The sequence below is a fragment of the Prochlorococcus marinus XMU1419 genome, from assembly GCF_017695955.1.
Taxonomy (GTDB): Bacteria; Cyanobacteriota; Cyanobacteriia; order PCC-6307; family Cyanobiaceae; genus Prochlorococcus_A; species Prochlorococcus_A marinus_AD.
Map to the genome: position 1 here is coordinate 112,299 of NZ_JAAORO010000003.1, position 115,343 is coordinate 227,641.

Here is a 115,343-nt window from a genome sequence, read left to right on the forward strand (position 1 = left end):
CCTTTCTTTAGATGAAAGGGTTCCAGCAGATGTTTTAGCTGTTACAGGGGCTTCTATAGCAACCCTACTCGGAGAAATACCATTTTATGGCCCTATGGCAGCTGTTAGAGTCGGCCTCATTGGGGATGATTTCATCTTAAACCCCAGTTATAGAGAGATAGAGAAAGGAGATTTAGACATTGTTGTTGCGGGATCACCTGACGGCATTGTAATGATTGAGGCTGGAGCCAACCAATTATCAGAGCAAGATACTATTGAAGCTATAGATTTTGGTTATGAAGCAGTTACTGAACTCATTAAATCTCAAGAGGATTTACTCAAAGATTTAGGTATAAAACATGTTAATCCATCTGACCCTGAAGAAGATAAAACATTACCTACTTATTTAGAGAAAAATTGTACAAAATCAATAGATTTAGTTTTAAAGAAATTTGATCTGTCCAAAGAGGAAAGAGATCTTGAACTCGAAAAAATAAAAGTTGAGACTCAGGGTAAAATTGAATCTTTGAAAGATGATAACCAATTAAAAGTTCTTCTCACAGAAAATGATAAGTTATTAAGTTCCGACTTCAAAAAACTAACCAAAAAACTAATGAGATCGCAAATCATTAATGATGGGAAAAGAGTTGATGGTCGAGAATTAGATGAAGTCAGAAAGATTTCTGCATCTGCTGGAATTCTTCCAAAAAGAGTGCATGGCTCCGCATTATTCCAAAGAGGTTTAACTCAAGTTTTATCTACAACTACTTTAGGGACACCTAGTGATGCACAAGAAATGGATGACCTTAACCCAAGCACTGAAAAAACTTATCTCCATCACTATAATTTTCCTCCATATTCAGTAGGAGAAACAAGACCAATGAGAACTCCTGGGAGAAGAGAAATTGGGCATGGAGCATTAGCTGAGAGAGCAATAATTCCTGTCCTACCTGGGAAAGAAACATTCCCTTATGTCTTGAGGGTAGTTAGCGAAGTTTTAAGTTCTAATGGATCTACTTCAATGGGGTCGGTATGTGGAAGCACGCTTTCATTATTAGATGCGGGGGTTCCTCTAAAAGCTCCTGTCAGTGGTACTGCTATGGGCTTAATAAAAGAGGGGAAAGAAGTACGAATTCTTACCGACATTCAAGGAATTGAAGACTTTCTTGGTGACATGGACTTCAAAGTTGCTGGCACTGATAAGGGGATAACTGCTTTGCAAATGGATATGAAAATAACAGGTTTACCAGTCTCTATAATCTCTGATGCAATTAAAAAAGCTCGTCCTGCAAGATTACATATTTTAGAAAAGATGCAAGAGGCAATAGATAAACCTCAAGAATCTCTATCCCCTCATGCTCCTAGACTTTTAAGTTTTAGAATTGATCCTGAGCTTATAGGAACAGTCATTGGCCCTGGTGGAAGAACTATTAAAGGAATCACTGAGAGAACAAATACAAAAATTGATATAGAAGATGGTGGGATTGTAACTATTGCTTCTCATGACGGGGCTGCTGCAGAAGAAGCTCAAAAGATCATTGAAGGACTTACAAGAAAAGTGCATGAAGGGGAAATCTTCTCAGGAGTAGTTACTCGAATAATACCAATTGGAGCTTTTGTTGAAATCCTACCTGGCAAAGAAGGAATGGTGCATATTTCTCAGTTATCTGAAGCCAGGGTTGAGAGAGTAGAAGACGTAGTTAGACAGGGAGATGAAGTTACAGTAAGAGTTAGAGAAATTGACAGCAGAGGAAGAATTAATCTTACTTTGAGAGGTGTAGGACAAAATAATGGAATGTCTTATCCTGAACCAACACCTACTCCAGTTGCTCCTCTAAATTAATAACTAAAGCGGATAAATTTCATCCTTCTGAATTATTCTCTTTATTTCAAGACATATACTTCCGTGAGAATTCCTATCACTAGTTGCAATAACTATACCTCCTTGTTCGTACATAGAGTTACCATAGGTTAATTCTTCATTATTTAAATTTGTAATTGCTCCACCAGCACCTTTCAAAATAGATTCTGGTGCTGCAAAATCCCAATCTTTTGGTGAGCTTTTTCCTGGCAAACTTAGACAAATATAAATATCACTCTCTCCCATTACTATTGATGCTATTTTGCAACCAATGCTTCCCATGATTTCTACTTTGCGAAAATTAATTTTTTGAATTAACTTTCTTAAAGTTTCGTTTCCGTGATTTTTACTTGTAACTAAAGTCATTTCTTTAAGGTTCTTTTTATTACAAAGAGATGGTTCATATTTTGAACCATCTCTATTTTCACACCATGTCTTTTCTCCATCAGTAATCCATAGTTGATCTTTTTCTGGGATCAAAACGAACCCAATATATGGTTTTTGTTTAAAGTTTAAGGCCAAGTGCATTGCATAGTTTCCTGTTCCTTGGATAAAATCTTTCGTTCCATCAAGAGGATCAAGTACCCAAATCCAATCAGATTTACTATTAAAGTTTTCTGGAGAGATTTTTACATTTTCCTCGCTCAAAATATCCCATTTAATATTTTTATATTTTTCATTTATTCTCTTAATAATTATTTCATTTACCTTTAAATCTGCCAAAGTTACAGGATCATCTTCATTATTATTTTCTAATATGTTTTTTTGATAATCCGAATCTTCTAACAATTTAGAGTAATAAAGCAAAATATCTGCAGCTTGCCAGCTGAAAATTCTTATATCATCGATAAGATTATTAATATCTACACCAGAGGGTAATTTAAACATTAAATGAATAATAATTACTCATTATCCCATAGAAAAGATGAACCTGAAAAAGGGGTTTTATATATTGTCGGTACACCAATTGGTAATTTAGATGATATTTCTCATAGGGCAATAAATATTCTTAAAAATGTTTCTTTAATTGCATGTGAAGATACAAGGCAAACAAGCAAAATCATAAAAAAATTTAAATTCAATAATAATTTAGTAAGCTTTAATAAAATTAATTCTTTTAAAAAAACTCCTCAAATAATAGAACAACTTAAAATGGGGAGATCTGTAGCATTAGTGAGTGATGCAGGAATGCCTATTATTTGTGATCCTGGAGAAGATTTAGTTAAGAATGCAAAATCAAATAAAATTGACATTATATGTGTCCCAGGTCCATGTGCAGCCATAACTGCACTTGTATCAAGTGGCATGCCTTCATCAAGATTTATCTTTGAAGGTTTTCTTCCAAAGAAAAAAAGTGAGAGAGAAAAGATTTTATTTGAAATAAGTAAGTCTGACAAAACAACAATTATTTTCGAATCTCCGCATCGTCTCATAAAGCTTCTTCAGGAACTAAAAGAATTTTGTGGAGGTGAAAGAGAAATACAAGTATCCAGAGAATTAACAAAAAAGTTTGAGGAGCATATTATGGATAAAATAGATAAAGTACTTGAAATATTCAGCAAGAGGGAAGTTTTAGGAGAAATCACAATTGTGATTAAGGGTGTTAGTGAACATAAGTTTTTTGAAGCAGATATATTTTTCTTAAAAAAAGAACTTCATGAACTAATTAATGCGGGACTAAGCCTTTCAGCAGCTTCAAAATTTTTAGCTAAAAAAACAAATATTCCAAAAAGCGAAATTTATAAATTACATTAAGATATTTATAAAGTTCAAAATAATGAATATTTACCTTAAAAAAATTTTTTTATCTATTTTTTTCAATTCAGCATTATTTCTAATAATGATTATTGCAATACAAAATAGTTCTAACAAAAGCAAGGTAAATTTATTAGTTAATGAAACAATAAATTTACCAGTTAGTTTTATTGTTGGGGTAAGCTTTATTTCAGGTTCAATTTTTAGTAATTTATTTTCCTTTTCTCCTAATAAAAATAAATAAAAATCTATAATGCAATTAACTGATCTTCAGTGATGATTCTTGTAATTCCCCTTGATAGCAAGATTGGAGAAACTATTTTAAAAACATCAGTATTTGGAACTTTAATTACTTTCTGCTCTTTATTACAATCTCTTTTTGCATTTTTTAAATCAAAATAAACTTGTATTGTTTTCCTATTTAAATCATCTTTAGGAAGAAATTGCCATTCTGGATATTCTTTTAATAATTTTGTTTCCAATTCAATCCCCTTATCTACGATCATATATACGGTATTAGGAAATTCAAAATCCTTTATAGGGCGAGACGATAAATCTTTCTGAGAATTCAACTCAACTCCCTCTGTCAATGGTATAACTTCAAAAAATATATTTTCACTTTCGACTTTAGATGAAGTTATTGGGGGATTTTCTAAAACATTTAAATTATCTGATAAATTCTTTTTTTTAAAGTTATCATAGCCATCGTCTCCCATCATTTTTTTCAATTGTCTAACTATAGTTGCATTTGAAAAATTATATTTTTTGGCAATCTGAGCAATTTCAGAACCTTCTTTAAAAGATTCCAAAATTTCAAGTTTCTGTATATCAGATAGTTTCTTAGGCAAAAAATTAAAAAGTCTCATTGAGATTATAACTAATTCCGTTAGATATCCATAATTCAAAAAATATTCTTAATTAATAAAGATGTTGAAAAATATATGTTTTATACTTTTAAAATAAACTTAATTTAAAGAAATTGTTAGTTAAAATTTAGCTTTATATTAAAATAAGTTAAGGCCCAATTAGATAAAATTGAATAATTTCAAAAAGGAATTAGTCCCTGTTATTCTTTCAGGGGGAAAAGGATCAAGACTTTGGCCTTTATCGAGAGAATGTTTTCCAAAGCAATATATTAATATTGATCAAACCACTGATAAAACTCTTTTACAAAAAACTTTTCTGCGATTGCAAGGTATACCTAAATTAGGAAATCCCATAATAATTTGCAATGAACAGCATAGATTTATAGTGGCTGAACAAATGCGATCTATAAATGTAAAACCAGATCCAATACTTCTTGAACCTTTCGGGAGAAATACCGCTCCTGCGATTACAATGGCCGCTTTGATTTCAATAAAAAAGAATAATGATCCACATATACTTATTCTCTCTTCGGATCATGAAATAAGAGATCATGAAGCATTTCAAAAAATAATAAATAGAGGTCTTGTTTTTTCATCAATGGGGAGAATTGTAACATTTGGGATTCCACCAAATTCTGCAGAGACAGGATATGGCTATATTGAATCCTTGGATTTTCTATCCGAAAAAAACATATCGAGCAATATCAAAAGATTTATTGAAAAACCCTCTTTAGATGATGCAAAAAAATATATTAAAAATAAAAATTTTCGTTGGAATAGTGGAATATTTTTATTTAAATCATCGACAATTTTGAATGAAATCAAAAAGTATCAGCCAAGCATCTTAGAAGTGTGTCAAAAGGCACTTAAGGATAATCTTAGAGATTTGGATTTCATAAGAGTTAACAAAGATATTTTTGCCACCTGTCCCAACATTCCAATTGATAAAGCAGTTATGGAAAAAACAAAAATAGGAACAGTTCTTGATTTAAAAAGTGATTGGTTAGATATTGGATGCTGGAAAGCAGTCTGGGAAAACTCAAAAAAGGATCACAGAGGGAATTCAGTAAAAGGGCATGCCTTATTAAAAAATTCAACAAATTGTCATTTACGCAGCGAAAATCGTTTGGTTGTAGGACTTGGGCTTAAAAATATCACTGTAGTTGAAACAATTGATGCTGTATTAGTAACAGAAAATAATTCAACTCAGAAAGTTAAGAATATAGTTGATGAATTAAAAAAAAGAAACTTTTCAGAAAGTCAAACTAGTAGCAAAATGTATAGACCATGGGGGCATTACACTTCAATAGTGGAAGAGAAGACTTGGAAGGTGAAAAGAATAGAGATCAACCCTAATTCCAGCTTGTCACTACAATCTCATAAGTACAGGGCAGAGCACTGGGTTGTTGTTGATGGGACTGCCAAAGTTGAAATTGATAAAAAGATTACATTGCTGCAAGTAAATGAGAGTATTTATGTCCCAAAAGGGACTATACATAGATTATCTAACACTACAAATTATCCTCTGATAATTATTGAAATTCAAAGTGGTTCATATCTAGGTGAAGATGATATTCTGAGATTAGAAGATAATTACGGAAGAAATTAAAATAAAAATAATTTATACAAATTCATAAAGGCTTGTTACTCTAACTATCAATAAGTAAACTTGAAAAAGTAAAGTTGGTAATGGTCATTAAAAATCAAAACAAATTTATAAAGTTTTATTTTTGAATTTTTTACATCAGCCACTTAATTTTGCTTCCTTAGCTCAGCTGGATAGAGCAACTGCCTTCTAAGCAGTGGGCCGCAGGTTCGAATCCTGCAGGAAGCGTAATTTGAAATATTTACAATAAAATTTATATTTTTTATTAAAATAAGATCTAAGTAAAAATTTTGGATATCACTAGCTCTCTAAAAAACCAAATAAAGTATTTTTCAACAAATACAAAACATTTAGGTCAAAATTTTTTTAACTTAGGTACATTTTTTTTATCTACCGCATTGCCAATTAGTGGTTTGTTTTTATTAATTGCAATATTCATTTCTTTTATAGAAACAAAATCTAAATTACTTCAAGATAAATGGAATCTATCATTATTATTTATTGGGGGATTGTTTATTGTAAATTCATTACGCTTTTCTTTTCAAAATTTAGATGAAAGATTAATTTCATTCGACAAATCAATTTCTTTATATAGTTTATTTAATTGGATACCATTAATAATATTATTTATAAGCTGTCAGTATTATCTCAAGAATCAAATACAGAGGGAGATATTTGCTAGATATCTCATTGCAGGAACAATCCCTGTGCTAATAAGCTGTTTACTACAATCTTGGTTCAAAATATATGGCCCATTTAGAACTCTGGGAGGTTTAATAGTTATATTCAATAAAGAAATAGGTGATGGTCAAGGAGTATCAGGATTATTCAGCAACCAAAACTACACAGGAATTTGGTTAACCTTATCAGTCCCCTTATTATTTTTTTTAATTTCTAAACATAAATCATTAAAAATTCAAAAATTACTACTAATATTTATATTTTTAACTTTTATATATTTAATATTTTTAACTCTATCGAGAAATGCATATATTGGTTTTCTCAGTTCAATAATGTTAATTTTTGGAATAAAGAAATTATTGGTTTGCTTTTCTTTTGGCATATTTTTTTATTTTATATTAAGTTATTTCGAAATATTTGTTCCAATTAAAACTATACAAATTTTTGAAGGGCATCAAGTTAATAGTTTAATCAGTAAATTTAAAACAGATGATATTTCTAATTTCTTAGAATTCACGAGGATAAACATTTGGTTAAATACCCTCTTATTAATTAAAGATAAGCCAATTTTTGGCTATGGTGCATCTACATTTTCTATGATTTTCTATGAATTAACCAACCTAAAAATGCAACATAGTCATAATATGCCACTGCAATTAGCTTATGAATTTGGAATACCGATAGCAATACTTTTAGTATGTTTCATTAGTTTTCTTTTTTACAAAACCTGGAAAAATATTTTTCAATGCAAAGGGAATGAAATCTCATTTTTGTTAAACAAATGTTGGTTGGCATCGTGTTTAGTTGCAATTTTAAATCACTTAAATGATATTACTTATTACGACGGGAAAATAAGCATTTTAATTTGGATTTTTCTATCTGGCCTCAAATGCATTCTTGATGAGACAGATAAATCAAAAATTAAAAAACAATTAGATATAAAAGTTAATTAGCCATTTTCTTTTTTGTCTTTTTTTTAAAATCAAATTATCATTTTCTGATATTATATAACTTACGTTTAAAGATAAATAACCTTTATTTTTGATGAATATAAAAAATATTTGTTGTATTGGTGCTGGATACGTGGGTGGTCCCACAATGTCAGTTATTGCTAAATTTTGTCCCGATATTCAGGTAAATGTAGTGGACATTAACCATAAACGAATATCTCAGTGGAATGAGAAAAACCTATCAGATCTTCCAATCTATGAACCTGGTCTTAGAGAAATTATAGAAAAATGTAGAGGTAAAAATCTTCACTTCTCTACAGATTTAAAGAAGAATATTGAAAAAGCAGATATGATTTTTATTTCAGTTAATACTCCTACAAAAATAAGAGGAATTGGATCTGGTCAAGCAATAGATCTCAAATATGTTGAGGCATCATCAAGAGAAATATCAAAGTATGCAAGAGGTCACACTATCGTTGTAGAAAAAAGTACATTACCTGTTAAAACGGCCCAAACTATCAAGGCCATCCTTGATGCTGCAACTGAAGATGTTAATAAATCTAAAATAACTAAAACATTTTCGGTTCTATCAAACCCTGAATTTCTAGCGGAGGGGACAGCAATTAGTGATTTAGAAAATCCTGATAGAGTTTTAATAGGAGGAGAAGATAAAGAAGCCATAAATGAATTAGTAAACATATATTCGAAATGGATAGATAAAGTAAAAGTTTTAACTACAGATTTATGGAGTTCAGAACTCTCAAAACTAATATCAAATGCTTTTTTAGCTCAAAGAATTAGTTCAATAAATACTATCTCCGCATTGTGTGAAGCAACTGGCGCAAGAATAAAAGATGTTTCACTAGCTGTTGGGATGGATCGCAGGATAGGTAAATATTTTTTGAATAGTGGACCAGGCTTTGGAGGAAGTTGTTTTAAGAAAGACATTTCAAACTTAGTCTACATTTCTAATCATTATGGTTTATTTGAAGTCGCCAACTATTGGCAAAAGGTTTTGGATATAAATTCATGGCAACAAAAAAGATTTGTTGAACTTATTGTAAAAAAAATGTTTGGAACTATCTCTTCAAAAAAAATAGCAATACTAGGATTTGCATTTAAAGCCAATACAAATGATACAAGAGAATCACCAGCAATAAATATCTGTAAAAAGCTTATTGAAGAGGGCGCTTTTTTAAAGATATATGACCCAAAGGTAAAAGAGCATCAAATAATTAAAGAATTAGGATTAAATGAAAATAATAAGGAACATAGAGACTGGGAATACTCTAATTCAATTCATAAAACTTTTAAAGACGTAGATGCGGCATTATTTCTTACAGAATGGTGCGAATTTGCAAGCTTAAATTGGAGAGATATTTCAAAAATAATGAGGAAACCCTCCTGGGTTTTTGATACAAGATCCATAGTTGATATGGATCTTGTTAAAGAAAATGGAATTAATATTTGGCAAGTAGGATATGGTAACTAGATGATTATCTTGAAAAATAAATTTAAAATGTAATGAAAGAAAAAATTCTTGTCACAGGTGGTGCTGGGTTCATAGGTTTCCATCTTATTAAAAGATTAATCAATGAAGGGATAGAAGTTGTTGCGATTGATAACTTGAATAGTTATTACAGCGTGGAATTAAAAAATGCTAGATTGTCAGAATTATATAAGCTGAAAGGAATTTTTAAATTTCATTCAGGCGATATTGAAGACTATCATTTCCTAGAAGACATTTTTGAAAAATACCAACCAGAAATAGTAGTCAACCTTGCTGCACAAGCTGGTGTTAGATATTCAATAAATAATCCAAATATATTCCTCAAGTCAAATATTATTGGTTTTGGAAACCTTTTAGAAATTTCTAGAAAAAATAAAATAAAGCACCTTGTATATGCAAGTAGTAGTTCAGTATATGGAGGGAATTATCAACTCCCATATTCCGAAAAAAATAACGTAGATCACCCGGTTAGTATATATGCAGCAAGTAAGAAATCTAATGAATTAATGGCACATGCATATAGCCATTTATATTCATTACCAACAACGGGATTAAGATTCTTTACTGTATATGGACCATGGGGGAGGCCGGACATGTCATATTTTTTATTTACGAAATATATTCTGGAGGAGAAGCCAATTGATGTTTTTAATTACGGAAATATGAGGAGGGATTTTACTTATATTGATGATATTATTGAGAGTCTAATTAGGATAATGCGAAAAATACCTTCGCCAAATAATAATTTTGATAGGAAAAATCCTGATATTTCATCAAGCTGGGCTCCCCACAGAATTTTCAATATTGGTAATTCAAACTCTGTACAACTTAAAGATTTTATTGAAATAATTGAAGAAATAATAGGTAAAAAGGCATTAAAGAACCCTCTTCCTATGCCAAAGGGTGATGTAGAATCCACACTCGCTGATACAGATTTATTAGAAAAATATATAAACTTCAAGCCAAAGACATCTCTAAGATATGGAATAAACAAATTTTATACTTGGTATAGAAAATTTTACGGAGTCTAATTTTTTTTTATTCTAATTTCAATTAGATCTTTCCCATTCAGGAACTATTTGTTTTAAAAAGGAAAGAGATTTATATAAATCTTGATTTATCAATGCTTTCTCCATCTCATCTATTATTGGCATTAAGTTTTCATAAATAATATATTTTTCCTCAGCCTTATATATCAGCGGGTGAATAGTACTTTTAGATTTGTTATCTATTAGAAGTTCTTCATATAATTTCTCTCCAGGTCGTAAACCAGTAAATATTATTTCTAGATCACCATTTAAATTATCTTCATTCTTGATAGTTAATCCACTTAACTTAATCATTTGCTTAGCTAGATTTAAAATCTTAATAGGTTCTCCCATATCAAGCAAAAAAACCTCGCCACCTTTGGCAAGAGCTGAAGCTTGAATAACTAATTGGGATGCCTCCTTTATTGTCATAAAGTAACGTATAACCTCTGGATGAGTAACTGTTAATGGGATTCTAGATTTTATTTGATTTTTAAAAAGAGGAATTACTGAGCCAGAAGAATTTAGTACATTCCCAAATCTAACCATTGAAAAACATGTTTCATTAAATTCATTATCAAAAGCCTGAAATAAAATCTCAGATACTCTTTTAGACGCTCCCATAATATTCTTTGGCCTTACTGCTTTATCACTTGAAATTAGGATGACTTTCGGAATCTTTAAATGAGAAGAAAGCTTACAAATAATTAATGAAGAAATTATATTATTATATAAACCTTGTATTGGATTTTCCTCTACTAGATTGACGTGTTTATAAGCTGATGTGTGAAAAATTAATTCAATATTATTTCTCTGAAGTAAATCATTCATAAATTTCTCGTCACAACAATTTCCAAGAATAAAACTAGTGTTTTTTTTGAATGAACCAAGGTTATTAATTAATTCATAAAGATTTTTTTCATTACTATCCACCAGAATCAAATTCCTCGGCTCCATTTTAATGATTTGGTTACTAATCTCACTTCCTATTGAACCTCCTGCACCTGTAATTAGAATATTTTTATTTTTTATACCTTTTTCCAATAATTCTGGAATAGGCAAAACTATATCTCTTTCAAGTAAATTTTCAATTTCAATTCTCCTCAAATTATCAATCTTGGCTTTCCCTTCAGTAATTTCTTCAATTGTTGGTACTTCTAAAATTGAAAACCCTAAATCTTGAACTTTATAAATAATTTGTTTTCTTTTTTCTATAGAGGCGGATGGAATTGCTAACAAAATATTATCTATTTTGTATTTAATATTCTTCAAATATTCTGGCGAAAAAATTTTAATTCCCCCAATACTTCTTCCTATTAAATTTTTATCATCATCAATAATAAATTTAATTTTATAGTTGCCAATCGTACTCAATGAATTAATTAATTGCGCTCCTGCTGAACCTGCACCATAAATAACCACATTTTGACTTTCTTTTTTTGAAGCTGATAGCGATCTCACATAATCTCTCAACCCAATCTTAACAAGCCCATTTAAACTAATAATTATTATGTACATAAGTGGCCAAATACTTCTTGGCGGCATTGATTGATTAAAGAAATAACCTATTAATAAGGAAACCAATACCAAAAGAAAATTGATAATAGATGATTTATAAATAAAGAAACTATTGTTATATGTTAATAAGCCTCTGTAATAACCAGTCCCAATATATATTGGGATTGCTAATACAGACATCACTGGAATTATCCATAAGGAATTTTGAAAATAATTACTATAAGGATTTGACATCCTTAACCAAAAAGAAAACCATACCGAAAATATCAAGATATTAAGATCAATGAAAATTAAAATTAATTTTCTCTTCCACACCTCAAGTTTTGCAATTCGATTGTATATCATTAAATTTATGAACTAATTTATTATCACTTTTTTATTTTAATTTATCCAATTAGCTAATAACTAAGTTTACAATCTAAAATGACTAAAAATAAGAATAAAGATTCTCTAAAAATTCATCCAACTTCGATAATAGATGAAGGAGCAGTTATTGGAGAAAATACCAAAATCTGGCATTGGAGTCACATATGCGCAGGTGCACAAATAGGAAAAAATTGCTCACTAGGTCAAAATGTTTTTATTGGTAATAAAGTTACAATTGGAGAAAATACCAAAATCCAGAATAATGTATCAATTTTTGATAATGTAATTATTGAAAAAAATGTATTTTGCGGACCAAGCATGGTTTTCACAAATGTATACAATCCTAGATCAGAAATTAGCCGAAAAGATGAATACAAATCAACACTAATCAGAGAAGGTGCAACAATGGGAGCAAATTGCACTATTATTTGTGGAACAACTATTGGTAAGTATGCCTTTATTGGAGCTGGAGCAGTGATTAATAAAAACGTTAAAAATTATGCCTTAATGGTAGGAGTTCCTGCTAAACAAATTGGTTGGATGAGTGCATATGGTGAGAGAATAGAACTACCAACGAACGGAGAGGGGGTTTGGGTATGTAAAAAAACTGGAGACAAATATCAACTTATGGGGGAGGAAATAGTCCATACTAGAACATAGCAAAAAAAAATAATGGAATTCATCGATTTAAAGGCTCAACAACTCCAATTAACTCCAAAAGGTTTTACACTTCGTGAGGATATCGAAAAAAGAATAAAATCTGTTTTAGACCATGGTAAATATATTTTAGGTCCTGAAGTTAGTCAGCTAGAAAGAGAATTAGCCTCATATGTAGGAGTTAAATACTGTATTGGAGTTTCAAGTGGAACAGACGCTTTATTGATAGCTTTAATGGCATTAGATATAGGTCCTGGTGACGAAGTAATAACAACACCATTTTCCTTCTTCTCAACCGTAGAAACTATTTTATTATTGGGAGCTAGGCCTGTTTTTGTAGATATTGATGAATTAACTTACAATATCGATCCAAATCAAATAGAAAAAGCAATTTCAAAAAAAACAAAGGCAATTGTACCAGTCAGTCTCTATGGTCAACCTGCTGACTTTCGCGAAATAAATAAGATTGGGAATGCATATAAAATACCCATTATTGAAGATGGCGCACAATCTTTTGGATCAACGCACCACAAAGTAAAAAGTTGTGGATTATCTACCATTGGTGCAACAAGTTTCTTTCCCTCTAAGCCTTTAGGATGCTATGGAGATGGAGGTGCTTGTTTTACAAATGACGAAAAATTAGCAGTAAAAATGAGAGAGATCTCTCTTCATGGTCAAAACAAGCGGTACCACCATAGAAAAATAGGGATTAATGGAAGGCTTGATACTTTGCAGGCGGCAGTTCTAATTGGTAAATTGAGCATTTTTGATATTGAAGTTGTAGCAAGAATGAAAATAGGGGATAGGTACACTGAGCAATTTAAAAAGAATGGTTTTAAAAAAGTTCCTTTCATTTCCCCAACAAATACAAGTGTTTATGGCCAATACACCATCCAAGTAGATAATAGAGATAAAGTTATTGAAAATATGAAAAGTAAAGGGATTCCAACTTCTGTGCATTACCCATCTTTACTTCCTGATCAAGAAGCGTTAACAAATTTCAATGCAAAAAACAAAAGCCTACTTAAAAATCTTTTTTCAGGTAAGAGTTTTAAAATTTATTCAATTGATAATGCAAAAAAAATAGCTAAAAAAGTTTTAAGTTTACCTATGCACCCTCTTTTAACTGTCGAGAATCAAGATCTTGTTATTAATTCTCTTTTAGAATCTATAAGATAATTTTAAGAACATGGAATCATCTAATCTATTTTTAAATTTATTAAATGCCTTAAGAAACAAAAAAGGTAAAATTGGAATTATTGGTATGGGTTATGTAGGATTACCCTTAGCAATTGCTTATGCAGAAAAAGGTTTTAAGGTTTTAGGAATAGATATTGATAAAAATAAAGTTGACAAAATAAATAACGCTTTAAGTTATATAAACCATATTCCTTCTGATAAATTAAAAAAATTAGTTGATTCAAAATTTTTAAAAGCCACAGATAACTTTAATGAAGTTGTTAATTTAGATGCAATTATTCTTTGTTTGCCAACACCATTAAATAAATATAGAGAACCAGATTTAAGTTATATAAGAAGCACGCTAGATTCTATTAAACAATTTCTTAAAAAAGGACAAGTTTTAAGTTTAGAGAGCACTACATATCCAGGCACAACAAAAGAGGAACTTTATCCATTCATCAAAAATGCTGGTTTCGATATTGGTGAAAATTTCTTTCTTGTTTATTCTCCAGAGAGAGAAGATCCTGGAAATAGCAATTTTCATACTGGCAATATTCCAAAGGTTTTAGGTGGCACAACGCCAAACTGTAGCAAAATAGGACTGGCTCTATATGAGCAAGTAATCACTGAGGTTATAGAAGTAAAAGATACATCAACCGCTGAGATGACTAAACTTTTGGAAAATATTCACAGAGCAGTAAATATTGGTCTCATGAATGAATTAAAACCTTTAGCAGAGAAGATGGGCGTCGATCTATATGAGGTTATTAGAGCAGCATCAACTAAACCTTTTGGTTTTGTTCCTTACTATCCTGGCCCTGGATTAGGAGGCCACTGTATACCAATAGATCCTTTTTACTTAACTTGGAAAGCGAGAGAATTTGGGATGCATACAAGATTTATTGAATTAGCAGGTGAAATCAACTCTTCAATGCCTGATTATGTAGTTAATCAGACTGCTAATTCTCTAAATAGCCATGGGAAACCCTTAAAAAATAGTAATATACTTATTCTTGGAATCAGTTACAAAAAAAATATTGACGACTTAAGAGAATCTCCCTCTCTTGATATAATAGATTTATTAATAAAGAAAGATGCTTTAGTAAATTACTGTGATCCATTTTTTGAATTTTTACCAACTACTAGAAGATTTAAATTTAATTTAAAAGGCGTTGAATTAACTAAAGAAAACCTAAATAAAGCAGATGCTGTGATACTTGCTGCAGATCATGATATTTTTGATTATGAATTAATAAAAAATTTTAGTAAATTAATAATTGATACACGTGGAAGATTTACTCCCTCAGATAATATAATAAGGGGATGATTTAAATTCGTCTGAAATATATTTTTATGTGCGGAATTATAGGGATAGTATCAAAAGAAAAAATATCAAAGAATGATTTATGGTCACTAACAAAAGATGCTGAAAGAAGAGGACTTGACTCTAGCGGAATTTTATTTAATAGTAATAAAGATATTTACCTTAAAAGGTCAAATAAATCCCTAACTAAATTAATAAAAGTTTCAAATTTTGATAAGACTAATTTTATAATTGGTCATAGTAGATTAATAACTAATAGTCTCACAGAAAATCAACCTGTAAAAAGAAATTCAATCTATGTTGTTCATAATGGAATAATAGTTAATCATGATGAGATTTGGGCTAAAGTAAATTTAGAACCTAGTCTAAAAATTGATACCGAATCAATTGCAGGAATAGTTCAAAGTCATCTTATTTCAAGTGAAAAATCATCATTAAATTTTGATTACAAAAAAATATTTAAAAAAATAAAAGAATATACAAAAGGGACTATTGCTTGCGCAATTATGCTACCAAAATTAGGAAAATTACTTCTTTATTCTAATAATGGAAGTTTGCATATAGGTTCAAAAAATAATCAATTAATTTTTAGTTCAGAAAAATATATCCTTGAAAAGCTTTCTTGTAAAAATATAATTCAAATCAGAGAGCAAGGTAAAATAATAAAAATTCCCATCATAAAAAAAGAGCCAACTTTAATCGAAAACAATTCATCTAGATTAAATTTAATTCCAAAATTAGGTTCGTCAATTTCACAAGAAAAATTACTATTACACAAAAAGCATAATTTAAAGAGATGTGCAAAATGTATATTGCCAGAAACAATGCCATTCATAACATTCGACGAAAATAATGTCTGTAATTATTGTAAAAACTATAAAATCAGAAATAAGCCAAAACCAAAGAAAGAACTACAAAACTTACTAAGAAATTATTTAGATAAAAAAGGAGACAACTGTATAGTCCCTTTTTCTGGAGGAAGAGATAGCAGCTATGCACTCCATTTAATAGTAAAAGAGTTAGGTTTAAAACCTATTACATACACCTATGATTGGGGTATGGTTACGGATTTAGGTCGAAGGAATATCAGCAGAATGTCATCTATCCTTGGGGTAGAAAACATAATAGTTGCTGCGAACATTGAATCCAAAAGAAAAAATATAAAAATGAATTTAGAGGCTTGGTTAAAAAAACCACACCTTGGAATGATAAGTTTGCTCACAGCAGGAGATAAACATTTTTTCCAACATATTGAGTCTGTTAAAAAACAAACTAATATCGAACTCAATATATGGGGAATAAACCCACTAGAAGTTACTCACTTTAAATCTGGTTTTTTAGGTGTAAAGCCAGATTTTGAAGAGAAACGGGTTTATAGTCACGGAATTTTTAAACAAATTAACTACCAAAAGTTAAGATTTAAGCAAATAATAAAAAACCCTGCATACTTTAACCCATCATTATTAGATACTCTTTCTGGGGAATACTTTAGAAGTTTTAAGAAAAAAACTGATTATTTTCATTTATTTGACTATTGGAAATGGGATGAGAATGAAATCAATAAAACTTTATTAAATGACTATGATTGGGAACTTGCCCCAGATACTACAACAACTTGGCGAATAGGTGATGGAACTGCTGCTTTTTATAATTACCTTTACTACAATTTAGCTGGATTTACTGAACACGATACTTTTAGAAGTAATCAAATTAGAGAGGGTGATATTTCCAGAGATGAAGCATTATATCTTGTGGAAAGAGAGAACTTACCTAGATTTCCAAATATAAAATGGTACTTAGATGCAGTTGGTTTAAATTTTGAAGAAGTAATAAATGTTGTGAATAAAATCAACCCAATTTTTTAATTTATGAAATCCATCTGGTATATCTCAAAGTACGTAAAAACATCTTATATAGGAAATAGCGGCTCAAGAGGTTTTTTTTTATTAAATGAACTTTCTAAGACTGGTTATGATTGTTCAATATTTTCTTCTTACCCTTTTAAATATTCAAAAATATATAAAAAAACCATATCAAAAATTAAAAAGAATTTTAGATACATATACGTCAATTCCTTTCAATACAAAAAAACAAATTCATTTAATAGAGTAGTAAGTTGGTTAGATTTTGAGTGGAAATTATTTTTTCTAAAAAAAGATAATTTACCTAATCCAGATGTTGTTATAGTTTCTAGCTTATCCCTACTAACAATAATCAATGGTCTTATTTTGAAAAAGAAATATTCTTGCAAATTATTTTTTGAAGTTAGAGACATATGGCCACTAACTTTAACTGAAGAGGGTGGTTTTAGAAATAAAAATCTATTTATAATAATTCTTCAATTTTTAGAATTAATTGGATACAAATATTCTGATCATATAATTGGAACTATGCCAAACTTAGGCGAGCATGTTAAAAATGTTCTAGGTTATACTAAAAAAGTTACTTGTATTCCAATAGGTTTTAATAATGAAGAAATTAAAAAATCAAGAGAAATTAAAAAAAATATTAAGCTTCTTATCCCTAAAAATAAATTTATAGTTGGCTATTTTGGTGGAATAGGAATATCTAATGCATTGAATCCTTTTTTTGAAATAATAAAAAAAATGCATAATAATTTAGACATTCACTTTATTATCGCTGGAGATGGTGATTTAAAAAATAAATATTATTATCAAACTAAAAACTTTGATAATGTAACTTTTCTTCCATTAATAGAAAAAAAGTTCATGCTTTCTCTAATGTCAAACTGTGATCTTTTATACTTTAGTACACATGATTCAAAGATATGGAGATATGGACAATCTCTCAATAAATTAATCGACTACATGTTATCTGGCACTCCAATTATTGGCTCATATAATGGCTATGAAACAATGATAAATGAATCAAATTGTGGAGAATTCATTAAGCCAAATGATAGTGATGCGATCTTGGAAAAAATTTATAAATATAAACGTATGTCAGTTAAAAAAAGAGTGCAAATTGGTAAAAAAGGTAAAAAATGGGTATTAAGAAATAGATCTTATGAAAAACTAATTAATTCTTTGTCTGAAATAATTTTAGAAAACTGCTGAATGTTTTATTTGAAACTAAAGAATTTTTTTGATATATTTTTCGCTATTTGCGGAATAGTTTTTTTAAGCCCATTAATTATAATAATTGCAATTTTAATAAAAATTAAATTGGGGAGTCCAATTTTATTTATTCAAAAAAGACCTGGATTGAAAGAAAAAATGTTCCCGCTAATAAAGTTTAGAACTATGAGTAATAAGAAAGATAATCTTGGCAATCTTCTTTCTGATGATAAAAGATTAACCGTTTTTGGTAAATGGTTGCGAGCAACTTCCATCGATGAAATTCCCACATTGATCAATATAATTAAAGGTGAAATGAGTTTTGTAGGACCAAGACCTCTCCTGAAAGAATATCTGGATTTATATTCTGAAATTGAAAGTCAAAGACATTTGGTAAATCCAGGTTTAACTGGTCTAGCTCAAATTAATGGAAGGAATGATATATCTTGGAAAAAGAAATTCGAATATGATATTTTATACGTAAATAATATTTCTTTTTTTTTAGATTTAAAAATATTTCTATTAACTTTTTTCAAAGTAATTAAAAGAGAAGGAATTAATCCAAAAAACAAAAAAAATGTCGAACGTTTTAGAGGCCATAAATAAATATTTTGAAAAATAAACTTCTAATTCTTGGTTCTGGAGGGCACGGTAGAGTTGTTGCTGATGTAGCAGAGAAATCTAATAAATTTGATGAAATATCTTTTTTAGATAATAATTTTTTAAATTTTGATTTTCCTAAATCAATAAATTCAAAAAAAGTAATTGGAGATATTTCTAAAAAAAATATTGAAAAATATTCTTCAGATTTTACCCATGCATTTGTTGGCATTGGAGACAATAAAATTCGAATCAAATGGTTAAAAATATTAATGAAAGCTGATTTTGAGATACCGAAGATTATTGATCCTTCAGCACAGATATCTAAATATGCTTTATTAGAAAAAGGTTCATTTATAAATACAAATGTTGTAATTCAGTGCAATACCAAAATAGAATTTGGATCAATATTAAACACCTCATGCACAATTGATCATGATTCAATTATTGGAGAAGGGACTCACATATCACCTGGTGCTAATATTGCCGGCAATGTAAATATAGGCAAATTTTGTTGGATTGGTATTGGATCCCAAATAATCCAAAACGTAAAAATTGGAGATAATGTTACAGTTGGTGGAGGTTCATTAGTTTTAAGGGACATCCCAAAAAATTTGAAAGTTTTTGGAAGTCCCATAAATGTTATTAAAGAAAACAAATAAAATGAATTTTCCTAAATGGCCTAAATATGAAGAAGATGAAATTAAAGAGGTTGAGAGAGTCTTAAGATCTGGTAATGTAAATTTCTGGACAGGATCAGTTACTAGAGAGTTTGAAAAAGAATTTGCTAAATTTTGTAATTGTAAGTTTGCTATAGCAGTTGCAAACGGTTCATTAGCTCTTTCTTGCGCTTATTTGGCTATTGGCATTAAAAAAGATGATGAGATTATTACAACGCCGAGAACATTTGTAGCTACTGCCAGTAGTGCCTCTTTGCTTGGCGGTATACCTATTTTTGCAGAAGTAGATAAAAATTCAGGGAATATAACTGTAGAATCTATAGAACCTTTGATCAACAAAAAAACAAAAGCGATAGTAGTTGTTCACTTAGCTGGATGGCCTGTAGATGTAATAGGAATTTCAAAACTCGCAAAAACATATGGGATACCTCTTATTGAAGATTGTTCTCAGGCTCACGGAGCCGGAATTTTAATAAAAGGTAAAAAATTATCTGTTGGTCAATTTGGTGATATTAGTACCTGGAGCTTTTGTCAAGACAAAATTATATCTACTGGCGGTGAAGGAGGTATGGTAACTACAAATAATATAAATCACTTTAACAAAATAAGATCATTAAAAGATCATGGAAAATCATTTACTAGACTAGAAAATAAAAACTTTAGTCAAGGTTATAGATATATACATGACAACTTAGGTTCAAATTTCAGGATAACTGAAATGCAAAGTTCAATTGGAAGAATACAACTACGCAAACTTGATTTATGGACGAAAATAAGAACAAAAAATGCCTTTATATTAAAAAATTGTTTATCAAAAAATCCTCTTGTTAGGATACCTTTACCAAATGAAGAAGCGATTCATGCTTGGTACAAATTTAATTGTTTTGTTAATAGGGATTTTTTAAAAGATGATTGGAATAGGGACAAAATAATTAAAGCGATTAATGAGAGGGGATTTCCTGCATTGCAAGGAAGTTGTAGTGAACTTTACTTAGAAAAATGTTTCTTATCAAGATATCCGAAAAAGAATAAAAAATTACTTGTTGCTAAAGAATTAGGAGAAACGAATATTACTTTTTTAGTTCACCCCACAATAAATGATGAAGTAATGTCAAATTATGCCTCTAATATACTATCGATATTTAATATTGCTTGTAGATAAATTTAAGAAAATATTTAAAGTATCTTCAATCTTATATTCTGAAATAAATAATCTAAATATTTTAAAATGAAAATTTTCAATCATTTAATCTATTTTTATATCTTAAATTAACAATTCCCATAAGAAACCAAAAAGGCATAAAAGTTAAAAACTGAAAAAAAGTTCCAAGAATTGTAACTAATAAAAAATTTAAAAATAAAAAATTCTCCTGACTCATTTTACTTATTTCTAGATTTTTAAAATTTTTAAAAGTTCTAATAATTATTGTAAATACCAACCCAAATCCAACTATGCCTAAATGGGTTAAAGAGGAAAGTAAAATACTATGAATATAGTATCCTTCTCCATAACCTGATATTATTTCTGCCTGCCAATCGCCAACAAAGGGATTTATGGAAAATTGTCTAAAGAATGTAGTTAAAATTAAAAGTCTGCTGGTTATAGGACTAAAAAAATTACCAAAATCATCAATATAAGTCATGTTTAATCTAGAATTATTTTTAATTAAAAAACTATTTTCTACTGAGTAATCATTGTTTTCTGGATTAATGTAAAAAGAAAGTATGAGAAATAAAGAAAAATATATTAAATTAAAAAATATATATGATTTATAAAATTTCTTAAATTCTAATTTATATAAAGATTGATTTTTTATAAAATTCGTTAGAAGGAAAGCAAAAAATATAACTATCATCGTTGATCCAGTAATAAAGCAAACTATAGATAAATTAAATACAGTTAAGATAGAAAGATTTTTAATTAATTTGTTTTTTTCATCTATCAGAAAAGTTTTAAATGAAATTAAAATAAGACCTATTATATAAGCATTATTTGCAGTTTCTTTATAAAAACCAAACAATAAAAAATCATTAAAATCAAAAGCTAAGAATTTAATTGATATGTATAAAGAATAAATAAATGAAAATATGATTATAAAATTTGAAAAAAAGTTTATTTTTTCTTTAATTAAATTTTCTCGGATAATTATTGATGCAAAGGAAAATTCACACCCTAAAATAAAATAATTAATAATGCCATATTTATAGAAGCATACTTTTATAAAATTTATTAAATTTGTGTCTATTACAATTCTTAAAGAAATTAATATCAAAAGAGAAATGCATAAAATCAGACTTTTATTTACAAGTATTTTATTTCTAATTTGAGATATTAATAAAAGAGATCCAAATAAATGAGTAAAGACAAATCCCATCAAATTCATTGGATTTGCCTCTATCTTATAAAGATCTAAAGTAAAAATTAAAAATGAATTAATAATGAAAGAACAAATAAATAAAATAGATAAAATTATCTTCAAATTTGTTTTTTTTAAAACATTTAAATAGGGCTTAAAATTTTCATAATATTTAGTATTAATTTCTATCATTAGATCATGTTTAATTCACCTCTAATTTAATCTGATAGAGGCAGATAAATATCTTTTTCTAACTTTGCAGACTTATAAGCGGCCACAAGTAATTGCAGACTTTTTAAACCTTCTTCTCCACTACAAATTGGCTCGCACTCACCTTTAATTGATTTCAACATATTCTCATAATATAGTGGATGTCCAAATCCATAAACATTAGATGTTTCATAGCTAGCTTTATCAACTAATTGGTCATCAGGATGAGGATTTTTAAATTCCCATGTTTCAATCTTATTTACAGCCTTTCCACCTATCTTGACTGAGCCTTCATCTCCAAGAATCGTTATTGATCCCTCTAAATTCTGTGGATAAGCAATCATCGTAACTGACATAGTACCAAGTGCACCATTTTCCCATTTCAATTTTATGGCAGCTGTATCTTCTGCCTCAATATTTCTTGCTATTGTTGCAATTGAAGCATTAATACTCTTAACTGGTCCAATCATCCATTCAAGCAAATCTACATAATGACTAGCCTGATTCATTAATGCACCTCCATCTAATTCTAAAGTGCCACGCCACTCATCTTGATCATAGTAACTTTGAGGTCTTTGCCAAAAAACATTAACTGATATCAAACCTAGTTTTCCAAACCTTCCTTGATGAATCTGTTTTCTTACTAAATCTATTGTTTTATTAAAGCGATTTTGCTTAACCACAAAAAGTTTTACACCTTTTTTTTTGCAAATTGAAACCATCTTTAACCCATCATCCCATTTTGTAGCCATTGGTTTCTCAGTACAAACATTTACATTAGCTTCAGCAGCTTGAAATACTTGCTGAGGATGCATCCCACTAGGCGTAGCTAAAACAACCAAATCTATCTTAATTAATTTCCTTTTTATAAATTCAAATAACCCTTTATCAGAAGTAAATTCATGTATTTTATATTTTTCAATTTGTTCTTGTTCAATGCAATTATTTATAAGTTCCTTAGCATTATTTATTTTTTCTGAATCACAATCACAAATTGCTACCAATTTAGCTAATTTTTTATGTACAAAAATAGATTTAATATGATTTCTACTTATTCTGCCACATCCTATTAGAGCTATATTTATTTTTTTTTCTTCTTTCATATTCATAATAATTAACTTACGATCTATAGATAATCAAAATAAAAAGTTTTTATTATTTTATTTTCTAAAGATATATTCTTGAATATATTTACATAAATATATATAAAATTGAGAATGTTGAAAATAATAAGCTTAATCTACAAACGATTTCAAGAACTAGAAATTGAGATTGAAGTTTGGTATTTTATTATTAATTAAAAACATTTAATGTGTGGGATAATAGGCTCGTTTGCTAATCAAGAAAAAATAAATAAAGAATTATTCTTTTCTGCAATGAACAGTCTTGATCATAGAGGGCCTGATAATACAGGATTGGAGGAAGGAATAATAAAAGATTTTTCTTTTATTATTGGGCATAAAAGGTTATCAATATTAGATTTAAGTGAAAGAGGTAATCAGCCATTTAAGAGTGATAATAATAGATTTTTATTAAGTTACAATGGAGAGATATATAACTTTATGGAATTAAAAAAAGAATTAACAAATGTAGGTTTTAATTTCAATACAAATTGCGATACCGAGGTACTACTGAATGCATGGATGTACTGGGGTGTAGAGAGTATCAATAAATTCAAAGGTATGTTTGCTTTTGCTATATTAGATAAGTATAAAAGGAATTTGTATCTTGTAAGAGATGGTTTTGGAATTAAGCCTATTTTTTATGCCCTAAATCCAGAAAGGACAAAACTAGTTTTCAGTTCAGAAATAAATAGCTTAAAAAATTTAATTGGGAGCAAAATTTTTCTTAATAATAAAAAAGCCTTTGAATATCTAAATTATGGACTTTATGATCACGAAGAAGAAACCTTTATAAAAGATATTTACTCTGTTAAGCAAGGGCATCTAATAGAATTCAATTTTAAAGAATTCATAAATTATAAAAAAAAGAAATGGTGGAATCCAAAATTTGAAACTAATGCAGACATTACTTTTAATGAAGCTAAAAATGAAGTTAAAAAAAGATTTTTAGATAATATTAAATTGCATTTAAGAAGTGATGTTGAGATAGGGACGGCATTATCTGGTGGAATAGATTCCTCAGCGATAACATCTTGTATTAGATATTTAAATCCTGAGATCAAAATAAATACCTATAATTTTTCTTCAGAAAATAAAAATAATGATGAATCTAAATGGGCAAACCTTGTAAGCAAAAAAATTAAAACGAATAATCAAACATTAAAGATAAGTGGAGAAGAGTTCAAAGAAGATATTGAAAAATTAGTAATATTACAAGGAGAACCTTTTGGTAGTACAAGTATTTATGCACAATACAGACTTTTTCAAAGAATTAAGCAAGATAATATTAAAGTGATTCTTGATGGCCAGGGTGGGGACGAAGTATTAGGAGGTTATGATGGTTATCCAGAAGAAATTATAAAGAACTTAATTTTTAAAAAAGACTTTTTAAAAATACCGATATTTTTAAAAAACTTAAAAACAAATCAAGAATTATCTAATAAAAAATTATTAACACTTCTTGCAAAAGGAATATTACCTCGCAAGTTATTAAACAATATAAGTAAATCAAAGAAAAGAAATGAATTCGATTGGATAAACTTTAATGATTTAAATCAAGATTCTAATGAAATTAATTATTTTAAAATTGATGAATTATTAAAATATTTTAATGGTAAAAACAATCTTAGGAATACTCTTTATAGAAGTATTGATAGTTTTGGCTTGTCCTCACTTTTAAGACATGAAGATAGAAACTCAATGGCTAATAGTATAGAAAGTAGAGTTCCTTTTTTAACTACTGATTTTGCTGAATTTTTATTATCTCTACCTGAAGAATATTTAGTTTCAAAAAGTGGCGAAACAAAATCTATATTTAGAGAATCAATGAAAGGTATTGTACCTCAAAGAATATTGGGAAGAAAAGATAAGATTGGCTTTGCTACTCCTGAGTTTAAATTAGTCAAGAGTCTAATTAACAATATTGATGAATATATTGATATTGCTAAAGATATTCCTTTCATCAAATACGAAAAAACTAAAACTTTTCTTAATTATTTAACTTCTAGTGAAGAAAATTTTGATTGGATATGTTGGAGAATTATTAATTTGTGTTATTGGATGAAACTCTCTAATATTGACTTAATAATTTAATTAATAATGAAAAATAAAGCCCTACATATTTCTCATACAGACATAAGATATGATCCAAGAATCCTAAAAGAAATTTCATCTTTGTCTGAAATTGAATTTATTGAAATATTCACTATTGGAATTTCAAATTCAAACAAATATGAAAAAAATAAAACAAATAATATCACAAAATTCTCTATTAAATTGCTTTCAAGAAAATTTAGATTTCCTTTTAAAAGTATCCTTTATACATTAAACCTCTTTGAGTTTGGTTTAAAAATAATATTAATTGGCATAAAGATTAAACCGGATGTTATTCATTGTCACGATACTTTAGCTCTTATGCCGGCAGTTTTATTGAAATCCATAGTTAAATCAAAATTAATCTATGATGCCCATGAATTAGAATCGCAGACAAATATGCAAACTTTTTTATTAAGTAAATCAACTCTATTAATCGAGAAAATGTGTTGGAAATATATTGATGTTTTTATTTCTGTATCAGATTCAATAATTAATTGGTATATAAAAAAATTTGGTGTTAAAAAAAAAGAATTAATTTTAAATACCCCAATAACCAGAAATATCATCTCAAAAAAAGGTAAAGAAAATGATTTAAGAAAAATATTCAAAATAAAAAAAGATAAAATTATTTTTATATATGTTGGAGATTTTTGTGAAGGCAGAGGCATAAATCTTACCTTAGATGTATTTTCAAATAAAGAAATAAATTCAGATGTTGTTTTTTTAGGTGATGGTGTTTTAAAAAATAAAATTTTGTCTTATTCTGCTAATTATAAAAATATACATTTTCATCCATTAGTTCCTCATCATGAAGTTGTAAATTTAATTAAATCATCTGATGTGGGTATATGTTTTATAGAAAATGTAAGTTTGAGCGATTATTTCTGTCTTCCAAACAAACTTTTTGAATACCTTTTTGCAGGCTTAAATATTTTAGGAAGCAATATTCCTGAAATTGCAAAATTCATTACTACAAATAAAGTTGGTACTGTGTGTGATTTAAACCCAAATGATTTCAAAAATAAAATTAAATACTACGAAAAAAATGGAGCAAAAAAACATAATATAGATTTAAATGCATTCTCATGGCAATCACAATCAAAAAAAATAAAGAAACTTTATAAAGAGCTTTTAAATTAAATAATTCATTTTAAGAATTGATTTTTTATTATGGAAAACATCTTTTCAGAGGACAACCCATCTCCATAATCAGGAATATATTTAGGCTCACATAAGTAGTTATGATCTGTCCATATCCTATTCCAACCATGACTTATAGTTTCTGTCCATTCGGTTTCGTCTCTCAAAGTAATACATCTTTTTTTATGAAAATATGCTTCTTTTTGTAAACCTCCTGAATCTGTTAAAACCATTTCACAGTTGTATATGAGTGATTGCATATTTAAATAGGATTGAGGGTCTATTAATTTAATATATTTTAAATCAATTTGATATTCATGTATTATTTTTTTGGTTCTAGGATGAATTGGGAAGATGATGCTAAATCCATCGCACACTTTGTTGGAGTATTCAATAATATCATTTAAGTATTTTCTTGTTTTTAATGTAGCTTCACGGTGAATTGTTAATAAAGCAAATGGTCTTTTGATATTTAAATCTGAATTTACATAAAAATCCTTAAGCGAAATATGTTTTTGTAATTTCTTTACTGCATCAAACATAATATCTCCAACATGATACACATTATTATGTATATTTTCTTTTTTTAAATTATTCATAGCCTGAATAGTTGGGCAAAATAGAATTTCACTAAGATGATCCGTTAATTTTCTATTTATTTCCTCTGGCATAGTTTTATTAAAAGATCTTAATCCAGCTTCAACATGACAAATAGGAATTCCAATTTTTGAGGCTGCTAATGCACCTCCTAATGTTGAGTTTGTATCTCCATAAAGAAGACATAAATCAGGTTTTTCTTTTAGAAGAATATTTTCTGAATCTCTTATAATTTGGCTAGTCATCCCTCCATGAGAGCGATTATTAATTTGAAAAAAATAATCTGCTTTCTTTACATTTAGCTCCTCAAAAAATATTTGGGACATTTCATAGTCATAATGTTGTCCAGTATGAATAAGTACTTCATTAACTCCTCTATCTATAAATAATGATCTTAGTACTGACGCTTTTATTATTTGTGGTCTTGCACCAATAATTGTGACTATCTTCATTGAATAAGCCCTAACTTTGAACTATATAATTTGAATAAGATCTTTTTCTAGATAGTTTAATGAATAAAATTTATTAATATAAATTATAAAACATAAAACATTTAATAATATAGGTAGATTAAAAAAATTATTATTTAATTTCAATTTGGAATCAATTAAAAAAGATATCGTTATTATTGGCGCTGGCATGGTAGGTATTTCCCTCGCTTACCAAATAAAAGAAAAGTATAAAAATCTGTCGATTTTAATATTAGAGAAAGAAAAAGAAATTGGGATGCATAACTCTGGAAGAAACAGTGGGGTCTTACATGCTGGTATTTATTATGAACCAAATTCTCTTAGGGCAAGAGTTTGCGTAGATGGAGCTCAAAGATTAAAAGAATGGATAAAAAGTCAAGGATTAGAGATCTTAAATTGCGGGAAGTTAATTGTTGCGCAAAAAGAAGAACAATCATCAAATTTAGAATTTTTATTTGAAAGAGGAAAAAAAAATGGAGCAGAAGTTGAAATGATTGATAAAAAAGAGCTTTACAAAAGGGCTCCATATGCATTCTCTGCAACTGGAACAGCAATATGGAGTCCAAAGACATCAGTTGTAAATCCCAAAAAAATACTTTTGAGGATGCAAGAAATATTACATTATAAAAAGGTAAATCTTTTATATAAGGTCAAAATCATAAAAGCAATTCCAGAAGAAAGCTCATTGATAATAAAAAGTGGAAATTCAAAAAAGAAAATAGTTTATGAACATCTTTTTAACTGCGCAGGAGTTTTTGCAGACTCGGTAGCCAAAGAATTTAATATAGGAAAGAATTACAAGATACTACCTTTCAAAGGGATTTATTGGAAGTTAAAAAGTAATACTTCTTTTAATATCAAAATGAATATATATCCTGTACCAGATTTAAATGTTCCGTTTTTAGGCGTTCATGTAACACCGAATTTAAAAGGTGAGATAAATTTTGGTCCTACTGCAATTCCAGCATTTGGACGTGAGAATTATTCTTCTCTAAATGGATTTGAACCATTATTAACTAGTCAATTAATTGGAGAATTAACTAATCAATGGTTGAAGAATTCAAATGGCTTTAGAAGATATGCTAAAGAACAGGCATTTCTTGGCTTCAAAAAATTATTTCTTAAATCTGCGCAAGAAATAATACCTGATTTAAAAAATGAGCATTTAATCAAAAGTGATAAAGTTGGTATTAGGGCACAATTATTTGATAAAAACAAATCAGAATTTGTAAATGATTTTTTATTAGAAAACAGTTTTAATTCAACACATGTACTTAATGCTATTTCACCAGCCTTTACAGCAAGTTTTGCACTAGCGGATCTTATAATAGAAAAATCACAAATTTAGAATATCTTTATGGACATAACAAAAAAAAGGTTTTTAGTAATTGGTGGGGGTGGGCTTATCGGATCCCATGTAGTTGAAGCACTATTAAAAGAAGAAATTGAAGAGGTAATAATCTATGATAATTTTGTAAGAGGAAGGCAAGAAAACCTTGTAAATTCTTTAAGAGATAAAAGATGTAAAGTTTTTAAAATTGGCGGTGACATATTACAAAATGATATTTTAGATTCTGCCATGGAAGGAATAGATGGTGTATTTCATCTTGCGGCTTTATGGTTGCTTCAATGCCATGAATTCCCAAAAGCAGCATTTGATGTAAATATCCAAGGTACCTTCAATGTTATTGATTCCTGTCGCAGAAATAATATAAAAAAATTAATTTACTCCTCGTCTGCTTCTGTATATGGTGATGCATTAACTGAACCAATGGATGAAGATCATAAATTTAATAATAAAAATTTTTATGGTGCCACAAAAATATGTGGTGAAGCAATGCTTAGAGCTTACTATCATAGATACGGTTTGGATTATGCTGGTTTGAGATATATGAATGTTTATGGACCAAGGCAAGACTATAAAGGTGCTTACATAGCTGTAATTATGAAAATGTTAGATAGGATTGATAATGGAGAAAGTCCAATTATTTATGGCGATGGATCAGAAGCTTTTGATTTTGTAGCAGTTGAAGACTGTGGGATTGCAAATGTTTGCGCCATGAAATCATCGGCCACAGATTCTTTTTATAATGTTGGAACAGGGAAAAGAACCTCACTTAAGCAACTTGCAGAACTAATATTGGAACTCACTAACTCCAAAAAAGATATTATTTATAAAGAGCGAGATCAATCTACTTTTGTAAAAAACAGAATAGGATGCCCAAAAAAAGCAAAAGCTGAAATAAACTTTGATGCCAAGACTGAGTTAAGGGAGGGTTTAGAAAAACTCATAAAGTGGAGATATGATCATAAATCAGAACTAGAAGCAAGAAGGTCAAATATTTAAATCAATTATGAAGATACCAATAGCAAGAACGGAACTTATTGAAGAGGATCTAAAAAGTGTATTAAATCCTTTAAAAAGTGGTTGGTTGGTTCAAGGACCAATGGTTAAAGAGTTTGAAGATAAATGGTCTGATTTTGTTGGATGTAAACATAGTATTGCCGTAACAAGTTGTACTAGTGCTTTATTTCTTTCATTAGCTGCTCTTGATTTCGGCCCAGAAGATGAAGCAATTGTTCCTGCATTTACATGGATTTCAACAGCTAATGTTGTTGAACATTTAGGAGGGAAAGTTAAATTTGCTGAAATTGATTTAAATACTTTTAATATCGATTTAGAATCTATTGAGAAATTAATTACAAAAAAAACAAAAGCAATTATTCCTGTTCACCTTTTTGGTTTAGCCGCAAATATTGAAAAAATAGTTGAAATAGCAAAAAAAAATAATCTCTTGGTCATTGAAGATGCGGCCTGCGGTTTTGGTGCATATTACAAAAACAAGCATGTTGGTACTTTTGGAGATACTGGTTGTTTCAGTTTTCACCCTAGAAAATCTATTACAACTGGGGAGGGAGGAATGATCACAACAGATAATGATGATTTAGTAAAGAAAATAAGAAAACTAAGGGATCATGGGGCATCAATGACTGATTTGCAAAGACATTTAGGTCCAAGACCTTATTTGTTGGCTGATCATCCGTATGCAGGTTACAACTTCAGAATGACCGATATTCAAGCTGCCCTAGGATCTTCTCAAATGAACAGAGCTAAAGAAATAGTTTCCGAAAGACAAAAAATTGCGATGAATTACATTAATGCACTTAAAGAAACAAAATGGTTGAAGGTTCCAAATATTCCAAGAGACTTTTCTCATGGTTTTCAAAGCTTTGCTTGTTTGTTTATGCCCGAAGAAATAGATAATGCATTAAAGTTCCGCGATTTCTCAAAAATAGAAGAAATAAAATTGAAAAGGAACAAATTCATGGAATATCTTCTAGATAAAGGAATATCTACTAGACCAGCTACTCATGCTGTTCATATGCTTTCATTTTATAAAAATAAATATAATATTCATCCTCAGGATTTTCCAATTTCTTTAGTAGCAAATGACTGTTCAATATCTATTCCATTATTTCATGGATTAAAAGATGATGAGCAAACATACATAATTGAGAATATCTCTAGGGGTAATTAAGCATGTGCGGGATTACAGGTTTATTAAACATCAAAGGTAGTAATATTTCCCAGCGCTTAATTGATGAAATGAATAAATCAATCTCCCATAGAGGACCAGATAATAATGGCTCCTGGGTTAAAAATAATATCGGATTAGGACACCAAAGGTTAGCCATAATAGACATCAGCTCGCAGGCTAATCAACCCATGGTTAGCAATAATAAAAGGTGGGTCTTAACTTACAATGGTGAAATTTATAATTTCAAAGAAATAAAAAAAGAACTCGAAAAAGAGGGTTTTTATTTTAGAACTAAATCTGATACAGAAGTTGTTTTAAATGCTCTTTCATATTGGGGTGAGAAAGCATTAAACAGATTCAATGGAATGTTTGCTTTAGCCTTATGGGATAGAGATGAAGAATCTCTATTGTTAGCTAGGGATAGATATGGAATAAAACCTCTTTATTACTCATTTTTTGATAATCATTTTTTATTTGCATCAGAACAAAAGGCTTTACTTACCTATAAGGACTTTCAAAAAAATCTAGATAAAGAGGCTTTAGTAGAATATTTTACTTTTCAAAATATTCTTACAAATAAAACTTTAATTAAAGATATTTCACTTTTGCAATCAGGACATTATTTAAAAATAAAAAAGAAGAATAACTATCAAATAGAGCATACAAAATATTGGGATTATAACTTCAATGAAATCGAATCAAAAATGTCCAGACTTGAATATGAAGAAGAATTAGATAGATTATTTAATCAAGCCGTAAAAAGGCAACTAGTAACTGATGTTGAAATAGGCGCATATTTATCAGGCGGGATTGACTCTGGTTCTATTACTTCTATAGCATCTCGTCATATAAAAAATATCAAGTCCTTTACTTGTGGTTTTGATACTAGCTCAGCAAATGGGATAGAACTTAATTATGACGAGAGAGACAAAGCTGAAGCAATGTCAGCCATTTACAAAACAGAACATTATGAGATGGTTCTTAAATCAGGCGATATGGAGAGATCACTTCCTCACTTAACTAAACATCTAGAAGAGCCCAGGGTTGGTCAAAGTTATCCTAATTATTTCGCTGCCAAATTAACTAGCAAATTTGTAAAAGTTGTTCTATCTGGAACAGGTGGAGATGAACTCTTTGCGGGATATCCATGGAGATATTACAGTCATTCCGGATGTAAAAATTTCAAAGAATACATAGATGAATATTTTATAAATTGGCAAAGATTATTGGATCCAAATGAACTCAAATTAATTTTATCTCCAATTTGGCATGAAATAAACCATATTGATCCAAAAGAAATTTTTTCAAATGTCTTTCTTTCTCACAAGAATAAATTTGAAAGGCGAGAAGATTTTATTAATCACTCTTTATACTTTGAAGCAAAAACCTTTCTCCATGGTTTATTTATTGTTGAAGATAAATTATCAATGGCTCATGGTCTAGAAACGAGGGTACCTTTCATGGATAATGACATAGTTGAATTTGCGATGCAGTGTCCTTTAACATATAAATTAAAAAATCTTAATAGTAAATTTAAAATAAATGAAAATCAGAGTGGTTTAAAAACATCTAATTATTTTATGAAAACAAATGATGGAAAAAAAATACTCAGAGATGTAATGAAAAAATATGTCCCAGAAAATATTATTAATGCCAAAAAGCAAGGCTTCTCCTCACCTGATGCCAGCTGGTTTAGAGGAGAAAGTATAGAATTCGTAAAGAGAAAACTTTATAATAAGAATTCAGTTATTTACGAATTTCTTAATTATAAAAATACTACTGAAATCGTTAGCCAACATATATTTGGAAAGAAGAATAGAAGGTTACTTATTTGGTCATTATTAAACTTCGAAGAATTTATAAAACAATTTATAAATTAAATTATTTTTTAAATTATTGGTAAAGTTATATAAATACTTATTAGAAAGTGCTTGGATGAATATTGTTTTTATTGGTTGTACTACTTTTGGTATGAAATGCCTAGAAAAATGCCTTCTATTAGAGAGTGTTAACATCACAGGTATAATAACCAATGAAAGAAAATTTAAAATTTCATATAGTGAGGATAGGGTAAAAAATTTTCTTTATAAGGACTTTTCTAAAATAGCAGAAAAAAATAATTTGAATTTTATAACCATGAAAAATGGGATGAAAGAAAAAGAACTTTTTAAAAAAGTAAAGAAGTGGAATCCAGATATGTTTTTGGTAGTGGGTTGGTATCATATAATCCCCAAAGAGTGGCTAGAATACGCTCCTGCATATGGTCTACATGCTTCCTTATTACCTGAATATAGTGGTGGAGCTCCTTTAGTATGGGCTATGATTAATGGCGAAAAGAAAACAGGAATTTCCCTTTTTAAGATGGCTAACGGAGTTGATGATGGACCAATCTTAGATCAAAAAGAAGAAATAATTAAAGACGACGACACGATAAAGACCTTGTATGAAAGAATTGAAAAAAAAGGAATAAATCTACTCTTAGAAAATTTACCTAAACTTGCGAAAAATAAAATAATATTTGTAGAACAGAATTGTAATAACAGAAAAGTAATGCCGCAAAGATCGCCCGAAGATGGATTGATAGACTGGAATAAAAATGCAATTTTTGTTGATAGATTTATAAGAGCTCAGACAAGACCTTACCCAGGAGCATTTACATTCTTTGAAGGAAAAAAAATTCACATTTGGGCTGCAAAAAATATGACAAATAAAAAATTATCTCAAAATTTGAAAATAGGTATGATTTGTAAAGATATAAAAGGTAATTTTTTCGTAAAATGTGGTGATAGTTTATTAAAATTATTTGAAATAAGTTATAAAAACGAAATTTACAAAGGAGACCAAATCGCAAAAATCATTACAGATAAAATGATCTTTTCAAATGAATATAAAAACTAAATCTCAAAAATAAATAACTTTTTAATATGATTGAATTTGAGAAAATTTCTAATATTAAATTTAGTAATAAAGACAGTTGGGCAAGTAAGATCTTTTTAAGTTTTGATATAGATTGGGCTCATGACTTAATTGTTGAAGATACTATCAATTTAATATTTGGAGTATCTAAAGATATTAAAGCTACTTGGTTTATAACACATCAATCAAAAATTCTTGAAAAACTAAGAAAAAATAAGAATTTTGAATTAGGAATTCATCCAAATTTTAATAATCTATTATTAAATAAATCCTCTACTAATATTGATCAATCAACAATCTTAAGAGAAATTATTAATATAGTTCCTGAAGCTAAATCAGTAAGAAGTCACTCTATGATGCAAAGTTCAAGATTACTTGATTTATTTAAAAAATATGGTCTCAGATATGATGTTAATCATTTTATTCCAAATTTTGTTGAAGCAAATTTAAAACCTTTTAAGCATTGGAATGGAATTTGTAAAGTTCCTTATTGCTGGGAAGATGATATACACATTGCATACCAAGATGAGAATATCATCGAAATGTCGCCAAGTGAAATTGCGAATGATAAGAATATTTTTAACCTTAAAGTTTTTGATTTTCACCCAATACATATTTTTTTAAACACTGAAAGTCTAAAAAGATATGAAGAATCAAGATCATTACATGATAATCCAAAAGAACTTATAAAATATAGATATAAAGGTTACGGAACTAGAGATAGGTTTTTAGATCTCATAAATTTAATCGCAAAATGAAAGTAGCAATTATTGGGAGATCAGAAATTTTATTTGATTCAATAATATTTCTTAAAGAAAAAGGTCATGAAATTACTTGTATTTTGACAGCTAAAGCAGCTCCTGAATATAAAGTAAATGAATTGGAATTTGAAAAATTAGCTCATAAATTAAAAATACCCTTTAAAAATACTAACAAAATATCAAATGAAAAAGATTTTCTTCAAAAGACAGAATCTGAAATAGCAATAAGCTTTAATTACGTGGCAAAAATCCCAGAAGAAATAATACAGATTTTCCCTTATGGAATATTAAATGCACATGGCGGAGATTTACCTCTATATAGAGGTAATGCTTGCCAAGCTTGGGCAATAATTAATGGTGAAGAGAGAATTGGTCTCTGCATTCATAGAATGGAGGGGAAATCAATAGATAGTGGCGATATTTTAGATAGAGAATATTTAGATATTAATGAAAAAACAAAAATTACTGAAATATGGACTTGGATGAACAAAAGGATTCCAATTTTATTTAACTCTTCTATAAATAAATTAAAATCAAACAAATATTACTATCTTGAGAAGCAATCATCTGAATTAAAAAGAATTTTAAGATGTTATCCAAGAACTAATGAAGACGCTCAAATTTTTTGGAATTCTAAAGCTATAGATATTCTTAGACTTATTAATGCATGCAACAAACCATATTGTGGAGCATTTTGTTTTTATAAAGGAGAAAAAGTAATAATCTGGGATGCAGATTTAAGTTCAAATCAAGAAATTTTTTGTGCTATTCCAGGACAAATTACTGAAATCAAAAAAGATTTTATTGATGTTGCTTGCGGTGAAGGTAAAATAAGACTCCTAAAAATAGAATATAATTCTAAAATAATAATTCCTGGAAATTTTGCTCGCTCTATTAGGATAAGGTTTAAATGAAAAATACCGATAGTGATATCTCTTTGGAAAATAAAAGATTTGCAAATTTTACATTTGAAAACTATATAAATTTATTGGAAGAAATTAAAGAAAATTGGGTAACTGTAAGTTACGACAATATACCTTGGGAAAAGAAATTTTTATTGTGGAGACATGATATAGATTTTTCGCTAAATAGAGCATTAAAGATGGCATATGAGGAATACAAATTAGGTATTAAAGCAACATATTTTATTAATATAAGATCAGAATTTTATAACGTACTCGAGAAATCTCAATCAAAAATAATTCAACAAATTAAAGCTTATGGGCATGAAATTGGACTGCATTTCGACCCATCTCCATTTAAAATAAAAAACACTAGCGAATTAGAAAATTTGCTTAAAATTGATGCTTTATGTATTGAGAAGTTAATCGGTATAAATATGAAAGCATTTAGCTTTCATAATCCAACAGAGAAGGAATTTATTTTTAATAATCATTCATATGGAGGGTTAGTAAATACCTATTCAAAAGAATTAAGTAGAAAGACGAATTACTGCTCCGATTCAAACGGATATTGGAGATTTAAAAGTATTTTTGAGGTTTTAAAAAATCATAAAGATCAATCTTTACAAATACTAACCCATCCTGCTTGGTGGCAAGAAAATTATATGATTCCACGGCAGAGAATTTTCAGAAGTGTATATGGAAGAGCCTCTAAAACAATGCAGGATTATGATAACTTGTTAAAAGAACATGGAAGAGAAAACAACTATTTTCTTATTGAGAAACTTTCTAAAATATATAATATTTCTGTTGAATTCATTGAGAAATGTGATTATATTTATAATTCAGAAGACTATATAAATTTGTTTAATATATTATGGAATTTTAAAGAAGAAAAAATCAACGTTGCAATAATTTATAATGCTTTCCAAAATTACAGTTTAAAAAAGAAAGATTTAGAAAGAATAATAAATAAGAATAAAATAAATACTATTTTGCATAAGAGAAATTTATTTGAGGATATTTTCAAGATTAAATTAGATGAAGCTTTATACAAAAAAAGTCAAAATTACAAAGATATCAACTTTTTTAAAAAGAATATAGATAATGGTCTATTTTTTTTAAAAAGCTCTGATATAAGACAAAATTGTATTTATTTAATTGATATGTGTATTGAGATTGATAATTTATTTTTTAATAAAAAAATAAAAGATATTCAATATAAAAAATATTTGGATTTATTTAATTATTATTGCTCGAAAAAAAATTAAATAATCAATGAACTTATCATTAAAAAAAATAATAGGAATACATCAGCCAAATTTTTTTCCTTGGATTGGATATTTTTTTAAAATTGATCAAAGTGATATTTTTGTATTCTATGATTCTTGTAGAGGAGACTCAAAACTAAATTACGAAAAAAGAATAAAAATTCTTGATTTAATAGCTAATAAAAACAAAATTATTGGATTACCTACTCACAAACTCCATAAAATGAGTGATAATAATTATCCAAGGCTTAATCAAATAGAAATTTTTGAGCCTGCCAAATCGAAAAAAAGACTATTGGCACAAATTTTTAATAATTACAAAAAAGAAAAACACTTTGAAGCAAATTATGAATGGATTGAAAAATTAGTGAATTTTGAATCTAACTTATTGATTGAATATAATATAAATGCCATAAAAAAAATTGCCGAAAAATTAAAAATAGATTCCATTTTTGTTAAATCAGAAAATTTAGGAATTAATACTTTCGGAAATCAAGCAAATTTAGATATAGTTATAAAATTGAATGGAGAAATATATCTTAGTGGGCACGGCTCAGATAGTTATCAAGATACAACTCTTTTCAAAGAAAAAAATGTAGAAATAAATTTTACAAAAAATTTATCAAAACAATTTTTTGAAAAAAAACCTTATATAAAAAATTCCATAATTGATCTACTCATGTATGATGGACTTGAATTTACATCTAATCTCATTAAAGATGTTAAAAACAATAAAATCAAATGAATGCATCTTATGTAATTGTAATTCTTATAATTTAATTATTGATGATGTTTACCCTTTTAAAAAAAATTACAAAAATATTTCATGTAAAAATTGCGGCCTGACAAAAATCCATCCATTCCCAAAGATGGATGTCTTAAGAGATCATTACAAAAACTACAGAAAAAATACTATTGGCATTGAGGTGCCTACATTAAATTACGAATCAGACGCACTAATAAATGCAAATTATCATTATTCATTTTTTAGAGAATATTTAAAAAGTAAATCTACAATATTAGATGTTGGATGCGGAGCAGGCACTCTTCTAAGCTGTGCAGTAAAAGATGGACATAAAGCTTATGGTGTAAACCCAGACCCTGGATTTGCAAAATATGGTGTCAAAAATTATGGCATTAAAAATATGCAAATATGTATGTTTGAAGATGCTAAATTCAATAATATTGAATTTGATATGATTACATTTAATCATGTTTTTGAACATTTCATAGACCCAATCAGCACATTAATTAAAGTATGGAATCTTCTTAAGGAAAAAGGCTATTTATATTTATCCATTCCTGATAACCTATCTCCCCATGGTCAATTAGAGTATAATTACTTTGATGAACATATTTATACTTATGACATTACAACAATTGAAAACCTATTAAAGATTGTAGGTTTCAAAATAATTAAATTTTCTAACTATGGCATTACTATGGAAAACAATAAAAGACATCCTTGGATCGATTTAGTGGCTGTCAAATCAAAACCAGAGTATGTTAATAAGGAATCTTTAAAAGAAAATGGACAAAAAGTAATTAAAGAGATTAATAATTATAAAAAAAGATTTGAAATTAATCATGGAAAGATACGTTTAAAATTAGGTATTATTAGTTTCAAATTAAACCAAAGGATGAATAATCAGAAAAAAACAAATCTCTTTTACAGAATTTTAAATAAAGTAATAAATAAATTTGCTTATTTTCAAGATGATTATTGTGGGCCATCAATTTATAAAGATTTTCCCAAAGAAAAAGTAATATATAAAAATATTTAGATTTAACTGGACACTAATATCACCTAGACATTAGTTATTTTAATAAATCTGATTTATGTTATATTTGGTAAAAATTTTGCTTCATGTCTCTTTCAAGACGAGTTAACAATATTAAGTCTAAGGTTTCAACACGTTTAGCCCTGAAAAAAATAATTAATTACCCTGTATCTGCCACTGTAGAAGTAACAAATAAGTGTAATTTAAGATGCCCTGTATGTGACCAGCAACAAGTATCCTCAAGAAACTATGGATTAATGACTTTTGATAATTTTAAAAAAATCATAGATGAAATTGGACCTTATTTATTAGATTTAGGATTTTCAGATACTGGTGAGACCTTCATAAATAGAGACTCTCATAAAATGATTAGTTATACAAGGAATAATTATCCTCATATTTATACATATATGGATACAAACGGGCACTATATCAACCCAGAACAAGTGTGCAACTGTGGTATAAATAAAATTTCTTTTAGTATAGATGGTTTAGATCAAGATACATATTCCCAATATAGAATCCAAGGTAGGCTCGAAAAAGTAATAGATAATTTAAAAAAAATCAAATCTTATAGAGAAAAAAATGGCAAAAATGAAACCATCATAGAACTTAAGTTTATTGTCATGAAACATAATCAACATCAATTACCATATCTAGAAGAATTTTCAAAAGAATTAGGAGTAGATGAAGTCCGAATTGAAAAGTTCACTAGCAGAGGATTTAAATTAAGAAAATATTCACAAGAAGAGTCCATAAATCTTGCGAAAAAGTATATGAGTACAATCCCTAAATTTGCGAAGTATGATATAAAAAAATCCCAAGAAACAGGTCTAATACATTCTTTTGAAGTTCAAAAACCCACAGCTTGCCAAGTACCTTTCACATTTACTGAAATTCTATATAACGGAGATGTTAGACCTTGTGTAGTAGATTTTGACTCAGAACATTGCTTTGGGAATATTTTCGAAGCAGGCTCCTTTTGGAAAGTATGGACAAGTAAAAAAGCGGAGGAATTTAGAAGAAACCATTCAGATAAAACCTTTAGAGATAAATATGAATGCTGTAAAAGTTGTATGATAACGAATTACTATGATTCAGAGGAAAGTAAACCTCTGCTTAAAGCAGAAAAGAATTAAAGTTTGATTTAGTTAGTTGTTCAAAAAGTATATATATCAAATGTTTTCGTACGGATTTGTGGAGATAATACAATCCGCAACTTCATTTGTTTTGCTCCCAATTTTTTTAAGATACATGACCCAAGAGTCATATGGAGCATTTATATCATTTTCGCTTTATAGCTCTTTGGCATCAACAATATTAAACCTAGGCTTATCAAATGGGGTAAGTAGATATTTATATGATGTTGACAGAAAAAAAATATCAGAAGTAATTTGGTCCCCTGTAATTTTCAGTAATTCTTTAATAATTATCTTTGTAATATTAATTTATTTAAACCACAATATTTTCTTCGAAATAACTCAACTTCAAAAATATGAAAACATAAAATTATTATTTGTATTTTACACTTTTCTATTGATGTTGAATGCTTCATTTAGGTCTACCTTAATTTATTTAGAGGAATCAAAAAAAGTTTTAAAATTAGGTCTAACTACAACTGTAATTAGCGCTTCTTTTTGTTATTTATTAATTGTAAAGTTAGGATTAGGTACATATGGATATATTTATTCCTTAATAATTTCTAATATATTTTTTGTTATTTTATCAAGCAAATTTTTAATCAATAGATTCCCTATAAAATTTAATTTTAGTACTCTAAGAAAACAAATTAAATTTAGCATCCCCTTATTTTTAGCAACTCTATCAATATATATTCTAGATATATTGGATAGATATCAAGTTCAAAGATCTTTTGATTTTTCAACACTTGCTCAATATAATGTTCTATTTCAATTTGGCTCAATATTTGGAATAGCATCAGGCACTTTTTTAACAATATGGCCGCCACTTTTCTATAAAAACAGAAGTTTATTTGGAGACATAAATTTATATAAAATAGTAACTAAGTTATATACAAAAAGTGTCCTTTTAATAATAGTACCTTCAATATTAATTGCGAAAATCGTAATTACTAAATATTTTCCTCTGGAATACCAGGAATATATAAATTTACTTCCTCTTTTCTTTATTCCATATATTTTTCAAGGTTTCTATGCAATTTTCGTAATGTCTCTATTAGTTGCCTTTAGGACGCATGTTAAGCTGATTATTGAGGTTTCTCTTATGTTAATTACCATATTAATTATGGGGAAAGTTGTTGATTCGTATGGAATCATTGGAGCAACTTATATTAGACCAATTATTTATATCCTTATGTCAATTCTATGCTCTTATTCATGTTATAAATATAAACTAATACCTCTTAAATTATTAATTTCTATGATTAATAGTTTATTTATAGTGAGTGTATTTGTTTTATCACAAGTTTTTTATCCTAATTACTCACTAATAATGTACTGTATAATATTAATACCTTTGATAACTTCCTTAAAAAAATATTCTAAAAAGCTTAATCTGCCAGATATTGATAATTTATGAATATTTTATTCATGTCACCCGACTATCATTGTTCGTTTATTTATGCAGATAAACTTAAAGAAATGGGCCATGAATGCAAGATATTTGTTCCTGATGATTACCCTATTAATTTACTCTATAACAATAGAAATATTATCTTTTTTAAATCAAATAATAGATTTTTAAAGTTAGCATGGAAAATAAAATGCATATTTAAGTTTTCTCAATATGATATTCAAATTTACTATGGTTGCTTAGATTATTTAAATATTAAAATTCCATTATTTAATTTTGATTTAATTAATTTAATTTTATTTTTTTACAAAATTTTAAAAATAAAAATCATTTACGTTCCTTCGGGATGTAATGATGAAGAACTTAAAGAGAATTTTAAAAAATTTGATAATGGTAATGTTTGCTTTAATTGTGGGGTCAGTTCAAATTGCTTAGATCAAGTAAACAAAAAGAAATTCGCTTTGGTAAATAAGTTTTCAGATTTAAATATTGGATTAGGTTGTTATAAAAGTAATTCTATAAATCTAACTCATCTAAAATATAAAATTATTGATCTCGAAAAATGGAGTCCAAACATATCAATTCCAAATTATATAAATAAATTTGATAAAAACAAGATCATAATATTACATTCTTTTTTTGATAAAAATAGAATAAATGAGGGAAAGAATGAGAAAGGATCACAATACGTTTATAGAGCATTTGAAAGATTAAAATCAGAAGGATATAATATTGAATACGTTTATTTAAATAATATAAAAAGTTCCGATATGAGATATTATCAGATACAAGCAGATATTGTTGTTGAACAATTAATTTATGGATGGTGGGGATCAACAGGAGTAGAGACAATGTCTTTGGGTAAACCAGTTATATGTTATTTAAGAAGATCATGGAAAGAATTTTTCTTTAAACAATTTCCTGAATACAGCAAACTTCCAATCATTGAAGCTAGCCCCAAAAATATCTATGAAGTTTTAAAAGAACTAATAATAAATCCAGAATTAAGAGAAAAAAAAGGTAAAGAGTCTAGAGAATTTGCTGAATCATATTTCAATCCTGATAAAAACGCCAAAGATTTTTTAAATAAAATTTTAAGTTAGATTATGTGTGGAATTATTGGTCAAATTTCACTTGATAGAGGTGAAATTCCTTATTTAGAAAAAAAATTACTTCTTCAATCAAAGTTAATAGAACATAGAGGTCCTGATGGAGAAGGTACATGGATTAACAAATCAAATAATATTGGTTTTGGCCACAGGAGATTGGCTGTAGTTGACCTTAGTAACAATGGTTCTCAACCAATGCAATCAATTAATAAAAATGTCATTACCTATAATGGGGAAATTTATAATTATTTAAAATTAAAAAAGGATTTAGAAAATAATTGGGATTTTATTTCTAATACTGATACTGAAGTAATACTTGCCTTATACAGTAAATACAAAGAAAAAAGTTTGGATTATCTTAAAGGAATGTTTTCATTCTCATTATGGGATGATAAGCAGAAAAAGCTTTTTTGTGCGCGAGATAGATTTGGAATTAAACCTTTCTACTATATGATTTCTAAAAATATTTTCTACTTTGCATCTGAAGTAAAAGCTTTACTGCCCTTTCTTGAGAGAATCAATACTAATAAAGATTGTTTAAGTGAATATTTTACCTTCCAATTTCTTATTGGAGAAAATACTCTTTTTGAAAATATAAAACAACTTATGCCTGGTCATTATTTGACTATTGAAGATGGTCATATTGAAATAAAAAAATATTGGGATATTAATTATAAAATTGATTTCAATTTTAAAAAAAATCATGTTCAAGAACAGATTAAATACCTCCTTAAAAAATCAATAACTAATCACTGTGTTTCTGATGTTGATATAGCTTCTTATTTATCAGGTGGAATTGATTCAAGCTTAATTTATACACTTAGCGCAAATGAAAAAAATTTCTCTAAAGATGCATTTCATGGTCGATTTACAAACTATGATGGCTTTGATGAAAGTTCATATGCCAAAGATGTCACTAATAAATCTGAAGGAAAATTATTTAAAAAAGATATAATTGCTCAAGATTTCATAGATCAAATAAATAAAATAATTTATCATCTTGATTACCCTTGTGCTGGAGTTGGTTCTTTCCCTCAATATATGATTTCTCGAGAAGCAAGTAAAAGTTATAAAGTAATGCTAGGGGGTCAAGGAGGTGATGAAATATTTGGAGGTTATGCAAGGTATCTAATTGCATATCTTGAACAAAGCCTTAAAGCAGCTATAGATGGGAATTATAAAAATGGCAATTATGTTGTAACTATAGAATCAATTATCCCAAATCTTGGAATACTTAGAGAATATAAACCACTTCTAAAAAAATTTTGGAGTAAAGATTTATTTGGTGATATGGATATTAGATATTTAAATCTCATAAATAGATCTTATGAATTAAAAGATGAAATAGAATTTGATGAATTAAATTTTGATAATGTTGAAAAAAAATTTCTTGAAATTTTTAATTCTCAAGAAAATATATTTAAAGAGTCTTATTTTGATAAAATGACTCATTTTGATTTTAAATGTTTACTCCCAGCATTACTGCAAGTTGAAGACAGGATGAGTATGGCCCATGGTCTTGAAAGTAGATTACCTTTTCTTGATGAAGACTTAGTTGAATTTTCAGCTAAAATTCCAGCTGATATTAAATTTGAAGGTGGTAATCTTAAGAAAATTCTTAAAGATTCATTTAAAGATATTTTCCCAAAATCAATTCTCAATAGAAGAGATAAAATGGGCTTTCCAGTACCTTTGAATTATTGGATAAAAAATGAACTAAAAGAGTTTACCTATGATACTCTCCAAAATATGAAACTTAAAAATAGACCTTACATTAGAGGATCTAATGTTTTAAGTAATATTGAATCTGAAAATAAATTTTCCAGAAAAATATGGGGATTTATCTCTCTTGAACTCTGGTACCAAGAATTTCATGACAAACACAAATCTTGGAAAGATCTTATAAATTAAATAATTGGCCACATGTTATTATTATTCAATTAATTTTTTTGTAAATGAGGCATCTAATAACTGGCGGTTTAGGACAAATTGGTTCACATATTGCAGAATTACTCTTAGCTAGAGGAGACGAAGTTTGCGTTATTGATAACTTAGCTACGGGAAGAATAGAACATCTCAAGAACAAAAATAATTTAAAAATTGTTGTTGATACTATTTCTAATAGAGAATTAATAAATACACTCTTCCAACAATTTAAACCAGATTGTGTAATTCATGCTGCTTGCTCTTATAAAGATCCTAATGATTGGTATGAAGATACATTGACAAACTGTGTAGGGGCTACGAATGTTATTAAAGCTGCCTTAGAAAATGAAACTAAAAGATTTATATATTTTCAAACAGCATTATGCTATGGATTAAATCCAATCTCAAATCCAATTAGACTAAATGACATAAGAAATCCAGAAGGTAGTAGTTATGCTATTAGTAAAACAGCAAATGAGCTTTATCTTGAACTATCTGGATTAGATTATGTCACTTTTAGGCTTGCTAATGTCATTGGCCCAAGAAACGTTGCTGGACCATTACCAATTTTCTATAAAAGACTTAAAGATGAAAAAAAATGTTTCGTAACGCAAACTAGGCGAGACTTTGTGTATGTGCAAGATTTAGCAAAAATAGTTGTTAAAGCTTGCGACGGAATAGGTAGTGGAGCTTACCACTTTTCTAGTGGCAAAGATATTGCAATTTTAGATCTATATAATGCCGTAGTTAATGCAATGAATCTTAATAATTATCCAGAACCAGAGATTAAACCAATAAATGATGATGATACTTTCTCAATACTTTTAGACCCTCAAAAAACATTTGATGATTTTGGATATATTTCTTTCACAGATATCGATACAACTGTTAGAAATGCAATAGAGTATTATGATAAGTTTGGCACACTTGGTGAATATACACATTTAAAATTAAAATGAATTTTAAAAAAATTCTTATTACTGGGGGAGCGGGAACATTAGGAAAAAATTTAACTAAATTTTTCTTGAAAGAAAATTGTCAAGTATGCATTGTTGATAACTTTAGTACAAGTAAAAAAATTTCATCCAAAGAGAAAGATTTAGTTGTTTTTGAAGGTTCAATAGCAGATAAGTTTTTTCTAGATAAGGTATTTTCAAAATTCAAGCCTGAAATAATTTTCAATAGTGCAGCTTCATACAAAGATCCATTAAATTGGGTAGAAGATATAAATACAAATATATTAGGAGCCGTAAATATAAGCGAACTTTCATCAAAGTACAATATAAAAAAAATAATCAATTTCCAAACAGCACTTTGTTATGGAAAGGTAATTAAATCCCCTATAACATTAGATCAAGCCAATAATCCTAATACAAGTTACTCCATATCAAAGACCGCAGGTGAATCTTATCTATTAAATACTTTTGAAAATATTGTCTCTTTAAGAATTGCTAATATTTGTAGTCCTTATTTATCAATAGGTCCTATTCCAACTTTCTATAAAAGATTAAAAAATAATGATCAGTGTTTTTGTACTAAAGCAGTAAGAGATTTTCTTGATATAGATGATTTCCTAGATTTAATAAAGTCAATTCTAGAAAAGCCATCAATAAATGGTGTTTTTAATGTTTCTACTGGAAAAGGTTCTTCAATATTTGAGATTTATCAATACATATCAAAGTTTCTTGGAAAGAATTCTCAAGAAATTAAAATAAAAGAAATTCAAAATGATGATATAGAAGAGTTAGTTTTAGATCCAAAAGAAACTGAAGATAAATTTGGATGGGTTGCCAAAAGAGGATTAGAAGAGATGCTTAATAAACAATTGGATTGGTATGAAAAAAATGGTATAAGTACCATATATAGTCATTTAAGTAATAAGTAAATTTGGAAAAATTAAATTATAAAGTTTACATTTTTAGTGACTCTATAGGATTTGGACAACTTGTAAGTCCCTCTGAAACATGGGTAAATGATTTATCGGATAAACTAATAAATTTAAAAAAAAGTTATGATATTCTTCTTCAAAATCCAAGTATTAATGGATGCACTACGAGACAAGCTTTGGAGAGACTTTATTTTGACTGTACCTCTCATAAGCCAGATTTAGTAATAATACAATTTGGACTTAATGATTGTAATTTCTGGGATACAGATTATGGATTACCAAGAGTGAGTCCAAATTCTTTCATAGAAAATTTGAATGAAATAATAATCAGGATTTATGCGTCTGGAGCAAAAAAATGTTTTATAAATACTAATCATCCTACTTCTAAAGGATTAATAACTAAATTAAGAAATATAAATTACGAACAGAAAAATAAAGAATATAATACTTACATAAGGGAAGTTCATACAAATTTACATAAAAAGTTTAATTTAGAAATTATTGATATAGAAAATTATTGGAACAAACATATTACCGAAAATTCTAATTTGAATTCTAAAAATCTATTACTTCCTGATGGTATTCATTTAAGTATTAGAGGTCATAATTTATATAAGAATATTATTAATAAAAGAATAATCAATTATATTGAAGAAAATTTAGATTGATGAATATTTTTTTACTGGGTTCAGGTAAGTTTTTTGAGAATTATTTAAATAACTATCTTAATAAAGAAATTTCGCATAAAATAATTTTCTGTCTTACCGATAAAAAAAATATAATAAATTTCAAAAACAAAGTAAATAATATAAATTTCTTTGAAATATCAACAAATTATCATGATGAAAAAATCATAGAAAACATTATTTTAGAAGAAAAAATTGACCTAATTTTATCTATCCAATATAAATGGATAATATCTGAAAAGATTATTAATTTGATTAATCATAAAATAATAAATTTTCATAATGCAAAATTACCTGAATATAGAGGTCATCATGCCTTAACTCATGAAATAATTAATGAAGAAAAAAAGCATACATGTACTATTCATTGGATAGATAAGGTAGTTGATCAAGGAAAGATAATTTTATCTGAATCTTTTGAAATTGAAGATAATGAAACAGCTCATAGCCTATTATTGAAATCAATAAATATTGGTACTCACTTATTAGAGAAACTAATGGATAATCTAGAAAAAATATACAAAAATCATGAAGGAGAAAAAATTAATGATTTAGGTAAATTTTATTCCAAAAAAGATATCGAAAAATTAAAGAATATTAATCCAAGTTGGGATTTTAAAAAAGTCGAAAAAATTGTAAGAGCATGTTATTGTCCTCCATATGAACCCGCTTTCATTAAAAATAATGGAAAGAAAATTTATCTTTTTCCCGAGAACTATTTAATAAAATGACCAAAGTTAGAGATAATTTAAAGGATTCTAAGATATTAATAGTAGGTGGTGCAGGATTTGTTGGAAGTAATTTATGTTCTTTAATTATAAAAAATTATGATCCTAAATATATTTTGATAATTGATAATTTACTTTCTTCAACTGCAGATAATATAGTCAGGAATAAAAAAATAAAATTTATTTATGGATCAATCATATCTGATGAAATACTTTTTCAGATTCCAGAAGATATTGATTATGTATTTAATCTTGCCTGCTATCATGGAAATCAGTCTTCTATAAAAAATCCTATTGAAGATCATAATAATAACTTACTTCCAAACCTTAAACTTTATAACCATATTAAAAACTTCCCAAACCTTAAAGCTGTTATATATTCAGCAGCTGGTTGTGCGGTAGCAAGTAAAACATATAAAAAAGCAACGGCAACATTCGAGAGTGATAATGTCGATTTATTTCAAGATAGTCCCTATTCAATATCAAAATTAGTCGGAGAATTATATGGTAATTACTTTTTTAAGCAATTTGATTTACCATTCATAAAAGCAAGATTTCAAAATGTTTATGGTCCTAAAGAAATTTTAGGTGCTGGTAGTTGGAGAGGTACATCACATACTATTTGGAGAAACGTTATTCCAACTTTTATTTGGAAATCAATAAATAATGAAAGTTTAAAATTATATAATGGCGGTGAAGCTACGAGGGATTTCATTTATGTAGAAGATATATCTAAGGGTCTAGTAGATATAGCTCAGAAGGGCAAACCCGGAGAATCATATAATTTAGCTTCTGGCTTTGAAACTTCTATAAAAGATTTAGCAATTTTGATAAATAAATTTACTGGAAATAAAAGGGATTTGGATTTACTACCAAAAAGAAACTGGGATAACTCTGGAAAAAGATTCGGAAGTACAATTAAATCAAAAAATGAGTTAGGTTTTACCGCCAGTACATCACTTGAAAAAGGAATTCAAAAAACAATTAAATGGACAAAGGATAATTATTCAGATATTCAAAAACATATTGAAAAACATCTTTCAATTTTATCTTTTTTTGATGATAGAAATATAAAATAAATGAATATACTTTGTTTAAGTAGGTTAGAACATCCAAAGAAAAGATTTAAAACCAATAATCAATTAGAAAATATATTTAATAAATTATCAGATAAAAATAATGTTATCGTTCATAATTCAAATATTAAACTACCTAATTATTTTAAGAATTTAGATTATCAATTAATTGTTTTATTTTCTTCTTTTTTAAGTGCTAGAAATGATAGAAATTCATTTAAAAAGATCTTAAAAGAATATGATTTTATTAAGAACTCAAATGCTTATAAAGTAGCTATGCCCCAAGATGATTATGAGGGTTCTTCACTTCTTGATGAATTGATGTGTAATTGGGAAATAGATAAATTATTTACAGTATGTCCAGATAAATGGGATATTCTTTATCCAAAATTTAATTGTCAAGGCAAAATTGAGATTGGTTATACAGGTTATATAAATGATGAAATAATAAAATACTGGGAAAAACCAAAACATTTCAAAGATAGAAAAATTGATATCTTTTATAGAGCCTCAAATTTACCTGCTAATTATGGATTTTTAGGACAATTAAAAAAGGAAATCGCAGAAAGATTTTTAAATCATCCTATACTATTAAAAGACTTTAATATTGATATATCCACGAAAAAGGAAGATCTTTTATTAGGAGAAGATTGGTATAAACGATTGGGTGATTCGAAATTCTGTTTAGTAGCACCTTCTGGAAGTTCTCTTCATGATCCAAAAGGACTAATTAGAGAAAGTATTATAAATTTTATAAAATCAAATGGCTCAATTCAGTTTAAAGATATAGAAAATAAATGCTTCAAAAATCAAGATAAAAAAAATATTTTTACAATGATATCTCCAAGAAATATCGAAGCTGCTTTATCCAAAACAGTTCAAATTGCACTAATAGATTCATATTCAAATATCATGTCGCCAGATGTTCACTATATTCCTTTAAATAAAGACTATTCAAATATTGATGAGGTTATAAAAAAATTAAAAAATGAAAAATTATATAATAAAATTGCATCACAATGCAAAGAAAAATTTATTGGTATCAAGGAATTAAGAGAAGAATATTTAGTAGAAAGAATATTATCACTTACAATTAATAAGATGAATAAGAATGATCTTTTTATTAAAAAAACAAATAAAATATTTTTTTACTTTAATAGTTGGATTTTATTAATTAAAGAATTTTCTTACTGGAAATATTATTCTTTAATAATAAAAATAATAAAGCTAACTAAATTTATAATCCCCAAAAAGCGATTCGATAAACTGAAGAATTTTATATTAAATATTTTTAATCCTTTTGACTGAAATTAATATGAAAATAAAAAGTGCAATTTTTTTAACTGAAATAAAAGAGTTTTTTCTAAACAAAAGAAATTATTATATTTATTTTGGAAGCAATATTCTATATAATCTAGTTCCAATATTATTACTGCCTGTAATAAGTAGAATTTACGATCCTGAAGTTATAAGTAATTATTCTTTAATTATTGGAGCATCTATAATATTTAGTAATTTTTCATCTTTAGCTTTAGAAAATACTATATATATAGAAAAAAAATATGAGAATCAACAATATACTCTTCTTATACCAATATTTATCTCCTTTTTATTAAATCTAATAATTTATATATTTTTGTTTATATATACGAAGAGTAACTTCTCACATAGTGATCAAAATTTCATCCTATTTATTCCTCTAATTTCTTGGATTTATAATATTTATAGAACCTTCAAAAACTTTGTCATTAGATATAAAAAAATAAATATAATAACCTATTGCAAACTTATTTTCTCAACCTTATTAGCATCATTATCTTTACTTTTAGGTATTTATGGATATGGAACATCAGGCCTGATTTATTCTTTGATAATAACTAATACTGTGGTAACAATTTACCTAATTTCTCAAGTAAATAAGTATATAGATCTCAAAATAAACTTATTAAAATTCTTTTTTATTACAAAAAGATTTTTAAAAAAATATATTTCTTATATTTTTTGGACAAATCCATCAAATATCATGTCTACATCAAATAATTTTATAACTATTTTTTTAATTGGTAAATTTTATGGCTTATATATTCTTGGGCAGTATGTATTCGCAACAAAAGTAATGGAGTTTCCTCTGTCAATCTTATCCTCCACAATTCAAGATATTTTTATTAAAAATAGTACTAATGAAATCGAGAATAATGGAAATGCAAAAATAACCTTTATAAGATTTCTTTTATTGAACTTATTTATTGCAACTTTTTTTCTTTTCCCATTTTATTTGATTTTCCCAAAATTTATCCCAATAGTATTTGGCGCTAAGTGGATTGATTCTGTAATATTAGTAAAATCAACTATTATTCTTGTTTATTTTAGGTTTATCTCAAGTCCATTAAGCATGATTTGGATTATAAGAAAAAAAGAGAAATATAATTTTTATTGGCAAATGATCAACCTATTGTTGGGAGTTACATCAATTTGTTTAGTTCAATTTATGAATAAAAGTATTTCTTTATCTAATTTACTTATTATTCACAGTTTAGTTGTTTCTTTTTGGTACATTGTAGCGATATTAGGATCTTACTTTTTTTCAAAAATTCAAAAGACATAAATTACTTTATTTAATAAAAAATTTATTCAATAATATACAAAATTATAAAAGAAGAAGAATTAAAATTTAACTTATTTATTTTTTAATACTTCTAAAAAACTTTTAATTAATGCAAAGGAATTCAATTTATATTCTTTTAAAAAATCTTCAAAATCATTAGAAGCATTTGAATTTGCTGTATCTGAGATAACTCGCATGACAAGCCAGTCTACTTTTTCTTGAAAGGCGACTTGAGCAAATGCAGCTCCTTCCATTTCGACAGCATAAAGCTCAGGTATTTCTTTTAATAAATTATTAATTTTATTATTATTAGAAATAAACATATCCCCAGTCCCTATTAAACCTTTATACAAAGAACCAAATTTAGAAAAATCATCATTAATTAAATTATTTTTTAAGTTATTGAATACATTCTCTAATAAATAATGGCATGGATAAATTTTCTTCTGATTAATTGAGGGAATAACATACTTATCAAATAATGGTCTTGCATCCATATCATGCTGAATAAGAGAGTCAGCGAGGATAACATCCCATTGTTTTAATCTTTTATTAATACCTCCAGCAACTCCTGTGAAAAGAATAAAATCAATAGGAAGGTGATAATCTGTTGATAATAATCTTGTAGTAGCTCTAGCTGCACTTACCTTTCCCCATCCACTCCAAGCTGTAGTTACAAATATTTCTTTTGAACTATCGATATTAATATAACCAGAAAATAATTCAAAATCGCCAAACTTATAAGATTTTGCATTTTTAAGATTATCTAAAATAATACCTACTTCTTCAGGCATAGCTGAGAGAATACCAATATGAGAATAATCTTTTTTATTATTTAGCAATATAATTAAATTAAATCAGTAGAATTATGTTATCAGAAAGGCTTAAAAACACAATAAAAGATTATCCTGACTTCCCGAAAAAAGATATTATTTTCAAAGATATTAGTCCAATAATTGCAAATCCAGAATTATTCTCAGATCTGATTGATAAAATTGTGAAATATTCTTTTTTCAAAGATGCTGATGCGATAATCGCTATTGATGCAAGAGGATTTATTTTTGGTAGTCCAATAGCTAAAATAGTAAAAAAACCGCTAATAATGGCAAGAAAAAAAAATAAACTGCCTGGATTAGTTTTAGAAAAAAGCTATGGTTTGGAATATAGTCAAGACATTTTAACTATACAAGAGGATGCAATTTTACCATTTAAAAAGTTTGTGATTGTTGATGATCTTTTAGCAACTGGAGGGACCGTTCAATGTGTAATTGATATGTTAAAGAAAAAAAACAAAAAAATATTAGCTTTATCTGTAATTATTGAATTAGGTTTTTTAGAAGGCGCAAAGTCTTTAGACATCCCAATATATTCAGAAGTTAAATATTAAATAGTTTTTATTTATATAGATATCCAATAGAATGATTAATGCTTTTTTACATCGCCAACATAATAAATTTAAACAGAATTAAAAATTCTTCATAAGAGATTTGAAGCAATCGAAAGTTTAGAACTTAATTATGAACATAGAGAGTTTTTATTAAAACAAAATTTAATGAAAATGGTCATCATCTAGCGAATGGATAAATTGCAGAGATTTATGCATGTTATGAATTTTTAAAAACTTAAATTGGATGAAAATTTCATATTTAAAATTTTATTGATTCAATACTAACTTTCTGTTTATATTCTTATTTGTTAAAACAAAATATATTAAAAATTGCTTAGCAAAAAGAAATATGTTTTTAGTTGCTTAATTTACTTGTAAATATATAATTGAAAAAAAATATTATTAAGATATTAATGAAAATAATTACTGGGGCATCTTCTGGGATAGGTAAATCATTAGTAGAAAATATAGACGATAAAGAATCTCTTATTCTTATCTCTCGAAGAGATCCTAAAGTACCAAAAGCTCAATATATCTATTGCGATTTCACTGATAAAGGTCAACTTAATGATCTGATAGTAAAAATTAAAAATATAACTTCAAAGATTGATTTAATAGTTCATAGTGCTGGAATAATGAAAAGCACTGCTAGTAATAAATTAGGCATACAAGAATTGAATGATAGTTATATGGTAAATACTTTGGCTCCTTTATTTATTACATCTAGTTTAATGAAAGAATTATCAAGAGTAAAAGGTACTGCAATTGCAATATCAAGTATTGCCTCTATGCTAGATATACATGGAGAGGTAATTTATTCATCTTCAAAGGCTGCCTTGGATAAAGGCTTTGAAATATTAGCTGCAGATTTATCTCGTTTAGGAGTAAGTTTTATTAAAATTCATCCTTGTCTAATTGATACCCCAATGACAGAAAATCTTTCAAAGATGCAAAAAGAATTTATGATATCTAAGCAGTCTTCTAAAGCATCTCCAACTCCTGAAGAAATTGCAAAATATATTTTATCTCTTAAAGACCAGCCTAAATTTATATCTGGTAGTTCAATTTTATTTGGTGGAGTAAGGCGTTAATGGTTGATAAAAAAAAATTTATTAATCCTAAAGAAGATAAATTAATTTTAAGATGGGCTAATGATAATGATTTAGAAAATGTCAATGCATTTTACAATAAATATTACAAAACAAATAGAACAATCAATCAGGCTAAATGGATTTTTATTAATAAGATAATTAAATCTAAAGATAAATTTTTAGCAATAGCTGAATTAAATGGAGAAATAGTTGGAACACAAGCTTTGATTCCAATGATTTTTAGGTTAGATAAAAGAACATTTTTCACAGCCAAAAGTGAAGAGACATTAGTTATTAGGAAAGCATACAAATACAATACATTTTCCAGATTATATGAATTTATATTGGTAAATATTGAAAAATATGATTTTAAGTTTATTTGGGGTTTTACTCCTAAAATTAAGTCATTTAATAGAATTGGCTTTTCTTCACCATATCAAACAAAAAGCTGGATAAAGTTGATAAGATCTGATGCTTTGCAATATTATCTATCAGAAAAAAATAATTATTTAAATTATTTATCATTCATTTCAAGAATTATAATTTTCTATCAATTAGTAATTTCATTCATAACAAATTTAATTTATAAAGTCAGATCCAATAGGAAAAACTTTATTCTAATTAAAGATATCAAATTTTCAGAGGAACTTTTTTTAACATATGTAAATAATATTAATAAAAATAATAAAGATATTTTTATTGAAAGAAATAAAGACTTTTTTAGTTGGAGATTCGCACAGAACCCATTTTGCAAACCAATTACTATTTTCGCTTTTGATCATTCGAAAAGTAAATTACCCTTAGGATATATTTTTTTTGGAATGAATGAGGATAGAAGGGCATGTATTATTGATTTCTCTATAAAAGATAATACTAATGGACATAAAATTGGTAATGCTTTAATAAATGAATTAGAAAAAAGAGTATTTAATATGGGGGCTCACTCTATATATACATGGGATCCTAATATAAATAATTCTATATTTAGAAATTGTTTGAGAAGAAAAGGTTTTATTTTTTTTAATAAAGGCTCTGATTTTGTTTTTAAAAATATTTCTAATGATAAGAGATATAACTGGGAGAATTTATCTGAAAATTTTTTATTTACAAGATTAATGAATTTAGGATCTATCTTTTAATGGAATCAAAGATACAAATTTTTATTTTATTAATTAAGAATCTTAAAATCTTATCTAAATTTCAATTTAATGATAAAGGATTTTCTGTCTTTTCAAAAATAAAATTTATAAACATAAATGATCAAAATAATATTTCTTCAAAGCTAAAATCTGCTATATTAATTCCTCTAAATCCCATAAAATCAAAAAATCAAGAAACAATTAGTTGGCAAACAAATATTGATAATGTTGATTTGATTCTTTGGGATAAAATTTTAAAACCAAAAAAATGGCACTCTTACCCTTCAAATGAAAATCCTTTATTTTATTTTGATACAAAAAGAAATTTAATATTGCCTTCTTGGGATATTATTTCTTCTTTTCAGTTATTTATTAACAGTGACAACAGTAATAAAAATAAAGATAAATTGGGAAGGATAATTAGTAATAAAGTTGAATATCATAATTTAAGACTTGATAATCAACCGCATTTAAATAATGCAAATTTTATATTCCTCAAAGCGACCTTATTAATTAATAATTTTTCAGAACCTGTAGAGAAATTTATATCCCCAATAAAATTAATTATTTCACATGATATAGATTTATTACGCTCAAATGATTTCTTATCCCAATCAATAAGAAGTTATAGGTTATTATTAGCATTTATTAAATTTAATTTTAAAGATATAAAAAAATATTTCAGTGGATTTATAAGGGCAATTTTTTTTCCATATAGAAATTATGGAAATTCTATATTTGGAATGATAGATATTGAAAGACAATTTGACTATAAATCATCTTTTTATTTTTTATTTGGGAAGAGGGGAAGATATGGTCCAAGATCATCTGAAAGAGAAACTTTAAATTTTGCAAGGTCGATTCCTGAAGGTTGGTCAATCGGATTACATTATAATTTCGATAGCTTTAAAAATGATAAAAGTTTAAAAAATCAATTATTAGTGCTTAGAAGAAATTTAAAAAAGAAAGTTATATCTGGAAGAGCACATTATTTTATTTTCGATTTCCATAAGGATGCAAAATTACTAAATGATTGTGGAATAAAGATTGATGAAAGCTTATCTTGGCATGATTCATTAGGCTTTAGATTTGGGATTGCAGGTCCATTAATTCATCAAAGCCAAAATATTAAAACATTATTTATTCCTACAATTTTTATGGATCAATTATTTTGGCATTCTGATAACAAAGATGAATTTAATCTTGAATATGAACATTTGAAAAAAGTTGGAGGTATTATTTCTTTTTTAGTTCATAATGATATTTTCTTTAATAAAGAATATCCTCAATTTATTGGGAAGTATCAAAAACTTTTAAGAAAATTATATGAAGATAATTTAATATGTTGTCTACCAGAAGATATTTATAATATAAGTAAACCTTTTTTGAGTTAATTGATTAAGTTTTTTCTCGAGGATAAATTTTTATCTTGAAAATATACATAACAAAATTGCTCAAAAAACCCTAGAAAATTTGCTGCAAATATTTTTTATCTCTAAACAGTCTCTGAAAACCTATGCCTTAATCATAAAAAGTGGAGCCAAGGGAACTCGAATCCCTGACCCCCTGCATGCCATGCAGGTGCTCTACCAGCTGAGCTATGGCCCCTTAACATAAATAATAATTAAACTTTAGGCTTTAAATCACAATTGCTCTAGATAAGTAAATAATTTTTTATTTTTCAAGTTTTAAAAATATGTACTTTAATTCAATTAATTTATTTAAGAAAGTTTTTAAATATAAATTTCTGGTTAATAATAAAGATAAATTATAGAATCAAATAAGTACTTCAAAAGTTTCAATTATATGAAAAAAAAAGCACTAATTACTGGAGTTACTGGTCAAGATGGAAGTTACTTATCAGAATTCCTTCTCCAAAAAGATTATGAAGTACATGGAATAAAAAGAAGAGCAAGTTCTTTTAATACTCAAAGAATTGACCATTTATATCAAGACCCCCATACTGAGAATCCAAATTTCTTTCTCCATTATGGAGATCTAACAGACAGTATCAATTTAATGAATATCATCCAAAAAGTGAAGCCAGATGAAATTTATAATCTTGGTGCTCAAAGTCATGTGGCAGTAAGTTTTGAATCTCCTGAATATACGGCAAATAGCGATGCTTTAGGAACCTTAAGAATTCTAGAAGCTATAAGAATTTTAAAATTAGTTGAAAAAACAAAATTTTATCAGGCAAGTACATCAGAACTTTATGGATTAGTACAGGAAGTACCTCAAAGTGAAAAGACTCCTTTCTATCCCAGAAGCCCTTATGGAGTTGCAAAGTTATACGCACACTGGATAACTATAAACTATAGAGAGTCTTATGGCATATTTGCATGTAATGGCATCTTATTTAATCATGAAAGTCCAAGAAGAGGTGAAACTTTTGTCACCAGAAAAATTACAAGAGGCCTATCACAAATTGATCTTGGGCTTTCAGAATATTTATATATGGGAAATATTGATGCCATAAGAGATTGGGGACATGCAAAAGATTATGTCGAGATTCAATGGAGAATACTTCAGCAAGAAAAGCCTGATGATTATGTAGTAGCTACTGGAAGGCAAGAGAGTGTTAGAAAATTTATAGATCTTGCTGCTCAACAGCTAGGCTGGGGAGGGATTTATTGGGAAGGATCTGGAGTTAATGAAGTCGGTAGAAGAAAAGATAATAAGAAAATAGTTATTAAGATAGATAAAAAGTATTTTCGTCCCTGCGAAGTAAATACACTGGTTGGAGATTCAACTAAAGCGAACAAAGAATTAGGTTGGTATCCAAAAACAAAACTTGAGGATTTAGTGAATGATATGATTCAAAATGATAAAGAGTTAGCTCAAAAGGAATCTCTTCTAATTAAGAAAGGATATGAATTAAATTTACCAAAAGAATAATGCTCAATTATTTAGAGAAAAATGAAAGTTTTTATGTGGCTGGGCATAATGGAATGGTGGGACAAGCCATAGTCAAATCACTTTTAAAAAAAGGATACTGCAATGACAAATATGGAGGCAAAATATTTCTTAATACAAGAAAAGATCTAGATTTAACTTCATATCAAAACGTTTTATCCTGGTTTAAAGCAAAAAAACCTTCAATTGTTATTATTGCCGCAGCAAAGGTTGGTGGAATTTATGCAAATAATAAATACCCTTATGAATTTATATCTGAGAATTTGAAAATCCAACAAAATATTATCGAGGCGGCATGGCTAAGTGGAGCAAAAAGATTATTATTTTTAGGAAGCAGTTGCATATATCCTAAGTTTCCAAATCTCCCAATAAAAGAAGAAGAGCTTTTAGGCTCACACCTAGAAAAAACGAACGAACCTTATGCAATAGCCAAAATTGCTGGATTAAAATTATGCGAAACTATTAGAACTCAATATGGATTTGATGCAATTTCACTAATGCCAACAAACTTATATGGTCCTGGAGATAATTACCATACAGAAAATAGTCATGTTTTGGCAGCACTATTAAAGAAATTCATCTTAGCAAAAAAAAATAATTCCAATTTTGTAACATGTTGGGGATCAGGAAAGCCCTTAAGGGAATTTTTACATGTTGATGATTTTGCTTCAGCTTGTATTCATGTTTTAGAAAAATGGAATCCTGACGATAATTACGCTCCAAAAAAAAATAATAATGAAAAGCTTTATTATCTTAATGTTGGCTCTGGAGAAGAAATATCAATTAAAGAACTTGCTGAAAAAATAGCTATCTTTTGTCAATTCGAGGGCAAGATTATTTGGGATCAAAGCAAACCTGATGGTACATATAGAAAAAATTTAGACATATCAAGAATACATTCACTAGGCTGGCACTCAAAAATTCCTTTAGAAAAAGGAATAAAAAAGCTAATTAAAGAAATAGTAAATACATTAGCTAATGATGATATTAATAATCTGGAATATTTAAAAAACTTTTTTTAAATAACTACTTTTAATAAAGAAAAACCTAAAAACTTGGAGAATTATTTTTGTAACCAAAATCAAATATTTCAAAACCAAAAAATACTGTTTTTTCCTCTTCTAAATAAGAGAGTTTTACAGAATATGCCCTTCTGCTTATACCAATTGTATACTCTTTATTTTCTAAATTACCATAAGAAGAAGAATTAGTATTGATATTATAATCTGCTTTAATACCCATAATAATAGGACCATATAATTGCTGATTTAAACCTATTTTTATTCTTGAATCATTATTAAATCCATCAAAAGCAAAAGGACTATTTCCCTTTTTTACAATAAATTGAGGGATAATTTCAAACTCTGTAAAATCGAAAAGTCTTTGACTTAACTTTCCATAAACAACTTTTGGACCTAACTCAAAGGAATAAATAGATTGTGAACTAGCATTACTATATTCATAAGTACCTGAAGATATCTTAGTATTTAAGAAAAGGCCTTGATTTACGATACTAGAAGAAAATTTATTAGTTTGATTATATTTCTGATTTTTGGGACCAAAATCAACTAATTTATAATTTTGAGATATAGATGAAATATAACCATATCTACTTAAATCTAAAAGATCGTTATTTTCATTTCTTTTAGCATTGAAATCTCCAAGGTCTAATATTAAGCTATAGATTTTTTCTGTATTATCTTTCTCAATCGTGTAATTACTGTAAATTTTACCTCCATAAGCAGTATAGATATCATCTTTATCGTAGATACCATATAAGCCAAAATCCAAGGAATAATTCTTATATGGATTACCTAAATTACGATAATTACATATTTGGTTAAAATTATTTGTCTCATCATTCGTTATGCTTATAAGATTTTTTGATAATTGTAAATCAGAGGAAATTGAATCATATAGTCTTTCTGGATTAAATGTCTTTAAATTTGAATTTATTTTTAAATACCAGTCAGAGAATGTTCCAGAAATATATGCATTTAAACCAAAATAATCAGATATATCTAAATTATCGACCTTAACATTATCACTAAATAAAGAAGAGTTTTTTTGCCTAAAAGCATTTGATTCCCCCTTGATAGCTCTTTGAATCAAAAAATAAGGAATTATATCCAATTGAATATTTCTTGATAAATCGACTTGATCGAATTTTCTTGATATGAATACCCCATCTTTATCATCTTCTGAATAACCTATTCCCCACCTTGCATAAACCTCACTATCTTTAATAGTTCTTTTACCTAATGGTATTACAAACTTATCATCTAAAATAATTCTACTAGAATTACTTGATAAATTAATTTTTCCATTATTAATTTCCCCTGAAAAATTCTTACTTTTGAGTAAAAGCTGAGGTTTGTTGTAAGGGTCATTTGTAAAATAAATTAAATCAGTATTCCATGAATTCTGGTTCAAAAATATTTTTTCTGATTTGAATCGCCATTTATTTATTGTCTCAAAATCTAGATTTAATGATGGTTGTAAATTTAACTGACTTTTAAGTGTAAGGATACTGTTATCTAGCAATTCAACTTCGGAGGGTAAATCGATAGTATTTGCTTCATTTGTTGGACAATTCTCATCTTCAAATAAATTATTTTTGAAATTTAAATCTTCGCTTATAGTTTTTAAATTTATTAATCCATATACATTTTTGAGAACACCACTAGAGTTTAAAAAATCATATTCGAGATAATCTCCATCTAAAAATTGGTCGCCGCTTTCAAATGTAAATTTCCCATAGACCTTAAAGATCTTGTTTTTTCTATCAAAAGATATTTTTTGGGATTCAAAAACTCCATTAGATAAAATAATTTTTACATTGCCTTCTGCAAAAAAAACATCATTCCTAGAATATTGGATATCAGATTCTATTTCATATCCTATTTTTTCATTACTTCTTTCAGAAATGGCTTCATTAGAAATAAAAATATTTTCAAATATTTCTTTTAATTCTATATCTTCTTTAATTAAGATATTTTTAAATTGATCATCTAATAGATAATTCTTTTCAGAAATAGTAGCTAAAAAATTAGCGGACTCTTTTTTTGAAGTATGGCAATTCTGAAAAAAACATTTTGCAAATAAAGAATTATTGCCAAAGGAAATAAAACAATTTATAAATATTATTAGATAAAAAATATTTTTTTTCAACAGCTTTACCTAGTAAATATTTATCATATATTAATTTTTGATTTAATTAAGTTGAGTTTTAAATTTTTTATAAATTATATTTTTCTCCAAACAGCTAAAAGTTTACCTTGAAAAACAACCTGATCTAAATTTAGCTCAATAGGCTCATATGAGGGATTAGCCGCCTCTAAAAAAATCTTTTCACCCCTTTTAAAAAAATACTTAAGGGTAGTTCCCAAACCTGGAACCATCGCACTTACTATTGTGCCATTCCTTAATGAGTAGGAATCATTTATTGGTTCCATTAAAACCATATCTCCATTAGCAATACAGGCATCAATCATGGAGTCTCCATTAACAGTTAAAGCAAATACATCTTTTCTTTGGAAAACCTCAGATATATCTAAACTTTCATTAACATCTGCATAAGTCTCAATTAATCCTCCAGCAGCAATAGATCCCATAATTGGAATTCCATTTATGATATCCTCAACTATTTGAAGAGTTCTTGCTTTACCTTCTTGCCAAGAGATATAACCTTTCTCTTGCAAATGTCTTAATCTACTTTGGATAGGTGCTGGAGATTTCAATCCCATAGCCTGCATCATTTGCCTAATAGAGGGGCTATGCTGATAACTTTTCATATAATCTTTTATCCATCCAAGAAGCTCATTTTGAGCATCTGTAAGATTTACCTCCGATGAATTAGCCATAAAACAAATGTACTCTAATACATTTGTACCTCTTCAGATCAAAGATTGCAATATTTTCAAGAAATAAGGCAAGATAAAAGAGCTTGCTGAGAATACATTCTATTTTCAGCTTGGTCAAATATCCTACTCTTACTACTTTCAAATACTTTATCAGTAATCTCTTTAGATCTATAGGCTGGAAGGCAATGAAGAATAATTGCATCTTTATCAGCCTTATTTACTAAATCACTATCAATAGTAAATCCACGAAAAACTTTATCTTTTTTTTCTTTTTGCTTTTCTTCCCCCATAGATGACCAAACATCTGTATAGAGAACATTTGCCCCTAAAGCAGCAGCATTGGGATCATTTGTGATTTTCAATAAATTTTTATTTTTGTATATTTCATAGGCTTTATTGATTACAAGAGAATTTGGTTCATAACCTTTAGGGCATGCAATTCTAACTTCGATCCCTAATAAAGCTCCGCACAAAATAAGAGAGTTAGCGACATTATTACCATCACCTATAAAAGCCAAGACCACATTTTTCAAATCAACAAATTCCTCTTTAATTGTCATAAAATCAGCCAAAGCCTGACAAGGGTGTTCTAAATCTGTAAGGGCGTTGATAACTGGTTTAGAGGACCATTTTGCATACTCTTCTAAATCAGAGTGTTTAAAAGTTCTTATAGCAATAACATCACAATATCTACTTAACACTCTTGCTGTATCTCTTATTGGTTCGCCTCTTCCAATTTGGGAAGTGGAGGGATTTAGATCAACTGTTGTGCCGCCAAGTCTTGACATCGCCACCTGAAAACTAACCCTTGTACGAGTAGAGGACTTATCAAAAATAAGTCCCAAAACTTTATCTTCGAGTTTAATATTTAAGTCTTTGTTTTTAAAATTTTTAGCAATTTTTAAAATATGAAAAAATTCCTCAATTGATATATCCAAGCTTGATAAAAAATTTTCATTTGCAAGCTTGATTGGTTTTAGCATCTAACTAAGTATTAAACCTAAATTCTACTATGCAGGCATTTTACTTTCTGCTAAAAGAGTTTTGAGATCCTCACCTTCTATGACTTCCTCTTTGAGGATTTTTTGAGAAATTGATTCAAGAAGAGATAGATTGTTCCTCAAGATATTAAGTGCAGTTTCATGTGCATCATCGACTAGATCTCTAACCTCTTTATCTATTGCTTGAGCAGTAGCATCGCTAACAGATCTTCTAGGATTATTTCCATTTCCTAAAAACTGACCTCCACCTTGTTTATCGTAAGCAAGGGGGCCAAGAATATCACTCATTCCGAAAGTCCCAACCATCTGTTCTGCTATATCAGTAGCTCTTTGTAAATCATTTGAAGCGCCAGTTGTTATTTTCCCAAATACAACCTCTTCTGCTGATCTTCCTCCAAGAAGTGTAGCTATTTGTCCTTTTAGTTCTTCCTTCGAATTCAAGAATCTTTCTTCAGTTGGCAATTGAAGAGTATAACCAAGTGCACTCATACCTCTGGGAACAATTGAAATTTTTGCAACTTTTGAACCTCCTGGCATGAGATGACCAACTATTGCATGACCAACTTCATGATACGCAACGACTTTCTTTTCATCATCTTGCAAAACACGGCTTTTCTTTTCCAAACCAGCAACAACTCTTTCAATTGCCTCACTTAAGTCTTGTTGTTCTACACTTTTTCTTTTTGCTCTGGCTGCAAGTAAAGCAGCTTCATTGACCATGTTAGCCAAATCAGCGCCTGCGAAACCACTTGTAGCTTGGGCAATAGAATCTAAGTCTATTGAATCTGCAAGCTTTACTTTTTTTGTATAAATTTCTAATATTGTTTTTCTACCTGATAAATCGGGTCTATCAACTAAAACTTGTCTATCAAATCTACCAGGTCTTAAAAGTGCTGCGTCAAGAACTTCAGGCTGGTTGGTGGCTGCTAATACTATGACCGGCTTATCAGCGGATGCAAATCCGTCCATTTCGGTTAAAAGCTGATTTAAAGTTTGTTCTCTCTCATCATTACCACCAACAACTCCCATTGAACCTGATCGACTTTTTCCAATAGCATCTAATTCATCGATAAATATGATACATGGCGCTTTTTTCTTAGCCTGTTCAAATAAATCTCTAACTCTTGCTGCTCCTGCCCCCACAAAAAGTTCAACGAATTCAGAACCAGAGATAATAAAGAAAGGGACTTCTGCTTCACCCGCAACAGCTTTTGAAAGAAGAGTCTTTCCTGTTCCTGGAGGTCCTACAAGAAGTACACCTTTAGGGATTCGTGCTCCTATATCAGTATATCTCTCTGGTTTTTTTAAAAAATCAACTATTTCTGTTAATTCATCTTTAGCTTCATCAACACCAGCTACATCTGCAAAAGTTACTTTCGATTCATCATCGGGCACATAAACTTTAGCTTTACTTTTAGTAAAACTTAAAGCTCCTTGAGCACCCCCGCCTCCCATACTTCTTCTGGCGAAGAATTGTAAAACAAGAATAAAAATCAAAGGAGGAACAACCCAGCTCAAAATGGTTGAAAAGAAATTAGGTTTCTTTGGAGGCGCGGCAGCGAATTCGACCCCTTTGCTTTCTAACCTTTGTGGGAGGTCCATATCAAAAATTGGGGTAGTTGCTAAAACTGAAGGTGCCCCTTCTTCAGCTCCATTTAACTCATATCTAATTTGTTCTTGAGTGATATAAGCACGCTTAACCTCTCCATCATTAACCTGATCAATAAATAAAGAGTAAGGAACTCTAGGGATTTGCATATTTTGGTTAGGGAAAAGACTACTAAACAAAAGTAATGCTCCAACCCCAATCAATATAATATTTACAATTCCAAATCTTCTATTAGGTTGATTATCGTCTTGTCTTATTGGCATAGTTGTGGACAATTTTGAACTTATTATAAACTAAACGAAGAGTTTCCGTATCTGTATAATTTTTTTTGGGTAAGAACCGTACGGTATTTGACCCCATAAAATTACAATTAAAATTATTTTTTAAAAGAACTCTTTATGCATATATCACTGCCAAACAAACTAACCTTAGAATCACTTAATTTAATAACTTCATCCATTTCTCTAAATTCAAAATCACCAAATGGATTCATACTATTTTCTCCACCTAAAATTTTTGGAGCTATAAAAGTAATAATTTCCTGAATACAGTTAGACTTAATCGCAGCTGTAGCTAATCTGGGGCCACATTCCCAAAGAACTTTATTACAACCTCTTTTAGCAAGTATCTTTGAAATTAACTCTGGATTATCTGATGATACCTTTTCAACCTCAACACATTTTGGAATCCTTGCGAGGTAGCTTTCATTTGCTGTAGAAGAATCATATATAAGTAAAGTTTTTGCCTTATCACAATCCCAAAGATTAGATTTTGAAGGAAGATCTAAACTTTTTGTGAAAACAACTCGCAAAGGCTCAGGATTTATTTTACCTCTGGTAGTCAAAATTGGATTGTCTTTTCTTAATGTGTTGCCACCAATAATTATTGCATCAAATTCTGCTCTAAAAGAATGAACTGATGACCTTGATTTTGTATTTGTAATCCATTTACTATTACCATTTTTCAAGCCTATCCTGCCATCAATACTCATAGCCCATTTGAGAACACCAAATGCTTTTTTAGCAATATTCCTATAAATAAAATCCTTATTTAAATCTAAGGATTCTTTTTTACATAATCCGACATGAACTTGAATTCCTGCTTCTTTTAATAGTTTAATACCTTTCCCAGAAACTCTTTTATCAGGATCTTGAATAGATATATAAACCTTTCTAATCCCTGAAGATATTACCTTATCTACACATGGAGGAGTTTTACCTTGATGGCAGCAAGGTTCAAGATTTACATACATAGAACCTTCTTTAGCATCTTTTTTTAAATTATTAAAAGCCATTGCCTCAGCATGGGGCATGCCAGCCTTGTGATGAAAGCCTTCTGAAATAAGATTTCCATCCTTATCGAGTATCACTGCTCCCACTCTAGGGTTAGGACTTGTTGTATTTTTTCCTAAAGAAGCCAAAAAAATTGCTCTTTTCATCCATTTTGTGTGATTTACGTTTTTTTCAGACATCTCCAGAAATTAAATTCAGCTTATTGATCTCCACTCCTTAACAACAAAGGGGGGGACAGGCAACTCAGAAAAAACTCCTGACAAAGATAATCTTAATGGCCTATTTTTATCTAAATTTTTAATTAATTCATCAAGATCAAATTCTGCAGCAGCTTGTCTTCTATCATTTGCTAATTCCACATTAAGTAATGTTTTATCATCTAAAAGCCACTGTTTTCTTCCTGATTCAACCCTTAACTCAGTCGGATGGTCAATCCTAAGATTTCCTGGATAACCTATTACTCTCAAGATCAATTTATCTGCAAAAAGAGGTGATTTATAGGCTACTAATTGCCAAGTTTCAAAGTCCAAGTCTCTTAAAAACTCACTACTAGCATAGATTAATTCCCCATTTATTTCTGTTTCTGCTACTTCTGCGCATACTTTTGTTGGATTAAAAGTAAATGATAGTAGCAAAAGTAAAGGTAATAATCCTTTAAAAAAAATATTATTATTTAATTTTGTAATTTTCTTCATTTTCAGAATCCATCAGAGCGTCTAGAGTTACAGCTGTTCTTACAATAGCTTGATACCTTTTGATTATTTTACGATTTTTTTCTATAACTCGAGATAAATTTAAAGTGTCTTTTTCAGAATAACTAGATGTTAAATCGCCAGAATCTTCTTCAATTAATTCAAATTCATTATCTTTATTTATTAGAGTTAACAATAAATCATGTAACCTCTTTCTCCTTTCAGACAATTAATTTACTATTATCACTCGAACAATAATAAGATAATTTAATAAAACAATCAAACAGTTAGTTCCTTTTCAATAAATATTGATGACTGCAGTTAATAGAAAAATTCATGTAATAGGTATTAATTCATATGCATTTGAAGATCTACCTTCCAAATTACAAGATTTATTTATAAAGACAGGAAATATTGCAGTACCTAATGCATACTTCGAAAAAATTAAATCATGGAGCGAAAATAATTTCGGACAAAACAAATTATATTTTTCTAGCCAAAGTAATAACGAACTTATTGAGTGGCTTAGATCTAAAAAAACTGATGTTATTTTAATTTCAAGAGGAGATCCACTTTGGTTTGGAATTGGGAGAATACTTCTAGAAAATTTCACAAAAGATGAGTTAAGTTTCTATCCTTCAAATACTTGTATTCAGTTGGCATTTAGTAAGTTAAAGATCCCTTGGCAAGATGTTATTAATGTAAGTATTCATGGGAGAGACTCAACTAAGTTAGTTGAGGCTCTAAAAACTAAGCCTTCAAGTTTGGCAATTATCACTGATTCAAAAAACAAAAGTTTAGAAGTAATCAAAAAAAACTTATTAGAATTAAATTTGATTGACTACTATAATTTTTGGCTCTGTGAAGAGATAGGATTTGACAATGAAAATATAAGAAAATTAAATCTTAAAGATCCATTGCCGTCTAATATATCAAGTTTGAACATTGTTGTTCTTACAAAAACAAAGAAAAATAACCCAAATAATAATCCTCCTCTTTTCGGAATAAGTGACCATTTTTTTAAAACTTTTGATGATAGACCAAATTTATTAACTAAAAGGGAGGTTCGCGTTCAAATATTAGCTGATTTAGAGCTCCCTAAAAATGGTGTCATCTGGGATATAGGAGCAGGTTGTGGATCAATAGGTTTGGAAGCATTAAAATTAAGGCCTAATTTAGATTTATTTTCTATCGATAAAAGGATTGGCTCAAAAGCTTTAATAATAGAAAACTCAAAAAGGCTTGGCGTTAAACCAAAATTTATTTTTGAGGAAGACATAAATAATATATTGAAAACGAGAAATTTAAGTTCTTTTGACAAGCCTAATAGATTAGTCATTGGAGGATGTGATAAAAAGACTAAACTTCAAATTATTAATAACTTGTCTCAGGTTATGAGTATTGGAGATATTGTAGTTGTCCCAATTATTGACATTCAAATTATTAAAGAATTGAAAGAGGAATTAGAAAATAAGAATTTCAAAACAAATTTAAATTTAATTCAAACATATAAAAGCTTAAGTATCGCTGATGGAATGAGATTAGAACCAAATAATCCTGTTTTTTTATTAAAAGGGAAAAAATATATTTGAATAATCATTATTTGTTAGGTTTTGCCACATGGGGCAAACCCCAACCTAGTTTATTTCTTAATACTTGGAAAAATTCATGATCTTCAAGTCTTATAAACTTTACTGAGTGCTTACTTTTTCTTATTAAAACTCTATCTTCAGGCCAAACATAACAACCAGCATTTCCGTCAACAACCATTACCAATCTTTCAGGAGTTGCTGGAAAAACAGTTACTGGTTCTGAATCATTAAAAACCAATGCCCTAGACGCCAATGAATGGGGAGCAATTGGAGTTAATTGCACGACTGGGCAATCAGGTGTAATAACTGGTCCTCCTGCACTCAACGAATATGCAGTAGAACCAGTTGGAGTAGACAAAATTACTCCATCAGCTGAGATATCCACAGGCGCATGTCGCCCTATAGAAATCTCAAAATGGCACATGCTAGTCAGAGGTTCTCTATGAAGAGCCATCTCATTAAGACAGAGAGACTCCCATCTCCTCTGATCATTCCTCATTACGCTAATAATAAAGCAAGTTCTTTCTTCAATATCCCAACTACCTGCAATGATTTTATCTATTGCTTCATCAAGATTTGATAAATAAGCTTCTGCAAGAAAACCTAAATGTCCAGTATTTATTGTGAGGATTGGAATTTTAGCAGGTGCTGTTTGCCTTGCAGCAGAAAGTACAGTTCCATCTCCGCCAAGAACAATTGCAAATTCCATTTCCGAGTCAAACCCATCGGGAACACAGTTTGTATATCCCAAAGGACGAACATGTTGATCAGGATTGGCGAATCCAACCATTCCGCCAGAGCTACTAACCCTTAAAACTTCATAATTGGATTTTTCCAATTTTTTCTGAACAGAACTTGCAGTTTGAACCGCAAGTTCTTTCCCATCATTAACTATTAGCCCTGCTTTACGTACCAATCAAAAAACTAAACCTATGACTATCTTAAACTAATTTGCTAGACAATCATAATTTAAAATTTCAATTTTATTTAGAACTGTTCTAAGAATCTAAGATCATTTGTATAAAATTTTCTGATGTCGTCAATCTGATGTCTTACCATACAAAATCTTTCAACTCCTAATCCAGCAGCGAATCCGGTCCATTTCTCAGAATCTATTCCTAATTTTTCTAAGACCTTCGGATCTACCATTCCACATCCCATTACTTCTAACCATTTACCTTTCCATTGAACATCTACTTCTGCCGAAGGTTCAGTAAATGGGAAATAACTAGCTCTAAATCTTACAGGAATATCTCCAAAAAAGGTCTTTAAAAATGTAAGAACTGTTCCTCTTAAATGACTAAAGTTGATATCTTGATCGATACATAAAACCTCAACCTGATTAAATACAGGGGAATGAGTAGCATCTACAGCATCTCTCCTATAAACTCTTCCTGGGGCAATAATTCTTACTGGAGGAGGGTTTTTCTCTAAGTACCTTATCTGAACAGGAGAAGTGTGAGTCCTCAAAAGTCGATTTTCATCTAAGTAGAAAGTATCTTGCATATCTCTTGCGGGATGATTTTTGGGTATATTGAGAGATTCAAAATTATAAAAATCAGTTTCTATTTCAGGGCCACTTTCAACTGAGTATCCTAAACCACAAAAAATATCAATTATTTCATCTTGAGTTGAAATTAAAGGATGTTTATTTCCAGGGGGTGTTCCAATTGAAGGGATAGTTACATCAATTTTTTCTGTTTTAATCTTTTTATTTAAGGCTTCACTATGTAGTTGATTTTTTCTTTCAGTTATCAATTCTTGCAAATTTATCTTTACTAAATTTGCCTTCTGACCAACAATTGGCCTATCAGTAGCCGATAATTGACCCATGGTTTTCAGGATAATTGACAAATCACCTTTTTTTCCAAGAAGGGATACTCTTAATTGATCCAATTCTTCATGAGTATTAACATTATTTATATTAATTGTTGCTGTTAGAGAAAGATTATTTAGTTTTTCCTCAATTTGACTTAATGATTCAATCTGACTCACTGATATAGTAAAAATAAGTATTGCTTTATCTTACTTAAATATCGTCCATAAATAAAATTTATTGATTAATGAAACCATTGAATATATTAATTAGCAATGATGATGGTGTTTTTGCAGCGGGATTAAGAGCTTTAGCAAAATCAGCACAAAAAAGAGGACATAAGGTAAAAGTAGTATGCCCTGACCAAGAAAGATCAGCAACTGGCCATGGTCTTACTTTACAATCTCCATTAAGAGTGGAAAGAGCGGACAAATTATTTGAAGAAGGAATTGAAGCTTGGGGATGTTCAGGTACACCTGCTGATTGCGTAAAATTAGCGCTATCTGAACTCTTGGATAATAAACCTGATCTAGTTCTTTCTGGAATAAACCACGGTCCCAATTTAGGTACAGATATTTTTTGTTCAGGCACTGTTGCTGCAGCAATGGAAGGCACATTAGAAAATGTACCCTCCATGGCGATAAGTGTGGCCAGTTTTAAATGGAAGAATTTTGAATTTGCAGGAGAAATTGCAATGAATATTGCCGAACAAGCCATTATGGATAGTTGGCCATCTTCACTTCTATTAAATTTGAATATCCCCCCTTGCGATAAAAGCAAAATAAAAGAATTATCCTGGACAAGATTATCAGTAAGAAAATATAAAAATCAATTTTCCAAAAGAGAAGATCCGAGGGGTAATGATTATTATTGGTTAGCAGGTGAGGTAGTTTTAGATCTTAAATCAAAAGGTTATGGTCCTAAGAATTGGCCTAGTGATGTATCTCAAATACAAGATAATAAAATATCACTTACACCTGTAGAACCAGATTTATTTTGGCGGGGTAATTTAGAAGACTTACCCAAAATTAATAATTTATTTGTAAATCCTTCTTAAAAGCCATAAAGAAAAGCAGAGTCCAAAAAAATGAGCCGCAATAACTTGTGTATTACTCAGAACTGATAATATTTCAAGTCCAGTAATCGGGATATCAGATGTCGCTGTTATCAATTGTCCAGTCGTCTGTGAGGATGCTTGTATAAATAGGGCACCCATAAGAGCTTGATATCCAATTAATCCAAACAAAATTCCTAATAAATCAACTATTAGGCCTCTTTTTATTAATTTACTTGTTTGTCCTCTTGAAGGTCTTGCATTGCTTGCGATTGCTCTTCCTGTTCTAACTATTAACCAACCTTGCCAAAGACTAAAAAGTAGTAAAATCAAAGATATTGTTGTAAGTGATAGACCAGGTGCTAAGCCAAGCTGTCCTTCGCTATTATTTACAACATTTGAAAAAAGCAAAACAGCTGCAACAACAACACCTAAAATGGATTGAACCCAAAAGCGTATCCATCCAATGCGCCGCATTCCAAATGAAAGGGACTGAAAATCAATTTTGTCAGACATTCATTTGATTGAATAAACTATAATCTATTCAAATTTGCCATCAAAATCATAAAATTGCACGTATTCTTTTGATCTCTTTAATATCGCCATCTGAAGTTAAAAATCCTACTTCAATAGCTATTGGAAGTTTTGATGGTCTACATGCTGGCCACAGAAAATTAATAAAAAGTGTAGTTGAAGAAAATCAATATGCTCCAACAATTGCCAGCTTCTGGCCTCATCCCAGAGAAATTCTATACAAAGAAACGCGTCTTAGACTTGATCTTCCTTATGAAAAACTACCCATTCTAGAAGATCTAGGGATTGAACAATTAGTTCTTATTCCTTTTGATAAGGAACTATCCAAATTAAGTGCAGAAATGTTTGTAAAAGATATTTTAATAAATCAACTACAAGCTAAAAACATTTCTGTAGGTGCTAATTTTAAATTTGGTTTTAAAAGAAGTGGAGATATAAATACTATAAAAAATACAATTAAAGATACGGACATAAATTTAAAAATTACTCCCATTTTAGAAGACAAAGAAGGAAGAATCAGCAGCAGCAGGATAAGAGATTTATTAGAGAAAAGTGATCTGAAAAATGCTTTCAAAATGCTTAAAAGGCCTTATAGTTTTAATGGAAAGGTTGTGAAAGGTAAAGGGCTTGGGAAAAGCATAGGATGGCCTACCGCAAATCTTGAAATAGATGGCAGAAAATTTTTACCTGGAGAAGGAGTCTACGCAGCTTGGACAACTATAGAAAATTCCAACCAAAAAATTGAATCTGTCATGAATCTTGGCCCTCAACCAACTATAAATCCTTTATTGCCATCTGCAGTTGAAGTTCATTTAATTAATAAAGATATCGATCTATATGGTTTAAATCTATCTGTAGAACCACTTGAAAAGCTTAGGTCTCAAATCCAGTTCAAAAATATAGATCAACTTTCTAATCAAATTAAAAAAGATAGAGATAATGCCCTGCAAATTTTTAAACCCGACAAAAAATAAGTTACAAATGCTGAATTTCAATACTACAAACAATGAAGATTTAAGAAATTATCAAATTATTGACGCCAATCTAGACAGAGCTAGAGAGGGATTACGAGTACTGGAGGATTGGGCTAGATTTGGTCTAGGCAAAGAAAAATATGTTAAGAAGATTAAAAATTTTAGACAAATTTTAGGGAAAAATCATCTAGAAGTTTATAAACAATCTAGAAATCATATTAATGATAAATGCAAAGGATTGACCCATAAAGAGCAATTCAACAGAAATACCTCTGACCAAATTATAAGTTCTAATTCAGGCAGAGTTCAAGAAGCATTAAGAGTCATAGAAGAATTCTCAAGGCTACATAATCATGAGCTTTCAAAAATCGCGTCGGAAATTAGATATGAAATTTATACTATAGAAATAGACTTATTAAATTTAAGCAGTTGTAAGAATTCTGAAAAAATACTAAAAGAAAATGACTTATATGTAATCACAGATCAAAAGGCCAATTTATTAGAAATAATAGAAGAGATTTTAATTGCAGGAGTAAGAATCATTCAACATAGATTTAAAACAGGAAGTGATAAAGATAATCTTCAAGAAGCGATTAAGATTAAAAAACTATGTAAAAAATATAATGCTTTGTTCATCATTAATGATAGGTTGGATATAGCTCTTGCTTCTAATGCGGATGGAATTCATCTTGGAAAAGATGATTTAGACTTAAAAACCGCAAGAAAATTATTAGGATATTCAAAAATAATTGGTATAAGCGCAAATAATAAAATTGATATTTCTAACGCCCTTAAAAAGGGTTGTGATTATATAGGAATAGGACCAGTATTTGAAACGACAACAAAAAAGAACAAAAAACCTATAGGTATTGAAAAGATCAAAACTTTAACAAAAGATTTAAATATTCCTTGGTTTGCTATCGGAGGAATTAATTCGAATAATATTTCATATTTAAAAAGACATGGTTTTAAAAAAGTTGCCTTAGTTTCCCAATTAATGAATTCTGAACATCCTAAAGAAGACGCTATTATGATTTTAAAAGAATTGTCTTATGAAAATTAAAGTAAATGGAGAAGAAAAAAAAATAAAACTTGATCAAGACAATGCTCTACTATCTAAAGCTCTAAATTTAATGGGATATAAACCCAACACAATAGTTGTAGAGTTAAATAATTTAATTATTAATTCCATAAATTGGGAAAAAGTAAAACTTAAAGATGGGGATAATTTAGAAATCGTTTCAATAGTGGGCGGTGGTTAAAAGATAAAATTTTTCCATATTAAAAATCTTCATAATTTTTTAAGTTTAGCCTTGAAACATTTACCAAATTTTTCTTTTTTTCGTTATATATTTTTATTACTTCAATAGAAAAATGAAAGAAAAAATTCATAGTAACTCTAGGTCCCTAAAATGGGAGCAAAATGGTGAGTTAGCACACAAAGACCTTAATGAATTAATTGAAAGATTAAAAAATGTAGAAAATGAACATACATCTTCTGAGCTTTCTAGATTAGGTACAAAATCAAACATAAAAGATTAAATTTGTTACTAAGGTCTTGTCTTTATAAAAATTTGTACCAAATTAAAGTTACTGAATATATAAATAAATGCCGAAAAGATTTCCAGAATGGGTAAATACAGAAGTCGTGGTAAAAGCAATCAAAATGAGAGAAGAAGGAATGCTTTCAAAACAGCTTAGTTTATGGATAGAAAACCTGCTAGAAATAGAAAAAAAGTGAATCAATCAGGAAATACTTTTAATAATTCTCAGAGCCGCCATTGCTGCTCCGTAACCATTATCTATATTCATAACTGCAATACCTGGAGAACAACTTGACAACATACTATTTAAAGCAGTTTCCCCATCCTTACTAACCCCATAACCGACTGAGACAGGCACTGCAATTATAGGTTGTGGCAATAATCCTCCCAAAACTGTTGCCAAGGCCCCTTCCATTCCAGCACAAACTATCAATACATTATATTTATTAATTTCTTCTAACTGACTCATTAATCGATGAAGTCCTGCTACTCCAACATCTATAAAAGATTGACAATTCACTCCATATATTTCAAGAGCTAATTGTGCTTCAAGAGTTACGGCTAAATCACTTGACCCTCCTGAAATTATGGCAACTTTTTTATTTGTATTTATTTTATTCAGATTTTTCCCAATTATAAGGCAATTTGCTTCTTCATAGAATCTTGCATAATCATACAAATCCAAAAGATAATTAGCCTTTTCACTATTTATCCTAGTAATGAAAACAACCTCATTTTTACTTAATACACTTTCAGATAATCTTTTTAATTGGTCAATACTCTTGTCTTGCCCCCAAATAGCCTCAATGAGTCCAAGCCTCTCTCTTCTTTGAAAATCAAACTTGATATCAAAATTCATCTTTGCTTATCTAACTCTCCCTCATAAATTAATTTAAAAGGATTTTCTCCTACATTTAAAGCAGCTTTAACATTATCTTCAAATTTTTGTTGGACTACATTTACTTCTGACATTGGAATGCTTTTCCATAATTTTTTACTTTTCCAATTTACCAATATTAAAGCTTCTTCTTTTTCTTTATCCCAAAATAATTGTCTCCCCAAAAAACCATCTTGAGAAGATAACCATGGCTCCCATATTTCTTTTTCAGCATTCAACCATGCTTCTCTTACACCAGCAGGGACTTTAAGTCTTAATTCCTCAATGACCATTTCACCTTGATAACTATTCATAGTATGAGCTTTTAAATTGGGAACATCAGGTTGAAAAATTAAAACTACTAAGCATATTAAAACTAAACAAAATCTTTGAATTTTTTTTTTCAAATTTAAATTTAATGTCATTTTTTCTCAAGTAGTACAACTGAATGGCAACTTATACCCTCTTCTCTCCCTTCTGGACCTAATTTTTCATTGGTAGTTGCTTTAATACCAATTAAATTTTCATCAATATTTAAGATCTCAGAAATATTTTTTTTCATTTGTTTTATATAAGGCAACATTTTTGGCCTTTCAGCAACAAGAACACTATCAATATTATTTATTTCCCAACCATCTTGTCTTATCAAGTCAATTACTTTTGATAACAAAAACAAACTATCAGCATTTTTCCATTTTTCATCTGATGGGGGGAAATACTTTCCAATGTCTCCCAACGAAAGTGAACCCAATAATGCATCCATTATCGAGTGAATTAAAACATCAGCATCACTATGACCATCCAAACCTAGATTTTCGGGATGATATAAGGTTACACCTCCAATAATTAAAGCTCTATCTTCTACAAGTTTATGAATATCGTATCCATTTCCTATTCTAAATTTCATCAATTGATTATATTCTTTTATTATTCTCTTACTTTGTGGGGATTTTTTGTAGTTTTCATTTGAAATCAAGTCACTTCTTCTCTCCAATGTTCTTTCAATACTTTTTCGTCTTCTCCACGATTTAATCTCTTCATGATTACCGCTTACTAAAATATCTGGCACTTTCATATCTTTAAAGGTTAATGGCCTCGTATATTGAGGATATTCCAAAAAAGGAGAATTATGACTCTCATCCACTAAGGAGTCTGGATCACCAAGAGTTCCTGGCAATAATCTAGTCAAACCATTAATTATTGAGATAGCGGGTATTTCACCCCCAGAAAGTATGTAATCGCCTATTGATATCTCTTCATCAGCTAAACATCTAATCCTCTCATCAAATCCTTCATATTGACCACAAATAATTATTATTTGATTCAAAGTGGACCATCTCGCAAGATCTTTTTGCTTTAAGACTTTACCCTGAGGGGTCATTAACAAAGTTTTACTTTTAGGTGATTTTCTAATTGATTCATATGCTTTATAAATAGGTTCAGGTTTTAGTACCATTCCTGCCCCTCCGCCATAAGGCTTATCATCTACTTGTCTGTAAGAACCTTCACCATATTCTCTTAAATCATGTAAATTTACATTGATCAAATTCTTATCTAGAGCTCTTGTTATGACCCCTGAATTATTTATTACTTCAAAAGCTTTAGGGAACAATGTAATTACATCAAAATTAAAACTACTCATCTAGAGATCTTCCTCATAACCAAACTCAATTAACCTCGATTCTTTTTTTCTCCAATTTGGAACAACTTTCACAAACAACTCTAGATGAACTGGACCACCAATCAATTTTGACATATTTGATCTTGCTGACTGACCAATAATTTTCAACATTGAACCTTTCTTTCCAATAAGAATACCTTTTTGAGTTGATCTTTCAACAATAATAGTAGCCAAGATAGCGGTAAAACTTTTGCTATTTTTTCTTTTCATTTCCTCTATCTTTTCTATCTTTACTGCAACACTATGCGGTACTTCTTCTCTTGTATTTATTAATACCTGCTCTCTTACTAAATCAGATAATAAATTATCTAATGGCTGGTCGCATATCATCTCTTCGCTGTAAAGTTTTGGTCCTTCTGGAAGAAAATTAATTGCCATCTCGACTAATTCAGAACAACCTTCTCCTTGAGAAGCACTTACAATTTGAAAGTTTCTTGTAATTCCAAAAAATCTTCTATATTGATCTAATCGTAAATTCTTAAATGCTTTATCAACCAAATCCCACTTATTCAATGCAACAATAAATTCAGTTTTATTTGCGATTAGAAAGTTCAAAATATATTCATCTCCCCTACCAGGTTCTTCACTTGAATCAATTACAAAAATTACCATATCAACTCCATTAATTGCAGATTTTGCGTTTTTTACTAATATCTCTCCAAGTCGATGATGAGGTTTATGAACACCTGGCGTATCAACAAAAATTATTTGCCCATTGTCTTTAGTAAGTATTCCTTTTAATTTATTTCTAGTAGTTTGCGCTATTGGAGAAGTAATTGTTATTTTTTCTCCAATCAATTTATTTATTAAAGTAGATTTACCGACGTTTGGCCTTCCTAGTAAAGTTACAAACCCAGATCTATAATTAGCCAAAGACTTTTAATGCATCAATAATAAAATTCTGATCAAAAATGAAAAAAAAAACCATAAATTTAAAAAAAGCTTCTTTCACGCAAGCAATAAACATATCCGCACAATGGTGCAAAGAGTGGGGTGAAGATTTACTTAGCGAGGAGGTTTTAGCAGATAGAATCGCAGAGCTAACTAAAACAAGAAATGGACTCAGAGGATTTTTTGCATACGCTTTATCAGATAAAGATTGTTTTTTGTTAGATAAACTTCCTTTTTCACTAATCTACAAATTGAACGAAGGTGGTGATGCTGTAACAGACATAGTAGTAAAAAATTTGATAATGAGTTCTGCTCAAATTATTATTCATCGAAGAGATAATAATCATGAATATGAGATAACATCGGAAAACATTTCAGATAGATGTAAGGCTATTTTAAGACTGTTAGAAACTAAGTCAGTTACAAAGTCTATCAATCAAGTCCTTAGAGACTTAGATGATATGGGCAATAGTTTTGATAATTCAGTAAAGTATGATTCCGAGCAAAAGGAATTTATAAAAAAACAAATTCTTGATATCGCCCAATAAAAAAGCGTAGAAACAAATCTACGCTTTGGGTTTAGTTATTTACGTAATGTGTTTAGTCTCTTCTTCCACCGCCTTGAAGTGCAATCATTAATCTCAATATAAAAACAAAAAGATTTATATAAGTTAAATACATACCTAAAGCCCCGGCAAGGTATTGATCATCATTATATCTTCTTGGCATTGTATAGAAATCAACAAATGACATTGCAACAAATAAGACCGTTCCAAATCCCGCAATTATCAATTCTAATCCAGAACCTCCAAAGACACCTGGAGCGAAAAATCCACCGATTAATTGGACAAACATTGCTATTAGCAGACCTATCAACCCAAGACCAACCACCCCACTTAGTGCTTGGCCAACGCTATCACTCATTCTTTGGCCAGTATAAGAGGCAATAACGAAAGTTATACCTGTAGCTAAGGCCGCTGTTCCAACAGAACCAATACCAATAGTTCCTATTGCTAAAGCAACTATTCCACTTAAGGTGAATCCAGTTAGCAAGCTAAAGCCTGTTAATAAAGGCAAAGCTTTCGCATTATTTGCATTGTTTGCAGCACTTGTGGCTATAAAAAACAAAATCAATTCTGCAATTAATGCAATTATTGAAAGAGGCTGGAAAAGCCCAGGATTTGTTGCTATGAGTGACACACCTGCTAAAACGCCTAAAGAAGTTAGAACCATACCTCCGCCTACGTAAGGTAAAGCTTTTTGAACAACATTAGGTCCAACAATTGAACTAGTTTGTGCTTCACGAATAGCTTGATTGAAATTACTACTTGCTGGCATTTTCTATTTTTTATATATAGCTTTATTCTACTCGATTTTTAAAATTTCAGGGTACGGATCTCCAGAGTTATATAGTTATTGATAAGCCTCAATAATTTTCTGGACTAAAGGATGACGAACTACATCTTCAACAGTTAAATAACAAAATTTTATGCCTTCAGTTTCAGAGAAAATTCTAGATGCTTCGATGAGGCCACTTTCCTGATCTTTTTTTAAATCAATTTGTGTAATATCTCCGTTTACAACCATTTTAGATCTATCACCCAATCTGGTTAAAAACATTCTCATTTGAGAGCAAGTAGTATTTTGTGCTTCATCTAGGATAACCATGGCGTTATCCAAAGTTCTGCCTCTCATAAATGCTAAAGGTGCAACTTCTATAATTCCCTTATCGATTAACGAATTTGTTCTATCTAACCCAAAAATACTATGTAAAGAATCAAATAGGGGTCTTAAATATGGATCTACTTTTTGTTGCAAATCACCAGGCAGAAATCCTAAACTTTCACCAGCTTCCACAGCTGGTCTGGTTAAAACAATTTTTTCAATTTTTTTCTCGTTCAATAATCTTGCCGCGCAAACAGTTGCTAAAAATGTTTTACCAGTTCCAGCTGGCCCAATCGCAAATGTAAGATCAAAGTTTTCAATTGATTCAACATATTCTTTTTGCCTTATAGTTCTTGGTCTTAAATATCTGCCTTCTTTGGAACGGGCAAGAACTTTTTTTCCAAGCTCAGCATGTGAAGATGACTCTCCAATATTTAGAGAACTTAAAGCCGCTTTAAGATCTACCTCTGGGACTTCTAACCCTTGTTCCCAAATTGGTCTTGTTAGTTCTACTAATGCTGATGCTCTCTCAATTTTAGATATAACACCGTTCATCTCAAGTTGTAAGCCTCTTATTGTTAAAGAAACTCCTGTTAAGGACTCAAACTTTTTTAAGAAAGAATTACCTGGGCCTGATAGTGCTGTAGCGGCATCAGAGCTTGGCAAGTCTATCGTGAAGTGACCAGTTTTGGAAACTTCCTTCATCTAGTTGTTGAATAAAAGTTTATCAAATCACTAGCTTTCAGCTTCATTACTCTCGCTTTCAGCTTTACTACTTTCAATTTCTTCGTCTTTAGTTTTAGCCTTAGCTAATTTTTCCTTCTCTAACTTTGCTTTGCCAATTGCGATAGAAGGCCTTTCTTTTTTTTCTAATAAGCCTCCCTTTTCTAATAAAGATCTCACTACATCCGTTGGCTGAGCACCCTGAGTAAGTCTTGTTCTTAAAGCTTCTGTATCAAGCCTGGTTTCCTTAGTTCTTGGGTTATAAAAACCTAATTCTTGTAAAGGTCTACCATCTCTCCTGGAAGTACTATTGCATGCAACAATTCTGAAACTTGCTTCTTTTTTCTTTCCAAAGCGCTTAAGGCGCAGTTTAATCATCTTAAATTAATGCGTTTTTAATAATAATATCATTGAAAGGTAAAAATTTAGAAACTATAAATCAGCAAACCCTTTTTTCTTCTTATTATTTTTTTGTTTTTTTATCGGTTTATTACCGCCCATTCCTGGCATTCCGCCCATTCCTGGCATTCCACCCATTCCTGGCATTCCGCCCATTCCTGGCATTCCGCCCATTCCTGGCATTCCGCCCATTCCTGGCATTCCACCCATTCCTGGCATTCCGCCGTTCGACATTTGTTTCATAAAGCCTCTCATTCTTTGAAAATCAGCTAATACTTTATCTACATCTTTAGCTTCATAACCGCTACCCTGAGCGATTCTTTGTCTTCTTGAAGGTTGTGCAGCAAGAACCTCAGGTTTTTGTTTTTCCTCAAGAGTCATTGAAGAGATCATAGATTCTATTTTCTTAAGTTGATCCTCTCCATCTTTTATCATCCCATCATCGATTTTATTCATTCCAGGAATCAATTTAATCAATCCACCAAGTGATCCCATCCTTTTAATTAATCTCATTTGCTTAACAAAATCATTAAAATCAAAAGTTGCTTCTTGAAGTTTCTTTTGCATCGCTTCTGCATCAGCAAGTTCAACTTCTTTTTGGGCTTTTTCAACAAGTGTTAATACATCGCCCATTCCTAAAATTCTGCTAGCCATTCTTTCTGGATGAAATGGTTGCAGTGCCTCTATTTTTTCACCTACACCAATAAATTTAATTGGTTTACCACTTATTTTTCTTATTGATAAAGCAGCACCTCCTCTTGAATCTCCATCCAACTTAGTTAATATCGCCCCTGAAATGCCTACTTTTTCATGAAATGACTTTGTTAAGTCTGCAGCTTCTTGCCCAATCATAGAATCAACAACAAGCAAAACTTCATCAGGATTAGAAACTTCTTTTATTCGAACCATTTCATTCATCATGGAATCATCAATTTGCAATCTTCCAGCGGTATCAATAATTATTGAATTAAAATCATTTTCACTAGCAAAATTCAATGCTTCCTTTGCTATCTCTTCTGGTTTTCTATTTTTTTCTTTAGCTGAAAAAACTTCCAAGTCATATTGACTTCCCAATGTTTTGAGCTGCTCTACAGCTGCTGGTCGATAAATATCTGCAGCAACCAAAAGAACTTTTTTATCTTTTTCCTTTAAATAAAGTCCTAATTTTCCTGTTGCAGTTGTTTTACCCGCTCCCTGAAGTCCAGCCATCAAAATGACAGTAGGACTATTCTCATTTTCATTTAATGGAGAATTTTCATTCCCCATAATATTAATCAATTCTTTATTTACAACTTCTATAAATTTTTGACCTGGGTTTACACCCCTAACTACTTCTTCTCCGATAGCTTTATCTTTAACATCTGAAACAAACTCTTTTACTACGGATAAACTGACATCAGCATCTAATAGTGCTTTTTTTACCTCTTTAAGGGCGTCGTTTATATTATTTTCGCTAATTTTTGCTTCGCCCCTTAAACCCTTTACTGCGTCTTCAAAGCGAGATGAGAGTTCATCAAACATTATTTAAAAGTAATTTTAATTATTATAGATGATCTCGAAGTTTATACTTATAAACCACTTACAAAATCAACCAATTTCCATGATTTTTTAGAAAAGCCCAGAATATATTTTACTTTCAGCGGAGTCAAAGATGTTTCATTAACAAATTCTCCAGAATTTTTTATTATTCTTTCTAAATAATCTAATTCAACTAAAACAACTATCCTGGATGAAGTTTGTGATTCCAAAGATATCTTTCGTATTCGAGAATCAATTTCCTTATAAATTCCTTTCTTTATATCACCTTTTCTTTCTTCAATTGTTCTTTCAATCAAACCATTTCTAACAATTTTGGTAAGATTTACCTCGTTCTTTCCCGCTAAATAATTACTTTTACTTAGAAGCCAAACATTAATTAAATTTCTTATTTCTTCTAAAGAGGGCGAGGCTTTGGTAAGTTCTTCAACAGAAACTGAGTTATTTGAAGCTTGTATATTTTTAAAAGGGTTCAATTCATTTGTAGATTTATTTTTACTTTCTTGAATTATCTCTTTGTTAAAAACCTTTGATTTTTTATCCACCGCTATTAAGGGTTTAACCACCTCAGGTTCATTCTGAATTGATTTTTTAAAATTATTTCTTAATAATCCAATACCAATGCCAAATGCAAATAAGGTCAAAAATACATATAGATAGATAAAATAAGGTGAAAGGTTTACTAACTCTTTGTCTTTGAGAAATTCCCCAAAACTAAACTTTAATTCAGCAACTTTTTCAATTAAATACTTGTAAAACTCTACTGGTTTGTTCTTAAGGATTTCATCTTTAATTTCATTTTCCGAAGTATAAAGATTATCATATTCTTTTTTTATACCGCCAGGCCAAGGTAGTCCTCTTTCATCAAAATTATCTAACTGACTATCAAATTCTTCAGTATTTTTAATAGAAGAATCTTTTTTTATCGTTTGGTTTTGAAGACTTGATTTAAATAGTGTTTTAGTTGATTTTTTTTCTAATTTTTCTATGAATTCTTGAATTTCTATATTTTCAAACCAAGAATCTAAATCTACCTCTTTTGATTCAATATCTCTATAACCAACTAAAACATCGTTCTCTAACCAATTTTTACAGAAAATGCATATCGCTTCTAATTTGTTCCCTGGGTAATTATTAAGCCAATCTCGTAAATTTTCATCAGAACTGCTAGAAAACCTTGCGGAGGCCTGATCAATATCGGCTAAAAGCAGATCTAAACAACCAACAAGAGGCATTGAATCAAGACCTGATAAATTTAGTTTCTTTAACATTCTCCTTGCTTCAAATAATTTTTCAGGCTTTCTTCTTGAGAACCCAATTGCTGTCAAGGATATAAAGGCTAAAAATCCTGCTTCTAACGACCCTCTTTTTTGTAATTCAAGAAACAAATCTATTTGTTCCTGCACAGTCAAGTATGGCTTGATTTGTTGAAAAAAAGCCTCAAATTCTTGCTGGTTTAAATAATTTCCATATTCAGATTTATTATTACCCTCCAAACCACCCCTTTTGATTATTAAATTTTCCAACATACTTAAACCTTTTTTATGAGAATCCTGATCATTTAAATCCCTACTAAGTAAATCGAGGATCCTGTAAGGAAGGAGTGAAAGTAAGTCTTCTTCAAGATCTTTCCTTATATCTACGAGTTTTCCCATCCTTTGAAGAAGTTGTATACCTTCAGATAAAAAATCTGCAGCATTTGAATATGATCTAAGCTTTTGTTCTTGAATTGCAGAATCTCTAGCAGTTAAAGCAGCTAATAAAGTTAGATCTGATTCTCTACTACTTCCTAAAGCAGGAGTTTGAGGGGGCTGCAAAGCTTTTTTTGCAATTTTGAAAGCTTCTTTGGGCGAGCCTGATTCCCAAAGAAGTATTAAACCTGCTACTTCTCTATTTGAAGAAAACTCTAATCCAGATGATCCATTGAGTAATAAATTTTCGTATTCTCTCCTACTTTCTGGGTCTGTGAGTTTATCAGCAGTTAAGCGAAGCAACTCAGATCTTTGCGTTAAAACTTCATAAGTAAATCCCTCATCCGGGGTTTTATCCAAACGTAATTGAAAGGCCCTTAATATTTCCTCAGATGTTGCAGAGGGGCTTACGCCAATTAAACGAAAATGATCTAAAGGAAGTTCCAAACAAATATCCTATTAAAAATCTTAGACAAATTTTATCAAGTTAAAAAATTTTTTCATATGGTCTTACAGAGTTATTAAAAAAAATCATGAAAATTGACCTTCACAGCTTAGAATGTTAACAAATCAAAACTTCATTAAGGTATTTTCTTGGAAACACACGTAGAGAGAATCTCAAATCTTCAAGATATAAAAAAAGCCGAATTAGATCGAGAAACTGGATTATTTCTTTATGAAGATATGACACTCGGTCGAAGATTCGAAGATAAGTGTGCAGAAATGTATTACAGGGGGAAAATGTTTGGTTTCGTTCATTTATATAACGGCCAAGAAGCTATTAGCACTGGAGTAATTGGTGCCATGAGAAAGAAACATGATTGGTTTTGTAGTACCTACCGCGATCATGTTCATGCATTAAGTGCAGGTGTTCCATCTTTTGAAGTAATGAGTGAACTCTTTGGTAAAGCTACAGGTTGTAGTAAAGGGAGAGGAGGGTCCATGCACTTATTCTCAAGAGAGCATCATCTATTGGGAGGATATGCATTTATAGGAGAGGGAATTCCAGTAGCTTTAGGGGCAGCCTTTTCTAGTAGATACAAGAAAGAAGTTTCTTGTGACAACAATAGTGATGCTGTAACTGCAGCATTCTTTGGAGATGGGACTTGTAATAATGGACAGTTTTTTGAATGCTTAAATATGGCTCAATTATGGAAATTACCCATAATTTTTGTTGTTGAGAATAATAAGTGGGCTATTGGTATGGCTCATGACAGGGCAACCAGCAATCCTGAAATCTGGAGAAAAGCCTCTGCCTTCGGAATGCATGGTGAAGAAGTTGATGGGATGGATGTATTAGCAGTAAGAGGAGCAGCACAAAGAGCAATTGAGCGTGCAAGAGCGGGAGAGGGGCCTACTCTTTTAGAATGCTTAACTTATAGATACAGAGGACATTCTCTTGCAGATCCTGATGAATTAAGGTCTGAAAAAGAGAAAGAGTTTTGGGGTAAAAGAGATCCCATCAAGAAATTAGCTAAAGAAATAATTGATGGTAAATTAGCAACGGAAGAAGAATTAAAAAACATCGAAAAGAAAATAGATAATGAGATTTCAGAATCTGTTAAGAATGCTCTTGAGGCACCAGAACCTCCATCAAATGAATTAACTAAATATATCTGGGCTGAAGATTAGATTAAATACCGCTAGGTAGTTTTCTGGTTAAATTTCTTAATTTTCTCAACGCTTTCAATTCAACTTGTCTGACTCTTTCCCTAGAAACTTCTAATAACCTTCCTATCTCAGCGAGAGTATGTCTTTCATTTCCTTCTAGACCAAACCGTAATTTTAGGACATGTTGCTCTTGTTCGCTTAGATGACTCAACCATTTTCCAAGTTGCTCTTGATGCATTTTCTGTTCCACTTGATCTAGAGGCTCTTCATTATTACTATCCGCTATTAAATCACCTAAAAAGCTTCTACCGTCGTCACCATTAACTGGAGCATCTAAACTACTAGTCGACAGAGCTTGTCTTAAAACAGAATCTAATTCGTCAACATCAATTTCCATCGCTTCTGCAATTTCAATTCTGCTTGGCATTGCACCAAGCTTATGTGCCAGTTCTCTGCTAACTTTTCTAATGGACGCTAATCTTTCACTTAAGTGGACTGGCAATCTGATAGTACGAGATTGACAAGCAATTGCTCTTGTCATGCTCTGTCGAATCCACCAAAAAGCATAAGTGGAAAATTTATAACCTCTTGTAGGGTCAAATTTTTCAACAGCCCTTTCCAATCCAAGAGATCCCTCTTGAACCAAATCAAGAAGTTCAAGTCCTTTGCCCTGATATTTTTTTGCCACACTTACAACTAATCTTAAATTTGCTTTCATCATCCTCTCTTTAGCTCTTCTACCAACTTTTATGGTTCTTTTTTGCTGAGTTGTAAATTCATTATTTATTTCATTTAATTGGCCATCTTCGGTAAGAATCATCATTTTCTGAACTTGATTACCTAATTCAATCTCTTCAGCGGGTGTTAACAAAGGTACTCTTCCAATGTTTTGCAAATACCAACTAATTGGATCATTTCCTCTCCTTTTAGGTGGTTCTGATTGAATTGGTAGTGATGACACCATTTTTTGACCTGATGAGGTATTAAAACTCTCCTACACTTTTCTCGAAATGGCAGAATATTTAATGCGCGCTTCAGATTTCAAGTAACATTTGTTGATTAATGTGTTTAAAACTAAAAAAAACTCTTTTAAATTGTGTCTTTCAAGATATTTGTCTCATTTTCCTATTTCTCATTAATTTTGATAATTCATCACCAATCGCATATGAATTTGACCCTCTCTTACACATTGATGCCGCAAATGAATGTAAAAGTACGTATTTAGCAAAAAATTCAGTTTTAATGTCACTACTATGAGTTAAATCAATCGCAGAACTGCCAGCTAAAAATCCAGATAAAAGATCACCCAATCCAGCCCTAGCTGTCTGAGAATCGGTTCCATAAATTTGCCATACTTTTTTACTATCAGCAATTACACTATTAGCACCCTTTAACAGAACACTAATATTAAATTCTTTTGCCGCTTTAAAAGCTAATTCAATATTATTATTACACTTAATATCTGGAAATAACCTAATAAATTCTTTACTGTGAGGTGTTATCCATGTTTTAAATTTTCTTTCTAAAAAGAATTTTGATCCGAATTTAGATTTTGAAATCCTGTTTAGTGCATCAGCATCCAAAATTAATAATCCTTTAAAATCAATGAGGTATTCTTTTGATTTTTGCCAATCATCATTATCAATTCCTATGCCAGGGCCTACAACTAATGATTCATATGCACTAAGGTCAATATTTTTTAATGCGCTGAATAAAGATGCGTTACCATTCTGATCAGATTGCATAGTTCCTTTTAAAACAATTTCTGGGGCAACTTGCCAAATAGATTCAGCAACTAACTCAGGAAGGACCGCTGAAACAAAACCTGCCCCACTGGATATTGCACCTTTTAATACTAAGAATGCAGCCCCAGGATATTTTTTACTTCCAGCAATTAATAACGTTCTTCCCCTTCTATATTTGTTGGAATTTTTTGGTAAGGTAGGTAAATCAATTTTTCTTAAATCAGAATAAGTAATCTTTAAAAATTTTTTTTTAACCTTAGATAATTTTTTAGTAGGTATCCCAATATCAATTTGATTCAATTCTCCAGTAAAAGGCAAAGCAGAATCTTGCGTTAACCCAATTTTACAAAGACCAATGGTTAAGGTGAAGTCGGCCTTTACAGCATTATCTAAAAAAGGCTTTCCTTTATTAGGACATAATCCAGTAGGGACATCAACGCTCACAACTTTTCCATATTTGTTATTAAATTTCTGATTAAACAATTTAATTAATTTATAATCAACTTTTCTTTTTTGATTGTTACCAAAAACCGCATCAATCCAGAGTTCTCTACCATTTGCATCAGGTGGCTCTACTAATTTTTTTACGCCAATAGATGTAAGATAGTTAATGTGATTCTTTGTTAATGTTTTTTTAATAGGGAATGGGCACCAAATTTTAACTAAATACCCTTTTAAGAAGAGTTCTCTAGCTATTACAGCTCCATCCCCACCATTATGCCCAGGACCAATAAATACAATTAATCCGTGCTTTAGTAGATTTTTCCTTTTTAAAAGCCATTTACTAATTTTGATACCAGCTTTTTCCATCAATGCTTCTTGGGGCATCCCATCTGAAAACATTTCTTTCTCTAATATCAACATTTGGTTTGAATCAACAATTAAATGTTTTGAGTCAATTGTTGGCCATCCAATTTCATCCATAATTGGTTCAAAGGAATTAAGTACTTTTCAAAAATTTAAACTTCCATGTTAAAGACACAAAAGGATAAAAAATTAGAGCACTGTTCTTCTAATAATAAAGCGAAGAACAAGAAAAATATTATTGTAGGTCTTTCTGGGGGCGTAGATAGTTCACTTTCAGCCGCTCTTCTTGTCGAAAGTGGCTGGAATGTTGAAGGACTTACTCTTTGGCTTATGAAAGGACAAGGCTCCTGTTGTTCTGAAGGATTAGTAGATGCTGCTGGCCTTTGTGAAGATTTAGGAATTCATCATCATATAATCGATTCAAGAGAAATTTTCGAAAGAGAGGTAATTAAAAAAACTACTGAAAGCTATGAGAAAGGATTCACTCCACTTCCATGTTCGATGTGCAATAAGAATGTGAAGTTTGAAGAGATGCTTAATTACGCATTAAACAAAAAAGACTTTACTCATATTGCGACCGGACATTACGCAAGGATAAAAAAATCATCATATATTAATAAGATTGATTTCAAGAGCTTTGTATTTAAGGACTTACTGCTTCTCAGAGGTGCCGACGAGAATAAAGACCAAAGTTATTTTCTTTATTCCCTTTCACAAGAAGTACTAAGCAGATTAGAATTTCCCCTTGGTGAAATGAAAAAAGAAGAAACAAGAAAAGAAGCTCTTAGATTAGGCCTAAGAACTGCTAAAAAACCAGAGAGTCAAGATTTATGTCTTGTAGAGCATTATGGATCAATGCAGACATTTATAGATAAACACATTGAACCCAAAGAAGGAGAAATTATTCATATAAATGGCAAAGTACTGGGTACTCATACTGGTATACAGCACTTTACGGTAGGACAAAGAAAAGGTTTAGGTATTGCTTGGCCGGAACCACTTTATGTAAAAAGTTTAGACAGGAAAAAGAACGTAGTTTTTGTAGCAGATAAAAGTGATCTCTTTAATAAAGAAGCAATAATTAGTAAGGTTAACTGGGTTTCAATAGAAGAACCTAAGCAAGAGATTGAAGTAGAAGCACAAATAAGATATAGAAGTAATCCAGTAAAAGGAACTTTAGTTCCTTTAAAAAATTTAGATAATCCAACAAAATCATTTAAATTAATTTTTGAAGAAAGCCAAAGTTCGGTAACGCCAGGACAAGCTGCGGTTTTTTATAAGGGAGAAATTTTATTAGGTGGTGGATTAATTAATTAATTTCCAAAAGAAATTTAACCCCATAAAAAATATAAACAATAACAAAATAGGTTTATCTCCAAATTTTGTATAGAAGGTCTTCTCGGATGAAAAATTAGGGAACACTATTCTTTTTTGCTCCACATTAAAATCTAAAAGTTGAATTATTTTTCCATCCTCTTGAACTAAACCCGATGGGCCGGTATTTGATACAAGTAAATTATTTTTCTTATTTTCAATACTTCTTAATCTAGCCAAAGATAGAAATTGATTATAAAGCTTAGCTGGATAAGGATCTAAATTTGCTGCAGTTATTATTAGTTTTGCTCCGCTATTAATAGCATTTCTTATTTTCAGACCATCACTAATTTCGTAACAGATCGCTACTGCTAATGGGGGGGTAAATTTAGGATCAAAAAATCTTGAATTAGAGCCTGGATGAATTCCTCCTACTGCAGATAATCCTGTTGAAAAATTATCTAGAAATTTAGGTATTTTTTCACCTATTGGAACAAGTCTATTTTTATCTATAAATGAGGTAAAAGATTTATCTCCAATTTGAAATCCGAGTAAAGAACTTCTTAACTCATTATTAGAATTTCTGAAACCTCCAGCCAAGGTATTAACCTTTATGCCTTTAGATAAATAAAAGTTGTTAGATAAAGTTCCTTCAGGTGCAACAAGAAGTTTTGCTTTGTTTGATAAAGCATATTTTTGAGCTATGGATTGCTTTTCTTTAATAAATTCATCATTTATTTTTAATTTTTCTCTTGTTGGTATATTAGTTTGCCAAATAACTACTGGATATTCAAAATTTCTTTTTGTTGGAGTTGTTAAACCTCCAAATAAATGTAAGGAAATAATAACCAAAAGTCCTAAAAGAGATATTTTTTTAAAGTGAAGTTTTCTTTTCCATCTACCGTGACTAAAAAATATCCAAAATCCAATTAATATTTGTAATACGCATAAACCACTTGCGCCAATCCATCTTGCCAAACCAGCAAGATAAATATCACCTGGTATAAGACTCTCTCCTAAACCTATCCAAAAAAAAGGTGTTTGAGAAAGTATCAATTCACCAATTCCCCAAGTCAAAGATAAAAAAAATACTTTTACTGTTAAAGGTAATATTTTCATTTTAAAAACATCCTCTTTCCAGAGAATAATTTCTACTAATAATCCCCATAAATAAACTAATATCCCACCCAAAAAAGCGCAAAATAATAATATAGAAATGGCGACTATTAAACTTGCAAGCCATGAAAAACCAAGCCATGTCAATGGATGAAGATCATATAACCATGAATGACTTATCAAAACGAAGAAAAAACCCCACCAAAAATTTGCTATTTTCCTTTCACTTCCCTTCCATAAAATAAATAAAGATATCGGCATAAAAATCAGCCAAAAGTGAGTTGAAACAGAAATTCCTCCTAAAATTCCACCTAAACAAGGGTAAAAATATTGTCTTAAGCTTTTAATCTGTGTCGGGATTAACAATCTAAAATTACGAAATTAAATTTATAATCACCCATTTATTGTACCTTCATTCTGTAAGATTAGTTTTAGTGACTTTTAAAATTTAAGTGAAAGAAGTCTTTATTAGTTTTGCAGTTTTTGTTTTTTGCGTTTCATTAACTCTTTTCAGTCAATTTAATTCACCACAAGTTGTTAATGCTGCCGAATCAGAAACTCAGTCAGTTCAAAAAACACCTGTTGCAAAATTATCAAATGTCTCAAATAATAACTTATTTGAACTAGACCCATCAGATCCAAATCCTATACTTTTCGCTATGGCAGAAGAAACACCATCAGACAATAATTCAAGGACTACAGAAAGTGGTTTAATTATTGCAGATATCGTAAATGGGGAAGGAGATGAAGCTAGTGCTGGGCAAACAGTAACTGTAAATTACACAGGAACTCTAGAAGACGGGACACAATTTGATACCAGTATCGGAAGAGCTCCATTCAGCTTTCCCTTGGGTGCTGGACGAGTAATAAAAGGTTGGGACGAAGGTGTTGCAGGCATGAAAGTTGGAGGTAAAAGAAAATTAACAATACCCCCAGAACTTGGATACGGATCAAGAGGAGCAGGAAATGTAATACCTGCTAATGCGACTTTAATATTTGAGGTTGAATTATTAAAAGTCAATTAAATAAAGTAAGAAAAATATCTAAGACTTTTCAATTTAGTAAATCTCCAAGTAATATATATACAACATCAAATATTTGAAATGTTAAGTAAATTCACTAATTTTTTTCTAGATAAAAAATCCCCAATGACAGTCCATGCTCACTGTGATGGTCCTTGTGGTGTGTACGACCCAGCATCTACCAGAGTTGCAGCTGAAGCAGTTTTATCAATGACAAAAAAACTTATTGCATTAGAAGCCCCTTCTAGCACTGATTCAGCAGAGTGGGCTGCATACAGTAATACATTTTCTAGATTTGTCGCGGTTAAAGAAGAGCAAGCAAAAGAAACAAAGAAAGAACTTCTAATTTTGTGGACAGATTACTTTAAACCAGTACACTTAGAAACATATCCAGACTTGCATGAAACCATTTGGAAGGCAGCCAAATTATGTAGTGCATGCAAAGTCAATATTGATTTGGCTCAAGCTGAAGAACTTATGAGTTATGTAGAAAAGATACATAATATTTTCTGGGCTTCAAAGGGAAGATCAGACGCTTTTGTAAAAGCTAGTTAATCAGAATTATTTTCAAAAGTTTTTTTGATTTTATTTTATTTTTTTTAGGTTTAAGAATAACTGCCATTATTAGTGGCGAATCGATGTTACCTTACCTAAAAGAAGGTGATATTGTATTTTTTAAAAAATATAAAAAGAATAAATCAATACTTAAAAAACGACAAATAGTTATTTTTTATCATCCACTTAAAAATAAAATCCTAATAAAAAGGATAAATTCAGTAAATCAAAATAATGTTGAGGTTATTGGCGACAATATTGAATTGAGCGAAGATAGTAAAAAATTTGGATTAATCAATAACGAAAAAATAATTGGGATTGTCACCTCTAAATTAATTATTCCTAAATTAAAGAATTTTTTAATTCAAAAGAACGGAAGCACTTCTTTGAATCCAAAATAATCCTAAAGAAAAGGAAAGCCCTCCTGCTACAGCTATTAATCTTTTAATAAATTTTTGACTTGCTTTAAAGGTGGTAAAAGATATTAAACATGTAAAAAGATTCATACTTATTAGTGAACCAATCAAATATGAAATCAAATATAAGCAAGCGCTTGTTAAAGGTAGTGCTAAAGCAGGAAGAACTGCAAGAAAATGTGAACCTCCAGCTATACCGTGTAGCAAGCCTAAACCAGTCAAAGCATGTGAGTGCTTATTATTATTTTTTTGTTCCTTAACATGAAAGTGAAAGTGACGATGGGCAATTCCATTCTCATGCTTATGGGAATGCGAGTGGATACTTAATTGAAAAGAATTTTTTATAGCAAATACTCCAACAATTAGAAGAGAAATTCCAACTAGGAATTCGGCCACATTAGAAAATTTATTGAATGGCGTAATGTCCTTAATAAAAATCGCCAGAAAAGCTAACAAGAGGACACCTGAAGAGTGTCCCAAGCCCCACGAAAAACTATTTTTAAGTGCTTTTTGGGGATTATTAATCGCTGCTGGTACCATTGCAATTAGATGATCAGCGCCACTAACCACGTGCACAAATCCTGCAACTATACCTGTTAAAATTACAGCCTGCATATATATTCAATACAACTCTGTCTATTCAATTTTATAGCACGATTTGAAGTCAATATTTAATTGAGTTAAATAATTTCTTAAACGATAGTTCAATATCAGTTTCTCTCATAAAAGTTTCACCAATTAGTACTCCCTTGATTCCAATAGATCTAAGCGATTCTAAATCTTCGGCACAATTAATTCCAGATTCACTTATGGGAATAATATTTTGTTTTAAAAATATATCTGCATATGTATGCATCAATTCTATTGATGTTTTTAAATCCGTTTTAAAAGTCTTTAAATCTCTATTATTTATTCCAATCAAATTAAAAGATTTTAACTTTAGTATCCTTTCTAATTCATTAGAATCATGGACTTCAACAAGAACACTCATCTTTAAATTATCAGCTATTTTCTTTAAATAAATTAAATCGTCATCACTTAAAATCGCAGCGATTAATAATATTGCATCAGCACCAGATACCCTTGCTTTATAAATCTGATAAGCAGAAATAATAAAATCTTTGCAGAGAAGAGGGAGATTAGTTGATTTCCTTACAGTTTCGAGTATTTCATAACTACCTTGAAAAAACCTTTTATCGGTAAGTACTGAGATACATGATGCACCTAATTTTTCATAACAAATTGCTATGTCTTCAGGGTTAAAATCTTTTCTAATAACACCTTTACTCGGACTAGCTTTTTTTATTTCAGCAATTACTCCTGGTTTTATTTTTGACTCCAAGATATTTTTATAAAAATCTTTGGGGAAGGGAAGGTTTTCAATCTTTTTGATGAGATCTTCTAAAGAGACTATTTTTTTAAAATTCTTAATTTCAATTTCCTTGTGCCATACAATTTCTTCCAGAATATTTTTTGCTTGTGCTTCTCTATGAGGTACGGCATATTCTAAATTTTCTACCCTTACTGTAGGATTTGGTGGCCTGCGTCTTATCTCCATGAATTTTAAATATTATTTATTTGAGAAGCCGCTTGTTTATAAGCTACCTCAACTACTTCACTAAGAGTGGGATGAGTATGAACTTCTTTGGATAATTCAATTACATCTTGGTTCCTTGAAATAGCGTTTGAAATTTCTTGAATTAAATCAGCTGCATGTAAACCAAAAATATGAGCACCTAATACTTTCCCATTATCCTTATTGAAAATCAACTTGAGCAATCCATCACTCTCCAATTCCGCCAATGCTTTTGAATTAGCCTTAAAGAAACTTTTGACAACTCCCAAAGGGAAATTTTCTTTTGCCGATATCTCTTTAGCTTCAGCCTCAGAGAGTCCAACTGAACTTATCTCAGGGTGAGTAAAGGTTGCCGCGGGGATACTTTTATAGTTAATTTCGACGTTACCACCGCAAATATTATCAACAGCAATAGTCCCTTGGGCCGCGGCTGTGTGAGCAAGCATTAGTTTACCTGTCACATCTCCAACAGCCCAAATATTAGGTATTATTTCATCACCATTTTTAACTCTCATTTGATCATCGATAGGAATGAAGCCTTTTACTGTTTCAATCCCAAGCGACTCAAGATTTAATTTATCACTATTGGGACTTCTGCCAGTTGCGACTAGAACAGCGTCAACTTCTAAAGTTTCTACAACTTCTTTAGATTTTGCATCTGTCAGTTCTATTTTTACAGGACAGCCAGGTGTTATTTTTGTCGCAAAGACATTTGATTTTGTATCTATATCTCTGGATTGAATAAGATTCTTCTTGGCAATTTTTGTAATGTCTGGATCAAATGTTGGCATAATACTTTCCAAAGCTTCGATCATGGTAACTTCACAACCTAGCGCCGTGTAAACATCAGCAAATTCTAATCCTATATATCCGCTTCCAATAATAGCTATCCATCTTGGAAGCCATTCAAGTTTGACCGCGTCATCACTAGTAAATACGGTCCTATTATCCAAAGTTATTCCACGGGGAACAAAAGGAGAAGAACCAGTTGCTATAACAATATTCTTACATGTGAAAATTTTATCAATACCGTTTTTATCCCTTACACCAACTTTTTGCTTTCCTTCAATTCTGCCAATGCCCAAAATAATTTCAACTCCACTCCTTTTGAGAGTTTTTGTTAAATTTTCTCTAACATTTAAAACTAAATTATTTGCATGATCTGCAATTTTTGACCTCTCAAATCTTACTGGGGAAGCATGAATACCAAATTTAGCTAAATGTTCATAATCAGCTATTTCTCTGACTTTTCCGCTCGCAGCCAAAAGAGCTTTTGAAGGCACACAACCCTTGTTAACACAAGTGCCGCCCATATCAGAAGATTCTACTATTGCAACTTTCAGTCCTTTACCAGCAGCATGTTTGGCGGCATCAAAACCTCCATATCCTGCTCCTATAACGATTAAATCAAAATCAAAACTTGAATCAGTCACTTTATATACATATTAGAGGTGTATGCGGCTCTTTTTCGTTCTAGTAATAACGGAACTGCAACGCAAGCCACGTTCAATGATTCTACAAGCTCACTATGCGGAATTGTAATTGTTTCATTAAAAGCTTCTTGAATTTTTTTATGAATACCTTGCCCCTCATTACCCAAGATTAAGACCGTAGATTTAGTCCAATCAATTTCCCAGTAGGGTTTTGAAGTTTTTTTTGAACTTTTACTATAACTACTAGTAGAAAAAATCTTAAATCCTAAATTCGATAATTCAGATAAAGATTTTAATAAAGAATTTATTATTTCTTCTTCAGTACCCTCATATCTTTGAAATGGGAGGTGAAAGACTGCACCAGTGGATGCTCTTAACACCTTTTGGCTTAATGGGTGTGCACCTCCAGCCAAAAAAATTGCATTAACTCCAGCAGCTAAAGCAGTTCTAAAAAGATTACCCATATTCCCAGGATCTTGAATCCTATCGAGTACTAGAACAAAATCATCTTGACAATTGAATTGATAATTAGGTATCGATGAAATTTCTACTAATGCTGCGATGCCATCTGGATTAACTGTTGTAATCGCAGAAGCTAAAACCTCTTCTGATACCAAATTTATTAATGATTGATCAAACTTTGAACTAAGTTTTTGGTTCTTTTTTAACCATTTTTCAGTAACTAAAATTTTGCTGGGGGAATTTCCAGACTTCAACAATTCCTCAACAAGATGAGTCCCCTCTATACAAAAAAGATCTTTGTCTTTGCTATAAGAACCGCTCTTAAATGATCTAAATCTTTTAACTAGATTATTGTTTTTACTAGTTATTTTTAAAAAAGTATTTTCTATGAGTAATTTGAAAATTTATTATCAACTATATTTTAGTTACATAAATATTTTGATCAATTATTTATTAAATTTTTATTTCCCAAAAAATCAAAAAATACATTTTCACTTTTAATTAATATTCAAGACGTTACATAGGGTGGACTTACTAATTTTCGTTTGTCATCATGAATCTAATAAATTAATTCTTAATGATTTGCGTAAGCAAAAAGAAGTCATATCTTAAATCACAAAATTTAAAGATTGTTGGCCAAGGCAAATTAAATGGGTTCGTTGAAATAAGTGGTGCGAAGAATTCGGCCTTAGTTTTACTGGCTGCATCATTACTAACTAATGAAAAAATAGTTCTTCAGAATGTTCCTCATCTTACTGATATTGAAAAGATGGGTAATATTCTCAAGAATTTAGGCGTTAATTTAAAAGAAAAAAACAATACTTTGGAGATAGATTCAAAAAACATCTCCATTAAAGAACTTCCAAATGAGCTTGTTAATGGATTAAGGGCTAGTTTCTTTTGTATCGGTCCACTATTAAGCAAATTTGGAGAGGCTAAAGTTCCTATGCCTGGTGGGTGCAATATTGGTTCAAGGCCAATTGATGAGCATATTGACGGGCTTAAAGCATTAGGAGCGGAAATTCTTATTGAAAAAGGAATTGTCAAAGCAAACATAAAGAGCAAGAAAAGTAGATTAATTGGTACTCATATCAAACTAAAATGTCCAAGCGTAGGTGCAACTGAAACTTTAATAATGGCAGCATCATTAGCAGAAGGAAGAACGACCATTGAAAATGCTGCAAGAGAACCTGAGGTACAAGATTTATGCCAAATGCTTAATAAAATGGGTGCAAAAATCTATGACTCTGGTAAAGAAAAAATAATAATTGATGGTGTTAATAAACTTGGTGGTTGTATTCATAAAGTAATCCCAGATCGAATAGAAGCTGGAACTTTTTTAATAGCTGCTGCGGCAACATCCTCCTCAATAACAATATCTCCTGTGATTCCTAATCATCTTGAAGCTGTCACTAATAAGCTTCGAAAGAGCGGGAGTAAAATTACCATTAAAGGTAATTCAATCACAATAAATCCTAGAGAGCTTAAGGCAGTAAATATAAATACTGCTCCTTTTCCAGGTTTTCCAACTGATTTACAGGCACCATTTACAGCTCTAATGACAATAGCTAATGGTGAATCAAAAATAACTGAAACAATTTTTGAAAACAGAATGAATCATGTTCATTTACTTAATAAAATGGGAGCAAATATAAAGTTAGACAAAAACGTAGCTTTTATCAAAGGTGTAAAAACAATAAAGGGAATGGATTTGATTGCCTCGGATTTAAGGTCATCAGCTGCATTAATAATTGCTGGGATAACAGCAAAAGGTAGTAGCAGGATTTATGGTTTAGAGCATTTAGATAGAGGTTATGAAAATTTTGAAACAAAACTAAAAATATTGGGGATAAAAATAACAAGAAATCTTAACAAAAAAACTGTTACTAATAAGGAATTTAAGACTAGTTCGGACCCTGCAGATATTCCTCGATGTAAAGCTGCCTAAGTTGAAAAAAGTATGTAAATTATTAAATATCTAAATGTAAGCAATATTAATGAGTGAAATACAACCTAAAAATAATAATAATAATACTAAAAAACGGTTAGACCATATTTTATTCAAACCTTCAAAATTAAATTGATTCATGCCCAGGTTCCGTTATTTGATCCAAATGCTGTCAAAATAGTAATGGCGACAAATAGGTAAGGTATAAATTTAAAAGATAATTTTTTTACTTTGACTTTAGTCATAATTTTTTCTTTTACTCTAACATAATATTACTGAATATGAAGCTTTGTTCTCCAAACTAGGTCTTTAATTTGATATTTGCTACATAATTGTATCATATATGTTAAGATATGCATTTAAATTTTATTTATTATCAGCAAATTCAATAAATATAATTATATGTTTTTAAGGAAAAGATTAGCTATTAACAAACGTATCTTGATCACTGTTACTTGACCAAAACAATAGTCAATAAGTTGATTTTTGTTATAATAAAAAAGTTCATTTTTGCAAAAGCCTTGGGAGCGTGGTGGAATTGGTAGACGCACCGCACTCAAAATGCGGCACCTTCGGGTATGTCGGTTCAAGTCCGACCGCTCCCACTTTGATGAATACTTATAGTAGATTTGACATATCTTTCAAAAAAGGAAAAGGTTGTTGGCTATGGGACGAAAAAGGTAAAAAGTATCTTGATGCAGTCGCTGGTATAGCAACTTGTAGTCTTGGACATAGCGATAGGGTTTTAAGAAGAAGGCTATCAACTCAACTAAGAAAGATCCAGCACATTTCTAATCTCTACAACATTGAAGAACAAGAACAATTAAGCAGAACTTTAACGAATATGAGCTGTGCCAAAAGTGTCTTCTTCTGCAACAGTGGTGCGGAGGCAAATGAATCAGCAATTAAATTAATTAAAAAATATGGTAATACAATAAATAAGGGTAAAGAATCATTTATTCTCGCAGCAGAATCCAGCTTTCACGGAAGGACGCTGGCAGCATTGAGTGCTACTGGACAGCCCAAATATCAAAAAGGCTTCGAACCATTGATTCAAGGGTTCAAATTTTTTAAATTTAACAATTTTGATTCAGTAAAAAAATTATTTGAAGAGTGTGAAAATAATAATCAAAAAATTTCAGGTGTTTTAATTGAACCAATACAAGGAGAAGGTGGCGTAATTCCTGGAAGTAAAATATTTTTTAAAAGCTTAAGAGATATATGTGATAAATATAATTCTCTTCTCATTTTAGATGAGGTCCAAAGTGGGGTAGGTCGAACTGGAAAAATGTGGGGTTATGAGAATTTAGAAATTGAACCTGATGGATTCACTCTTGCTAAAGGATTAGGAGGAGGTCATGCAATTGGAGCATTATTAGTAAAAGAAAAAGCCAACATTTTTTCTCCAGGAGATCATGCAAGCACTTTTGGAGGGAACCCATTCGCTTGTAAAGCTGCCTTAACTGTTTTAGAAGAAATAAATAGAAGAAATCTTGTCAATAATGTTTATTTAAGAGGAGAACAATTAAGTACTGGGTTTGAAGAGTTGTCAAAAAAATTTCCAAATATTATTTGCGGGAAAAGAGGTTTAGGTTTAATACAAGGTCTTGTGATCAATGAAGATTATGCTGATGCAAAAAATATTACACTAAAAGCTTTTGATAAAGGATTACTCGTAGTTCCTGCAGGAGGAAACGTTGTAAGGATTGTCCCACCATTAGTTATATCTCGAAGAGAAATTAATATACTTTTGGATAAGCTAAATTCAATTTTTGAAGAGTTATAGCTATTTAAATTTTGAAAAATGCAAATTTAAAAATTTTTGAATTATTATCACCTAAATATGAAAGGGATAATATCAAGTTAGGTTTATCAAGAATCAAAAAAGTACTTCAAGAACTTGGTAATCCTTGCGAAAATGTCCCTGCGATACAAATTATTGGGACCAATGGAAAAGGATCAATCGCGGCATATTTAGAAAGTATACTTTTTGAAGCTAAATTTAATTTTGGTGTAACGACATCTCCTCATCTTTTGGACATATGCGAGAGGATTAGAGTTAATAAAAAAAATATTAACAAAACTGATTTTGAAAAAATCTATATGTTAATAGAAAAAAAGTTTTCAACATTTGAATTAACTCCTTTTGAAAAAATAATTTGCTGCGCACTAAATTTTTTTGAAAATAAAAAAGTTGAATTGCTCATTCTTGAAGCTGGCTTAGGAGGAAGATTAGATGCAACAACTGCCCATAAATCTAGACCGATAATTGCTATTGGGAATATTGGCTTAGACCATAAAGAATTTCTTGGAGATACGATTGAAAAAATTGCCCAAGAAAAATTAGCAGTTATTGAAAAAAACTCAATTGTCATCTCATGCGACCAAAATAGTCAAGTTAAAAATTTAATAACCAAAAAAGTTAAAGAGGTTGGAGCAGAAATTATTTGGAAAGATACAATTTCAAAAAGCTATCAGCTTGGATTAAAAGGAATTTTCCAAAAGCAAAATGCTTCAGTAGCTATTGGAGCAATTGAAGCGCTGAATAATTTGGGATTCAATATTAAAGAAAAACACATATATGAAGGTCTTAAAAAGACCTCTTGGAACGGAAGGCTAGAAATAATAAATTATTTCAACAAAGATATTCTTGTAGATTGTGCGCATAATTATCCTGCTGCAAAAGCACTCTCTAATGAGCGAAGCAATTGGGATAATGAAGATAAAGGAATTTATTGGATTTTAGGTGTCCAAAGACAAAAAGATATTAAAGCAATATTAAAAACACTTCTAAAGAAAAATGATCACTTGTTACTTGTGCCAGTTCCAAACCAACCTAGTTGGCAATTAAACGATCTCTCTCATATAAAAGAAATTGACCACCAAAAAACAATTGAATTTAAAACATTTGAACTTGCCATTGAGTATTTATTTTCTCTTGAAAAATGGCCACCTAATCATCCTGTTCTAACAGGTTCTATTTTTCTAGTTGCTGAATTTATTAAATTTACAAATAAACAGAAATGTTAAATATTAAATTGTTCCTTTACCTCCCAGCCTTCCAATTTTCCTGGATTTAATAGCCCTTTAGGATCAAATTTTAATTTGGCTTTTACTTGATCTGCGTCAACCACTCCTAGGCCTCCGCCTTCGACAGTTAAAACATGGGGATTAAAAATAAACGCCCCAAGTTTCTTACAATCTTCCATGATTTCATTTAATTCATCTATCCCATTCCACCTTAATACAGGCAAAGCGGCTAATCGTGGTGACCCTTGTTGAGAAACTGCCTCTAGATGCCAAAGAACTTTTTTACCCCATTTTTTTCTCAAAAAATTTATCAATTCTAGTTCATTATTAAGTGGCAAAAGCATCTGCAAATAAGTCCAATTTTTATCCCTAGATCTCATATGAAGAGTTGTATGATTCCATACGACTTCAGAAATTCCATTAACGAGTTTTTCTTCTTCCCCAAGTAGGGTAAATTCAACTTTGAATTTTTTACAAATCGACTCGATCGTTTTTGTTCCTCCAAGAGTAGATTGAATTAATATCTTGTGACTTCTAAGATTACTTTTAAACCATTTTGGCATTTGATCTACAATTTCATCTTCAAGAATTGCTCCCAGTTTCAGATCAATTGCAGCGCTTGTAAGAGTTTTTAATATTTCTATTGTTTTTTCAAATTCAAGGCAGTCGATAACTATTGAATACCACTTACGTTTGATATCAGTAGCAAGTAATAAAGAAGTAATTATTCCATTAGTCCCATAAGCATGATTAAGAGGTTCGGATTCTTCAGCATCAAATTTTAATAAATCAGGTTTTTCATTCATAGTCACTGCCTCTAAACCAATAAGATTGCCTGGATCTCTTAAAAATCCCCACCTAATTGACCCAATACCTCCTGATCCGCCTGCAATAAAGCCTCCAATTGTAGCGGTTTTCCAAGTACTAGGAAGCAACCTTAATTCCCTTCCATATTTTTCTAATTGTTTATTCAAATCTCCCATAATACATCCAGACTGTGCTTTCACAAAACCTGTATCTGGATCAAATTCTTCTAACTTATTAAAGTGACTCATCTGCATTACAACTCCTTTAAACAATGGAACAGCTTGTCCATAATTGCCTGTTCCTGAGCCCCGTAAAGTAAGAGGGATAGAAAATTCCCAACAAATTTTTGCTACTTTCTTCACCGCGTTATAATCACTAGGTCTTACCACCAAATCAGCGATACATTCGTCTAATCTTTCAGTAAGGATTGGAGAGTAGTTATAAAAATCTTTTGAAAGTCTTTTTACCTCGGATTGGCTTTCAATAATTTCTAAGTTTTTGACTTCCCTAAATTTGTCTAAAAATTTAAGACTATTTGATGTCATTAATAAGATTTCTTGTGTTTAATATATAAATTAGTCGATTAGCAATATAAATCGCCTTTTATATATACTTTTCTCTTTAAAGTAGTTGAAAAAACATCTGCCCATCTTTGCGCATCTAAAATTACAAAGTCAGCAGGGCAACCTTTTTTAATTAAACCATCCCATTTTAAATTTAATAATCTGCTTGGAGCTAAAAAAATAGAAGATAGAGTCATTCTCTCCCAGGGATTTAGTTGAAGCATAGGTATCGAGCAAGACAACATATAAAAAGGATCAAAATTACCAAATGGGTACCAAGGGTCTTGAACATTATCACTACCCAGAGATACATCCACATGTGATTTTTGTAGTTGCTTTAATGGCGCAACTGGTCTTTTTAATGATGTAGTGTTATTACTTCGATTAAGCAGCCAAAAATTTGTCAGGGGTAAAGCAATAACCTTAATATTATTCTCAGCCATTTTTTCTCCTAAATTTAAAATCTCTCTATGGCTTAGAGAAATAAGACTACTCAAATGACTACAAGTAATAGGAATACTATTAATTTTTAAATTTTCGATTGTTTCTAATAAAACTTTTATTCCTGCTCCTGGCTCAATAATTGACTCATCAATATGCAAATCAATTTCTAATTTATATTTACTCGCGAGAAAAAGCATCTTCGCAAGAAATTTGCTTGTATTTTTTTTGTTGAAAGGGGGTACGATAACGCCTCCTAAAATGCCTCCATTAGAGGAAAATATTTTTGCCAACTCTTCTCCATTAGAAGTATCCCAAAATTCCAATGGAGCTAAAGCAACGAATTGTAAAGTCAACTCAGATGAAAATTTTTTTTGTAATTTAAAAAGTTCATTCCAAATATCAATAGATTGACTTTTGTATATATCAATATGACTTCTAATAGCTCGGTATCCATTTTGTATGGCAAGTTTTAATGATTTCTCAACTCTTTCTAGAACCTTATCTGTAGTTCTTGTTTTATGTTCTTCAAGATTTACTGATAATGCTCCTCCATAATTTGATTCCAGATTAGGAAAGTCTGCCCATGTAAATGATTTATCAAAATGTGAATGCGTTTCAACAAATCTTGGAAATAAAATATTTTTTGGTTTTGTAACTTTATTTTTTGAAGGCATTAGCTCAGAAACAAATCCATCTTCCCAACTTATGGAAACTGAACATAAATCCTCTACATCAATAATGAGGTTATCAAAGTCTTCTATTAAACAAAGGCTTCTGGGAATAAGAACCTCAGCTGTGCCAGAATTACTCAAATTTTTTTAATTTTCTTTTATTTTAAAACATTAGAAAACTTTACTGAATTAGAAAATAATTCAAATTTCGATAAAAGATAAAATAACTATGAAAAATTACCCTCGAGTTGTTAGATTTAGTAATGTGCGGCGGGCGTCGCCAAGTGGTTAAGGCAGCGGCTTGTGGCGCCGCTATTCGGGGGTTCGAATCCCCTCGCTCGCCCTCAAAAAATTGCAGCAAAATTATTAAACTTGTAATTTTGAATTAAAGAATCATAAAAAATTCCTAGCAAAGTGCTAACAAAAACAAAACCAGACGAAAAAAAATTTCAAAAGAATTCAACTACTAGCAGTTATTGGATAACCACATTTGGATGCCAAATGAATAAGGCTGATTCTGAGAGAATGGCTGGGACATTAGAGAAAATGGGATACACCAGAGCAGATAATGAATTAAATGCCGATTTGGTTTTGTACAATACATGCACTATTAGAGATAATGCAGAGCAAAAAGTTTATAGCTTTCTAGGAAGACAAGCAAAAAGAAAGCATAAGACGCCTACCTTAAAACTTATTGTTGCAGGTTGCCTTGCTCAGCAAGAGGGAGAGTCCTTACTAAGAAGGGTCCCAGAACTTGACCTAGTAATGGGGCCTCAACACGTAAATAATCTTGAGAATCTTCTGGGGAAAGTTGATTTAGGAAATCAAGTTGCTGCTACAGAAGAAACCTTCATTTCTGAAGATATAACAAGTGCTAGGAGAGAAAGCTCTATTTGTGGCTGGGTTAATATTATTTATGGATGTAATGAAAGATGTTCATATTGTGTAGTCCCCTCAGTCAGAGGGAAAGAGCAATCGAGATATCCAAATGCGATAAAAAGTGAGATCCAAAAATTGGCTGATGATAATTTTAAAGAAATCACTCTTTTGGGTCAGAACATTGATGCTTATGGTAGAGATCTTCCAGGAACTACAAAAGAGGGGAGAAAAGAAAATACTCTAACTGATCTTTTGTATTATATTCATGATGTTAAAGGAATTCGCAGAATAAGATTCGCTACTAGTCATCCAAGATATTTTTCAAAAAGGTTGATTAAAGCTTGTTATGAACTTGATAAAGTCTGTGAACATTTCCATATCCCCTTCCAAAGTGGAAATGATGAAATTTTAAAGCAAATGTCCAGAGGATACACTATCAAAAAGTATAAAAATATTATCGAAAATATTAGATCCTTAATGCCATATGCATCAATCACAGCTGACGCAATAGTGGCTTTCCCAGGAGAAACTGAACAACAATATCAAGATACATTAAAGCTGATAGCAGAAATTGGCTTCGATCAGGTGAATACAGCAGCATACTCTCCAAGACCAAACACACCTGCAGCAGTTTGGTCGAATCAACTTTCGGAAGAGGTGAAAAAAGCTAGATTGCAGGAAATTAATGATTTGGTCGAGAAAACTGCTAGGAGTAGAAATCAAAGATATGTCAACAATATTGAAAGCGTTTTAATTGAGGGTTTAAATCCAAAAAGTTCCTCACAAATTATGGGTAGAACTAGAACAAATAGATTAACTTTCGTAGAGATTCCCAAAAATATTAACTTTAATTTTTCATTGGGAGATGAGATTAATGTCAGAATTAATCAAGCAAGACCTTTTTCTTTAACAGGCAAACTTTGCTTATAGCCTTAAATGATTGGGGAACAGAAAAAATGTATTGGGTTAATATTTGGTGGGAAATCCAATGAACATGAAGTATCAATATCCTCTGCAAAAACGGTTTTTCAAGCTTTAAATTCAGAAATAAACAAACAACGCTTTGCTGTAAAACCCTTTTACATCAACAAATATGGAGATTGGCTTGATAGTAATAGTTCAGAAAAAATCCTAATTGGTGAAATTGAAAATAATAAAACAAAAAAACAAGAAGTTTTTAATCAAGAAAAAATTAACTTTCTTGAGGGAATTGAATTTCAAAATGTTGACGTTTGGTTTCCTATTCTCCATGGATTTAATGGGGAAGACGGTTCAATTCACGGCTTACTGAAATACACCAAGAAACCTTTAGTCGGATGTGGAATATTAGGCTCCGCTTTAGGAATGGATAAAATTATGATGAAAACAATTTTCTCACATCTAAAAATTCCACAAGTTAATTATCTAGTTTTTCAAAATGAAGATCTCGATGATAAAGAAGTAAAAAATAAAATAATTGATGAGATTTTAAAAAAATTTAATTTTCCTATTTTTGTTAAGCCATCTAACTCTGGATCATCTCTTGGCATCTCAAAAGTCCTAAATGAATCAGAAATATCACAAGCCTTGGAAAAGGCATGGAAAACTGATCCAAGAATTTTAGTAGAGGAAGGTTTAGACGTTAGAGAAATTGAATGCGGAATAATGGGGAATTCAAAACTCTTAGTCTCTGAGATAGGAGAAGTAAAGTACGAAAAAGACTGGTACGATTACGATTGTAAATACAACTCAAATAATAAGATAACAATTCCCGCCGAATTAGATTCTAAAATCACCAAACAAATTAAAGAAATCGCTATTCAAAGTTGTAAAGCATTAAATATTTTTGGTTTTGCAAGGGTAGATTTCTTTTTAGAGAAATCTTCAAATAAAATTTTATTAAACGAAATCAATACAATTCCAGGTTTTACAAAAAAAAGCATGTTTCCAATGCTTTGGAGAGCTTCAGGTTTAAATATTGAACAACTTGTGGCTAAACTAGTAGATATATCTCTAGATTTATAATTCAAATAAAATGTTGCATGGACTTCTTTGGTTGCCATTACTTTTAATCTTCATTTTATTAACTGCTTTAGGTTGGTTAGAAAGGAGAAGGCAAAATCTTTTTAGGAGCTGGGCAAATGGTTCTGAACTTTGTAAGTTAGATAGTTCATGTGCAGCGTCTTTAAAAGATGGAGAATTAAGATGGAGCGCATTTGAAGCTGGCACATTTGAAGAAAAAGATAGTTTTACCATCAAGAAACTAGAGCTTGTAGAATTGATGGCCTTAACCTCAGGAGAAGCTCCTTTAACAAATGAATCTCAAGGAAAGTGCAGGCTTAGACTAGTAGGTAATGGGAAAGAGATGGATGTACCATTTTCAGATGCAGAAAAGGCGAGAGAATGGATGGACCAATTGATGGAAAAAGCTCGATGTGATTTGTGAAAAAACTGGAAAAATTAGTAATAGAAGTTTCATATTTCTATTCGCGTTTCTAATTTCGACAAGCTTAATAAGCCTAAACACTTTAAAAAAGGTTAACGTCCAGGATATTAAAATTTCTGGAAGTAAATTATTCTCTAAGAATGATTTGATAAATAATTCTTCTTTAAAATTTCCAAGTCGGTTAATTTCTATTAAAACAAAGATTTTAGAGATGGAATTAAAACAAAATTTATCACTCAAAAAGGTTTCAGTTAATAGACAAATATTTCCTTTTGGTTTAAAGATTTATTTAGATACAAGAACGCCAATAGCTTACGGTGAAAAAATATTAGATGGTAAAAAGATATTAGGTTTTATCGATAAAGATGGGATTTTTATTAAGAAAGAGAACGTAGAAAAAAAAAATTTGCCTAAATTAAGCATACAAGTTTTTGGATGGAAGGAAAAATTTAGAGATGTATTATCTAAAATCTTAATTGCTCAAGATAATTATGAATTTGAAGTAGTTAAAATTACCTTTTCTTCAAATGGATTTTTAACTATTGAGGAAAAAGATTTAAAAACAATATTCCTTGGATTTAATCGAAAATTAATCGATTATCAATTACAAATAATCAATAATCTAAAAATCGAACTAGAGGAAAATAATTTCTCTAAAAAAATAGATAATATTGACCTTACTGATCCAAACAAACCAAAAATAAAAGTGTTCAAACCCTAATAATTCGAAACAAGTTTTATAAAAGTTTTTTTAATTATTAAAGTATTGATAAGGGTTTTTATTATTAACTCGAATTTTTAATTAGTTAATATTTAAGGATTTTATTCAAGAAAATCCTACATATGAGCTTTAGTGAGTTCATAATGCACCCATTACCAGTATTAGAATTTATTCAAAGATGAGCTTCGGAAACAATCCTAACTTTGATCAATCAAAAGAAATTCTTCCAAGTCAAAATGCCAAAATTGAAGTAATAGGCGTAGGAGGCGGAGGAAGCAATGCTGTAAACAGGATGATTAATAGTGATCTTGAAGGAGTTTCATTCAGAGTCCTTAATACAGATGCACAAGCTTTGCTTCAGTCCTCTGCTAATACAAGAGTCCAGTTAGGTCAAAACTTAACAAGAGGTCTTGGGGCTGGAGGAAATCCAAGCATTGGTCAAAAAGCTGCTGAAGAATCAAGAGATGAGCTTCAACAGTCATTAGAAGGGTCTGACTTGGTTTTTATAGCCGCTGGAATGGGTGGTGGTACTGGTACTGGAGCAGCTCCAGTTGTAGCTGAAGTAGCAAAGCAAAGCGGTGCATTAACAATTGGCATAGTTACTAAACCATTTTCTTTCGAAGGGAAAAGAAGAATGCGTCAAGCAGAAGAAGGAATTGCAAGATTAGCAGAAAATGTTGACACATTAATTGTTATACCAAATGATCGTTTAAAGGAAGTTTCTGCAGGTGCCTCTATTCAAGAAGCGTTCAGAAATGCTGATGATGTTTTAAGGATGGGAGTAAAAGGCATAAGCGAAGTAATTACCCGCCCAGGTGAGGTTAATCTTGATTTTGCAGATGTAAGATCAGTAATGACTGAAGCAGGAACAGCGCTTCTTGGTATGGGTATTGGATCTGGTCGATCTAGAGCCATAGAGGCTGCTCAAGCTGCTATCAATAGTCCATTATTAGAAGCGGGAAGAATTGATGGAGCGAAAGGTTGTTTAGTTAATATTACTGGGGGAAGAGATTTGACTCTTGACGATGTAAATTCGGTGGGAGAAGTAATTAGTGATGTTGTAGATCAGGATGCAAATATAATCGTTGGTCAAGCTGTTGACGAATCAATGGAAGGTGAGATACAGGTAACTGTAATTGCCACTGGTTTCGAAACAAATCAACCACTTAAACAGCAAAGATTAAAAAATAGATTATCTAATACTCCTTTATATAATTTTTCTGAAACCAAGGATAGCGGCGCAAATATACCTGAGTTTTTGAAATTAAGGCAAAATAAAAAAGATATTGATTAATCGGTAAAGTAAAGTGACTCGGTTATCTCGCCTGCCTCAAGCATCCCTTGTGGCTGCTACCTTCCGGTCCTGACCAGGTTTAGGCGTTAAAACCGCGAAAGGCCGAGTCGTGACTATAATAGCAATTCTTGATTAAAAAAGATACATAAATCTCTTATGTTACCTTCAGAACTCGTCAAATATAAAGAAAAATCTCAAAAGATTATTGCTTTAACGGCATGGGACTCAATATCAGGATCTATTGCAGAACAAGCTAATGTTGATTTAGTTTTAGTGGGAGATTCCTTAGCAATGGTTTGTTTAGGGCACAAATCCACATTGCCCTTAACTATTGAAAACATTATTTATCACACTAATGCTGTAACTAGAGGGTTTAAAAAGAAAATTGAAGATCAACCTTTGGTCGTTTCCGATATGCCTTTTCTGACTTACCAATGTGGAGAGGATAAAGCTGTGGAGTATGCAGGGAAAATCATTCAAAGTACTTATGCAAAAGCTATAAAAGTTGAGGGAGCTGAACCAGAAATACAAAAAGTCATTTCAAGGCTAATAAGAATGGGGATCCCTGTTATGGGTCATATAGGTCTTACACCACAAAGCTTTTTAAATCAAGGATTAAAGAAACAAGGAGAAAGTTTAGAAAGCAAAGAAAAAATAAAGAAAGAGGCTTCTATTCTCCAAGAAATAGGATGTTTTTCAATAGTTCTTGAACATATTCCTGAGTTGCTTGCTAAAGAAATACAAAATAACTTAACAATTCCCACGATAGGCATAGGTGCAGGAAATTTTTGCGATGGGCAAGTAAGAGTTACTGCAGATTTGTTAGGACTTAATGATGATCAACCACCATTCTGCAAACCTATTGTTAACGGGAAAAAATTATTCAATGATAAATTAAAAGAATGGGTGGCAGCTCAAAGACTTAATTAATCTCATCCCACCACTTAAACATGGAAATAAGAATTTGATTGCTTAGCTCCATTCCTTTTGGATCACTTAAATAGAATCTATTGCCCTTTCTAACTAATAATCCACTTTCAATAAATACTTCCCATTCTTTAAGTAATTTCTTTAAGTTACTTTCTAATTTTTTGATTTCCCATTTTTGTTCTTTAAAAAATTTATAGATATCTATACCCTCTTTAAGTCTCAGACCCAACATTATTTTTTCATCAAGTTCTTTATAGACAAACTCCTTATTAGTTAGGGATGAATTTAAATTAAGTTCATATTGTCTTATTACCCATTCCTTATACTCTTTGCTAACTCTTGGCCTAGTTAACTTTTCCCCCCAAGGCGAACTAGTTGAACCTTGACCAAAACTCCACCAGCCTAAACCACTCCAATAAACTCTGTTATGTCTCGATTGATGTCCCGGAAGGCAATAGTTTGAGATTTCATATCTTGAATAACCTGAGTTTTTTAAAATTAAATTAGTTGATTCACTGTTTCTAAAAGCTTCTTCATCACTTGGGAGTTTTAATTGTCCTAAACTAACTAATTTTTTAAAAACAGTGCCATTTTCAATATTTAAATCGTAAATAGATAGATGAGGTGGTGAAAATGTTATTGCTTTTTTTAAGTCATCTTGCCATTCTTTAAATCCACTAAGTGGCAAGTTCTGAATTAAATCTAAACTCCAGCTTTTTATTAACCCAGAATCAAATTCTCTCTTCAACCATAAACAAGATTTTTCTGCATCTTCTTTAGAATGACGCCTTCCCGACTGTTGAAGTATCTGATTATTAAAACTTTGTACTCCTAGACTAAATCTATTAATCCCAGCATTTATGAATCCAAAAAGATCATCTTGAGTAAAACTTGCTGGATCAACCTCCATAGTGATTTCAGCACCATAGTCAATTCCATAATTTTCCCTAAAAAGATCAATTATTTCTTTGATTTGGGTTGGATCTAAAACTGATGGTGTGCCACCTCCTACATAAATAGTCGATAGAGGTGATTTATGCTTAATTGACAATATTTCCTTATATAAAAATTGCAAATATTCTTGAACAGTTTTGCTTCCATAACCTTTTAAAGTTTCAACTTTGTTTCCTAATGGAATAACTGCAAAATCACAATAAAAACACCTTCTGTGGCAAAAAGGAATGTGCACATAAGCACTTCTTGGAAACTTATTCATAATATAGATTCATTTTTAAGCTTCAAAAACGTATTTAGGATCTAAAAAAATAAGATCCTTATTTACTCAATTAATAAATCCTAGTAGATTATAGATATGACAGATATCATAGTATTAATTTTATTTGTATTGTCTGGGGCTGCTTCAGGATGGCTTGGTGTTGATTTATTGCCAGTAGACATACTCAAACAGGTATCTAATGTTGAAGGTTTTAGAATTGTTTTAGCAATAATTGGTTTTTTTGTAGGATTAGCAGCTGGTTTTGTATTTCTTCAACTTAGAAAGACGTTTCTTGATCAAATAAGAACGATGCCTACGGACTTACTAATAAGTAGATCCGTTGGATTAATATTAGGATTACTTGTTGCGAATCTCCTACTTGCACCAATACTATTAATTCCCTTCCCTAGAGAGGTTTTTTTCGCAAAACCCTTAGCAGCTATATTAAGCAACATTTTCTTTGGTGTGCTTGGTTATAAGTTGGCAGATACCCATGGAAGGACATTATTGAGATTATTTAATCCAAATAATACTGATGCATATCTAGTTAATGAAGGTATCCTCCCTGCTGCAAGTCCAAAAATTCTAGATACCAGTGTAATTATTGATGGAAGAATAAATGGCCTATTAAGTTGCGGATTATTGGAAGGGCAATTAATTGTTGCTCAAAGTGTAATTGACGAATTACAAACTTTAGCTGACTCAAGCAGTAATGAAAAAAGGTCGAAAGGCAGAAGAGGTCTTAAGTTATTAAAAGAATTAAGAGAGTCATATGGAAGAAGACTTGTAATAAACCCAACAAAGTATGAAGGTAAAGGGGTAGATGAAAAACTCTTGAAGATTACTGAGGATATGACAGGAACTTTAATAACAGCTGATTATAATCTTTCTCAGATTGCTGAAGTTAAAGAATTAAAAGTTATGAATTTGAGTGATTTGGTTATTGCTTTAAGGCCAGAAGTACAACCAGGAGAATCACTTAATATAAAAATTGTCAGAGAAGGCAAAGAAAAAATGCAAGGTATTGGATATCTGGATGACGGAACAATGGTTGTTATTGATGAGGCAAAGAATTTTGTAGGAAGCAGATTAGATATTGTCATAACAGGAGCATTACAAACTCCCACTGGAAGAATGGTCTTTGGAAAACTAATAAATAATCCTGAGTCAAACAAATCTTTTAAATCACCAGCGACACAGGGCTAAATCTAGCTAGAATCAGTTCAATCTTAATTTTGTGATACATATGACTGTATCTGCTCCTTATTATGGCGAAAACACCGTTATGAGGACCCCGCCACCTGATCTTCCCTCTCTTTTACTTAAAGAGCGAATTGTTTATCTTGGTTTACCATTATTTTCAGATGATGATGCGAAAAGACAACTAGGAATGGATGTTACTGAGCTAATCATTGCTCAACTTCTTTATCTAGAGTTTGAGGATCCAGAAAAACCAATCTATTTCTACATCAATTCAACAGGAACAAGTTGGTACACTGGTGACGCCGTTGGTTTTGAAACAGAAGCTTTCGCTATCTGCGACACAATAAGCTATATCAAGCCTCCAGTACACACAATATGTATCGGACAAGCAATGGGGACTGCTGCAGTTATCCTTTCATCTGGCACTAAGGGACAAAGGGCGGCCCTTCCACATGCTTCTATTGTTTTACATCAACCTATAAGTGGTGCAAGAGGCCAAGCAACTGATATCCAAATAAGAGCTGAGGAAGTTTTGAAAAATAAAAAATCAATGCTGGAGATTCTATCTCGTAATACTGGAAAGACTATCGAAGAACTCTCAAAAGACTCTGATAGGATGAGTTATCTCAATCCCGAAGAAGCTCTAGATTATGGAGTTATCGATAGAATACTCACAAGTCAAAAAGATCTACCAAATAAAATTTAACTCTCACAAACAATTACTTTAAAATTATGCCAATAGGAACTCCAAGCGTGCCTTACAGACTTCCAGGAAGTCAATACGAAAGGTGGGTTGACATATATACAAGACTAGGTGTTGAAAGAATTCTTTTTCTTGGTCAGGAAGTCAATGATGGTATTGCTAATAGCCTTGTTGCACAAATGCTTTATCTAGATTCTGATGATAATTCCAAACCTATCTATCTATATATAAATAGTCCAGGCGGATCAGTGACCGCTGGCTTGGCTATATATGACACTATCAAATACGTAAAAAGTGATGTAGTAACAATCTGCGTAGGCCTCGCAGCCTCAATGGGAGCGTTCCTATTAGCTGCTGGCACAAAAGGTAAAAGAGTTGCTTTGCCTCATAGCAGAATAATGATTCATCAACCTCTAGGAGGAACTTCTCAACGTCAAGCAAGTGATATTGAAATAGAAGCTAAGGAGATTTTAAGAATTAAAGATATGTTAAATATGTCTATGGCAGATATGACAGGCCAATCATTTGAGAAAATTGAAAAGGATACTGATAGAGATTATTTTCTAAGTGCGGAAGAAGCAAAAAACTATGGATTGATCGATAGAGTAATCACACATCCAAGCGAAGCAAATCAGTCTTAAATTTTCTAAATAAATATTTTAATTTTAATTTTTAAATTAATAATTTTTTGGTTTATTTACACCTTTAATGTCTAAAATATTAATTATCAAATGCAAAGAAGCTACAACTAATGACCCAACTCTTTTACGACAAAGATGCAGATCTAAGTCTTTTAAATAATAAAACAATAGCGATTATTGGATATGGTTCACAAGGTCATGCACATGCCCTAAACCTTAAAGATAGCGGTATGGATGTAATTGTTGGATTATATAAAGGAAGTAAGTCTGAAAGCAAAGCTATTAGCGATGGTCTACAAGTATTTAACGTTTCTAAAGCTTGCGAAAAAGCAGACTGGATTATGATTCTCCTCCCAGATGAGTTTCAGAAAAATGTTTACCTTAATGAAATAGAACCAAATTTAAAAGAAGGAAAGATATTAAGTTTTGCTCATGGCTTCAATATAAGATTCGGACTTATCAAACCTCCTAGTTTTGTGGATGTTGTAATGATTGCTCCAAAAGGACCTGGACACACTGTTCGTTGGGAATATCAGAATGGACAAGGAGTTCCAGCATTATTTGCAGTAGAACAGGATTCTTCCGGAAATGCAAGATCATTGGCGATGGCTTACGCTAAAGGGATTGGCGGAACGAGAGCTGGGATTCTTGAAACAAACTTCAAAGAAGAAACAGAAACCGATTTATTTGGAGAACAAGCGGTTTTGTGCGGAGGATTATCAGAACTTGTCAAATCAGGCTTCGAAACTCTTGTAGAGGCAGGCTATCAGCCCGAACTTGCTTACTTCGAATGCTTACATGAAGTTAAACTTATAGTTGACTTAATGGTCAAGGGAGGCCTATCTCAAATGAGAGATTCCATTTCAAATACTGCAGAATATGGAGATTATGTAAGTGGTAAAAGACTCATCAATAGTGATACAAAGAAAGAAATGCAGAAAATTCTGAAGGATATTCAAGATGGAACTTTCGCTAAGAATTTTGTTGAAGAATGCGATAAAAACAAACCCTTAATGACAAAATTAAGAGAAGAGAACTCAAAACATGAAATTGAGAAAGTGGGTAAAGGTCTGCGCTCGATGTTCAGTTGGCTGAAATAAATTTATTTTTACTATTTCTTGGATCGATTGGTTTTGATTTATTGATCGGTGATCCAAGATTCTTAATACACCCTGTTCAAGTAATTGGCTTTTACATAAAAAAAATATCTGATTACCTGATAAATAATTTTGGAGAAAATAAAAAAATATTGTTTTGGGGTGGTTTCTCCGTAGCTATATCCACTATTGGAATGAGTTTTGGTTTAGGAAAATTGATAGAACTAAGTTATTTGCAATCAAGAAATCATTTTTTTGTTGGATTGTTAATTTTTTTTGGGCTTTCAAGTTGTATCGCTACAAAGGGACTTATTTCAAGTGTGAAAGAGATTGCGGAGCTAATAGAACGCAAGGAAATTAATATCCAAAATAAGAAAATAATCAAAGATAAGGTACAAAGAATAGTGAGTAGGGATGTAAGTTCATCTTCTATAAAACATCTCTTGAGATCAAGTACAGAGAGCCTTACCGAAAATTCTGTTGATGGAATATTTGGGCCATTATTTTGGATTTTTATTGGAATTATTTCTATGAAGTTTTCAATTTTTCTACCAGGACCTTTGTCACTTGGTTTTTCTTATAAAGCCATAAGCACTTTAGATTCAATGATAGGTTACAAATATGATTATTTTAGATATTTGGGTTATTTCAGTGCAAAAATCGAAGATATTTTTACGTTTTTTCCTTCAAGATTAGTTTTAATCACGTTACCTTTAGTTAGCTCCAAAGTTAATGAGTATGGATCAATCATAAAAAAAAGTTATCTTGATGGTAAAAAATATGATTCGCCTAATTCTGGGATTTCAGAAGCTATATTTGCCTATATTTCCGGAATTAAATTGGGAGGTAAAAGTAAATATAAAAATGAAATTATTGAAAAGCCATTAATTAATAAGACTGGAGATAATTGCACTGAAGAAAAAATCAAATTAATTTGTCAATTAATTTTGAGATTACAATTTTTATGGATAATAATTTTTTCCTTAATTTTTTTTATAATCTCGAGTTTAATTTAATAATAAATTAATTTAAAAATTATTAGAATAAATCTAAAAATCAATGCAAGAAAAAGTCTCTCCAATGGAAAACCAAAATGATGGATCTACTAATACATCTTCAAGTGATAATGAATACTCAAAATGGGTAGACAATCAGGGGGACGAAGTAAAGAATGTTTTTGGATTCAATAGCAGCGCCGAGCTTGTGAATGGTAGAGCAGCTATGATTGGATTCTTAATGCTTATATTAACCGAGTTGGTTTTTAGCGGCAGGCCTGTGACTTCTTCAATTTTTGGTATTAATTAAAAATGGAAGAAAAAAAACCTAATCCAATAAAAGCAATCCTATACATATCTGTATGGGTAATAATTTGGG

General features: G+C 30.1%; 108 protein-coding genes, 4 tRNA genes and 1 other RNA gene (2 of these 113 cut by a window edge). 75 read left to right on the forward strand and 38 right to left on the reverse strand.

Annotated elements, in window-relative coordinates; all coding sequences use genetic code 11:
* Positions 1-1,822: the 3' portion of a polyribonucleotide nucleotidyltransferase gene (locus tag HA151_RS06725; RefSeq protein ID WP_209106715.1), read on the forward strand. 344 nt of this gene lie to the left of the window's left edge; the window shows 1,822 of its 2,166 coding nt (coding positions 345-2,166); its start codon lies off the left edge, out of view; its stop codon occupies positions 1,820-1,822.
* Positions 1,823-1,825: 3 nt separating this feature from the next.
* Here the strand turns inward: HA151_RS06725 and HA151_RS06730 are convergent, their stop codons facing one another.
* Positions 1,826-2,728 carry a 3'(2'),5'-bisphosphate nucleotidase CysQ gene (locus HA151_RS06730; protein WP_209106716.1) on the reverse strand — a complete coding sequence of 301 codons (903 nt, stop codon included), beginning with the start codon at positions 2,726-2,728 and terminating at the stop codon, positions 1,826-1,828.
* Positions 2,729-2,731: 3 nt separating this feature from the next.
* Between HA151_RS06730 and rsmI the strand changes: the two genes are divergently transcribed.
* Positions 2,732-3,595, forward strand: coding sequence for a 16S rRNA (cytidine(1402)-2'-O)-methyltransferase (rsmI, locus tag HA151_RS06735; protein WP_209106717.1), 864 nt, complete (start codon positions 2,732-2,734; stop codon positions 3,593-3,595).
* A 248-nt stretch (positions 3,596-3,843) separates the two neighbouring features.
* Here the strand turns inward: rsmI and HA151_RS06740 are convergent, their stop codons facing one another.
* Positions 3,844-4,443, reverse strand: a complete 600-nt coding sequence (locus tag HA151_RS06740) for a hypothetical protein (RefSeq protein ID WP_209106718.1) — start codon at positions 4,441-4,443, stop codon at positions 3,844-3,846.
* 187 nt (positions 4,444-4,630) lie between these two features.
* Here HA151_RS06740 and HA151_RS06745 point away from each other — a divergent pair, with 187 nt between their 5' ends.
* From HA151_RS06745 to HA151_RS06765, 5 genes are all read left to right on the forward strand, one after another.
* The gene (locus tag HA151_RS06745; RefSeq protein ID WP_209106719.1) at positions 4,631-6,070 is read left to right on the forward strand and encodes a mannose-1-phosphate guanylyltransferase/mannose-6-phosphate isomerase; all 1,440 of its coding nucleotides are present in this window, start codon (positions 4,631-4,633) and stop codon (positions 6,068-6,070) included.
* 151 nt (positions 6,071-6,221) lie between these two features.
* A tRNA-Arg gene (locus tag HA151_RS06750) sits at positions 6,222-6,295 on the forward strand.
* Between the two features lie 62 nt (positions 6,296-6,357).
* Entirely contained in the window at positions 6,358-7,701 is a 1,344-nt protein-coding gene (locus tag HA151_RS06755) for an O-antigen ligase family protein (RefSeq protein WP_209106720.1), read from the forward strand.
* 91 nt (positions 7,702-7,792) lie between these two features.
* Complete coding sequence (locus HA151_RS06760; protein ID WP_209106721.1) at positions 7,793-9,190, forward strand: nucleotide sugar dehydrogenase; 1,398 nt, start codon at positions 7,793-7,795, stop codon at positions 9,188-9,190.
* A 32-nt stretch (positions 9,191-9,222) separates the two neighbouring features.
* The gene (locus HA151_RS06765) at positions 9,223-10,239 is read left to right on the forward strand and encodes an NAD-dependent epimerase/dehydratase family protein (protein WP_209106722.1); all 1,017 of its coding nucleotides are present in this window, start codon (positions 9,223-9,225) and stop codon (positions 10,237-10,239) included.
* An 18-nt stretch (positions 10,240-10,257) separates the two neighbouring features.
* Here HA151_RS06765 and HA151_RS06770 read toward each other — a convergent pair whose 3' ends face one another.
* The gene (locus HA151_RS06770) at positions 10,258-11,988 is read right to left on the reverse strand and encodes a nucleoside-diphosphate sugar epimerase/dehydratase (RefSeq protein ID WP_245151624.1); all 1,731 of its coding nucleotides are present in this window, start codon (positions 11,986-11,988) and stop codon (positions 10,258-10,260) included.
* Between the two features lie 189 nt (positions 11,989-12,177).
* Between HA151_RS06770 and HA151_RS06775 the strand changes: the two genes are divergently transcribed.
* Genes HA151_RS06775 through HA151_RS06810 form a run of 8 tightly spaced genes read left to right on the forward strand, consistent with a single transcriptional unit; the run spans position 12,178 to position 20,802 of the window.
* On the forward strand, positions 12,178-12,780 hold the full coding sequence (locus HA151_RS06775; RefSeq protein ID WP_209106723.1) for an acyltransferase: 603 nt from the start codon (positions 12,178-12,180) through the stop codon (positions 12,778-12,780).
* Positions 12,781-12,792: 12 nt separating this feature from the next.
* Positions 12,793-13,956 (forward strand): DegT/DnrJ/EryC1/StrS family aminotransferase, encoded by a 1,164-nt coding sequence (locus HA151_RS06780; protein WP_209106724.1) that lies wholly within the window; start codon positions 12,793-12,795, stop codon positions 13,954-13,956.
* A 10-nt stretch (positions 13,957-13,966) separates the two neighbouring features.
* Positions 13,967-15,286, forward strand: coding sequence for a nucleotide sugar dehydrogenase (locus HA151_RS06785; protein ID WP_209106725.1), 1,320 nt, complete (start codon positions 13,967-13,969; stop codon positions 15,284-15,286).
* Between the two features lie 26 nt (positions 15,287-15,312).
* The gene (locus HA151_RS06790) at positions 15,313-17,148 is read left to right on the forward strand and encodes a hypothetical protein (protein ID WP_209106726.1); all 1,836 of its coding nucleotides are present in this window, start codon (positions 15,313-15,315) and stop codon (positions 17,146-17,148) included.
* A gap of 3 nt (positions 17,149-17,151) precedes the next feature.
* Entirely contained in the window at positions 17,152-18,360 is a 1,209-nt protein-coding gene (locus tag HA151_RS06795; protein ID WP_209106727.1) for a glycosyltransferase family 4 protein, read from the forward strand.
* Positions 18,361-18,966 (forward strand): sugar transferase, encoded by a 606-nt coding sequence (locus HA151_RS06800; protein WP_209106728.1) that lies wholly within the window; start codon positions 18,361-18,363, stop codon positions 18,964-18,966.
* Between the two features lie 5 nt (positions 18,967-18,971).
* Positions 18,972-19,622 (forward strand): acetyltransferase, encoded by a 651-nt coding sequence (locus HA151_RS06805; protein ID WP_209106729.1) that lies wholly within the window; start codon positions 18,972-18,974, stop codon positions 19,620-19,622.
* Positions 19,600-20,802 carry a DegT/DnrJ/EryC1/StrS family aminotransferase gene (locus HA151_RS06810; protein ID WP_245151625.1) on the forward strand — a complete coding sequence of 401 codons (1,203 nt, stop codon included), beginning with the start codon at positions 19,600-19,602 and terminating at the stop codon, positions 20,800-20,802. Before HA151_RS06805 ends, HA151_RS06810 begins: the two co-directional genes overlap by 23 nt.
* 76 nt (positions 20,803-20,878) lie before the next feature.
* On the opposite strand, the gene HA151_RS06815 is transcribed toward HA151_RS06810, so the two are convergent.
* A complete protein-coding gene (locus HA151_RS06815; protein WP_209106730.1) occupies positions 20,879-21,283 on the reverse strand; it encodes a hypothetical protein in 405 nt (134 codons plus the stop codon).
* Positions 21,284-22,215: 932 nt separating this feature from the next.
* On the reverse strand, positions 22,216-23,310 hold the full coding sequence (locus tag HA151_RS06820; protein ID WP_209106731.1) for a Gfo/Idh/MocA family protein: 1,095 nt from the start codon (positions 23,308-23,310) through the stop codon (positions 22,216-22,218).
* A 207-nt stretch (positions 23,311-23,517) separates the two neighbouring features.
* On the opposite strand from HA151_RS06820, the gene asnB (HA151_RS06825) reads away from it, so the two are divergent.
* Together asnB (HA151_RS06825) and HA151_RS06830 are read left to right on the forward strand one after the other, a co-directional pair.
* Positions 23,518-25,422, forward strand: coding sequence for an asparagine synthase (glutamine-hydrolyzing) (asnB, locus tag HA151_RS06825; RefSeq protein ID WP_209106732.1), 1,905 nt, complete (start codon positions 23,518-23,520; stop codon positions 25,420-25,422).
* Between the two features lie 6 nt (positions 25,423-25,428).
* A complete protein-coding gene (locus tag HA151_RS06830) occupies positions 25,429-26,565 on the forward strand; it encodes a glycosyltransferase (protein WP_209106733.1) in 1,137 nt (378 codons plus the stop codon).
* Between the two features lie 5 nt (positions 26,566-26,570).
* Here the strand turns inward: HA151_RS06830 and wecB are convergent, their stop codons facing one another.
* Entirely contained in the window at positions 26,571-27,614 is a 1,044-nt protein-coding gene (gene wecB / locus HA151_RS06835; RefSeq protein ID WP_209106734.1) for a non-hydrolyzing UDP-N-acetylglucosamine 2-epimerase, read from the reverse strand.
* Positions 27,615-27,759: 145 nt separating this feature from the next.
* On the opposite strand from wecB, the gene lhgO reads away from it, so the two are divergent.
* From lhgO to HA151_RS06940, 21 genes are all read left to right on the forward strand, one after another.
* Complete coding sequence (gene lhgO / locus HA151_RS06840) at positions 27,760-28,980, forward strand: L-2-hydroxyglutarate oxidase (RefSeq protein ID WP_245151626.1); 1,221 nt, start codon at positions 27,760-27,762, stop codon at positions 28,978-28,980.
* A 9-nt stretch (positions 28,981-28,989) separates the two neighbouring features.
* A complete protein-coding gene (locus HA151_RS06845; protein ID WP_209106735.1) occupies positions 28,990-29,979 on the forward strand; it encodes an NAD-dependent epimerase/dehydratase family protein in 990 nt (329 codons plus the stop codon).
* Positions 29,980-29,986: 7 nt separating this feature from the next.
* The gene (locus HA151_RS06850; RefSeq protein ID WP_209106736.1) at positions 29,987-31,171 is read left to right on the forward strand and encodes a DegT/DnrJ/EryC1/StrS family aminotransferase; all 1,185 of its coding nucleotides are present in this window, start codon (positions 29,987-29,989) and stop codon (positions 31,169-31,171) included.
* 2 nt (positions 31,172-31,173) lie between these two features.
* Complete coding sequence (asnB, locus tag HA151_RS06855; protein ID WP_209106737.1) at positions 31,174-33,051, forward strand: asparagine synthase (glutamine-hydrolyzing); 1,878 nt, start codon at positions 31,174-31,176, stop codon at positions 33,049-33,051.
* A 16-nt stretch (positions 33,052-33,067) separates the two neighbouring features.
* Positions 33,068-34,069 (forward strand): methionyl-tRNA formyltransferase, encoded by a 1,002-nt coding sequence (locus HA151_RS06860; RefSeq protein ID WP_209106738.1) that lies wholly within the window; start codon positions 33,068-33,070, stop codon positions 34,067-34,069.
* 26 nt (positions 34,070-34,095) lie between these two features.
* A complete protein-coding gene (locus HA151_RS06865; protein ID WP_209106739.1) occupies positions 34,096-34,845 on the forward strand; it encodes a hypothetical protein in 750 nt (249 codons plus the stop codon).
* The gene (locus tag HA151_RS06870) at positions 34,842-35,762 is read left to right on the forward strand and encodes a methionyl-tRNA formyltransferase (protein WP_209106740.1); all 921 of its coding nucleotides are present in this window, start codon (positions 34,842-34,844) and stop codon (positions 35,760-35,762) included. Before HA151_RS06865 ends, HA151_RS06870 begins: the two co-directional genes overlap by 4 nt.
* Positions 35,759-37,021 (forward strand): hypothetical protein, encoded by a 1,263-nt coding sequence (locus HA151_RS06875; protein ID WP_209106741.1) that lies wholly within the window; start codon positions 35,759-35,761, stop codon positions 37,019-37,021. The genes HA151_RS06870 and HA151_RS06875 overlap by 4 nt, the downstream gene beginning before the upstream one ends.
* A gap of 7 nt (positions 37,022-37,028) precedes the next feature.
* The gene (locus tag HA151_RS06880) at positions 37,029-37,766 is read left to right on the forward strand and encodes a WbqC family protein (protein ID WP_209106742.1); all 738 of its coding nucleotides are present in this window, start codon (positions 37,029-37,031) and stop codon (positions 37,764-37,766) included.
* Entirely contained in the window at positions 37,741-38,805 is a 1,065-nt protein-coding gene (locus HA151_RS06885) for a class I SAM-dependent methyltransferase (protein WP_209106743.1), read from the forward strand. Before HA151_RS06880 ends, HA151_RS06885 begins: the two co-directional genes overlap by 26 nt.
* Before the next feature lie 83 nt (positions 38,806-38,888).
* Entirely contained in the window at positions 38,889-39,941 is a 1,053-nt protein-coding gene (locus HA151_RS06890) for a radical SAM protein (protein ID WP_209106744.1), read from the forward strand.
* A gap of 40 nt (positions 39,942-39,981) precedes the next feature.
* Positions 39,982-41,361: a lipopolysaccharide biosynthesis protein gene (locus HA151_RS06895; protein WP_219047346.1), complete on the forward strand. Its 1,380-nt coding sequence runs from the start codon at positions 39,982-39,984 to the stop codon at positions 41,359-41,361.
* A gap of 11 nt (positions 41,362-41,372) precedes the next feature.
* Entirely contained in the window at positions 41,373-42,458 is a 1,086-nt protein-coding gene (locus tag HA151_RS06900) for a glycosyltransferase (RefSeq protein WP_209106746.1), read from the forward strand.
* A gap of 3 nt (positions 42,459-42,461) precedes the next feature.
* Complete coding sequence (gene asnB, locus HA151_RS06905) at positions 42,462-44,375, forward strand: asparagine synthase (glutamine-hydrolyzing) (protein ID WP_209106747.1); 1,914 nt, start codon at positions 42,462-42,464, stop codon at positions 44,373-44,375.
* 44 nt (positions 44,376-44,419) lie between these two features.
* Entirely contained in the window at positions 44,420-45,349 is a 930-nt protein-coding gene (locus HA151_RS06910; RefSeq protein ID WP_209106748.1) for an NAD-dependent epimerase/dehydratase family protein, read from the forward strand.
* Complete coding sequence (locus tag HA151_RS06915; RefSeq protein ID WP_209106749.1) at positions 45,346-46,275, forward strand: NAD-dependent epimerase/dehydratase family protein; 930 nt, start codon at positions 45,346-45,348, stop codon at positions 46,273-46,275. The genes HA151_RS06910 and HA151_RS06915 overlap by 4 nt, the downstream gene beginning before the upstream one ends.
* 2 nt (positions 46,276-46,277) lie before the next feature.
* A complete protein-coding gene (locus HA151_RS06920) occupies positions 46,278-46,946 on the forward strand; it encodes an SGNH/GDSL hydrolase family protein (RefSeq protein ID WP_209106750.1) in 669 nt (222 codons plus the stop codon).
* Positions 46,946-47,695 carry a formyltransferase family protein gene (locus HA151_RS06925; RefSeq protein ID WP_209106751.1) on the forward strand — a complete coding sequence of 250 codons (750 nt, stop codon included), beginning with the start codon at positions 46,946-46,948 and terminating at the stop codon, positions 47,693-47,695. Before HA151_RS06920 ends, HA151_RS06925 begins: the two co-directional genes overlap by 1 nt.
* Positions 47,692-48,771, forward strand: a complete 1,080-nt coding sequence (locus HA151_RS06930; RefSeq protein WP_209106752.1) for an NAD-dependent epimerase/dehydratase family protein — start codon at positions 47,692-47,694, stop codon at positions 48,769-48,771. The genes HA151_RS06925 and HA151_RS06930 overlap by 4 nt, the downstream gene beginning before the upstream one ends.
* Complete coding sequence (locus tag HA151_RS06935) at positions 48,772-50,076, forward strand: hypothetical protein (RefSeq protein WP_209106753.1); 1,305 nt, start codon at positions 48,772-48,774, stop codon at positions 50,074-50,076.
* Positions 50,069-51,373, forward strand: coding sequence for a lipopolysaccharide biosynthesis protein (locus tag HA151_RS06940; protein WP_209106754.1), 1,305 nt, complete (start codon positions 50,069-50,071; stop codon positions 51,371-51,373). Before HA151_RS06935 ends, HA151_RS06940 begins: the two co-directional genes overlap by 8 nt.
* A gap of 71 nt (positions 51,374-51,444) precedes the next feature.
* Here the strand turns inward: HA151_RS06940 and HA151_RS06945 are convergent, their stop codons facing one another.
* Complete coding sequence (locus HA151_RS06945; RefSeq protein ID WP_209106755.1) at positions 51,445-52,215, reverse strand: 5'-methylthioadenosine/adenosylhomocysteine nucleosidase; 771 nt, start codon at positions 52,213-52,215, stop codon at positions 51,445-51,447.
* Between the two features lie 26 nt (positions 52,216-52,241).
* Here HA151_RS06945 and HA151_RS06950 point away from each other — a divergent pair, with 26 nt between their 5' ends.
* The 4 genes from HA151_RS06950 (at position 52,242) to HA151_RS06965 (ending at position 56,384) form a co-directional block, all read left to right on the forward strand.
* On the forward strand, positions 52,242-52,760 hold the full coding sequence (locus tag HA151_RS06950) for an adenine phosphoribosyltransferase (RefSeq protein WP_209106756.1): 519 nt from the start codon (positions 52,242-52,244) through the stop codon (positions 52,758-52,760).
* A gap of 413 nt (positions 52,761-53,173) precedes the next feature.
* Positions 53,174-53,851 carry an SDR family oxidoreductase gene (locus HA151_RS06955; protein WP_209106757.1) on the forward strand — a complete coding sequence of 226 codons (678 nt, stop codon included), beginning with the start codon at positions 53,174-53,176 and terminating at the stop codon, positions 53,849-53,851.
* Positions 53,851-54,990 carry a GNAT family N-acetyltransferase gene (locus HA151_RS06960; RefSeq protein WP_209106758.1) on the forward strand — a complete coding sequence of 380 codons (1,140 nt, stop codon included), beginning with the start codon at positions 53,851-53,853 and terminating at the stop codon, positions 54,988-54,990. Before HA151_RS06955 ends, HA151_RS06960 begins: the two co-directional genes overlap by 1 nt.
* Complete coding sequence (locus HA151_RS06965; protein WP_209106759.1) at positions 54,990-56,384, forward strand: hypothetical protein; 1,395 nt, start codon at positions 54,990-54,992, stop codon at positions 56,382-56,384. The genes HA151_RS06960 and HA151_RS06965 overlap by 1 nt, the downstream gene beginning before the upstream one ends.
* A gap of 141 nt (positions 56,385-56,525) precedes the next feature.
* On the opposite strand, the gene HA151_RS06970 is transcribed toward HA151_RS06965, so the two are convergent.
* A tRNA-Ala gene (locus HA151_RS06970) sits at positions 56,526-56,598 on the reverse strand.
* A gap of 198 nt (positions 56,599-56,796) precedes the next feature.
* Here HA151_RS06970 and gmd point away from each other — a divergent pair.
* Entirely contained in the window at positions 56,797-57,888 is a 1,092-nt protein-coding gene (gmd, locus tag HA151_RS06975; RefSeq protein ID WP_209106760.1) for a GDP-mannose 4,6-dehydratase, read from the forward strand.
* Positions 57,888-58,928 (forward strand): GDP-L-fucose synthase family protein, encoded by a 1,041-nt coding sequence (locus HA151_RS06980; RefSeq protein WP_209106761.1) that lies wholly within the window; start codon positions 57,888-57,890, stop codon positions 58,926-58,928. The genes gmd and HA151_RS06980 overlap by 1 nt, the downstream gene beginning before the upstream one ends.
* Positions 58,929-58,953: 25 nt before the next feature.
* On the opposite strand, the gene HA151_RS06985 is transcribed toward HA151_RS06980, so the two are convergent.
* From HA151_RS06985 to HA151_RS07015, 7 genes are all read right to left on the reverse strand, one after another.
* Positions 58,954-61,077, reverse strand: coding sequence for a DUF3769 domain-containing protein (locus HA151_RS06985; RefSeq protein WP_209106762.1), 2,124 nt, complete (start codon positions 61,075-61,077; stop codon positions 58,954-58,956).
* 74 nt (positions 61,078-61,151) lie between these two features.
* Complete coding sequence (gene lexA, locus HA151_RS06990) at positions 61,152-61,769, reverse strand: transcriptional repressor LexA (RefSeq protein ID WP_209106763.1); 618 nt, start codon at positions 61,767-61,769, stop codon at positions 61,152-61,154.
* A 56-nt stretch (positions 61,770-61,825) separates the two neighbouring features.
* A complete protein-coding gene (gene argF / locus HA151_RS06995; RefSeq protein ID WP_209106764.1) occupies positions 61,826-62,752 on the reverse strand; it encodes an ornithine carbamoyltransferase in 927 nt (308 codons plus the stop codon).
* 27 nt (positions 62,753-62,779) lie between these two features.
* Positions 62,780-64,642, reverse strand: coding sequence for an ATP-dependent zinc metalloprotease FtsH (gene ftsH, locus HA151_RS07000; protein WP_209106765.1), 1,863 nt, complete (start codon positions 64,640-64,642; stop codon positions 62,780-62,782).
* A gap of 113 nt (positions 64,643-64,755) precedes the next feature.
* Positions 64,756-65,850, reverse strand: a complete 1,095-nt coding sequence (gene ribD, locus HA151_RS07005; protein WP_209106766.1) for a bifunctional diaminohydroxyphosphoribosylaminopyrimidine deaminase/5-amino-6-(5-phosphoribosylamino)uracil reductase RibD — start codon at positions 65,848-65,850, stop codon at positions 64,756-64,758.
* Between the two features lie 15 nt (positions 65,851-65,865).
* Positions 65,866-66,366 (reverse strand): DUF3122 domain-containing protein, encoded by a 501-nt coding sequence (locus HA151_RS07010; RefSeq protein ID WP_209106767.1) that lies wholly within the window; start codon positions 66,364-66,366, stop codon positions 65,866-65,868.
* Positions 66,341-66,592 (reverse strand): hypothetical protein, encoded by a 252-nt coding sequence (locus HA151_RS07015; RefSeq protein ID WP_209106768.1) that lies wholly within the window; start codon positions 66,590-66,592, stop codon positions 66,341-66,343. The genes HA151_RS07010 and HA151_RS07015 overlap by 26 nt, the downstream gene beginning before the upstream one ends.
* Positions 66,593-66,674: 82 nt before the next feature.
* On the opposite strand from HA151_RS07015, the gene cbiE reads away from it, so the two are divergent.
* Entirely contained in the window at positions 66,675-67,955 is a 1,281-nt protein-coding gene (gene cbiE / locus HA151_RS07020) for a precorrin-6y C5,15-methyltransferase (decarboxylating) subunit CbiE (protein WP_209106769.1), read from the forward strand.
* Positions 67,956-67,962: 7 nt separating this feature from the next.
* On the opposite strand, the gene HA151_RS07025 is transcribed toward cbiE, so the two are convergent.
* Together HA151_RS07025 and pheS are read right to left on the reverse strand one after the other, a co-directional pair.
* On the reverse strand, positions 67,963-68,871 hold the full coding sequence (locus HA151_RS07025; protein WP_209106770.1) for an NAD(+) kinase: 909 nt from the start codon (positions 68,869-68,871) through the stop codon (positions 67,963-67,965).
* Between the two features lie 71 nt (positions 68,872-68,942).
* Positions 68,943-69,950, reverse strand: coding sequence for a phenylalanine--tRNA ligase subunit alpha (gene pheS / locus HA151_RS07030; RefSeq protein ID WP_209106771.1), 1,008 nt, complete (start codon positions 69,948-69,950; stop codon positions 68,943-68,945).
* 68 nt (positions 69,951-70,018) lie between these two features.
* On the opposite strand from pheS, the gene surE reads away from it, so the two are divergent.
* The gene (gene surE / locus HA151_RS07035) at positions 70,019-70,828 is read left to right on the forward strand and encodes a 5'/3'-nucleotidase SurE (protein WP_209106772.1); all 810 of its coding nucleotides are present in this window, start codon (positions 70,019-70,021) and stop codon (positions 70,826-70,828) included.
* Here surE and HA151_RS07040 read toward each other — a convergent pair.
* Positions 70,808-71,341 (reverse strand): DUF3611 family protein, encoded by a 534-nt coding sequence (locus tag HA151_RS07040; RefSeq protein WP_011818891.1) that lies wholly within the window; start codon positions 71,339-71,341, stop codon positions 70,808-70,810. The two genes, surE and HA151_RS07040, sit on opposite strands and share 21 nt — an antisense overlap.
* A gap of 68 nt (positions 71,342-71,409) precedes the next feature.
* Between HA151_RS07040 and HA151_RS07045 the strand changes: the two genes are divergently transcribed.
* The 5 genes from HA151_RS07045 to HA151_RS09350 all read left to right on the forward strand — a co-directional run bounded on the left by HA151_RS07045 (position 71,410) and on the right by HA151_RS09350 (position 74,074).
* Entirely contained in the window at positions 71,410-72,333 is a 924-nt protein-coding gene (locus tag HA151_RS07045; protein WP_209106773.1) for a bifunctional riboflavin kinase/FAD synthetase, read from the forward strand.
* A gap of 7 nt (positions 72,334-72,340) precedes the next feature.
* Entirely contained in the window at positions 72,341-73,396 is a 1,056-nt protein-coding gene (locus HA151_RS07050) for a thiamine phosphate synthase (protein WP_209106774.1), read from the forward strand.
* Entirely contained in the window at positions 73,386-73,595 is a 210-nt protein-coding gene (gene thiS, locus HA151_RS07055; protein ID WP_209106775.1) for a sulfur carrier protein ThiS, read from the forward strand. Before HA151_RS07050 ends, thiS begins: the two co-directional genes overlap by 11 nt.
* A gap of 112 nt (positions 73,596-73,707) precedes the next feature.
* Positions 73,708-73,875: a hypothetical protein gene (locus HA151_RS07060; protein WP_209106776.1), complete on the forward strand. Its 168-nt coding sequence runs from the start codon at positions 73,708-73,710 to the stop codon at positions 73,873-73,875.
* A 67-nt stretch (positions 73,876-73,942) separates the two neighbouring features.
* Positions 73,943-74,074: a hypothetical protein gene (locus HA151_RS09350; protein ID WP_257473226.1), complete on the forward strand. Its 132-nt coding sequence runs from the start codon at positions 73,943-73,945 to the stop codon at positions 74,072-74,074.
* A gap of 5 nt (positions 74,075-74,079) precedes the next feature.
* On the opposite strand, the gene larB is transcribed toward HA151_RS09350, so the two are convergent.
* The 4 genes from larB to era are packed head-to-tail and all read right to left on the reverse strand — an operon-like array spanning position 74,080 to position 77,308.
* Complete coding sequence (larB, locus tag HA151_RS07065; protein ID WP_209106777.1) at positions 74,080-74,736, reverse strand: nickel pincer cofactor biosynthesis protein LarB; 657 nt, start codon at positions 74,734-74,736, stop codon at positions 74,080-74,082.
* Complete coding sequence (locus HA151_RS07070) at positions 74,733-75,179, reverse strand: TIGR03792 family protein (protein WP_209106778.1); 447 nt, start codon at positions 75,177-75,179, stop codon at positions 74,733-74,735. The genes larB and HA151_RS07070 overlap by 4 nt, the downstream gene beginning before the upstream one ends.
* On the reverse strand, positions 75,176-76,396 hold the full coding sequence (gene trmD / locus HA151_RS07075) for a tRNA (guanosine(37)-N1)-methyltransferase TrmD (protein WP_209106779.1): 1,221 nt from the start codon (positions 76,394-76,396) through the stop codon (positions 75,176-75,178). The genes HA151_RS07070 and trmD overlap by 4 nt, the downstream gene beginning before the upstream one ends.
* Entirely contained in the window at positions 76,397-77,308 is a 912-nt protein-coding gene (era, locus tag HA151_RS07080; protein WP_209106780.1) for a GTPase Era, read from the reverse strand.
* 38 nt (positions 77,309-77,346) lie between these two features.
* Between era and HA151_RS07085 the strand changes: the two genes are divergently transcribed.
* The gene (locus tag HA151_RS07085; RefSeq protein WP_209106781.1) at positions 77,347-77,874 is read left to right on the forward strand and encodes a hypothetical protein; all 528 of its coding nucleotides are present in this window, start codon (positions 77,347-77,349) and stop codon (positions 77,872-77,874) included.
* A gap of 52 nt (positions 77,875-77,926) precedes the next feature.
* Here HA151_RS07085 and HA151_RS07090 read toward each other — a convergent pair whose 3' ends face one another.
* The 5 genes from HA151_RS07090 to HA151_RS07110 form a co-directional block, all read right to left on the reverse strand.
* Positions 77,927-78,664: a Bax inhibitor-1/YccA family protein gene (locus HA151_RS07090; protein ID WP_209106782.1), complete on the reverse strand. Its 738-nt coding sequence runs from the start codon at positions 78,662-78,664 to the stop codon at positions 77,927-77,929.
* A gap of 75 nt (positions 78,665-78,739) precedes the next feature.
* On the reverse strand, positions 78,740-79,696 hold the full coding sequence (locus HA151_RS07095) for a PhoH family protein (RefSeq protein WP_209106783.1): 957 nt from the start codon (positions 79,694-79,696) through the stop codon (positions 78,740-78,742).
* A 30-nt stretch (positions 79,697-79,726) separates the two neighbouring features.
* Positions 79,727-80,092 carry a 30S ribosomal protein S16 gene (gene rpsP / locus HA151_RS07100; protein ID WP_209106784.1) on the reverse strand — a complete coding sequence of 122 codons (366 nt, stop codon included), beginning with the start codon at positions 80,090-80,092 and terminating at the stop codon, positions 79,727-79,729.
* 54 nt (positions 80,093-80,146) lie between these two features.
* Positions 80,147-81,634: a signal recognition particle protein gene (gene ffh, locus HA151_RS07105; protein ID WP_209106785.1), complete on the reverse strand. Its 1,488-nt coding sequence runs from the start codon at positions 81,632-81,634 to the stop codon at positions 80,147-80,149.
* Between the two features lie 47 nt (positions 81,635-81,681).
* A complete protein-coding gene (locus HA151_RS07110; protein WP_209106786.1) occupies positions 81,682-83,787 on the reverse strand; it encodes an IMS domain-containing protein in 2,106 nt (701 codons plus the stop codon).
* A 147-nt stretch (positions 83,788-83,934) separates the two neighbouring features.
* On the opposite strand from HA151_RS07110, the gene pdhA reads away from it, so the two are divergent.
* The gene (gene pdhA, locus HA151_RS07115) at positions 83,935-84,972 is read left to right on the forward strand and encodes a pyruvate dehydrogenase (acetyl-transferring) E1 component subunit alpha (protein WP_209106787.1); all 1,038 of its coding nucleotides are present in this window, start codon (positions 83,935-83,937) and stop codon (positions 84,970-84,972) included.
* A 1-nt stretch (position 84,973) separates the two neighbouring features.
* On the opposite strand, the gene HA151_RS07120 is transcribed toward pdhA, so the two are convergent.
* Both HA151_RS07120 and HA151_RS07125 read right to left on the reverse strand, forming a co-directional pair.
* Entirely contained in the window at positions 84,974-85,915 is a 942-nt protein-coding gene (locus HA151_RS07120) for an RpoD/SigA family RNA polymerase sigma factor (RefSeq protein ID WP_209106788.1), read from the reverse strand.
* Positions 85,916-86,054: 139 nt separating this feature from the next.
* The gene (locus HA151_RS07125; RefSeq protein ID WP_209106789.1) at positions 86,055-87,620 is read right to left on the reverse strand and encodes an NAD(P)H-hydrate dehydratase; all 1,566 of its coding nucleotides are present in this window, start codon (positions 87,618-87,620) and stop codon (positions 86,055-86,057) included.
* A gap of 45 nt (positions 87,621-87,665) precedes the next feature.
* Here HA151_RS07125 and mnmA point away from each other — a divergent pair, with 45 nt between their 5' ends.
* Complete coding sequence (mnmA, locus tag HA151_RS07130) at positions 87,666-88,820, forward strand: tRNA 2-thiouridine(34) synthase MnmA (protein ID WP_209106790.1); 1,155 nt, start codon at positions 87,666-87,668, stop codon at positions 88,818-88,820.
* Here the strand turns inward: mnmA and HA151_RS07135 are convergent.
* Positions 88,809-90,299 (reverse strand): acyltransferase, encoded by a 1,491-nt coding sequence (locus tag HA151_RS07135; protein ID WP_209106791.1) that lies wholly within the window; start codon positions 90,297-90,299, stop codon positions 88,809-88,811. The genes mnmA and HA151_RS07135 overlap by 12 nt on opposite strands.
* Positions 90,300-90,385: 86 nt before the next feature.
* Between HA151_RS07135 and HA151_RS07140 the strand changes: the two genes are divergently transcribed.
* The 3 genes from HA151_RS07140 to sodX all read left to right on the forward strand — a co-directional run bounded on the left by HA151_RS07140 (position 90,386) and on the right by sodX (position 91,911).
* Positions 90,386-90,958 (forward strand): FKBP-type peptidyl-prolyl cis-trans isomerase, encoded by a 573-nt coding sequence (locus HA151_RS07140; RefSeq protein ID WP_209106792.1) that lies wholly within the window; start codon positions 90,386-90,388, stop codon positions 90,956-90,958.
* A 78-nt stretch (positions 90,959-91,036) separates the two neighbouring features.
* Positions 91,037-91,510: a superoxide dismutase, Ni gene (gene sodN, locus HA151_RS07145; protein ID WP_209106793.1), complete on the forward strand. Its 474-nt coding sequence runs from the start codon at positions 91,037-91,039 to the stop codon at positions 91,508-91,510.
* Positions 91,511-91,518: 8 nt separating this feature from the next.
* Positions 91,519-91,911 (forward strand): nickel-type superoxide dismutase maturation protease, encoded by a 393-nt coding sequence (gene sodX / locus HA151_RS07150; protein WP_209107148.1) that lies wholly within the window; start codon positions 91,519-91,521, stop codon positions 91,909-91,911.
* Here sodX and HA151_RS07155 read toward each other — a convergent pair.
* The 4 genes from HA151_RS07155 to HA151_RS07170 are packed head-to-tail and all read right to left on the reverse strand — an operon-like array spanning position 91,870 to position 95,801.
* Positions 91,870-92,541, reverse strand: coding sequence for a hydantoin utilization protein A (locus HA151_RS07155; RefSeq protein ID WP_209106794.1), 672 nt, complete (start codon positions 92,539-92,541; stop codon positions 91,870-91,872). The genes sodX and HA151_RS07155 overlap by 42 nt on opposite strands.
* 49 nt (positions 92,542-92,590) lie before the next feature.
* A complete protein-coding gene (trpC, locus tag HA151_RS07160) occupies positions 92,591-93,484 on the reverse strand; it encodes an indole-3-glycerol phosphate synthase TrpC (RefSeq protein ID WP_209106795.1) in 894 nt (297 codons plus the stop codon).
* Between the two features lie 5 nt (positions 93,485-93,489).
* A complete protein-coding gene (gene lpdA, locus HA151_RS07165) occupies positions 93,490-94,935 on the reverse strand; it encodes a dihydrolipoyl dehydrogenase (protein WP_209106796.1) in 1,446 nt (481 codons plus the stop codon).
* Positions 94,932-95,801: a TrmH family RNA methyltransferase gene (locus HA151_RS07170; RefSeq protein ID WP_348535630.1), complete on the reverse strand. Its 870-nt coding sequence runs from the start codon at positions 95,799-95,801 to the stop codon at positions 94,932-94,934. The genes lpdA and HA151_RS07170 overlap by 4 nt, the downstream gene beginning before the upstream one ends.
* A 173-nt stretch (positions 95,802-95,974) precedes the next feature.
* Between HA151_RS07170 and murA the strand changes: the two genes are divergently transcribed.
* The 4 genes from murA (at position 95,975) to HA151_RS07190 (ending at position 100,375) form a co-directional block, all read left to right on the forward strand.
* Positions 95,975-97,345 (forward strand): UDP-N-acetylglucosamine 1-carboxyvinyltransferase, encoded by a 1,371-nt coding sequence (gene murA, locus HA151_RS07175; protein WP_209106797.1) that lies wholly within the window; start codon positions 95,975-95,977, stop codon positions 97,343-97,345.
* A gap of 523 nt (positions 97,346-97,868) precedes the next feature.
* Positions 97,869-97,950, forward strand: a tRNA-Leu gene (locus HA151_RS07180).
* Positions 97,951-97,955: 5 nt separating this feature from the next.
* Positions 97,956-99,131 (forward strand): aspartate aminotransferase family protein, encoded by a 1,176-nt coding sequence (locus HA151_RS07185; RefSeq protein ID WP_209106798.1) that lies wholly within the window; start codon positions 97,956-97,958, stop codon positions 99,129-99,131.
* Between the two features lie 11 nt (positions 99,132-99,142).
* A complete protein-coding gene (locus HA151_RS07190; RefSeq protein ID WP_209106799.1) occupies positions 99,143-100,375 on the forward strand; it encodes a bifunctional folylpolyglutamate synthase/dihydrofolate synthase in 1,233 nt (410 codons plus the stop codon).
* Here HA151_RS07190 and HA151_RS07195 read toward each other — a convergent pair.
* Both HA151_RS07195 and HA151_RS07200 read right to left on the reverse strand, forming a co-directional pair.
* Positions 100,372-101,727: an FAD-binding oxidoreductase gene (locus HA151_RS07195; RefSeq protein ID WP_209106800.1), complete on the reverse strand. Its 1,356-nt coding sequence runs from the start codon at positions 101,725-101,727 to the stop codon at positions 100,372-100,374. The genes HA151_RS07190 and HA151_RS07195 overlap by 4 nt on opposite strands.
* Before the next feature lie 38 nt (positions 101,728-101,765).
* A complete protein-coding gene (locus HA151_RS07200; RefSeq protein WP_209106801.1) occupies positions 101,766-103,001 on the reverse strand; it encodes an amidohydrolase family protein in 1,236 nt (411 codons plus the stop codon).
* A 129-nt stretch (positions 103,002-103,130) separates the two neighbouring features.
* On the opposite strand from HA151_RS07200, the gene HA151_RS07205 reads away from it, so the two are divergent.
* The 6 genes from HA151_RS07205 to ftsZ all read left to right on the forward strand — a co-directional run bounded on the left by HA151_RS07205 (position 103,131) and on the right by ftsZ (position 108,179).
* Positions 103,131-103,203: transfer RNA gene (locus tag HA151_RS07205), tRNA-His, on the forward strand.
* Between the two features lie 71 nt (positions 103,204-103,274).
* The gene (gene miaB, locus HA151_RS07210) at positions 103,275-104,669 is read left to right on the forward strand and encodes a tRNA (N6-isopentenyl adenosine(37)-C2)-methylthiotransferase MiaB (RefSeq protein ID WP_209106802.1); all 1,395 of its coding nucleotides are present in this window, start codon (positions 103,275-103,277) and stop codon (positions 104,667-104,669) included.
* Between the two features lie 6 nt (positions 104,670-104,675).
* A complete protein-coding gene (locus HA151_RS07215; protein WP_209106803.1) occupies positions 104,676-105,743 on the forward strand; it encodes a D-alanine--D-alanine ligase family protein in 1,068 nt (355 codons plus the stop codon).
* Between the two features lie 10 nt (positions 105,744-105,753).
* Entirely contained in the window at positions 105,754-106,164 is a 411-nt protein-coding gene (locus HA151_RS07220) for a hypothetical protein (RefSeq protein WP_209106804.1), read from the forward strand.
* Positions 106,154-106,885 carry a cell division protein FtsQ/DivIB gene (locus HA151_RS07225; protein ID WP_348535624.1) on the forward strand — a complete coding sequence of 244 codons (732 nt, stop codon included), beginning with the start codon at positions 106,154-106,156 and terminating at the stop codon, positions 106,883-106,885. The genes HA151_RS07220 and HA151_RS07225 overlap by 11 nt, the downstream gene beginning before the upstream one ends.
* Before the next feature lie 178 nt (positions 106,886-107,063).
* Positions 107,064-108,179: a cell division protein FtsZ gene (gene ftsZ / locus HA151_RS07230; protein ID WP_209106805.1), complete on the forward strand. Its 1,116-nt coding sequence runs from the start codon at positions 107,064-107,066 to the stop codon at positions 108,177-108,179.
* Positions 108,180-108,191: 12 nt separating this feature from the next.
* Here ftsZ and ffs read toward each other — a convergent pair.
* An RNA gene (gene ffs / locus HA151_RS07235) (signal recognition particle sRNA small type) lies at positions 108,192-108,288 on the reverse strand.
* 47 nt (positions 108,289-108,335) lie between these two features.
* On the opposite strand from ffs, the gene panB reads away from it, so the two are divergent.
* Positions 108,336-109,109: a 3-methyl-2-oxobutanoate hydroxymethyltransferase gene (gene panB, locus HA151_RS07240; RefSeq protein WP_209106806.1), complete on the forward strand. Its 774-nt coding sequence runs from the start codon at positions 108,336-108,338 to the stop codon at positions 109,107-109,109.
* Here the strand turns inward: panB and hemW are convergent.
* Entirely contained in the window at positions 109,102-110,325 is a 1,224-nt protein-coding gene (gene hemW / locus HA151_RS07245; RefSeq protein ID WP_209106807.1) for a radical SAM family heme chaperone HemW, read from the reverse strand. The genes panB and hemW overlap by 8 nt on opposite strands.
* 96 nt (positions 110,326-110,421) lie before the next feature.
* Here hemW and HA151_RS07250 point away from each other — a divergent pair, with 96 nt between their 5' ends.
* The 7 genes from HA151_RS07250 to HA151_RS07280 all read left to right on the forward strand — a co-directional run.
* A complete protein-coding gene (locus HA151_RS07250; protein WP_209106808.1) occupies positions 110,422-111,531 on the forward strand; it encodes a PIN/TRAM domain-containing protein in 1,110 nt (369 codons plus the stop codon).
* 40 nt (positions 111,532-111,571) lie between these two features.
* Positions 111,572-112,234: an ATP-dependent Clp protease proteolytic subunit gene (locus HA151_RS07255; RefSeq protein ID WP_209106809.1), complete on the forward strand. Its 663-nt coding sequence runs from the start codon at positions 111,572-111,574 to the stop codon at positions 112,232-112,234.
* A 26-nt stretch (positions 112,235-112,260) separates the two neighbouring features.
* Positions 112,261-112,872 (forward strand): ATP-dependent Clp protease proteolytic subunit, encoded by a 612-nt coding sequence (locus HA151_RS07260; protein WP_002807795.1) that lies wholly within the window; start codon positions 112,261-112,263, stop codon positions 112,870-112,872.
* Between the two features lie 110 nt (positions 112,873-112,982).
* The gene (gene ilvC / locus HA151_RS07265) at positions 112,983-113,972 is read left to right on the forward strand and encodes a ketol-acid reductoisomerase (protein ID WP_209106810.1); all 990 of its coding nucleotides are present in this window, start codon (positions 112,983-112,985) and stop codon (positions 113,970-113,972) included.
* Positions 113,960-114,985 (forward strand): adenosylcobinamide-phosphate synthase CbiB, encoded by a 1,026-nt coding sequence (gene cbiB / locus HA151_RS07270; RefSeq protein ID WP_209106811.1) that lies wholly within the window; start codon positions 113,960-113,962, stop codon positions 114,983-114,985. Before ilvC ends, cbiB begins: the two co-directional genes overlap by 13 nt.
* A 43-nt stretch (positions 114,986-115,028) precedes the next feature.
* Complete coding sequence (locus HA151_RS07275) at positions 115,029-115,274, forward strand: chlorophyll a/b-binding protein (RefSeq protein WP_209106812.1); 246 nt, start codon at positions 115,029-115,031, stop codon at positions 115,272-115,274.
* 2 nt (positions 115,275-115,276) lie between these two features.
* Positions 115,277-115,343: the 5' portion of a hypothetical protein gene (locus HA151_RS07280; RefSeq protein ID WP_209106813.1), read on the forward strand. 146 nt of this gene lie beyond the right edge of the window; only the first 67 of its 213 coding nucleotides appear in the window; the start codon lies at positions 115,277-115,279; the stop codon falls past the right edge of the window.

Bases quoted from the DNA above. Each gene is read 5' to 3' on its own strand.
- HA151_RS06730 (WP_209106716.1), bottom strand. From the start codon at position 2,728: ATGTTTAAATTACCCTCTGGTGTAGATATTAATAATCTTATCGATGAT.
- rsmI (WP_209106717.1), top strand. From the start codon at position 2,732: ATGAATAATAATTACTCATTATCCCATAGAAAAGATGAACCTGAAAAA.
- HA151_RS06760 (WP_209106721.1), top strand. From the start codon at position 7,793: ATGAATATAAAAAATATTTGTTGTATTGGTGCTGGATACGTGGGTGGT.
- HA151_RS06765 (WP_209106722.1), top strand. From the start codon at position 9,223: ATGAAAGAAAAAATTCTTGTCACAGGTGGTGCTGGGTTCATAGGTTTC.
- HA151_RS06770 (WP_245151624.1), bottom strand. From the start codon at position 11,988: ATGTCAAATCCTTATAGTAATTATTTTCAAAATTCCTTATGGATAATT.
- HA151_RS06775 (WP_209106723.1), top strand. From the start codon at position 12,178: ATGACTAAAAATAAGAATAAAGATTCTCTAAAAATTCATCCAACTTCG.
- HA151_RS06780 (WP_209106724.1), top strand. From the start codon at position 12,793: ATGGAATTCATCGATTTAAAGGCTCAACAACTCCAATTAACTCCAAAA.
- HA151_RS06785 (WP_209106725.1), top strand. From the start codon at position 13,967: ATGGAATCATCTAATCTATTTTTAAATTTATTAAATGCCTTAAGAAAC.
- HA151_RS06790 (WP_209106726.1), top strand. From the start codon at position 15,313: ATGTGCGGAATTATAGGGATAGTATCAAAAGAAAAAATATCAAAGAAT.
- HA151_RS06795 (WP_209106727.1), top strand. From the start codon at position 17,152: ATGAAATCCATCTGGTATATCTCAAAGTACGTAAAAACATCTTATATA.
- HA151_RS06800 (WP_209106728.1), top strand. From the start codon at position 18,361: ATGTTTTATTTGAAACTAAAGAATTTTTTTGATATATTTTTCGCTATT.
- HA151_RS06810 (WP_245151625.1), top strand. From the start codon at position 19,600: ATGTTATTAAAGAAAACAAATAAAATGAATTTTCCTAAATGGCCTAAA.
- HA151_RS06815 (WP_209106730.1), bottom strand. From the start codon at position 21,283: ATGACTTATATTGATGATTTTGGTAATTTTTTTAGTCCTATAACCAGC.
- HA151_RS06820 (WP_209106731.1), bottom strand. From the start codon at position 23,310: ATGAAAGAAGAAAAAAAAATAAATATAGCTCTAATAGGATGTGGCAGA.
- asnB (WP_209106732.1), top strand. From the start codon at position 23,518: ATGTGTGGGATAATAGGCTCGTTTGCTAATCAAGAAAAAATAAATAAA.
- HA151_RS06830 (WP_209106733.1), top strand. From the start codon at position 25,429: ATGAAAAATAAAGCCCTACATATTTCTCATACAGACATAAGATATGAT.
- wecB (WP_209106734.1), bottom strand. From the start codon at position 27,614: ATGAAGATAGTCACAATTATTGGTGCAAGACCACAAATAATAAAAGCG.
- HA151_RS06845 (WP_209106735.1), top strand. From the start codon at position 28,990: ATGGACATAACAAAAAAAAGGTTTTTAGTAATTGGTGGGGGTGGGCTT.
- HA151_RS06850 (WP_209106736.1), top strand. From the start codon at position 29,987: ATGAAGATACCAATAGCAAGAACGGAACTTATTGAAGAGGATCTAAAA.
- asnB (WP_209106737.1), top strand. From the start codon at position 31,174: ATGTGCGGGATTACAGGTTTATTAAACATCAAAGGTAGTAATATTTCC.
- HA151_RS06865 (WP_209106739.1), top strand. From the start codon at position 34,096: ATGATTGAATTTGAGAAAATTTCTAATATTAAATTTAGTAATAAAGAC.
- HA151_RS06870 (WP_209106740.1), top strand. From the start codon at position 34,842: ATGAAAGTAGCAATTATTGGGAGATCAGAAATTTTATTTGATTCAATA.
- HA151_RS06875 (WP_209106741.1), top strand. From the start codon at position 35,759: ATGAAAAATACCGATAGTGATATCTCTTTGGAAAATAAAAGATTTGCA.
- HA151_RS06880 (WP_209106742.1), top strand. From the start codon at position 37,029: ATGAACTTATCATTAAAAAAAATAATAGGAATACATCAGCCAAATTTT.
- HA151_RS06885 (WP_209106743.1), top strand. From the start codon at position 37,741: ATGTTAAAAACAATAAAATCAAATGAATGCATCTTATGTAATTGTAAT.
- HA151_RS06890 (WP_209106744.1), top strand. From the start codon at position 38,889: ATGTCTCTTTCAAGACGAGTTAACAATATTAAGTCTAAGGTTTCAACA.
- HA151_RS06895 (WP_219047346.1), top strand. From the start codon at position 39,982: ATGTTTTCGTACGGATTTGTGGAGATAATACAATCCGCAACTTCATTT.
- HA151_RS06900 (WP_209106746.1), top strand. From the start codon at position 41,373: ATGTCACCCGACTATCATTGTTCGTTTATTTATGCAGATAAACTTAAA.
- asnB (WP_209106747.1), top strand. From the start codon at position 42,462: ATGTGTGGAATTATTGGTCAAATTTCACTTGATAGAGGTGAAATTCCT.
- HA151_RS06910 (WP_209106748.1), top strand. From the start codon at position 44,420: ATGAGGCATCTAATAACTGGCGGTTTAGGACAAATTGGTTCACATATT.
- HA151_RS06915 (WP_209106749.1), top strand. From the start codon at position 45,346: ATGAATTTTAAAAAAATTCTTATTACTGGGGGAGCGGGAACATTAGGA.
- HA151_RS06925 (WP_209106751.1), top strand. From the start codon at position 46,946: ATGAATATTTTTTTACTGGGTTCAGGTAAGTTTTTTGAGAATTATTTA.
- HA151_RS06930 (WP_209106752.1), top strand. From the start codon at position 47,692: ATGACCAAAGTTAGAGATAATTTAAAGGATTCTAAGATATTAATAGTA.
- HA151_RS06935 (WP_209106753.1), top strand. From the start codon at position 48,772: ATGAATATACTTTGTTTAAGTAGGTTAGAACATCCAAAGAAAAGATTT.
- HA151_RS06950 (WP_209106756.1), top strand. From the start codon at position 52,242: ATGTTATCAGAAAGGCTTAAAAACACAATAAAAGATTATCCTGACTTC.
- HA151_RS06955 (WP_209106757.1), top strand. From the start codon at position 53,174: ATGAAAATAATTACTGGGGCATCTTCTGGGATAGGTAAATCATTAGTA.
- HA151_RS06960 (WP_209106758.1), top strand. From the start codon at position 53,851: ATGGTTGATAAAAAAAAATTTATTAATCCTAAAGAAGATAAATTAATT.
- HA151_RS06965 (WP_209106759.1), top strand. From the start codon at position 54,990: ATGGAATCAAAGATACAAATTTTTATTTTATTAATTAAGAATCTTAAA.
- gmd (WP_209106760.1), top strand. From the start codon at position 56,797: ATGAAAAAAAAAGCACTAATTACTGGAGTTACTGGTCAAGATGGAAGT.
- HA151_RS06980 (WP_209106761.1), top strand. From the start codon at position 57,888: ATGCTCAATTATTTAGAGAAAAATGAAAGTTTTTATGTGGCTGGGCAT.
- lexA (WP_209106763.1), bottom strand. From the start codon at position 61,769: ATGGCTAATTCATCGGAGGTAAATCTTACAGATGCTCAAAATGAGCTT.
- argF (WP_209106764.1), bottom strand. From the start codon at position 62,752: ATGCTAAAACCAATCAAGCTTGCAAATGAAAATTTTTTATCAAGCTTG.
- ftsH (WP_209106765.1), bottom strand. From the start codon at position 64,642: ATGCCAATAAGACAAGACGATAATCAACCTAATAGAAGATTTGGAATT.
- ribD (WP_209106766.1), bottom strand. From the start codon at position 65,850: ATGTCTGAAAAAAACGTAAATCACACAAAATGGATGAAAAGAGCAATT.
- HA151_RS07010 (WP_209106767.1), bottom strand. From the start codon at position 66,366: ATGAAGAAAATTACAAAATTAAATAATAATATTTTTTTTAAAGGATTA.
- cbiE (WP_209106769.1), top strand. From the start codon at position 66,675: ATGACTGCAGTTAATAGAAAAATTCATGTAATAGGTATTAATTCATAT.
- surE (WP_209106772.1), top strand. From the start codon at position 70,019: ATGAAACCATTGAATATATTAATTAGCAATGATGATGGTGTTTTTGCA.
- HA151_RS07040 (WP_011818891.1), bottom strand. From the start codon at position 71,341: ATGTCTGACAAAATTGATTTTCAGTCCCTTTCATTTGGAATGCGGCGC.
- HA151_RS07050 (WP_209106774.1), top strand. From the start codon at position 72,341: ATGCTGAATTTCAATACTACAAACAATGAAGATTTAAGAAATTATCAA.
- thiS (WP_209106775.1), top strand. From the start codon at position 73,386: ATGAAAATTAAAGTAAATGGAGAAGAAAAAAAAATAAAACTTGATCAA.
- HA151_RS07060 (WP_209106776.1), top strand. From the start codon at position 73,708: ATGAAAGAAAAAATTCATAGTAACTCTAGGTCCCTAAAATGGGAGCAA.
- HA151_RS09350 (WP_257473226.1), top strand. From the start codon at position 73,943: ATGCCGAAAAGATTTCCAGAATGGGTAAATACAGAAGTCGTGGTAAAA.
- larB (WP_209106777.1), bottom strand. From the start codon at position 74,736: ATGAATTTTGATATCAAGTTTGATTTTCAAAGAAGAGAGAGGCTTGGA.
- HA151_RS07070 (WP_209106778.1), bottom strand. From the start codon at position 75,179: ATGACATTAAATTTAAATTTGAAAAAAAAAATTCAAAGATTTTGTTTA.
- trmD (WP_209106779.1), bottom strand. From the start codon at position 76,396: ATGAGTAGTTTTAATTTTGATGTAATTACATTGTTCCCTAAAGCTTTT.
- HA151_RS07085 (WP_209106781.1), top strand. From the start codon at position 77,347: ATGAAAAAAAAAACCATAAATTTAAAAAAAGCTTCTTTCACGCAAGCA.
- HA151_RS07090 (WP_209106782.1), bottom strand. From the start codon at position 78,664: ATGCCAGCAAGTAGTAATTTCAATCAAGCTATTCGTGAAGCACAAACT.
- HA151_RS07095 (WP_209106783.1), bottom strand. From the start codon at position 79,696: ATGAAGGAAGTTTCCAAAACTGGTCACTTCACGATAGACTTGCCAAGC.
- rpsP (WP_209106784.1), bottom strand. From the start codon at position 80,092: ATGATTAAACTGCGCCTTAAGCGCTTTGGAAAGAAAAAAGAAGCAAGT.
- ffh (WP_209106785.1), bottom strand. From the start codon at position 81,634: ATGTTTGATGAACTCTCATCTCGCTTTGAAGACGCAGTAAAGGGTTTA.
- HA151_RS07120 (WP_209106788.1), bottom strand. From the start codon at position 85,915: ATGGTGTCATCACTACCAATTCAATCAGAACCACCTAAAAGGAGAGGA.
- HA151_RS07125 (WP_209106789.1), bottom strand. From the start codon at position 87,620: ATGGATGAAATTGGATGGCCAACAATTGACTCAAAACATTTAATTGTT.
- mnmA (WP_209106790.1), top strand. From the start codon at position 87,666: ATGTTAAAGACACAAAAGGATAAAAAATTAGAGCACTGTTCTTCTAAT.
- sodN (WP_209106793.1), top strand. From the start codon at position 91,037: ATGTTAAGTAAATTCACTAATTTTTTTCTAGATAAAAAATCCCCAATG.
- HA151_RS07155 (WP_209106794.1), bottom strand. From the start codon at position 92,541: ATGCAGGCTGTAATTTTAACAGGTATAGTTGCAGGATTTGTGCACGTG.
- trpC (WP_209106795.1), bottom strand. From the start codon at position 93,484: ATGGAGATAAGACGCAGGCCACCAAATCCTACAGTAAGGGTAGAAAAT.
- murA (WP_209106797.1), top strand. From the start codon at position 95,975: ATGATTTGCGTAAGCAAAAAGAAGTCATATCTTAAATCACAAAATTTA.
- HA151_RS07185 (WP_209106798.1), top strand. From the start codon at position 97,956: ATGAATACTTATAGTAGATTTGACATATCTTTCAAAAAAGGAAAAGGT.
- HA151_RS07195 (WP_209106800.1), bottom strand. From the start codon at position 101,727: ATGACATCAAATAGTCTTAAATTTTTAGACAAATTTAGGGAAGTCAAA.
- HA151_RS07215 (WP_209106803.1), top strand. From the start codon at position 104,676: ATGATTGGGGAACAGAAAAAATGTATTGGGTTAATATTTGGTGGGAAA.
- HA151_RS07220 (WP_209106804.1), top strand. From the start codon at position 105,754: ATGTTGCATGGACTTCTTTGGTTGCCATTACTTTTAATCTTCATTTTA.
- ftsZ (WP_209106805.1), top strand. From the start codon at position 107,064: ATGAGCTTCGGAAACAATCCTAACTTTGATCAATCAAAAGAAATTCTT.
- panB (WP_209106806.1), top strand. From the start codon at position 108,336: ATGTTACCTTCAGAACTCGTCAAATATAAAGAAAAATCTCAAAAGATT.
- hemW (WP_209106807.1), bottom strand. From the start codon at position 110,325: ATGAATAAGTTTCCAAGAAGTGCTTATGTGCACATTCCTTTTTGCCAC.
- HA151_RS07250 (WP_209106808.1), top strand. From the start codon at position 110,422: ATGACAGATATCATAGTATTAATTTTATTTGTATTGTCTGGGGCTGCT.
- HA151_RS07255 (WP_209106809.1), top strand. From the start codon at position 111,572: ATGACTGTATCTGCTCCTTATTATGGCGAAAACACCGTTATGAGGACC.
- HA151_RS07260 (WP_002807795.1), top strand. From the start codon at position 112,261: ATGCCAATAGGAACTCCAAGCGTGCCTTACAGACTTCCAGGAAGTCAA.
- ilvC (WP_209106810.1), top strand. From the start codon at position 112,983: ATGACCCAACTCTTTTACGACAAAGATGCAGATCTAAGTCTTTTAAAT.
- HA151_RS07275 (WP_209106812.1), top strand. From the start codon at position 115,029: ATGCAAGAAAAAGTCTCTCCAATGGAAAACCAAAATGATGGATCTACT.